Origin of the sequence: Hoyosella levis (genome assembly GCF_026008515.1) — a bacterium.
Taxonomy (GTDB): domain Bacteria; phylum Actinomycetota; class Actinomycetes; order Mycobacteriales; family Mycobacteriaceae; genus Lolliginicoccus; species Lolliginicoccus levis.
Genome location: NZ_BQYM01000002.1, coordinates 172,560 through 287,902, shown reverse-complemented (window position 1 = coordinate 287,902; position 115,343 = coordinate 172,560). Strand labels below are relative to the sequence as shown.

Annotated in this window: 103 protein-coding genes, 4 tRNA genes and 1 pseudogene (2 of these 108 cut by a window edge); 33 read left to right on the top strand and 75 right to left on the bottom strand. The window is 68.3% G+C overall.

Features of this window, described 5'->3' with window-relative positions:
* A protein-coding gene (locus tag QC765_RS03490) for an esterase/lipase family protein (protein ID WP_278313020.1) crosses the window boundary here: on the bottom strand, positions 1-825 show its 5' portion. It extends 267 nt beyond the left edge of the window; the window shows 825 of its 1,092 coding nt (coding positions 1-825); its start codon is at positions 823-825; the stop codon falls past the left edge of the window.
* A 153-nt stretch (positions 826-978) separates the two neighbouring features.
* Between QC765_RS03490 and QC765_RS03485 the strand changes: the two genes are divergently transcribed.
* The gene (locus QC765_RS03485; protein WP_278313019.1) at positions 979-2,190 is read left to right on the top strand and encodes a thiolase family protein; all 1,212 of its coding nucleotides are present in this window, start codon (positions 979-981) and stop codon (positions 2,188-2,190) included.
* Positions 2,191-2,196: 6 nt separating this feature from the next.
* On the top strand, positions 2,197-4,305 hold the full coding sequence (locus tag QC765_RS03480) for a 3-hydroxyacyl-CoA dehydrogenase NAD-binding domain-containing protein (protein ID WP_278313018.1): 2,109 nt from the start codon (positions 2,197-2,199) through the stop codon (positions 4,303-4,305).
* 159 nt (positions 4,306-4,464) lie between these two features.
* Here the strand turns inward: QC765_RS03480 and QC765_RS03475 are convergent, their stop codons facing one another.
* The 17 genes and pseudogenes from QC765_RS03475 to QC765_RS03395 all read right to left on the bottom strand — a co-directional run bounded on the left by QC765_RS03475 (position 4,465) and on the right by QC765_RS03395 (position 22,899).
* Positions 4,465-5,049 (bottom strand): PadR family transcriptional regulator, encoded by a 585-nt coding sequence (locus QC765_RS03475; protein ID WP_278313017.1) that lies wholly within the window; start codon positions 5,047-5,049, stop codon positions 4,465-4,467.
* A gap of 117 nt (positions 5,050-5,166) precedes the next feature.
* Positions 5,167-7,128, bottom strand: coding sequence for a primosomal protein N' (locus tag QC765_RS03470; RefSeq protein ID WP_278313016.1), 1,962 nt, complete (start codon positions 7,126-7,128; stop codon positions 5,167-5,169).
* Positions 7,129-7,207: 79 nt separating this feature from the next.
* Positions 7,208-8,422, bottom strand: a complete 1,215-nt coding sequence (metK, locus tag QC765_RS03465) for a methionine adenosyltransferase (RefSeq protein WP_278313014.1) — start codon at positions 8,420-8,422, stop codon at positions 7,208-7,210.
* A gap of 148 nt (positions 8,423-8,570) precedes the next feature.
* The gene (coaBC, locus tag QC765_RS03460; RefSeq protein ID WP_278313013.1) at positions 8,571-9,842 is read right to left on the bottom strand and encodes a bifunctional phosphopantothenoylcysteine decarboxylase/phosphopantothenate--cysteine ligase CoaBC; all 1,272 of its coding nucleotides are present in this window, start codon (positions 9,840-9,842) and stop codon (positions 8,571-8,573) included.
* An 11-nt stretch (positions 9,843-9,853) separates the two neighbouring features.
* Positions 9,854-10,105, bottom strand: a complete 252-nt coding sequence (gene rpoZ / locus QC765_RS03455; protein ID WP_149360104.1) for a DNA-directed RNA polymerase subunit omega — start codon at positions 10,103-10,105, stop codon at positions 9,854-9,856.
* A 167-nt stretch (positions 10,106-10,272) separates the two neighbouring features.
* On the bottom strand, positions 10,273-10,878 hold the full coding sequence (gene gmk, locus QC765_RS03450) for a guanylate kinase (RefSeq protein WP_278313012.1): 606 nt from the start codon (positions 10,876-10,878) through the stop codon (positions 10,273-10,275).
* Between the two features lie 19 nt (positions 10,879-10,897).
* On the bottom strand, positions 10,898-11,218 hold the full coding sequence (gene mihF / locus QC765_RS03445; protein WP_149359800.1) for an integration host factor, actinobacterial type: 321 nt from the start codon (positions 11,216-11,218) through the stop codon (positions 10,898-10,900).
* Between the two features lie 250 nt (positions 11,219-11,468).
* Positions 11,469-12,329: an orotidine-5'-phosphate decarboxylase gene (gene pyrF, locus QC765_RS03440; protein WP_278313011.1), complete on the bottom strand. Its 861-nt coding sequence runs from the start codon at positions 12,327-12,329 to the stop codon at positions 11,469-11,471.
* Positions 12,326-15,655: a carbamoyl-phosphate synthase large subunit gene (gene carB / locus QC765_RS03435; protein ID WP_278313010.1), complete on the bottom strand. Its 3,330-nt coding sequence runs from the start codon at positions 15,653-15,655 to the stop codon at positions 12,326-12,328. Before carB ends, pyrF begins: the two co-directional genes overlap by 4 nt.
* Entirely contained in the window at positions 15,655-16,821 is a 1,167-nt protein-coding gene (gene carA / locus QC765_RS03430; protein ID WP_278313008.1) for a glutamine-hydrolyzing carbamoyl-phosphate synthase small subunit, read from the bottom strand. The genes carB and carA overlap by 1 nt, the downstream gene beginning before the upstream one ends.
* Positions 16,818-17,447 (bottom strand): PH-like domain-containing protein, encoded by a 630-nt coding sequence (locus QC765_RS03425; RefSeq protein ID WP_309297288.1) that lies wholly within the window; start codon positions 17,445-17,447, stop codon positions 16,818-16,820. Before QC765_RS03425 ends, carA begins: the two co-directional genes overlap by 4 nt.
* Positions 17,444-18,748: a dihydroorotase gene (locus tag QC765_RS03420; RefSeq protein ID WP_278313007.1), complete on the bottom strand. Its 1,305-nt coding sequence runs from the start codon at positions 18,746-18,748 to the stop codon at positions 17,444-17,446. The genes QC765_RS03425 and QC765_RS03420 overlap by 4 nt, the downstream gene beginning before the upstream one ends.
* Positions 18,745-19,686, bottom strand: coding sequence for an aspartate carbamoyltransferase catalytic subunit (locus QC765_RS03415; protein ID WP_278313006.1), 942 nt, complete (start codon positions 19,684-19,686; stop codon positions 18,745-18,747). Before QC765_RS03415 ends, QC765_RS03420 begins: the two co-directional genes overlap by 4 nt.
* Positions 19,686-20,288: a bifunctional pyr operon transcriptional regulator/uracil phosphoribosyltransferase PyrR gene (pyrR, locus tag QC765_RS03410; protein ID WP_278313005.1), complete on the bottom strand. Its 603-nt coding sequence runs from the start codon at positions 20,286-20,288 to the stop codon at positions 19,686-19,688. Before pyrR ends, QC765_RS03415 begins: the two co-directional genes overlap by 1 nt.
* Positions 20,289-20,567: 279 nt before the next feature.
* Positions 20,568-21,020: pseudogene (nusB, locus tag QC765_RS03405) on the bottom strand (transcription antitermination factor NusB); the annotation flags it as partial.
* Positions 21,017-21,574 carry an elongation factor P gene (gene efp, locus QC765_RS03400; RefSeq protein WP_278313004.1) on the bottom strand — a complete coding sequence of 186 codons (558 nt, stop codon included), beginning with the start codon at positions 21,572-21,574 and terminating at the stop codon, positions 21,017-21,019. The gene efp and the pseudogene nusB, both read right to left, overlap by 4 nt.
* Before the next feature lie 77 nt (positions 21,575-21,651).
* Complete coding sequence (locus QC765_RS03395) at positions 21,652-22,899, bottom strand: aminopeptidase P family protein (protein ID WP_373876647.1); 1,248 nt, start codon at positions 22,897-22,899, stop codon at positions 21,652-21,654.
* Positions 22,900-22,942: 43 nt separating this feature from the next.
* On the opposite strand from QC765_RS03395, the gene QC765_RS03390 reads away from it, so the two are divergent.
* Positions 22,943-23,584 carry a B-4DMT family transporter gene (locus tag QC765_RS03390; RefSeq protein WP_278313003.1) on the top strand — a complete coding sequence of 214 codons (642 nt, stop codon included), beginning with the start codon at positions 22,943-22,945 and terminating at the stop codon, positions 23,582-23,584.
* Between the two features lie 180 nt (positions 23,585-23,764).
* Here the strand turns inward: QC765_RS03390 and aroB are convergent, their stop codons facing one another.
* The 9 genes from aroB to QC765_RS03345 all read right to left on the bottom strand — a co-directional run bounded on the left by aroB (position 23,765) and on the right by QC765_RS03345 (position 34,031).
* Complete coding sequence (aroB, locus tag QC765_RS03385; protein ID WP_278313002.1) at positions 23,765-24,880, bottom strand: 3-dehydroquinate synthase; 1,116 nt, start codon at positions 24,878-24,880, stop codon at positions 23,765-23,767.
* The gene (locus QC765_RS03380; RefSeq protein WP_278313001.1) at positions 24,877-25,446 is read right to left on the bottom strand and encodes a shikimate kinase; all 570 of its coding nucleotides are present in this window, start codon (positions 25,444-25,446) and stop codon (positions 24,877-24,879) included. Before QC765_RS03380 ends, aroB begins: the two co-directional genes overlap by 4 nt.
* Positions 25,447-26,670 carry a chorismate synthase gene (gene aroC, locus QC765_RS03375; RefSeq protein WP_373876663.1) on the bottom strand — a complete coding sequence of 408 codons (1,224 nt, stop codon included), beginning with the start codon at positions 26,668-26,670 and terminating at the stop codon, positions 25,447-25,449.
* Between the two features lie 21 nt (positions 26,671-26,691).
* Positions 26,692-27,174 (bottom strand): prepilin peptidase, encoded by a 483-nt coding sequence (locus QC765_RS03370; protein WP_278313129.1) that lies wholly within the window; start codon positions 27,172-27,174, stop codon positions 26,692-26,694.
* Between the two features lie 15 nt (positions 27,175-27,189).
* Positions 27,190-28,011 carry a shikimate dehydrogenase gene (locus QC765_RS03365; RefSeq protein ID WP_278312999.1) on the bottom strand — a complete coding sequence of 274 codons (822 nt, stop codon included), beginning with the start codon at positions 28,009-28,011 and terminating at the stop codon, positions 27,190-27,192.
* Positions 28,001-29,266, bottom strand: coding sequence for an endolytic transglycosylase MltG (gene mltG, locus QC765_RS03360; RefSeq protein WP_278312998.1), 1,266 nt, complete (start codon positions 29,264-29,266; stop codon positions 28,001-28,003). Before mltG ends, QC765_RS03365 begins: the two co-directional genes overlap by 11 nt.
* Positions 29,263-29,811: a Holliday junction resolvase RuvX gene (ruvX, locus tag QC765_RS03355; protein ID WP_278312997.1), complete on the bottom strand. Its 549-nt coding sequence runs from the start codon at positions 29,809-29,811 to the stop codon at positions 29,263-29,265. Before ruvX ends, mltG begins: the two co-directional genes overlap by 4 nt.
* Positions 29,812-29,816: 5 nt before the next feature.
* Entirely contained in the window at positions 29,817-32,486 is a 2,670-nt protein-coding gene (gene alaS, locus QC765_RS03350; protein ID WP_278312996.1) for an alanine--tRNA ligase, read from the bottom strand.
* Between the two features lie 150 nt (positions 32,487-32,636).
* Complete coding sequence (locus QC765_RS03345; RefSeq protein WP_278312995.1) at positions 32,637-34,031, bottom strand: replication-associated recombination protein A; 1,395 nt, start codon at positions 34,029-34,031, stop codon at positions 32,637-32,639.
* 140 nt (positions 34,032-34,171) lie between these two features.
* Between QC765_RS03345 and QC765_RS03340 the strand changes: the two genes are divergently transcribed.
* Complete coding sequence (locus QC765_RS03340) at positions 34,172-35,845, top strand: alkaline phosphatase D family protein (RefSeq protein WP_278312994.1); 1,674 nt, start codon at positions 34,172-34,174, stop codon at positions 35,843-35,845.
* Between the two features lie 9 nt (positions 35,846-35,854).
* Positions 35,855-37,117, top strand: a complete 1,263-nt coding sequence (locus QC765_RS03335; RefSeq protein WP_278312993.1) for an alkaline phosphatase family protein — start codon at positions 35,855-35,857, stop codon at positions 37,115-37,117.
* 21 nt (positions 37,118-37,138) lie between these two features.
* Here the strand turns inward: QC765_RS03335 and QC765_RS03330 are convergent, their stop codons facing one another.
* The 4 genes from QC765_RS03330 to aspS are packed head-to-tail and all read right to left on the bottom strand — an operon-like array spanning position 37,139 to position 43,685.
* A complete protein-coding gene (locus QC765_RS03330) occupies positions 37,139-38,329 on the bottom strand; it encodes a phosphotransferase family protein (RefSeq protein ID WP_278312992.1) in 1,191 nt (396 codons plus the stop codon).
* A 22-nt stretch (positions 38,330-38,351) separates the two neighbouring features.
* The gene (locus tag QC765_RS03325) at positions 38,352-39,278 is read right to left on the bottom strand and encodes a transglutaminase family protein (RefSeq protein WP_278312991.1); all 927 of its coding nucleotides are present in this window, start codon (positions 39,276-39,278) and stop codon (positions 38,352-38,354) included.
* Positions 39,278-41,851, bottom strand: coding sequence for a circularly permuted type 2 ATP-grasp protein (locus tag QC765_RS03320; RefSeq protein ID WP_278312990.1), 2,574 nt, complete (start codon positions 41,849-41,851; stop codon positions 39,278-39,280). Before QC765_RS03320 ends, QC765_RS03325 begins: the two co-directional genes overlap by 1 nt.
* 55 nt (positions 41,852-41,906) lie before the next feature.
* Positions 41,907-43,685 carry an aspartate--tRNA ligase gene (aspS, locus tag QC765_RS03315; RefSeq protein WP_278312989.1) on the bottom strand — a complete coding sequence of 593 codons (1,779 nt, stop codon included), beginning with the start codon at positions 43,683-43,685 and terminating at the stop codon, positions 41,907-41,909.
* Between the two features lie 80 nt (positions 43,686-43,765).
* Here aspS and ypfJ point away from each other — a divergent pair, with 80 nt between their 5' ends.
* Entirely contained in the window at positions 43,766-44,743 is a 978-nt protein-coding gene (gene ypfJ, locus QC765_RS03310; protein WP_278312988.1) for a KPN_02809 family neutral zinc metallopeptidase, read from the top strand.
* A gap of 11 nt (positions 44,744-44,754) precedes the next feature.
* On the opposite strand, the gene QC765_RS03305 is transcribed toward ypfJ, so the two are convergent.
* The 5 genes from QC765_RS03305 to QC765_RS03285 form a co-directional block, all read right to left on the bottom strand.
* On the bottom strand, positions 44,755-46,002 hold the full coding sequence (locus QC765_RS03305) for an MFS transporter (protein WP_278312987.1): 1,248 nt from the start codon (positions 46,000-46,002) through the stop codon (positions 44,755-44,757).
* Positions 46,003-46,053: 51 nt separating this feature from the next.
* Positions 46,054-47,274: a hypothetical protein gene (locus QC765_RS03300; RefSeq protein WP_278312986.1), complete on the bottom strand. Its 1,221-nt coding sequence runs from the start codon at positions 47,272-47,274 to the stop codon at positions 46,054-46,056.
* A gap of 73 nt (positions 47,275-47,347) precedes the next feature.
* The gene (locus QC765_RS03295) at positions 47,348-48,007 is read right to left on the bottom strand and encodes a hypothetical protein (RefSeq protein WP_278312985.1); all 660 of its coding nucleotides are present in this window, start codon (positions 48,005-48,007) and stop codon (positions 47,348-47,350) included.
* Positions 48,000-49,262, bottom strand: coding sequence for a histidine--tRNA ligase (gene hisS / locus QC765_RS03290; RefSeq protein ID WP_278312984.1), 1,263 nt, complete (start codon positions 49,260-49,262; stop codon positions 48,000-48,002). Before hisS ends, QC765_RS03295 begins: the two co-directional genes overlap by 8 nt.
* 138 nt (positions 49,263-49,400) lie before the next feature.
* The gene (locus QC765_RS03285) at positions 49,401-50,063 is read right to left on the bottom strand and encodes an MBL fold metallo-hydrolase (protein ID WP_278313128.1); all 663 of its coding nucleotides are present in this window, start codon (positions 50,061-50,063) and stop codon (positions 49,401-49,403) included.
* A gap of 187 nt (positions 50,064-50,250) precedes the next feature.
* Here QC765_RS03285 and QC765_RS03280 point away from each other — a divergent pair, with 187 nt between their 5' ends.
* Entirely contained in the window at positions 50,251-51,174 is a 924-nt protein-coding gene (locus tag QC765_RS03280; RefSeq protein WP_278312983.1) for a peptidylprolyl isomerase, read from the top strand.
* A 3-nt stretch (positions 51,175-51,177) separates the two neighbouring features.
* The gene (locus tag QC765_RS03275) at positions 51,178-51,999 is read left to right on the top strand and encodes a peptidylprolyl isomerase (RefSeq protein WP_278312982.1); all 822 of its coding nucleotides are present in this window, start codon (positions 51,178-51,180) and stop codon (positions 51,997-51,999) included.
* Here QC765_RS03275 and QC765_RS03270 read toward each other — a convergent pair.
* The 20 genes from QC765_RS03270 to QC765_RS03175 all read right to left on the bottom strand — a co-directional run bounded on the left by QC765_RS03270 (position 51,988) and on the right by QC765_RS03175 (position 72,869).
* On the bottom strand, positions 51,988-54,339 hold the full coding sequence (locus QC765_RS03270) for a RelA/SpoT family protein (protein ID WP_373876646.1): 2,352 nt from the start codon (positions 54,337-54,339) through the stop codon (positions 51,988-51,990). The two genes, QC765_RS03275 and QC765_RS03270, sit on opposite strands and share 12 nt — an antisense overlap.
* A gap of 49 nt (positions 54,340-54,388) precedes the next feature.
* Positions 54,389-54,925, bottom strand: a complete 537-nt coding sequence (locus QC765_RS03265; RefSeq protein WP_278312981.1) for an adenine phosphoribosyltransferase — start codon at positions 54,923-54,925, stop codon at positions 54,389-54,391.
* The gene (locus QC765_RS03260; RefSeq protein ID WP_278312980.1) at positions 54,925-56,670 is read right to left on the bottom strand and encodes an ABC transporter substrate-binding protein; all 1,746 of its coding nucleotides are present in this window, start codon (positions 56,668-56,670) and stop codon (positions 54,925-54,927) included. Before QC765_RS03260 ends, QC765_RS03265 begins: the two co-directional genes overlap by 1 nt.
* A 25-nt stretch (positions 56,671-56,695) precedes the next feature.
* Positions 56,696-57,886, bottom strand: coding sequence for a protein translocase subunit SecF (gene secF / locus QC765_RS03255; RefSeq protein WP_278312979.1), 1,191 nt, complete (start codon positions 57,884-57,886; stop codon positions 56,696-56,698).
* Positions 57,883-59,484, bottom strand: a complete 1,602-nt coding sequence (gene secD, locus QC765_RS03250) for a protein translocase subunit SecD (RefSeq protein ID WP_278312978.1) — start codon at positions 59,482-59,484, stop codon at positions 57,883-57,885. Before secD ends, secF begins: the two co-directional genes overlap by 4 nt.
* Before the next feature lie 53 nt (positions 59,485-59,537).
* Complete coding sequence (gene yajC, locus QC765_RS03245) at positions 59,538-59,873, bottom strand: preprotein translocase subunit YajC (RefSeq protein ID WP_278312977.1); 336 nt, start codon at positions 59,871-59,873, stop codon at positions 59,538-59,540.
* A gap of 146 nt (positions 59,874-60,019) precedes the next feature.
* On the bottom strand, positions 60,020-61,096 hold the full coding sequence (ruvB, locus tag QC765_RS03240; protein ID WP_278312976.1) for a Holliday junction branch migration DNA helicase RuvB: 1,077 nt from the start codon (positions 61,094-61,096) through the stop codon (positions 60,020-60,022).
* On the bottom strand, positions 61,093-61,704 hold the full coding sequence (gene ruvA, locus QC765_RS03235) for a Holliday junction branch migration protein RuvA (protein WP_278312975.1): 612 nt from the start codon (positions 61,702-61,704) through the stop codon (positions 61,093-61,095). Before ruvA ends, ruvB begins: the two co-directional genes overlap by 4 nt.
* Positions 61,701-62,333: a crossover junction endodeoxyribonuclease RuvC gene (gene ruvC, locus QC765_RS03230; RefSeq protein WP_278312974.1), complete on the bottom strand. Its 633-nt coding sequence runs from the start codon at positions 62,331-62,333 to the stop codon at positions 61,701-61,703. Before ruvC ends, ruvA begins: the two co-directional genes overlap by 4 nt.
* 108 nt (positions 62,334-62,441) lie before the next feature.
* Positions 62,442-63,194 (bottom strand): YebC/PmpR family DNA-binding transcriptional regulator, encoded by a 753-nt coding sequence (locus QC765_RS03225; protein ID WP_278312973.1) that lies wholly within the window; start codon positions 63,192-63,194, stop codon positions 62,442-62,444.
* A gap of 64 nt (positions 63,195-63,258) precedes the next feature.
* On the bottom strand, positions 63,259-63,879 hold the full coding sequence (gene pdxT, locus QC765_RS03220) for a pyridoxal 5'-phosphate synthase glutaminase subunit PdxT (protein WP_278312972.1): 621 nt from the start codon (positions 63,877-63,879) through the stop codon (positions 63,259-63,261).
* 56 nt (positions 63,880-63,935) lie between these two features.
* Positions 63,936-64,760 (bottom strand): acyl-CoA thioesterase, encoded by an 825-nt coding sequence (locus QC765_RS03215; RefSeq protein ID WP_278312971.1) that lies wholly within the window; start codon positions 64,758-64,760, stop codon positions 63,936-63,938.
* A 39-nt stretch (positions 64,761-64,799) separates the two neighbouring features.
* Positions 64,800-65,720 (bottom strand): pyridoxal 5'-phosphate synthase lyase subunit PdxS, encoded by a 921-nt coding sequence (gene pdxS, locus QC765_RS03210; RefSeq protein WP_278312970.1) that lies wholly within the window; start codon positions 65,718-65,720, stop codon positions 64,800-64,802.
* 99 nt (positions 65,721-65,819) lie between these two features.
* Positions 65,820-66,806, bottom strand: coding sequence for an NUDIX hydrolase (locus QC765_RS03205; RefSeq protein WP_373876661.1), 987 nt, complete (start codon positions 66,804-66,806; stop codon positions 65,820-65,822).
* 81 nt (positions 66,807-66,887) lie between these two features.
* Positions 66,888-68,024 (bottom strand): glycosyltransferase family 4 protein, encoded by a 1,137-nt coding sequence (locus tag QC765_RS03200; RefSeq protein WP_278312969.1) that lies wholly within the window; start codon positions 68,022-68,024, stop codon positions 66,888-66,890.
* Positions 68,024-68,929: a phosphatidylinositol mannoside acyltransferase gene (locus QC765_RS03195; RefSeq protein ID WP_278312968.1), complete on the bottom strand. Its 906-nt coding sequence runs from the start codon at positions 68,927-68,929 to the stop codon at positions 68,024-68,026. The genes QC765_RS03200 and QC765_RS03195 overlap by 1 nt, the downstream gene beginning before the upstream one ends.
* Entirely contained in the window at positions 68,926-69,567 is a 642-nt protein-coding gene (gene pgsA / locus QC765_RS03190) for a phosphatidylinositol phosphate synthase (RefSeq protein ID WP_278312967.1), read from the bottom strand. Before pgsA ends, QC765_RS03195 begins: the two co-directional genes overlap by 4 nt.
* A 104-nt stretch (positions 69,568-69,671) precedes the next feature.
* Positions 69,672-70,220, bottom strand: coding sequence for an HIT family protein (locus tag QC765_RS03185; RefSeq protein WP_278312966.1), 549 nt, complete (start codon positions 70,218-70,220; stop codon positions 69,672-69,674).
* Positions 70,221-72,278: a threonine--tRNA ligase gene (gene thrS / locus QC765_RS03180; RefSeq protein ID WP_278312965.1), complete on the bottom strand. Its 2,058-nt coding sequence runs from the start codon at positions 72,276-72,278 to the stop codon at positions 70,221-70,223.
* A 207-nt stretch (positions 72,279-72,485) separates the two neighbouring features.
* On the bottom strand, positions 72,486-72,869 hold the full coding sequence (locus tag QC765_RS03175; protein WP_373876660.1) for a TIGR02611 family protein: 384 nt from the start codon (positions 72,867-72,869) through the stop codon (positions 72,486-72,488).
* A gap of 425 nt (positions 72,870-73,294) precedes the next feature.
* Between QC765_RS03175 and QC765_RS03170 the strand changes: the two genes are divergently transcribed.
* Entirely contained in the window at positions 73,295-73,492 is a 198-nt protein-coding gene (locus QC765_RS03170; protein ID WP_278312963.1) for a CsbD family protein, read from the top strand.
* Between the two features lie 95 nt (positions 73,493-73,587).
* Here the strand turns inward: QC765_RS03170 and QC765_RS03165 are convergent.
* Positions 73,588-73,659: transfer RNA gene (locus QC765_RS03165), tRNA-Val, on the bottom strand.
* Between the two features lie 586 nt (positions 73,660-74,245).
* Here QC765_RS03165 and QC765_RS03160 point away from each other — a divergent pair.
* The 4 genes from QC765_RS03160 (at position 74,246) to QC765_RS03145 (ending at position 75,069) form a co-directional block, all read left to right on the top strand.
* Positions 74,246-74,317 (top strand) — tRNA-Gly (locus tag QC765_RS03160).
* A 25-nt stretch (positions 74,318-74,342) separates the two neighbouring features.
* Positions 74,343-74,413 (top strand) — tRNA-Cys (locus QC765_RS03155).
* Positions 74,414-74,429: 16 nt separating this feature from the next.
* Positions 74,430-74,504: transfer RNA gene (locus QC765_RS03150), tRNA-Val, on the top strand.
* A gap of 64 nt (positions 74,505-74,568) precedes the next feature.
* Positions 74,569-75,069: a GNAT family N-acetyltransferase gene (locus QC765_RS03145; protein WP_278312962.1), complete on the top strand. Its 501-nt coding sequence runs from the start codon at positions 74,569-74,571 to the stop codon at positions 75,067-75,069.
* 24 nt (positions 75,070-75,093) lie between these two features.
* Here QC765_RS03145 and zapE read toward each other — a convergent pair whose 3' ends face one another.
* Positions 75,094-76,113: a cell division protein ZapE gene (zapE, locus tag QC765_RS03140; RefSeq protein WP_278312961.1), complete on the bottom strand. Its 1,020-nt coding sequence runs from the start codon at positions 76,111-76,113 to the stop codon at positions 75,094-75,096.
* A gap of 34 nt (positions 76,114-76,147) precedes the next feature.
* On the opposite strand from zapE, the gene QC765_RS03135 reads away from it, so the two are divergent.
* From QC765_RS03135 to QC765_RS03125, 3 genes are all read left to right on the top strand, one after another.
* The gene (locus QC765_RS03135) at positions 76,148-76,909 is read left to right on the top strand and encodes a pyrimidine reductase family protein (RefSeq protein ID WP_278312960.1); all 762 of its coding nucleotides are present in this window, start codon (positions 76,148-76,150) and stop codon (positions 76,907-76,909) included.
* Positions 76,910-76,917: 8 nt separating this feature from the next.
* The gene (locus QC765_RS03130) at positions 76,918-78,495 is read left to right on the top strand and encodes an alpha/beta fold hydrolase (protein WP_278312959.1); all 1,578 of its coding nucleotides are present in this window, start codon (positions 76,918-76,920) and stop codon (positions 78,493-78,495) included.
* A 112-nt stretch (positions 78,496-78,607) separates the two neighbouring features.
* A complete protein-coding gene (locus QC765_RS03125; RefSeq protein ID WP_373876659.1) occupies positions 78,608-79,843 on the top strand; it encodes a glycosyltransferase family 87 protein in 1,236 nt (411 codons plus the stop codon).
* A 168-nt stretch (positions 79,844-80,011) separates the two neighbouring features.
* On the opposite strand, the gene QC765_RS03120 is transcribed toward QC765_RS03125, so the two are convergent.
* Complete coding sequence (locus tag QC765_RS03120; protein WP_278312957.1) at positions 80,012-80,551, bottom strand: DUF6636 domain-containing protein; 540 nt, start codon at positions 80,549-80,551, stop codon at positions 80,012-80,014.
* Positions 80,552-80,672: 121 nt separating this feature from the next.
* Positions 80,673-81,731, bottom strand: coding sequence for a hypothetical protein (locus QC765_RS03115; RefSeq protein ID WP_278312956.1), 1,059 nt, complete (start codon positions 81,729-81,731; stop codon positions 80,673-80,675).
* 317 nt (positions 81,732-82,048) lie between these two features.
* Between QC765_RS03115 and QC765_RS03110 the strand changes: the two genes are divergently transcribed.
* From QC765_RS03110 to msrB, 6 genes are all read left to right on the top strand, one after another.
* Complete coding sequence (locus QC765_RS03110) at positions 82,049-83,560, top strand: flavin-containing monooxygenase (RefSeq protein ID WP_278312955.1); 1,512 nt, start codon at positions 82,049-82,051, stop codon at positions 83,558-83,560.
* Positions 83,561-83,755: 195 nt separating this feature from the next.
* Positions 83,756-85,063, top strand: coding sequence for a beta-propeller fold lactonase family protein (locus QC765_RS03105; RefSeq protein WP_278312954.1), 1,308 nt, complete (start codon positions 83,756-83,758; stop codon positions 85,061-85,063).
* A gap of 312 nt (positions 85,064-85,375) precedes the next feature.
* Positions 85,376-86,710, top strand: coding sequence for a beta-propeller fold lactonase family protein (locus QC765_RS03100; RefSeq protein ID WP_278312953.1), 1,335 nt, complete (start codon positions 85,376-85,378; stop codon positions 86,708-86,710).
* Between the two features lie 314 nt (positions 86,711-87,024).
* On the top strand, positions 87,025-88,260 hold the full coding sequence (locus QC765_RS03095) for a beta-propeller fold lactonase family protein (RefSeq protein WP_278312952.1): 1,236 nt from the start codon (positions 87,025-87,027) through the stop codon (positions 88,258-88,260).
* 254 nt (positions 88,261-88,514) lie between these two features.
* On the top strand, positions 88,515-89,573 hold the full coding sequence (locus QC765_RS03090) for a YVTN family beta-propeller repeat protein (RefSeq protein WP_278312951.1): 1,059 nt from the start codon (positions 88,515-88,517) through the stop codon (positions 89,571-89,573).
* Between the two features lie 46 nt (positions 89,574-89,619).
* On the top strand, positions 89,620-90,042 hold the full coding sequence (gene msrB / locus QC765_RS03085; RefSeq protein ID WP_278312950.1) for a peptide-methionine (R)-S-oxide reductase MsrB: 423 nt from the start codon (positions 89,620-89,622) through the stop codon (positions 90,040-90,042).
* A gap of 142 nt (positions 90,043-90,184) precedes the next feature.
* Here the strand turns inward: msrB and hemQ are convergent, their stop codons facing one another.
* Genes hemQ through hemE form a run of 3 tightly spaced genes read right to left on the bottom strand, consistent with a single transcriptional unit; the run spans position 90,185 to position 93,332 of the window.
* Entirely contained in the window at positions 90,185-90,880 is a 696-nt protein-coding gene (gene hemQ / locus QC765_RS03080) for a hydrogen peroxide-dependent heme synthase (RefSeq protein WP_278312949.1), read from the bottom strand.
* A 5-nt stretch (positions 90,881-90,885) separates the two neighbouring features.
* A complete protein-coding gene (locus tag QC765_RS03075; protein WP_278312948.1) occupies positions 90,886-92,256 on the bottom strand; it encodes a protoporphyrinogen oxidase in 1,371 nt (456 codons plus the stop codon).
* On the bottom strand, positions 92,256-93,332 hold the full coding sequence (gene hemE / locus QC765_RS03070) for a uroporphyrinogen decarboxylase (protein WP_278312947.1): 1,077 nt from the start codon (positions 93,330-93,332) through the stop codon (positions 92,256-92,258). Before hemE ends, QC765_RS03075 begins: the two co-directional genes overlap by 1 nt.
* 236 nt (positions 93,333-93,568) lie before the next feature.
* Here hemE and QC765_RS03065 point away from each other — a divergent pair, with 236 nt between their 5' ends.
* The 3 genes from QC765_RS03065 to QC765_RS03055 are packed head-to-tail and all read left to right on the top strand — an operon-like array spanning position 93,569 to position 95,739.
* Positions 93,569-94,108 (top strand): DUF3000 domain-containing protein, encoded by a 540-nt coding sequence (locus tag QC765_RS03065; protein ID WP_373876657.1) that lies wholly within the window; start codon positions 93,569-93,571, stop codon positions 94,106-94,108.
* 60 nt (positions 94,109-94,168) lie between these two features.
* Complete coding sequence (locus QC765_RS03060; RefSeq protein ID WP_278312945.1) at positions 94,169-95,446, top strand: HRDC domain-containing protein; 1,278 nt, start codon at positions 94,169-94,171, stop codon at positions 95,444-95,446.
* Positions 95,443-95,739, top strand: a complete 297-nt coding sequence (locus QC765_RS03055; RefSeq protein WP_278312944.1) for a hypothetical protein — start codon at positions 95,443-95,445, stop codon at positions 95,737-95,739. The genes QC765_RS03060 and QC765_RS03055 overlap by 4 nt, the downstream gene beginning before the upstream one ends.
* Before the next feature lie 26 nt (positions 95,740-95,765).
* Here QC765_RS03055 and dxs read toward each other — a convergent pair whose 3' ends face one another.
* The 3 genes from dxs to QC765_RS03040 all read right to left on the bottom strand — a co-directional run bounded on the left by dxs (position 95,766) and on the right by QC765_RS03040 (position 99,857).
* The gene (gene dxs / locus QC765_RS03050; protein ID WP_278312943.1) at positions 95,766-97,736 is read right to left on the bottom strand and encodes a 1-deoxy-D-xylulose-5-phosphate synthase; all 1,971 of its coding nucleotides are present in this window, start codon (positions 97,734-97,736) and stop codon (positions 95,766-95,768) included.
* Between the two features lie 115 nt (positions 97,737-97,851).
* Positions 97,852-99,219, bottom strand: a complete 1,368-nt coding sequence (locus QC765_RS03045; RefSeq protein ID WP_278312942.1) for a class I SAM-dependent RNA methyltransferase — start codon at positions 99,217-99,219, stop codon at positions 97,852-97,854.
* Positions 99,216-99,857, bottom strand: coding sequence for a DUF3159 domain-containing protein (locus tag QC765_RS03040; RefSeq protein ID WP_278312941.1), 642 nt, complete (start codon positions 99,855-99,857; stop codon positions 99,216-99,218). The genes QC765_RS03045 and QC765_RS03040 overlap by 4 nt, the downstream gene beginning before the upstream one ends.
* Before the next feature lie 154 nt (positions 99,858-100,011).
* Between QC765_RS03040 and QC765_RS03035 the strand changes: the two genes are divergently transcribed.
* Positions 100,012-100,320, top strand: coding sequence for a hypothetical protein (locus QC765_RS03035; RefSeq protein ID WP_278312940.1), 309 nt, complete (start codon positions 100,012-100,014; stop codon positions 100,318-100,320).
* A gap of 96 nt (positions 100,321-100,416) precedes the next feature.
* Here QC765_RS03035 and QC765_RS03030 read toward each other — a convergent pair whose 3' ends face one another.
* Positions 100,417-100,737: a DUF4333 domain-containing protein gene (locus QC765_RS03030; RefSeq protein ID WP_278312939.1), complete on the bottom strand. Its 321-nt coding sequence runs from the start codon at positions 100,735-100,737 to the stop codon at positions 100,417-100,419.
* 274 nt (positions 100,738-101,011) lie between these two features.
* Positions 101,012-102,820, bottom strand: a complete 1,809-nt coding sequence (locus QC765_RS03025) for a penicillin-binding transpeptidase domain-containing protein (protein ID WP_278312938.1) — start codon at positions 102,818-102,820, stop codon at positions 101,012-101,014.
* 153 nt (positions 102,821-102,973) lie between these two features.
* Here QC765_RS03025 and QC765_RS03020 point away from each other — a divergent pair, with 153 nt between their 5' ends.
* On the top strand, positions 102,974-105,190 hold the full coding sequence (locus QC765_RS03020; protein ID WP_278312937.1) for an MMPL family transporter: 2,217 nt from the start codon (positions 102,974-102,976) through the stop codon (positions 105,188-105,190).
* A gap of 36 nt (positions 105,191-105,226) precedes the next feature.
* Complete coding sequence (locus QC765_RS03015; RefSeq protein ID WP_278312936.1) at positions 105,227-105,919, top strand: alpha/beta hydrolase; 693 nt, start codon at positions 105,227-105,229, stop codon at positions 105,917-105,919.
* 203 nt (positions 105,920-106,122) lie between these two features.
* Here QC765_RS03015 and QC765_RS03010 read toward each other — a convergent pair whose 3' ends face one another.
* The 4 genes from QC765_RS03010 to dut all read right to left on the bottom strand — a co-directional run bounded on the left by QC765_RS03010 (position 106,123) and on the right by dut (position 108,601).
* Positions 106,123-106,578, bottom strand: coding sequence for a DUF2752 domain-containing protein (locus QC765_RS03010; RefSeq protein ID WP_373876656.1), 456 nt, complete (start codon positions 106,576-106,578; stop codon positions 106,123-106,125).
* A 14-nt stretch (positions 106,579-106,592) separates the two neighbouring features.
* Positions 106,593-107,066: a CD225/dispanin family protein gene (locus QC765_RS03005; RefSeq protein ID WP_278312935.1), complete on the bottom strand. Its 474-nt coding sequence runs from the start codon at positions 107,064-107,066 to the stop codon at positions 106,593-106,595.
* Positions 107,067-107,274: 208 nt separating this feature from the next.
* Positions 107,275-108,006: a DUF3710 domain-containing protein gene (locus QC765_RS03000; protein WP_278312934.1), complete on the bottom strand. Its 732-nt coding sequence runs from the start codon at positions 108,004-108,006 to the stop codon at positions 107,275-107,277.
* A gap of 109 nt (positions 108,007-108,115) precedes the next feature.
* Positions 108,116-108,601: a dUTP diphosphatase gene (gene dut, locus QC765_RS02995; RefSeq protein ID WP_278313124.1), complete on the bottom strand. Its 486-nt coding sequence runs from the start codon at positions 108,599-108,601 to the stop codon at positions 108,116-108,118.
* A gap of 109 nt (positions 108,602-108,710) precedes the next feature.
* Between dut and QC765_RS02990 the strand changes: the two genes are divergently transcribed.
* Positions 108,711-109,187, top strand: coding sequence for a DUF3093 domain-containing protein (locus QC765_RS02990; RefSeq protein ID WP_278313123.1), 477 nt, complete (start codon positions 108,711-108,713; stop codon positions 109,185-109,187).
* A 171-nt stretch (positions 109,188-109,358) separates the two neighbouring features.
* On the opposite strand, the gene QC765_RS02985 is transcribed toward QC765_RS02990, so the two are convergent.
* Positions 109,359-109,658 (bottom strand): DUF4193 domain-containing protein, encoded by a 300-nt coding sequence (locus tag QC765_RS02985; protein ID WP_192037813.1) that lies wholly within the window; start codon positions 109,656-109,658, stop codon positions 109,359-109,361.
* Positions 109,659-110,094: 436 nt separating this feature from the next.
* Between QC765_RS02985 and cei the strand changes: the two genes are divergently transcribed.
* Positions 110,095-110,742 (top strand): envelope integrity protein Cei, encoded by a 648-nt coding sequence (cei, locus tag QC765_RS02980; protein ID WP_278312933.1) that lies wholly within the window; start codon positions 110,095-110,097, stop codon positions 110,740-110,742.
* Positions 110,743-111,000: 258 nt separating this feature from the next.
* On the opposite strand, the gene QC765_RS02975 is transcribed toward cei, so the two are convergent.
* On the bottom strand, positions 111,001-111,885 hold the full coding sequence (locus tag QC765_RS02975; protein WP_373876655.1) for an inositol monophosphatase family protein: 885 nt from the start codon (positions 111,883-111,885) through the stop codon (positions 111,001-111,003).
* 104 nt (positions 111,886-111,989) lie between these two features.
* Here QC765_RS02975 and ppgK point away from each other — a divergent pair, with 104 nt between their 5' ends.
* From ppgK to QC765_RS02960, 3 genes are all read left to right on the top strand, one after another.
* Positions 111,990-112,820 (top strand): polyphosphate--glucose phosphotransferase, encoded by an 831-nt coding sequence (gene ppgK, locus QC765_RS02970; protein WP_278312931.1) that lies wholly within the window; start codon positions 111,990-111,992, stop codon positions 112,818-112,820.
* A 160-nt stretch (positions 112,821-112,980) separates the two neighbouring features.
* Positions 112,981-114,636 (top strand): RNA polymerase sigma factor, encoded by a 1,656-nt coding sequence (locus tag QC765_RS02965; protein WP_278312930.1) that lies wholly within the window; start codon positions 112,981-112,983, stop codon positions 114,634-114,636.
* A gap of 199 nt (positions 114,637-114,835) precedes the next feature.
* Entirely contained in the window at positions 114,836-115,027 is a 192-nt protein-coding gene (locus QC765_RS02960; protein WP_278312929.1) for a DUF7455 domain-containing protein, read from the top strand.
* Between the two features lie 65 nt (positions 115,028-115,092).
* Here the strand turns inward: QC765_RS02960 and QC765_RS02955 are convergent, their stop codons facing one another.
* Positions 115,093-115,343 carry the 3' portion of a DEAD/DEAH box helicase gene (locus tag QC765_RS02955; RefSeq protein WP_373876645.1) on the bottom strand. Its footprint extends 1,426 nt past the window's final position, so the window shows 251 of its 1,677 coding nt (coding positions 1,427-1,677); its start codon lies off the right edge, out of view; it ends in the stop codon at positions 115,093-115,095.

Below are 115,343 nucleotides of genomic sequence, written 5' to 3'. Positions count from 1 at the left end.
CCCTGCGACCGTGTCGACCGGGGAGTTGAGCTCGCGCAGGAAGTCCGACCCCTCGATCTGCTGGACGAGGGCCGGGGCGAGCGCCTCGGCCAGCAGCTCCGGCGCGCCGGGGATCGCGGTGATGGTGGAGAAGGCGCCATTGCCATAGGTGGGGGTCGCGATGCCGATCCACGCATCGACGTGCCGCGCGCCGCCGAGCTTGTTGGTGTAGTACCGGGCGACATTGGCGCCCTGCGAGAATCCCACCAGATCGACGGTGCTCGCTCCGGTCGCGCGCTGGATCCGCTGGACGGCATCGGCGACCTCGGCTGCCGAGCTCCTGATGTCCGCTGTTCCGTAGGTTGGCACATCATGCCCGCTCGTGGGGCTCAGGTCGAGCCCTGGCTCGCCAACGCCATAGTTGAGCGCGAACACGCAGTACCCCTCGAGGCGCAGCCGGGGCGCGAGCGACGCGAAGTCGCTATAGGCAGAGGCGTCCGTGCCGTGCACGAGCAGCACGGGGGACCGATCCCCAGGCCGGCAGGCGAAATCGTTGGCTCCCTCCGGCGCGAGGCCCGGGTTGGCCTTGTCCGCGCGCTTGGCAAGAATGGGAGTGGGCTGGAAGGGCCCCGTCACGGTCGGCATGACCGCGCTGGCCGCTTCCTGGGTTGATTCCTGCTGGGCCGGGGCTTGCTGGGCTGGGACTGGCTGGGCCGGGGCCTGCTGGGCGGCGAGCACGGAAAGGGCGACCATGATCGCAGCGGTGATCATGGCGGACTGCCGCCAGTATGCGTGCCCGATTCCCATGCCAACCTCCGAGCCGCCCACCGAAAAGGGGGCAATCATGGTGCAAACGGATTCGAGAATACGCACAATTGGGACCGGAGCCGAACGAAACTGCTGCATTCAGGTACCCGGCTCCCGGCCCACGGTTCCAGACGGGGATCTAGAGTGGGGATGTTCCAGCCAATAGCCCAACTCCACCAGGAGGAACACCGCGTGGCATCCACCACCAATTACCGGAGCGTCGTCTTCGTCGACGGCATCCGTACGCCTTTCGGGCGCGCAGGCAAGAAGGGCATCTACGCCGAGACCCGTGCCGATGACCTGATCGTCAACTGCATCCGCGAGCTCGTGCGCCGCAATCCCCAGATGCCCACCGACCGCATCGACGACGTGGCGATCGCCGCGACCACCCAGACCGGCGACCAGGGCCTCACCATCGGCCGCTCCGCCGCCATCCTCGCTGGCCTTCCCGAGACCGTGCCTGGCTACTCCATCGACCGCATGTGCGCGGGCGCGATGACCTCCGTCACCACCACGGCGGGCGCGATCGGGTTCGGCCAGTACGACCTCGCCATCGCTGGCGGCGTGGAGCACATGGGCCGCCACCCCATGGGCGAGGGCGTGGACCCCAACCCCCGCTTCCTCGCGGACAAGCTCGTCGACCCGAGCGCCCTCGTGATGGGCAACACCGCCGAGAACCTGCACGACCGGTTCCCGACCATCACCAAGGACCGCACCGACGCCTACGCCATCAGCAGCCAGCAGAAGTACGAGGCCGCGCGCGCCGCCGGCAAGATCGCCCAGACCCTCGTTCCGATCGCCACCCGCCACGCCGAGACCGGCTGGGGCTACGCCACCGCTGACGAGCCGCCCCGCCCCTCGACCACCCTCGAGGATCTCGCCAGCCTCAAGACGCCGTTCCGCACCGGTGGCCGCATCACCGCGGGCAATGCCGCGGGCCTCAACGACGGCGCTACCGCCGCGATCATCGCCGGCGAGGACACCGCCACCGAGCTTGGCCTGCCCATCGGCATGCGCATGGTCGGCTTCTCCTTCAAGGGCGTCGATCCCGCCGTCATGGGCATCGGTCCCGTTCCCGCCACCGAGAAGCTGCTCGACCGCACCGGCCTGACCATCAACGACATCGGGCTGTTCGAGATCAACGAGGCCTTCGCCGTGCAGGTGCTCGCCTTCCTCGAGCACTTCGGCATCGCCGACGACGATTCGCGCGTCAACCCCTGGGGCGGCGCCATCGCGTGCGGCCACCCCCTCGCGTCCTCGGGCGTGCGCCTGATGACGCAGCTCAGCAACCAGTTCAAGGAACGCACCGATGTGCGCTATGGCCTGACCACGATGTGCATCGGCATGGGCATGGGCGGCAGCGTCATCTGGGAGAACCCCAACTACACCGGAGAGAAGGCATAACCACGCATGACTGATCTCGCCTCCGCATTTTCCGACGAAGTCGTCACCCACGCCTACACCAACCTCATCGACGTCCCCGGCGTCTCCGGCAAGGTCGCGCTGATCACCCTCGACAACGGGTTTGATCACACCAAGCCGTCCACCTTCGGACCCACCGGCCTCGCCGAGCTCGACGCCGCTCTCGACACCGCTTTCGACGCGAGCCCCACCGCGATCGCGATCACCGGCAAGCCCTTCATCTTTGCTGTCGGCGCCGACCTCAAGGGCGTTCCCACCATCACCGACCGCAGCCTCGCCCTCGAGATGGGGCAGCTCGGCCACAAGGTGTTCAAGCGCCTCCGCGACGCGACGATCCCGACATTCGCGTTCGTCAACGGCGCCGTCATGGGCGGTGGACTCGAGGTATCGCTCGCCTGCCACTACCGCACCGTCTCCCGCAGCGCCGCGGCCATCGCGCTGCCCGAGTGCTTCCTCGGCCTCGTGCCCGGCTGGGGCGGCACGCAGTTGCTGCCCAACATCATCGGGCCCGCCAACGCGGTCACCGTGATCCTCGAGAACGCGCTGAGCAACAACAAGATGCTCAAGCCCGAGCAGGCCGCCGGGCTCGGCATCTTCGACGAGGTGCTCGACTCCGCCGATTTCATCGAGCAGTCGCTGCGCTGGGCCGCCTCCGTCATCAACGGCGAGACGACCCCCGAGCGTCCCGAGATCGACCGTGGCCAGGGCTGGGACGAAGCCCTCGCTCGCGCCACCAAGTTCGTCGACGCCAAGACCAAGGGATTCGCCCCCGGACCTGCTCGCGCGCTCGAGCTTCTCGCGCTTGCCAAGGACACCGACATCAACGATCCCGACTCGCTCGCGAAGGGATTCGCTGCGGAGGATGAGGCTCTTGCTGACCTCATCATGAGCGACGAGCTGCGGGCCGGGCTCTACGCCTTCGACCTCGTGCAGCGCCGTGCGAAGCGGCCCGCCGGGGCGCCCGACAAGTCCCTCGCCCGGCCCATCACCGGCGTGGGCATCATTGGCGCCGGCCTCATGGCCTCCCAGCTCGCCCTGCTGTTCGCCCGCCAGCTCAAGGTCCCGGTCATCATGACCGACATCGACCAGGAGCGCATCGACAAGGGGCTGGAATACGTCCACGGCGAGATCGACAAGCTGCAGGGCAAGGGGCGCCTCTCCCCCGACGCCGCCAACCGGCTCAAGGCGCTGGTCACCGGCTCGCTCGACAAGGCGGCGTTCGCGCGCACCAGCTTCGTCATCGAGGCCGTTTTCGAGAACCTCGACCTGAAGAAGAAGATCTTCGCCGAGCTCGAGGACCACATCGCCGAGGACACCATCCTCGCGACGAACACCTCGTCGCTCTCGATCACCCAGATGGCCGCCGAGCTCAAGCATCCCGAGCGTGTTGTCGGGTTCCACTTCTTCAACCCCGTCGCCGTGCTGCCCCTGCTCGAGATCATCAAGGGCGACAAGACCGACGACGTGACACTGGCTACCGCGTTCGCGACCGCCAAGTCGCTGAAGAAGTCCGCGGTGCTCGTCGCTGACCTGCCCGGGTTCGTGTTCAACCGGCTGCTCATCCGCACCCTCGGCGAGGTCATGAATGCCGTCGACGAAGGCACCCCCTTCGATGTGGCAGACGTCGCCATCACCGAGCTTGGCATGCCCATGAAGCCCTTCGCCCTGCTCGGGCTGGTCGGTCCCGCCGTTGCGCTGCACACCGGCGAGACCCTCTCCGAGTACGCGCCCGACCGGTTCAAGGACTCCCCCGGCCTGCGCGCCATCGTCGACGCCGGCCTCAAGTCCATCTGGGCCAACGACGAGAGCGGCAAGCAGGTAGTCGATCCGCAGGTCGCGGACCTCTGGCCCCAGGGCGACAGCCCCTCGACCGCGGAGCAGGTCCTTGACCGGACACGCCGCGCCTTCGCCGAGGAGGTCCAGCTGATGCTCGACGAGAACGTCGTGGCGGCCGCCCAGGACATCGACCTGTGCATGATCCTCGGTGGCGGCTTCGCGTTCTGGAACGGCGGCATCACCCCGTACCTCGATCGCACCGGCACCTCCGAGGCCGTCAACGGCAAGCGCTTCCTCGAGCCAGGCGTCGCGAGCCTGTAGCTTCGCTGCGCGCGCACTCATCGCAAACGCGATAGAAGCTGCCCGGCACGCCGGTGAGACACGCCGTGTTGGCTGCAGCTTCTATCGCGTTTGGCGTCTGGGCCCGGCTTGGCGGGCGGGCCCGGCTGTCACCGAGGCAGCCGACCCAGCTCCGGCCCGCTACTCCTCGCCGGCGAGCATGCGGTAGAGCTTCTTGCGGGCGTCGGTGAGGATCTGCGCTGCCTCATCGCGCTGGGCGGGCGTGCCCACCGCGGCGACCTGACCGGCAGCGGCGCCGAGCAGCCTCGCGAGCTGGCGGATCTCGCGGCCACTGCTGCCGGCGGGGGTCGTGTCCAGGGCGAACGGGTCGCCGAGGGTGGCGCGGTTGTCGTCGATATAGGTGTTGCCCTTCGGAGTGAGGCTGGCTGTCTTGCGTCCGCTGATCTTGTCGATCTGGACGATTCCCTCATCCTCGAGCTGGGCGAGCGCGGGGTAGATGGAGCCGGGACTGGGCTTCCATGCCCCTTCGCTGCGGGTCTCGATCTCCTGGATGAGCTGGTAGCCGTGCATCGGCTGCTCGGCGAGGAGCAGGAGCATGGCAGCGCGGACGTCGCCGCGGCGATTGCGGTCCTTGCGTGCCGGCACGCCGATGCGGATGAGTCCCTGGCCGCGCTGGAAGCCCTCGATATGGAGGCCCGGGGGGCGGTCCTGGCGGCGCGGGTGGCGCGATCCCCTGTGGGTGGAGTTGCGGTGCTCGTGGCGCATGAAAAGTTCCCTTCGATATGTCGTTACACTCACGATATATCGTGACCGGTCATTAATCAATAGCCGATACCGTTCGGACATCCCGTCCCTCGAGGATCGGCACGCTCCAGAGTGCCGCTAGCCGATGTTCAAGGGGTCGATCTGCACCCGCACCGCAGACGTCTCCCGCCGCGAGCTGCACACCGCCTGCGCCGCCCGCAGCGCATCGGAAAGCTCCGCCCCCCTCGTCCGCGGAACCCGCACCAGGATGCGCTCGACATCTCCCTCCTCGCGCACCGATTCGCCGATCACCGGCGGGCGCGCCGTCCACGGCAGCGGCACGGGCCCCAGGACCTCGGCGCCCTCCGGCATCTGCATCGCCGCGAGGAACGCCGATACCGCGGCATGCGTGCCATCGATCACCGCCATCCGCACCGCCGGCGGGAAACCGACCTCGGCGCGGCTTCGCAGCTCCTCCGCCGCGAAACCACCGGGATCCCACCGCACCATCGCCTGCACCACGGCATTCTCGGGATCCGCCATCACCGCGGCCACGCCGCCCATCGAGGCGGGGCGGGCGAGCGCTACCGCCGCCATCCACTTGCGCAGCGCGATCTCGCCGGCGCGCAGGTCCGCGAGGCCGAGCAGCAGCCACCCATCAAGCAGGAGGATGGCACCGTAGCCATCGGTGGCGGGAGGCTCCACCCCTGGCGTGCTGATGACCAGTGCCGCGCCAGGGCCCACCTCCGGCGCGCCCTCCCCGCCGGTCGAGGTGATCACGGCGACACCGGGAAACGCGCGCCCGAGCTCCTCCGCCGTTCGCTTCGCGCCGATCACGGTGGCGCGCACCTTCACTGACCCGCAGCGCCTGCAGCGTGGTTGCTGCTCGGCCGTGCCGCACCAGCGGCAGGAGTAGGCCCCGTCGCGCTGCCGGAGCTCCATCGGGCCCGCGCAGCGACGGCAGCGCAGCTGGTCCCGGCAATCCTGGCAGGCCACGGCCGGAAGGTAGCCGCGACGTGGCACCTGGATGAGCACCGGCTCGCCCCGGTCGAGCGCGGCGCGGGCTGCCTGGAAGGCGAAAGCTGGGATGCGCGCCGCCCGCGCGGCCGGATCCCGCTCCAGCGCGATATCGCTATCGGCCCGCGCCACCACCCGCGGCGCGGCGCGGCGCACCGCCTCGCGGGGGGCGACGAGGGCATGCGCCCAGCCTGTCTCGACCAGCAACTGCGCCTCGCAGGTCCGGGAGAACGACCCGAGCAGAAGGCCAGCGCCAGCGAGGTGCGCCCGATGCACGGCGACATCACGCGAGTGCGGGTAGGGGGAACGCGGTTCCCAGAGCGAATCATCGCCGTCGTCCCACAGGATGATCAGGCCGAGGTCGTGGATGGGAGCGAAGATGGCGCTGCGGGTACCGACCACCACGCGCCGGTCGCCGCGGAGGACGGCTAGCCAGCGCCGATACCGCTCGGTGGGGCCCAGCCCCGCCGCCAGTATGGCCACATGCTCGTCACCGATGACCGTCGTGCACGCCGCGCCGACGCGATCAAGGTCGTTCTGGTCCGGCACGATGACGATCACTCCGCTGCCTGCGGCAGCAGCGGTGGCAGCGGCCTCCGCGAGGCGCGTCCACCATTGCTCGCCGGGGACAGGGTTCCATACGGCGCGCGCGGGCTGGTGGGCGGCGAGCGCCGCGAGGTAGGAGTCGGCGTGCTCGTAGCGTTGCCACGCGCCGACGGGCGGCTCGGGGATCGCCGCCTTGACGCTCGCCGGTGGATCCTCGTTCTCGGCCCGGGCATGCCGGGGCGGAATGGCGAGCCGCAGCACATCGGCCCGTGTCCCGGCATTGCGGCGCGCCACGCGCTCGACGAGCGCCAGCAGGTCCGGGGGCAGGACCGGAACGGGCGAGACGACCTTGTTCAGCCAGGTGAGCTTGCCCTCGTGCGTGCTCTGCTCGATGCGGGCCAGGATGAATCCGTCGACAAGGCGGCCGGAGAAGCGAACGCGCACGCGCACTCCAGGTTGCGCGTGCGCGTCAAGCTCCGCGGGCACGAGGTAGTCGAACTCGCGGTCGAGATGGGGAACCTCGAGAAGCGGCAGCACCTGCGCGATCGGCAGCGCGGCCGCGGCCTGTCGCTCCAGTTGGTGGCCTCCGTCTCCCCCGTATCCTGATCGCTCGGGCCTAGAGGCCCGCGGCCTTGCGAAGCTCCTCGACCCGATCGGTCTGCTCCCACGGCAGATCGATATCAGTGCGCCCGAAGTGGCCGTATGCGGCGGTCTTCGCGTAGATGGGGCGCAGCAGGTCAAGATCCCGGATGATCGCGGCTGGCCGGAGGTCGAACACCTCGGTGATCGCGTCCTGGATGATGACGGGGTCGACCTTCTCGGTCCCGAATGTCTCGACGAACAATCCGACGGGGGCAGCCTTGCCAATGGCGTAGGCGACCTGCACCTCGATCCGCTCGGCGAGGCCCGCGGCGACCGCGTTCTTGGCTACCCAGCGCATGGCGTATGCCGCTGAGCGGTCCACCTTCGAGGGGTCCTTGCCGGAGAAGGCGCCACCACCGTGCCGGGACATGCCGCCGTAGGTGTCGACGATGATCTTGCGCCCGGTCAGGCCGGCATCTCCCATCGGTCCACCAACCACGAATCGTCCCGTGGGGTTGACGAGCAGCCGCACCTCGGAGGTGTCGAGGCTGGGCACATCGATCTCCGCGAGAACCGCGTTGACCACATGATTGCGGATATCGGGGGTGAGCAGGTTGTCGAGGTCGATGTCCGCGGCGTGCTGGGTGGAAACGACGACGGTATCGAGCCGGACGGGCTTCTCGCCGTCGTACTCGATGGTGACCTGCGTCTTGCCGTCGGGCCGGAGGTAGGGAAGGATGCCGGACTTGCGGACCTCCGTGAGCCTGCGAGCGAGGCGGTGCGCCAGCGCGATAGGAAGTGGCATGAGCTCGGGGGTATCGAGGCAGGCGTACCCGAACATCAGGCCCTGGTCTCCGGCGCCCTGGCGATCGAGGTCGTCCTCGCTGAGGCCCTCGACGCGCGATTCGTAGGCGTTGTCGACGCCCTGGGCGATCTCGGGGGACTGGGCGCCGATCGCGATGTTCACGCCGCAGGAGTTGCCGTCGAATCCCTTGGAGGAGGAGTCATAGCCGATCTCGAGAACACGCTCGCGCACGATCGTGGGGATGTCCGCGTAGGCACGGGTGCTCACCTCGCCGGCGACATGCACCTGGCCAGTGGTGACCAGTGTCTCGACCGCGACGCGTGCTCGGGGATCCTCCTTGAGGATCGCATCGAGGATGGAATCGCTGATGGCGTCGCAAATCTTGTCAGGGTGACCCTCGGTCACTGATTCGCTGGTGAATAGCCTGCGACTTCTCGCACTCACGTTTGTGCCCTCTCATTTGTATGGCGCCAGGTTCTCGCCGGGTATGCGCGATATCCGACAGTAGCGGAGCAAGCCGATCCTGCGGTGAGCCGATACCAATTACGACCGCTCCAGGACGGCGTGGGAGCAGTGGAACCCAACATGGCTGCTACATCGTGAAGAGCAGGGTTCCCACCGCGTCGAGAATCCGGCTTGCCATAAGGTTCTTCGAACTCAACGGCAATGCGGATTCCCCGCCATCGGCGCGCAGTATCCAGCCCATGTTCGAGTCGACCTCGAAGGCCTTGCCCTCCCCCACCGCGTTGACGACCAGCAGGTCGCACCCCTTGCGCTGCAGCTTGCTGCGCGCGTGAGTCAGGACATCGCCATGCTCATCGCCGGTCTCGGCGGCGAATCCCACGATGACACGCGTGGCGGGCAGGTCGCCCGAGCCGCGCTGCTCGACGATCCCGGCGAGGATGTCGGGGTTCTGCACCAGGGCGATGGTCGCGGGCTCGTCCTGGACCTTCTTGATCTTGCTCTCGGCCACCGACTCGGGCCTGTAGTCCGCCACCGCGGCGGCCATGATCACGACATCCGCGGTCTCGGCATGGGCGCGGACCGCATCCTGCATCTGCTCGGCGGTGGTCACCTGGATCACGTGCGCGCCCGCGGGCGGCTCGAGATCGGCGGTCACCCCCGAGACAAGCGTCACCCGCGCGCCCCGCTGCACCGCGAGGCGTGCGAGCGCGTAGCCCTGCTTGCCCGAGCTACGGTTGCCGAGGAACCGGACTGGATCGAGCGGCTCCCGGGTGCCGCCGGCGCTCACCACTACCGAGCAGCCCGTGAGATCACGCGGCAGCGAGTCAGGCCGCTCGAGCAGCATCGCGCCAAGCCCACTGATCTCGCTGGGCTCCGGCAACCGTCCCGGCCCGGAGTCGCGCCCGGTCAGGCGGCCGGATGCGGGCTCCATCACGACTACCCCGCGGGAACGGAGCGTGGCCACGTTGTCGACCGTCGCGGGATGCTCCCACATCTCGGTGTGCATCGCCGGTGCCATCAGCACCGGGCAGCGGGCGGTCAGCAGGGTCGCGGTGAGCAGGTCATCAGCGCGACCGTGCGCCGCCCTTGCCATGAGGTCAGCCGTCGCTGGCGCGATGACGATGAGGTCGGCCTCCTGGCCGATCATCACGTGCGCCACATCCGGGATGTCCTGGAAGACGCTCGTGGTGACCGGATTGCCCGACAATGCCTCGAACGTCGCGGCGCCCACGAACTGCAGGGCCGACTCCGTCGGGATCACGCGCACCGAGTGCCCGCACTCAGCGAAATAGCGGATCACGGCGCATGCCTTGTATGCCGCGATGCCGCCCGAAACTCCGACCACGACGCGCTTGGGCGCCGAATGATCATCCCGCGCGCTGGTTCCTGTCGCCGACACGGCGGACCTCGCTATTCGCCTTCGTTGTGGATGAGAAGATCGCCGTGGATCTCCCGCAGCGCCACCGACAGCGGCTTCTCATGCAGGCCAGGGTCGACGAGCGGGCCCACATACTCGTTCATGCCCATGCCGATCTGGTTGTAGTGATCGTTGATCTGGCGCGCGCGCTTGGCCGCGAAGATCACAAGGGCGTACTTCGACGAGACCCGGTCAAGGAGCTCATCGATCGGCGGGTTGGTCAGGCCCATCGGGGGGTCATACATCGGGGTACCGCTAGCGGCCGCCGTCTGGTTCACAGTCACACAATCTCCTCATCACGTGGATCCAGGCCAAATCGCCCGGTCCACTCATCAAGCGCTCCGCAGGGACTGCATGTCCCTCTTGGCACCGGTGCACGGCACCAGCAGGAACACACGAAACGCGCGTGCGCCTACGGCCCAGTCAGCAACGATACCAACTCGGAGGCCGCACGTTCCACGTCGTCGTTGATCACTACATGGTCGAACTCGTCCTGGGCAGCGATCTCGGTCCGCGCGGTCCGCAGGCGCCGCTCCACCACATCGGGCGATTCGGTGCCGCGCCCACGCAACCGGGCGACCAGTGTCTCCCAGTCCGGCGGGGCGAGAAACACGAACGCGGCGCCGGGCATGGTCTCGCGAATGGCGCGCGCGCCAACAAGATCGACCTCGATCAGCACGGGCAGCCCCGCGCCCACGGCCTCCTCGACGGGCTTGCGCGGAGTTCCCGAGCGCTGGATGCCGCCATGGATGTCCGCCCACTCGAGGAGCTCGCCATCCTCGATCATGCGGTCGAACTCCGCACGGCTGACGAAGAGGTAGTCATGACCGTCGACCTCGCCGGGCCGCGGTGCCCGCGTCGTCGCGGACACGCTGAACCACAGGTCGGGGATCTTCTCGCGCAATCGCTTGACCACTGTCGACTTGCCAACGGCCGAGGGGCCGACCAGCACAACTGGCCGACCCCTTCGCCGCGCTGCCGAGCTCGATCCGGGTCGCGAGGATGATGAATCATTCACGACAGCGATCACGAGGCTCTCAGGCCTCGAAGTCGAAACGCTCGAGCAAGGCCTTGCGCTGGCGATCACCGAGTCCGCGCAGGCGGCGGGTCGGAGCGATCTCGAGCTCGGTCATGATGTCCTTTGCCTTGACCTTGCCTACCTTGGGCAGGGCCTCGAGCAGTGCGGAAACCTTCATCTTGCCGAGGATCTCGTCGGTCTCAGCGTCGGCGAGCACCTGCTTGAGGTCAGTTCCGCCACGCTTGAGCTGCTCCTTGAGCGCTGCCCGCGCCCGGCGAGCTTCTGCCGCCTTGGCCAAGGCTGCAGCACGCTGCTCATCGGTCAACTGGGGAAGGGCCACGATTCCTCCGTCTCATCTGCCTTCATGTATCCCGCCGCGAGGACGCGGCGGGAGCGACCGTACACACCGGGCCGCATCGGATACTTCTATCCTGGTCCAGCGTGGCGGTCTCGCGCGCTTGGAAACGCGCATCGACCATACCGCGCTGACCGGGCACAATGCGCCCTCGCTCCACGACACGCTGGGAAAACACGAAATATCGTTATTTTCGGCGGGCCACACCACCGATCAGTGTGGCGCAGGCCACTCCCTAGGCGCTAGCGAGGAACCGGAACTGCTCGATCATGCGTAGCGCTGCATTACGAACCGCCCCGATCGATGGCCCTGACCTGAGGATATCCCGCGAGACAGCGGGAAGCGCAAGCCGGGCGCTTGGGCCGAGGATCCGTGCGACATCCGCCGCGGTGCCGCCCTGGGCCCCCACGCCCGGGAGCAGCACCGGGCCGCTGAGGCCGGAGAGGTCCGGCACGTCGCCGAGCGTCGCGCCGACGACAACGCCGATCGAGCCCATCGGCTCGGCCCCGGCATTGAGCGCGGCGACCTCATCGACGATGCCCTGGGCGACCGTCCTGCCCGTCGCGGTGGTGGCACGCTGCACCGATGCGCCCTCCGGATTGGAGGTGGCGGCGAGCACGAATGCCCCGCGCCCGGTGGCCCTCGCGAGGGCCAGGGCCGGTTCCAGCGAGCCGAGCCCGAGATAGGGCGACACTGTCACGGCGTCCGCGGCGAGCGGCGAGCGATCATCGAGCCAGGCGCGCGCGTAGGCCGCCATGGTCGAGCCGATGTCCCCGCGCTTGGCGTCCGCGAGCACGAGAGCACCAGATTCCCGCAGCGCCCCCATCGTGTTCTCCAGGACGCGGATCCCGGCCGAGCCGTGCGCCTCATAGAACGCCACCTGTGGCTTGACCACGGCCGCGATGCCGCCGAACGCCTCCACGCAGATGTCGCTGAAGCGCGCGAGCCCCTCGGCGTCGTCGGCGAGCCCCCACTGCTCGAGCAGCGCCGCGTGGGGGTCGATGCCCACGCACAGCGGGCCCCGCTCGGCAGTGGCGTTCCAGAGCCTCTCCCCGAAGGAGCGCCGTCCGCGAGGATCCCCCGCGGTGCCGCTCATCCGCGCAGGACCTTGTGCAGCACCTGGAGCGGTTGCACACCGATGTCACCGCGCCGCAGCGCCTCGATGCCCTGCACGGCCGCCGCGGCACCCTGCACGGTGGTGATGCACGGGGTGGAGGTGGCCACGGCCGCGTTGCGGATCTCGTAGCCATCGACCCGGGGGCCCGAGTTGCCGTAGGGGGTGTTGATGATCATGTCGACCTCGCCGTCGCGGATCTGGTCGACGATCGTGCGCTCGCCCTCGGCCAGCGTCTCGCCCGATAGCTTGCGCACCTCGGTGCAGGGGATGCCGTTGCGGCGCAGGATCTCCCCGGTGCCCCGGGTCGCGAGGATCGTGAACCCAAGATCGGCGAGGCGCTTGACGGGGAAGATCAGCGAGCGCTTGTCCCGGTTGGCGACCGAGACGAACACGGTGCCCTCGGTGGGCAGCGGCCCGTAGGCTCCGGCCTGGCTCTTGGCGAACGCGGTACCGAAGTCGGCGTCGATGCCCATGACCTCGCCGGTGGACTTCATCTCGGGGCCGAGCAGCGTATCGACACCGGTGCCGTCCGCGCGACGGAAGCGGTTGAACGGCAGCACGGCTTCCTTGACCGCGATCGCCGAGTTCACCGGCATGGTGCCGCCATCGCCCTCGGCCGGGAGGATCCCCGCCCGGCGCAGTTCCGCGATGGATTCGCCGAGCATCACGCGCGCGGCGGCCTTCGCGAGCGGCACCGCGGTCGCCTTGGACACGAAGGGGACGGTGCGGCTTGCCCGCGGATTGGCCTCGAGCACGTACAGCACATCGTCCTTGAGCGCGTACTGCACGTTGAGCAGACCCTTCACGCCGATCCCGGCGGCGAGGGCCTCGGTGGAGCGGCGCACGGTCTCGAGGTCGGAGCGGCCCAGCGTGATCGGGGGCAGGGCGCACGCCGAGTCGCCGGAGTGGATGCCAGCCTCCTCGATGTGCTCCATCACGCCACCGATGAATACCTCGGTGCCGTCGCACAGCGCGTCGACGTCGATCTCGATGGCGTCGTCGAGGAACTTGTCGACGAGAACCGGATGATCGGCGGTGAGCTCGGTCGACCGCGAGATGTAGTCCTCGAGGGACTTCTCGTCGTAGACGATCTCCATGCCGCGGCCACCCAGCACGTACGACGGCCGCACCAGCACGGGATAGCCGATATCGGCGGCGACGGCGCGGGCCTGCGGGAAGCTTGTCGCGGTGCCGAACCGAGGGGCGGGAAGCCCGGCGGCGTTGAGCACCTCGCCGAACGCGCCGCGGTCCTCCGCGAGGTCGATCGCGGCGGGCGTGGTGCCCACGATCGGCACTCCTGCCTTCTCGAGCTTCTCGGCGAGCTTGAGCGGGGTCTGCCCGCCCAGCTGCACGATCACCCCGGCAACGGTGCCGGACTGGGACTCCGCGTGGTAGACCTCGAGCACATCCTCGAGCGTGAGCGGCTCGAAGTACAGGCGGTCCGCGGTGTCATAGTCGGTGGAGACGGTCTCCGGGTTGCAGTTGACCATGACGGTCTCGTACCCCGCCTCGGTGAGCGTGAGCGCGGCGTGGACGCACGAGTAGTCGAACTCGATGCCCTGGCCGATGCGGTTGGGCCCGGAACCGAGGATGAGCACCTTGGCGCGCTCGGCCTGGGGAGCCACCTCGCTCTCCGCGGCGGGATCGAGCTCGTAGGTGGAGTAGTGGTACGGCGTCTTCGCCTCGAACTCGGCGGCACAGGTATCGACGGTCTTGTAGACGGGGCGCACGCCGAGCCGGTGGCGCAGCGTGCGGACACCTTCCTCCCCGGCCAGCTCGGTACGCAGCGCGGCGATCTGGCGGTCGGACAGCCCGGAGTTCTTGGCGCGGCGCAGCAGGTGCTCGTCGAGGACCGGCGCGGCGAGCAGTTCCTCGCGGAGGTCGAGCAGGGCCGCGATCTCGGAGATGAACCAGGGATCGATCTTGGTGGCCTCGAAGACCTGCTCCTCGGTCGCCCCCATGCGCAGTGCCTGCTCGACGCGGTAGATGCGTCCCTCGAGCGGGGTGCGGATGTTGTCGAGCACAGCGTCGAGGGTGTCGAGCGCGGGATCGTCGGGGCTGGTCCAGAATCCAGCGGCGCTGGTCTCCATGGAGCGCAGGACCTTGCCGAGGGCCTCGCGGAAGCTACGGCCGAGCGACATGGCCTCGCCGACGGACTTCATCGTGGTGGTCAGTGTCGCGTCGGCGCCGGGGAACTTCTCGAACGCGAACCGCGGCGCCTTGACCACGACGTAGTCGAGGGTGGGCTCGAAGCTAGCGGGGGTCTCCCGGGTGATGTCATTGACGATCTCATCAAGCGTGTAGCCGATGGCGAGCTTGGCGGCGATCTTGGCGATCGGGAAGCCCGTGGCCTTCGATGCGAGCGCGGAGGAGCGGGAGACGCGCGGGTTCATCTCGATGACGATCAGGCGGCCGTCTTCCGGGTTGATGGCGAACTGGATGTTGCAGCCACCGGTGTCCACGCCGACCTCGCGAAGGATCGCGATGCCCACGTCCCGCATGTGCTGGTACTCGCGATCGGTGAGGGTCATCGCGGGCGCCACGGTGATCGAATCACCGGTGTGCACGCCCATTGGGTCGAGGTTCTCGATCGAGCAGACGATCACGACATTGTCGCGGCCGTCGCGCATGAGCTCGAGCTCGTACTCCTTCCAGCCGAGGATGGATTCCTCGATGAGCACGTTCGCCGTCGGCGAGGCGTTGATGCCCCCGCCGGCGATCCGCTCGAGGTCCTTCTGGTTGTAGGCGAGGCCGGAGCCAAGCCCGCCCATGGTGAAGCTGGGGCGCACCACGACAGGGAAGCCGAGCTCGTCGACGGTGTCGTTGACCTGGTCCATCGTGTAGCAGACGCGGGAGCGGGCGGATTCCCCGCCGATCTTGGCGACGATGTCCTTGAACTTCTGGCGGTCCTCGCCACGCTGGATCGCCTCGAAATCGGCACCGATCAGCTCGACGTCGTACTTCTCGAGCGAGCCGCGCTCGTGCAGCGCCACGGCCGTGTTCAGGGCGGTCTGTCCACCGAGGGTGGCGAGCAGCGCGTCGATGGGGTGGCCCTCGGCGGCCTCGCGCTCGATGACCTTCTCGACGAACTCCGCGGTGATCGGCTCGACATAGGTGGCGTCAGCGAACTCGGGGTCCGTCATGATCGTCGCCGGGTTCGAGTTGACGAGGGTGACGCGCAGGCCCTCTTCCTTGAGGACGCGGCAGGCCTGCGTGCCCGAGTAGTCGAACTCGCATGCCTGGCCGATCACGATCGGGCCGGAGCCGATCACGAGTACATGCTGGAGATCCTTGCGGCGGGGCATTACGCGGTGCCTTTCTGGGCCGATGCGGTGTCGAGCTGCGTGACGAACTGGTCGAACAGGTACGCGGCGTCGTGGGGGCCCGCCGCGGCCTCGGGGTGGTACTGGACGGAGAACGCGGATCCATCGAGCAGGCGCACGCCCTCGACGGTGCCGTCGTTCGCGCAGGTGTGGCTGATCACGGCCCGCCCGAAGGGGGTGTCGAACTCCTGGCCTGCCTCGCCCTCGAGGGCGAACCCGTGGTTCTGCGCGGTGATGGCGACCCGGCCGGTGGCGTGATCGATGACCGGGATGTTGATGCCGCGATGGCCGAACTTCATCTTGTAGGTGCCCAGCCCGAGCGCGCGGCCCAGGATCTGGTTGCCGAAGCAGATGCCGAACAGTGGCAGGCGCTGGCCCAGGATTGCCTTGGTCAGCTGCACCGCGCCATCCGCCGTCGCGGGGTCGCCCGGCCCGTTGGAAAGGAACACGCCGTCTGGCTCGAGCTCGAGGATGTCCTCGAGGCTGACCGAGCTCGGCACCACATGCACGCGCACGCCACGCTGGGCGAGCATGCGCGGGGTGTTGGTCTTGATACCGAGATCGACAGCGACGATGGTGGCGCGGGGAGCGCCGTCGGGCTCGATGACGTACGTGCTGGCGGTGGATACCTCGGCGGAGAGATCAGCACCGAGCATCGACGGCTGGTTGCGGACGCGGTCGAGGAGGTCCTCATCGCTCGCGAGCTCCGCGCCGGAGAACACGCCAGCGCGCATCGCGCCGAAGTTGCGCAGGTGGCGCACCACGGCACGGGTGTCGATCCCCTGGATGCCGACGATGCCCTGCAGCTCGAGCTCCTCCTGCAGGCTGTGGCTCGCGCGATAGTTCGACACCACGCGTGTGGCCTCGCGGATGGCGTAGCCGGCCACCCAGATCTTGCCGGCGGGGCCGGCTGACTCGCAGCCACGCGAGCCGAAGGACTCGCTGTCCTCCAGGTTCCAGCCAGTGTTTCCGATCTGCGGAGCCGTGGCCACCACGATCTGCCGGTGGTAGCTCGGATCGGTCAATGTCTCCTGGTAGCCGGTCATCCCGGTGCTGAACACCGCCTCGCCGAGGGTCTGTCCTTCCGCCCCGAACGCACGGCCCCGATAGATCTTGCCGTCCTCGAGGACCAGAGCTGCTTCGCTCACCCGTCTACACCGTTCTTTCCGTTGGTCCCATTGTTTTCCCGCGCGGCCGGGTCATCAGGTGCCGCGGGGCTGCTTGTCGTGCCGTCACTGCTGGATGGCCCAGTGGGCGATCCAGTGGTCGATCCGGTGGTCGGTCCGGAATCGTGCTGCCAGAGCGCCATCCACTTCGGATACTCGTTCTTGTCGACGGCCCGGAAGCCACTGTCGATCTCCGCCCCGGTGCTGGTGCGCCAGCGGATGACGAGGAGCCCGTCCTTGGTCATGACCTTGCCGGCGAGTCCGCGCTCGGTGCGCAGGCCGAGGACCTGGTCCCGGGGGATCCACACATCGGACGCACCTTGCCGCGCGAGGAGCACCCCTTCCTCGAAAGCGAGCAGGTCGGTGTTCGCCCGGTCGCCCAGGTCGCCCACGGCGACCCGGTTGATCCACGACGGCGCGAGCGTCGAGCCCACGTAGAGGCCGTGGCTCGGGCCCAGCACGGGATCGCCAAGCGTCTCCGGCACGGGGGCGAGCGCTCCGACGATGCCCTCTTGCAGCTCCCCGCGCCGTCGCCACGCGCGGATCATCAGCCACACCAGGAGTGCCCAGACCGCGAACAGCGCGACGGTCAGCACGAGCCGGGTCATCGCGGGATCACCTCGCCATCGCGTGCCGTGACGCGGCCGCGCAGCATGGTCATCGTGACCCGCGCCGGCAGCTCCAGGCCCTCGAAGGGGTTGTTGCGCGAGATGCTCGCGAACTCGTCGGAGCGCACGGTCCAGCGCGCGTCCGGATCGACCAGCACCAGGTTCGCTGGCTCCCCCACCTCGATGGGCCGGCCCTGATCATGCAGCCGCACGATCTCCGCGGGCCGCTCGCTCATCACGCGCGCCACCTCGCGCCAGGTCAGCAGGCCCGGCTTGACCATCACCTCGGCAATGATCGACAAGGCCGTCTGCAGGCCCAGCATGCCTGGCCGGGCGTGCGCGAACCCGCAGCACTTGTCCTGCTCGGCATGCGGCGCGTGGTCGGTGGCCACGCAGTCGATGATCCCGGCCGCGAGCCCCGCGCGCAGTGCCTCGACGTCGGACCGCTCGCGCAGCGGCGGGTTCACCTTGTTGACGGCATCGTAGGTCTCGAGCCGCGAGTCATCGAGCAGCAGGTGATGCGGCGTCACCTCGGCGGTCAGCGAGATGCCCTGGGCCTTCGCCCACTTGACGAGCTCGACGGTGCCCGCGGTGGAGGCATGGCAGATGTGCACGCGGTAACCGGCGTCCCGGGCGAGCAGCGCATCGCGGGCGACGATCGCTTCCTCCGCTGCGCGAGGCCACCCGGCCAGGCCCAGCCGTGCCGCGGTCGGGCCCTCGTGCGCGACAGCGCCCACGGTGAGGCGAGGTTCCTCGGCGTGCTGCGCGATGAGCACGTCCAGGCCACGCGCATACTCGAGGGCGCGGCGCATGACCAGCGGATCCTCGACGCACACGCCGTCATCGGAGAACATCCGCACCCGGCCCTTGCCGCTCGCCATCGCCGCCATCTCGGTGAGCTGCTTGCCCTTGAGCCCGATGGTTACCGCGCCCACGGGGTGCACATCGACGATCCCGGCGTCCTGCCCGCGCTGCCACACGTGGTCGGTGATCACGACGTTGTCCGCGACCGGATCGGTATTGGCCATAGCGAAGACCGCGGTGTAGCCACCGAGGGCGGCGGCCGCGGAGCCCGTATCGATGGTCTCGGTGTCCTCGCGGCCTGGCTCGCGGAGGTGGGTGTGCATGTCGACCAGCCCAGGCAGCAGGATCCTGCCAGTGCCGTCGATCTCGGTCGCGCCCTTGGGAAGATCGAGGCCAGCACCGATGGCGGTAATGACGCCGTCGGCGATGGCGATGTCCACCGGCTCGCCCTCGCCGTACGGGCGGGCCCCTCGAATGATGGTCGGATTGCTCGTCATATTTTCTCCTCCACCCCGACCAGGAGCCGGAACAGCACGGCCATGCGGACGTGCACACCGTTGGCGACCTGGTCGAGCACCGTGGACTGGGGCGAGTCCGCCACGGAGTAGCCGATCTCCATGCCGCGGACCATCGGGCCGGGGTGCATCACTACAGCATGCTCGGGCAGCATCGCGCGGCGCCGCTCGTTGAGCCCGTAGGTGATGGCGTACTCGCGCGCGGAGGGGAAGAAACCGCCGTTCATGCGCTCGGCCTGCACGCGCAGCATCATCACGGCGTCCGCCGCGGGGAGCTCGGCGTCGAGGCTGTAGCCGACGGTGACGGGCCATTCGTGCACGCCCACTGGCATCAGCGTCGGTGGGCCGACCAGGATGACCTCCGCGCCGAGCTTGGACAGCAGCAGGGCATTGGAGCGGGCCACGCGGCTGTGCAGCACATCGCCGACGATCACGATCCGGCGGCCGTCGAGGCCTCCGAGCCGCTGGCGCAGCGTGTAGGCGTCGAGCAGGGCCTGCGTGGGGTGCTCATGGGTGCCGTCGCCGGCGTTGATGACAGCGGGACCGGTGCCATCGTTGGCGGTGGTCCAGCCCGCCATGAGCTGGGCCGCGCCGGAGTCGGGGTGGCGCACGATGAGCGCGTCGGCGCCGGCGCGGTGCAGCGTGAGCGCGGTGTCGCGCAGGGACTCGCCCTTGCTCACCGACGATGCGCTGATGCCGACATTGATCACGTCAGCGCTCATCCACTTGCCCGCGACCTCGAAGGAGACGCGGGTCCGCGTCGAGTTCTCGTAGAACACCGTCATGACGGTGCGGCCCCTCAGCGTCGGCAGCTTGCGCACCTCGCGCCCGGCGAGGGCCTGCTCGAACCGGGTCGCCTCGTCAAGGATGCCGGTGGCATCGTCGACGCTGAGATCATTGATGCTGAGCAGGTGCTTCATCAGGCTGCTCCTGGTGACCGGAGCACCACCGCATCCTGCCCGTCGTGCTCCGTCAGCAGCACTGAGACATCCTCGGCGCGGGCCGTGGGGATGTTCTTGCCCACGTAGTCAGCGCGGATGGGGAGCTCGCGGTGGCCACGGTCAACGAGCACGGCGAGCTGCACCACGCGCGGGCGGCCAACATCCCGGAGCGCATCGAGCGCCGAGCGGACGGTGCGGCCGGAGAACAGCACATCGTCGACGAGGATGACAACGCAATTGTCAACGCCGCCAACGGGCATCGAGGTGCGCTCAAGGGGGCGATGCGGCTTGTTGCGCAGATCGTCGCGGTACAGGGTGGTATCGAGCGACCCGATGGGAACCTCGACGCCGGAGAATTCCTTGATGCGATCCGCGAGGCGTTGCGCGAGAGTGGTACCCCGGGTGGGGATGCCGACGAGCATCACGGGGGTGCCCTGGGGCTGATCGAGAGCGGTCTTCTCGATGATCTGGTGCGCGATCCGCGCCACCGTCCGCTTCACGTCCGCAGCAGACAGCAGCTCCCGCCCATCCGCGCGTGCGGATTGCGTGGCTGGTGCTGCAGACGATTCGTCTGGGCTCACCCAGGCCTCCTTCTCCGCCTCACTGGACGGATCGTTAAAGGATGTCGTTCTGCTTCCGCGACTCTACCAGTCGCGGTCTGCCGCCGTGGTATCGGTTGCCGCGGTATCGGTATCAGTCCCAGCGGCGGGCCCAGCGCCGCTCGCCGCGTCATCAGCAGCGCCCGCGAGAGCGGATGGATCGTCGGCGTGTTCCGCAGCCTCGGGCAGCTCGTCAGCGGGTTCCGCGTCCTCGGCCTGGTCCGCGACGGACGCCTGCGCGGCCACAGTCTCCTCCAGCCGAGCATCGGCTTCCCGCATCGCTGGAACGATGTGCACCAGGTGCCCGAGCACGCCGTTGATGAATCCGGGGGAGTCGTCGGTCGACAATTCCTTGGCCAGCTCTACCGCTTCGTCAACGGCAACGCCGGGAGGCACGTCCTCGGCGTACAGCAGCTCCCAGGCTGCCGCTCGCATGATCGCGCGATCCACCGCGGGCAACCGCTCCAGCGTCCACTCGTGCAGGTGGGAGGCGATCAGGTCGTCGATCCTGGCCTGATTGCTCACGACACCGCTCACGAGCGCGTGGGTGTAGTCCGCGATCGGTGGGACGACCTCGGCACGGGCCAATGCCGCGCGCTCGCCGAGGACTACCGTGGCGACCTCGCCCCGGGCCTCCGACTCGAACAGCATCTCCACTGCCCGGCGGCGCGCCTTATGACGTGCGCCGAGCTTCTTGTAACGATTGCTGGTCACGCGCGACCAAGGTAGCTGCCGTCACGGGAATCCACCTTCAGCTTCTCGCCCGTGGTGACGAACAATGGAACCTGGATCTCGGCGCCGGTCTCCAGCGTGGCGGGCTTGGAACCGCCCGTGGAGCGATCGCCCTGCAGGCCGGGATCAGTGTGCTGGACGACAAGCTCGACCGTCACCGGCAGTTCCACGTACAGCGGCTCGTTGTCATGGGTGGCCACCTGCACGACCGTGTTCTCGAGAAGGAATCGCGCGCCGTCGCCGACCGTCGCCTCGCTGATGTGGATCTGCTCGAACGTCTGGCCATCCATGAACACGAAATCGTTGCCATCGCGGTACAGGTAGGTCATGTCGCGGCGGTCGACGGTGGCGACCTCGACCTTCACGCCAGCGTTCCAGGTCTTGTCGACCGTCTTGCCCGACATCACGTTCTTGAGCTTCGTGCGGACGAACGCCGGCCCCTTGCCGGGCTTGACATGCTGGAACTCGGTGATCTGCCACAACTGGGCATCGATCTTGAGGACTAGCCCGTTCTTGAAATCAGCAGTCGATGCCACGACGTGTTTCTCCTGTAAAAGTGTGGTGGTTCAATCGTTGGCGCCCCGGCCAGCCGGCCGCGGACCTAGAGACTTCCCTAGATGGCAAGGAGCTCCCTGGTCGTGGTCGTCAGCACTGCGGGACCTCCCCCGCCGGCCATGCCCTCGGCCACCGCGGCCGTGATGACCACGGTGTCCTCGATCCTGACCCCACCGCGGCCTGGCAGGTATATTCCGGGTTCCACGGTGATAGCAGTGTTGCAGAGTAGTCTACCGTCGGCATTCCGCGCCACCGAGGGCGCCTCGTGGATCTCCAGGCCAACGCCATGCCCGGTGCTATGAACGAAGTGATCACCATGCCCCGCAGCGGCGATCACCGCGCGCGACGCGCCATCGACATCCCCGGTCAATCCTCCCTCCACGGCGGCTGCGCGGCCCGCTTCCTGCGCCTCGCGAACAATGTCATGGATCCGCTGCTGCCAGGGCTCCGGTCGCGCCCCTACCACGACCGTGCGCGTCATGTCCGAGTGATACCCGCCCACCACGGCACCAAAGTCCATCTTGACGAGGTCGCCCCGCTCGATCAGCGAATCGGTGGGCCGGTGGTGCGGCACGGCCGAGTGGGCACCAGCCGCGATGATCGTCTCGAAGGCGATCCCCTCAGCGCCCTCCTCATGCATGAGCCATTCCAGCTTCCGCGCGACCAGCCGCTCGGGCTCCCCGGGGCGCAATGCCCCGGAGTCGATCAGCCGGGCCAGGGCCCGGTCCGCAACGCCGCACGCGGCTTCGAGCGAGGCGAGCTCGGCGGCATCCTTGACGATGCGCAGCTCCTCGACAATCCCTCGCGTGCCGAACAGCTCGATGCCTGCGGCCTGGCCGACTAGTTGCTCGTGCTGCGCCACGGTGACGGTGCCGCTCTCGAAGGCCAGCCGTCCGTTGAACCGTTCCGCGGCGAGGGTGGCCAGCCGGAGCGCGCCAGATCGTGCCATCTCGACAGCAAGGCCCGGCGCCTGCTGCGCCACCTGGGTCGTGTATCGCCCATCCGTGGCGATCACGGTGGCGCGATCCCCGCCATGCTGGTCACTGGCGACGAGCAATGCCGCATGGGATCCCGTGAAACCCGTCAAGTAGCGCACGTTCACGAGATTGGTCACCAGGATCGCGTCGATCCCTTCTTCCTCCAGCACCGTTCGCAGGCGCTCGCGACGATGCGCGAACGCCTCTGGGCCAGCCATGATCGAAGTCACGTCGAGATCTCCCCGTTCCTTGCCGTCCCAGCGATGTCCAGCACCGACGATACCGGTGCGCGCGCGCTGTGACGGGAACCATTCACCGATACCGGGCATGGGATGTCACACATCACGGTCGCATAACCGCTACCCTGCTTCTATGAACTTGTGGCTCATCCGTGGTTTGATCCTCGCGGCCGTCGTTGTCTTCGTCCGGGCAGTGCTCGGCTACGGGATCTACGCCTGGCCCGAATCCGGTTCCACCCAGCGCTATATCGCCATCCTTGTCGTGATGATCGCGGCGCTCGCCTGGCCTTTCTTCGACGGCTACGCCGACGCGAAAGAGTTCGAGGACGAGGAGGATCGTGCAGATCTCACGCTGCTGTGGCTGAAATCGGCCGGAGTGGCGGGCGTCGTCTCCGGCTTTGTCTCCTGGCTGCTGTGGTTCATCCTTCCGGGCATCGGTAGCGGCAACCTGATCATCGAGGTCACCATCGGCGCGGGATTCATGCTGCTCATGCTGTCGATTCCCGCGCAGATCGGCATTCTCCTTGGGCGGGTCTTCGGTTCCCGGGCGCGGCGCCGGTCGACCGAGCCGGAGCCCGAGGACGAGTACGGGCGGCATCCCATTCATGCGCACCACCAGAAGGAGCCGATCCTCGCCGGTTCGCACCGCTCGGACGCCCATCACGGGGACGCACAGCACGGGGAAGCGCAGCATAGCGATTCCGAGCACGCAGGTGAGTATCGCGACTCCGATTTCGCCGCGGAGCGCGCCACGGACCGCGACGACAAGCGGTAGTCTCACAAGCCCAAGACTGCTCAACGAGGGGAAGCCTGCACCACATGGTGCAGGCTTCCCCTCGTTGTCAGAGGCCGACGAGTGTGCGAAGAACGACCGTTTCAGCCCGGCACACCGACGGTTATCGCACACTCGTCGGCGCGCCGGCGCTATCCGCGACAGCTCACAGCAGATGGATCGTCACAGCATGATCGCGCCCGACTGCGGGGGCGCGTCGTCCTCCCGCGCCACGACGGAGTACGCGGCCGCGAGCAGCGAGGGATCGGGAGCCTCGAGCCGTCCTGGCTTGGCGAGCCCGTCGAGGACCACGAAGCGCAGCATCCCGGCGCGGTTCTTCTTGTCCGTGCGCATGCCGTTCATCAGGTCGGTGAACGCGTCGGGGTCATAGCTGACGGGCAGGCCGATGAGCTTGAGGATGCGGGCGTGACGATCAGCGGTCTCGTCGTCGAGCCGACCGGCAAGCCGACCGAGCTCGGCCGCGAAAACCAGGCCCACCGCCACAGCGGCGCCGTGGCGCCAGCGGTAGCGCTCCCGCCGCTCCAGCGCATGGCCGAGGGTATGGCCGTAGTTGAGGATCTCCCGCAGGTTCGATTCCTTCAGGTCCGCGGCAACGACCTTGGCCTTCACCTCGACCGAGCGGCGGATGAGCTCGGGAAGGACCTCTCCGGTGGGGTCGAGGGCGGCCTCGGGGTCCGACTCGATCAGATCGAGGATCACCGGATCCGCGATGAAGCCGGCCTTGACGATCTCCGCCATGCCAGCGACGATCTCGTTGCGCGGAAGGGTCTCCAGGGTCACGAGATCCACGAATACCGCGGACGGCTCGTGGAAGACTCCCACGAGGTTCTTGCCAGCCTCGGTGTTGATCCCGGTCTTGCCGCCCACCGCGGCATCGACCATCGCGAGCAGAGTGGTGGGCACATGCACAACGCGGACCCCGCGCATCCAGGTGCCGGCGATGAAGCCCGCGAGGTCAGTGGCTGCCCCGCCGCCCAGGCTGATGATGGCATCGCTGCGGGACAGGCCGATGCGGCCCAGCACCTCCCAGCAGAATCCTGCCACCGCGAGCTCCTTGCCGTCCTCGGCGTCGGGGATCTCGATGCGATGCGCCTCGGCGCCGGCTTCCTCGAGCGCCGCGCGCAAGGCCTCGGCCGTCTCGCCGAGCGGGGGCTGGTAGAACACGGCGATAGTCCGGACGCCCTTGAGCTCGTCGACGATATCGCCGAGCAGGCCGCGGCCGATCACCACCGGATATGGCTGCTCGGTGGCCACCTCGACCCGAATAGGCTCGCTCACTGCTGCTCCTCTGCTCGTTTCTCGCGGCGCTTCCCGTTCGGCCAGCGCGTTCGTGCTTTGTCATTGTCCAGCTTGCGCACGATGTACTGCACCACGCGACCGGGACTGCGCCCCTCCGTGCGTACCCGCATGGTGGCGACCTTGCGGTAGATCGGTCGCCGGACGCGCATCAGCGCACGATACCGCTCCCCGGGATCAGCACCATTGAGCAGGGGCCGCGACGAGTTAGCACCGGTGCGCCGCAGTCCCTCCGTCACGCTGATCTCCAGGTAGATCACGGTGAGACCGTTGAGGACCTCCTGCGTGGCGGCCGAGAGCACCGCTCCCCCGCCCAGCGAGACGACTCCGCTCTGCTCGGCGATCGCGCGCGCGACAACCTGTTCCTCGATGGCGCGGAAGCCCGGCTCGCCGTCCTCCGCGAAGATGGAGGTGATGCTGCGGCCGGTCTCGCGCTCGATCGCTGCGTCAGTGTCGTAGAAGGTGACCCCGAGTGCCGAGGCCAGCCTTCGCCCGATGGTTGACTTCCCCGCTCCGGGTGGGCCGACCAGGACTGCTCGTGGGGCCACTCAGACCGGCTCCCCCGAGGCAGCGCGCCGCCGCTCCTCCCAGCGCATCCGCTCGTCGATCTCAGCCAGGTAGGCCTCGACGTTGCGGGTCGTCTCGGCGAGCGAGTCGCCACCGAACTTCTCGAGCACGGCCTGGGCGACCACGAGTGCCACCATGGATTCCGCCACCACTCCCGCGGCGGGAACAGCGCACACGTCGGAGCGCTGATGGATGGCCACGGCCTCGTCGCCCGTGCTCATATCGATGGTGCGCAAGGCCCGGGGAACGGTGGAGATCGGCTTCATGGCGGCGCGCACGCGCAGGGGCTGGCCATTGGTCATGCCGCCCTCGAGCCCGCCCGCGCGGTTCGACAAGCGCAGCACCCCGTCCGGGCCGGGCGTCATCTCGTCGTGGGCGGCCGAGCCGCGGCGCCGCGAGGTCTCGAAGCCATCACCGATCTCGACGCCCTTGATCGCCTGGATGCCCATCAGCGCCGCCGCGAGGCGCGCATCGAGCCGGTTCTCGCCGCTGATGAACGAGCCCAGGCCGATCGGCAGTCCATGGACGACGACCTCGACCACTCCGCCCAGGGTATCGCCAGCCCGCTTCGCCGCCTCGATCTCCTTGATCATGGCGTCCTCGGCCTCCTGGACGAGCGCGCGGACAGGGCTCGCGTCGATCGCGGCGAGATCGTCAGCGCCGGGCACCGCATCGGAAGTAGTGGCGGCGGTTCCGATGCTCACCACATGCGACACGACATCCACGCCGAGGCATTGCTTGAGGAACTGGCGGGCGACGGTTCCCACGGCGACGCGCGCCGCCGTCTCGCGGGCACTCGCGCGCTCGAGCACGGGCCGGGCATCATCGAACCCATACTTGAGCATTCCGGCAAAATCAGCATGGCCGGGCCGCGGGCGGGTGAGTGGCTCGTTGCGGGCGAGATCCGCGAGGATCGCTGGATCGACGGGATCGGGCGACATGACCTGTTCCCACTTGGGCCACTCGGTGTTGCCGACCTCGATGGCGATGGGGCCACCCAGTGTCTTGCCGTGGCGCAGCCCGCCGAGCGGGGTGACCTTGTCGGCCTCGAACTTCATGCGCGCGCCACGGCCGTAGCCGAGGCGGCGGCGCGCGAGGTTCTCGGCGATATCGTTCGATGTCACCTCGACGCCCGCCACCATGCCCTCGAGCATGGCGACCAGGGCGGGTCCGTGTGATTCTCCGGCAGTTATCCAGCGCAGCACGTGTTCCATCTTCCCACGAGTTCAGGACGGTCCCGGCACCATCCCCTGCGCGAGAGCCACGCCATGCGCCAGGATGAGCGCGACCGCGGTGGCTCCACAGAGCGAAGGTCCGTGTGGCAAGCGTATACGGCCCAGGCTATCGCCCGCACCGGCCCCACGGTCGCGCGCAGCGATCACGGCGCCGGCCAGTATCGTCAGGACGGGCGCGGCGACCGCGACGATGAACCATGCGGTTGCCCCGTGCGGGCCGGCCAGCGCGCCGAGGCCGAGGGCCAGCTTGACATCTCCACCGCCCATCGATCGGGGCGAGAGCAGGTGCGGCACGAGGTAGAGCAGGCCAAGCAGCAGCCCGCCGAGCAACGCCGGGACACCATGCCCCATTGCAGTAGAGATGACGAGAATCACTACGGCACCAGGCAGGGTCAGCCAGTTCGGCAGGCGATGCTGCCGCAGGTCGAACCAGGCCAGGACCGTCATCCACGGCACCGCCGCAGCGGCGAGCAGGAGCATGAGCCAGCGTCAGGAGGTCTCGTCCAGCGCGGCGAGCATCGCCTCACGTGGGGCGGGGCGGCCGGTGAACTGCTCGACCTGCCCGTAGGCCTGATTGAGGAGCATGCTGCGGCCACCGACAACCTGGCCACCTCGAGCCGCGACCTCCCGGGCCAGAGGGGTCGGCCAGGGATGGTAGATGACGTCGAGGACGCGGGAGGCGCGGGCCGCTCCCGCGGCGTGCGGCTCCATCGCACCGGCGGGGATTGTGCTGATCAGCACATCGCTCGCGGCTGCCACTCCCGGCAGGGCATCGAACGGCGCCCAGTCGGTGTCGAGGCCCGCGGCCCGGCCGCATTCCACGGTCCCTGCCGCCCGGCCCTCGTCCCGCGCGATGACGGTGGCGCTCTCCGTGCCGAGCGCGGCAAGGGCCGCGAGGGCCGGCCGGGCCGTGCCTCCTGCCCCAACGATGACCGCCCGGCGAGCGTCTCCGGCGCCGAGGCCAAGCTCCGCGAGCGCGCCCACCACACCATCGATATCGGTGCAGTCCGCCCGCCATCCGTCCGCAGTCCGGACCAGGGTATTCGCGGAACCCACCATCAGTGCCCGTTCGGTCTGCTCGGTAGCGAACCGCAGCGCCTCGGTCTTGCCCGGCATGGTGACCGACAGCCCCACCCATTCGGGGCCAAGACCAGAGACTATCCGCGCGAGCTCCCCGGCGGGGCACTCGATGCGGTCATAGGTCCAGCCGTCGAGGCCCAGCGCGCGGTAGGCGGCCGCGTGCAGCAGCGGCGAGAGCGAGTGGCTGATGGGACTACCCAGCACTGCGGCCTTGCGCGGCTCACCGGCCACTCGAGAACACTCCGTTCTGCGAGGCGATGTCCACCTGGCGCTGATGCTCCTCGTAGGTATTGGTGAAGACGGTCGTTCCCTCGAGGTCGATGGTGACGAAGTAGATCCAGTCGCCTTCCGCGGGGTTCTCCGTCGCTTGCAGCGCCTCCACGCTCGGCGAGCTGATCGGGGTCTGGGGCAGGCCCAGCTTGGCGTAGGTGTTCCACGGGGTCACGCGGGCACGATCGGCGTCGGTGGTCCCGATCTCGACGGAATCGAGGGCATAGTTCACGGTGGAGTCGAACTGCAGCATCATGCCGATGTCGAGACGGTTCAGGATCACACGAGCCACCTTCGCGAAGTCCTCCGGCTGGGATTCCCGCTCGAGCAGCGACGCGATGACCAGGGCCTCGTACGGGGTGACGCCGATGCTCTCGCTGGTCTGCTCGATGCCCGTCGCGTCATACATGCGGCTGCTGCGGTCGAGCATCTCGTTGATGATCTCCATCGGGGTGCCCGAGGGGTCGATATCCCACTGCCCAGCGGCGATGAGGCCCTCGATGCGCCGTTCCGGATCCTCGGCGGCAGCGACACCCTCCCGCGCCCATTCCGGGACGCCGAGATCCTCGAGGCTGCCGTCGGCCACGGCCTGCCGGAAGTCGTCTGCCTCGTGGCAGGATCGCTCGCCGTCGAGCTCGACGCAGGACGCCTCCGCCGCCAGCGAGTAGATCCCGGGCGTGACCGCGCCCGAGGTGGAGACGATGTCATCGAGCTGGCGCCCCTCGGGGATGACGAACGAGCCAACGCGCCGCTCGGGATCGGTGAGCATGTCCACCGCGGCCGAGGCGGGGATCTGTGCCCGGACCTTGTAGTAGCCCGGCTGGATGGCATTGAGCTCATCGCTGCCATGGGCGGCTCCCATGAACGCGGCGACGCTCTTGATCACATCGCGGTCGAGCAGCGACTGCGCGATATTGGTTCCTGAATCCCCTTCGTGGACCCGGACGACCACCTCGTTGGTGCCCGATCCGGTGTAGTCGGGCGTGGGCTCGGGGCCCCGGCCGTCGAGGAACCCCTTGACCAGCCAGGCCACTCCAGCGCCCACGATCAGGAGGAGCACCAGGAAGAACACCATGCCCCGGCGGCGGCGGCGCTGACGGGCGCGCTCGCGCTCCTGCCGCACCTCCAGGGGGGTGCTGTCCTCGGGCTCGATCCAGGTAGGCCCGGCTCTGCCGCCGTGCTGCTCTCCCCAGTCGGGTCCCTGGTTGTCGCTCACTCGCGATCCTCCATCGTGGGTCGGTTCCGTGCTCGCTCGTCCAGCCATGCCTGGAGTATCGCCACGGCTGCGGCTTGGTCGATGATGCCACGCTGTTGCTTGGCCTTTTTGCCGCTCAGGCGGAGATCGCGCTGCGCGATGACGGTGGTGAGCCGCTCATCCGCCATGCGGATCGGGATGGACGTCCCAGCGCGCAAGTGCTCGACGAGCTCCACCGCCATGCGGGCGGCCACGCCGTGCTCGCCCCGCATGGTGCGGGGAAGGCCGACGATGACTTCCACCGCCTCATACTCGTCAATGATCTCAAGGATGGGGCGGATTTCACCGGATCGCGATGCATCCGTGCCCTTGCACGTGATCGTGGTGACCGGTGAGGCGAGAATGCCGTCGGGATCGCTAGCGGCGATGCCGATCCGCACGGTGCCCACGTCGATGCCGATGCGACGGCCGCGGCCAGGATCATCCGCGCCTGGCCGGTCCGGGGACACCGGGATGGAGGGATCGCTAGCCTGCTCCCCGCGCTCTTCGGGGCTCGTCGGTGGCATCAGCGCTACCGGCTCGCTGCGGCCACGGCCGCGCGCACGTCGGCGAGGGCTGCCTCGATCCCGGACGCGGCGGTTCCCGAGCCCTGCGCCATGTCGGCCTTGCCGCCACCGCGCCCGTCGACCGCTGGAGCTGCGGCGCGCACGAGGTCCCCGGCCTTCACGCCGAGCTGCTGGGCGGCATCGTTGGCGGCTATCACGAAGGGCACCTTGCCCTGCAGCGTGCTGAACAAGGCCACCACGGTGGGCTCGGAGCCCAGCCTGCCGCGCACGTCGGCCGCGAGAACACGCAGGTCGTTGGCGCTCACACCCTCGGGCGCGGCCTGCGCGACGAGCCGGATGCCACCGATCCGCTCGGCCGCCGCGGCCAAAGTGCCCGCCGAGGACATGAGCGCGGCGGTGCGATGCTTCTCGAGCTCCTTCTCCGCCGCCTTGAGCCGCTCGACGAGCGCCTCGACGCGTGCGGGAACATCCTCCGGAGAGGTCTTGAGCGCGGAGGCCACGCCTTCGAGGAGGGCGCGCTCGCGCGCGAGGTAGCGGTACGAATCAAGGCCGACGTAGGCCTCGACGCGGCGCACGCCCGAACCGACGGAGGACTCCCCGAGGATGGAGACCGGGCCAACATGCGAGGTGCTGCCCACATGGGTTCCCGCGCACAGCTCCATGGAGAATGGGCCGCCCATCTCGACCACGCGGACGCGATCACCGTAGTTCTCGCCGAACAGGGCGAGCGCTCCCATGGACCGGGCGCGGGGCAGGTCGGTCTCGAAGGTGTTGACGGGGAAGTCGGCGAGCACGGCCTCGTTGGTCACTTCCTCGATCTCGCGCCGCACGGCGTCGGAGAGACCGCCCTGCCAGGAGAAGTCGAAGCGGAGGTAGCCAGGCTTGTTCAGGGATCCGGCCTGTACCGCGTTGGGTCCGAGGACCTGGCGCAGTGCTGCATGGACGAGGTGGGTGCCGGAATGCCCCTGGGTGGCACCACGCCGCCATCCGGGATCGACCTGGGCGAGCACCTCGGTGCCCTCGATGACCTCCCCCTCCTCGACGGTGGCCTTGTGGATCCAGAGCTTCTTGCCGATCTTCTGCACGTCGTGGACGGCGAGCCGTAGCCCTGCCGCCGTGATGTGGCCCGTGTCGGCGAGCTGGCCACCGGATTCGGCGTAGAGCGGGGACCGGTCGAGGATGACCTCGATCTCCTCGCCCACGGCGGCATGTGGAACCCGCTGGCCCGCGTGGACGAGACCAAGCACACGCGCCTCCGAGTTCAGCTCGGTGTAGCCGGTGAACTCGGTGGGATGCCGGTCGAGCAGCTCCTTGTAGACGGTGTGATCGGCATGGGCTTGCTTGCGCGAGTGCGCATCTGCCTTGGCGCGCTGCCGCTGCTCGGCCATGAGCGAGCGGAACCCTTCCTCATCGACGCTGAGCCCTGCCTCGCTGGCCATCTCGAGCGTCAGGTCGATGGGGAAGCCGTAGGTGTCGTGCAGGGCGAACGCCTCGTTGCCGCTGAGCACCGACTTTCCCGCGGATCGCGCATCGTCCACGGCGGTCTCGAACAGCCGGGAGCCGGTGTCGAGCGTGCGAAGGAATGCGGACTCCTCCCCCACCGCGACGCGCTCGATGCGCGAGAAGCCGGATGCGAGATCGGGGTAGGACGGAGCCATCATCTCGCAGACGATGGTCATGAACTCCGACATCACCGGCTTGGTGGCGCCGAGGAGCCGGGCGGATCGCACGATGCGCCGCAGCAGGCGCCGCAGCACGTATCCGCGACCGTCGTTGCCGGGGTTGACGCCGTCGGCGATGAGCATCGCTGCGGTGCGCGCATGGTCGGCGATGACACGGAAGCGCACGTCATTGTCGTGGTTGCCCACGTGATAGCGGCTACCAGTGAGCTCCTGGGCCTTCTCGATGACGGGGCGGACCAGGTCGGTCTCGTAGACGTTCTCCACGCCCTGCAGCAACAGCGCGATGCGCTCGACCCCCATGCCGGTGTCGATGTTCTTCTTTGGCAGCTCGCCAACGGGTGGATGGCCGGCCTTGGGGCTCAGCTCGCCGCGCTCGTCCTGCATGAACACGAGGTTCCAGATCTCGAGGTAGCGGTCCTCGTCGACGACGGGGCCACCATCCTTGCCATGCTCGGGGCCGCGATCGTAGTAGATCTCCGAGCAGGGGCCACCGGGGCCGGGGACGCCCATGTCCCAGTAGTTGTCCTTGCCATCGCGGAACTGGATGCGCTCCTCGGGGATGCCGGCGACGCGCTTCCAGATCTCCGCGGCCTCGGGGTCCTGCTCATACGCGGTGACCCAGATGCGCTCGGGATCGAACCCGTAGCCGCCCTCGTCCTGAGACTTGGTGATCAGCTCCCAGGCCAGGGTGATGGCGCCTTCCTTGAAGTAGTCGCCGAACGAGAAGTTCCCGGCCATCTGGAAGAACGTGTTGTGCCGGGTGGTCTTGCCGACCTCCTCGATATCACCGGTGCGCACGCACTTCTGCACGCTCGTGGCGCGGCTGTATGGCGGCGTCTGCTGGCCGAGGAAGTAGGGCTTGAACTGCACCATTCCGGCGTTGACGAAGAGAAGGTTGGGATCGTCGAGGATCAGCGACGCGCTGGGCACCTCCACGTGGCCGGCCTTGACGAAATGGTCAAGAAATCGCCTGCGGATCTCGTGGGTCTGCACTGCTCGTCCTCGCTCGAAGAAGTAGGTATCGGGAACCGATGGGCCGGAACGCCCCGTTCAGGGTACCGGCAACCGCGACGCGCATCACGCACCACCGGCTCGCGCTGCGTCCGCCCGCGAGATGCTGCCCGCAGGGCGGGACCGCGAGGCTCAGCGCGGGCCCCGCACGATGCGCCGCAGCCGTGGCACGCGGGACGCGAGCTCCCTCTCGAAGCCGTGCGTCGTCGGACGATAGTAGTCGATGCCGACGAGCTCATCGGGCGGGTATTGCTGCGCGACGACCCCGTCCGCGGTGTCATGCGGGTACTGGTAGCCGACAGCGTTGCCGAGTCCCTTGGCACCGGTGTAGTGACCGTCGCGCAGGTGTGCCGGAACGCTGCCGGACTTGCCTGCCGCGACATCGGCCATCGCGGCGTTCAGCGCCGCGACGACGCCGTTGGACTTGGGCGCGGTCGCGAGGTGGATCGTCGCGTGCGCGAGGGTCAGGCCCGCCTCGGGCATGCCGATCATCTGGACCGCGTGGGCCGCCGCGGTGGCGGTCTGCAGCGCGGTGGGATCGGCCATGCCGATGTCCTCGCTGGCGTGGATGACCAGGCGCCGCGCGAGGAATCGGGGATCCTCCCCCGCGGTGATCATCCGGGCGAGGTAGTGCAGCGCCGCATCGACATCCGAGCCACGAATGGACTTGATGAAGGCACTGATCACGTCATAGTGCTGGTCGCCGTCGCGGTCGTAGCGCACCGCCGCGCGATCGATCGACGACTCGACCGTGGACAGGTCGACGAGGGGCACCGCGCTAGCCAGGTTGGTCCCGTCACCGGATTGGAGGACCGTCTCAGCGGCGACCTCCAGCGCGGTCAGGGCCCGCCGCGCATCGCCTGCCGCGAGCGAAACAAGGTGCGCGCGAGCGTCCGGCGCGAGCGTGACCCGCCCGTCGAGCCCCCGGGGGTCGCCGACCGCGCGGTCGAGCAGCTCACCGATCGCGGCGGCATCGAGGGGCCGCAGCCGCAGGATCAGCGACCGCGACAACAACGGCGCCACCACCGAGAATGAGGGGTTCTCCGTCGTCGCGGCCACGAGCAGGACGGTGCGGTTCTCCACCGCAGCGAGCAGCGCGTCCTGCTGCGTGCGCGAGAAGCGGTGCACCTCATCGATGAACAAGACTGTCTGCTCGCCGTGAACGACGCGCCGCCGGGCGATCTCGATGACCGCGCGCACCTCCTTGACGCCTGCCGACAATGCCGATAGCGCCTCGAAGCGCCGTCCCGTGGCAGTGGAGATCAACGAGGCGAGCGTTGTCTTGCCAGTGCCGGGCGGGCCATAGAGGATGACCGAAGCTGCACCGGTTCCCTCGACGAGGCGCCGCAGCGGCGAGCCGGGAGCGAGCAACTGGTCCTGGCCGACGACCTCGTCGAGCGCACGGGGCCTCATGCGCACCGCGAGCGGCGACCGCGACCCGGCCGCGCTTGGATCGCGAGGTGCTTGCGCCTCCTCATCGGGCTGCTCACCGGGCGCGTCGAACAGGCCGCCGTCGTGGTCGCTCATCCCGGCGAGGATACCCGAGCGCCGACGGAGGCGTGGGTACCAGCGAGCTCGGTGCGCGCGAGGTGAATGCCCGGCGAATTCTTGCCGGGCGCCGCCACCATGACCCCGCGCGGCACGCAACCGTGCATTACTGTCCGTTCATGACTGTCACGCAGCCTGGCAGCCCGAGCAGGCGGACCGTGCTCCGAGCGGGCGCCGCCCTGGGCAGCATCGCTCTGTCCGGCACAGCCCTCGCGGCCGGAGCCCCGATCGCCTCGGCCCAGGCCGGGGGCATCTTCCTGCATGGTGTCGCCTCCGGAGACCCGACATCGCGATCAGTCATCCTCTGGACGCGCGTCACGCCGGTCCCCGAGGCAGCGCCAGGGTCGGGTGCCGGCCCTGACGCGACGATCCGCTGGGAGATCGCCACGGACCCCGGGTTCGCGAACCGCATCGCTTCGGGCACCGCGAGCACAGGAGCCTGGAGGGACCATACGGTGCTCGTGGACACGGGCGGCCTAGCGCCCTCGACAACCTATTACTACCGCTTCGTCAGCGCGCGAGGCGAGGCCTCGCCCACCGGCATCACCCGCACCACCCCCGCGCCCGGCACCGTCGTCGATCGCCTGCGGCTCGGGGTCGTCTCGTGCGCGAACTGGGAGGCCGGGAGCTTCTCCGCCTACCGCCACCTGGCAGCCCGGGGTGATCTTGATGCGGTCGTGCATCTGGGCGATTACCTCTATGAGAACGGCCAGGGCGAGTACGGCGGAAAGAATGGCTCCGTGCGGCTGCACCAGCCGCCCCACGAGATCGTCTCCCTCACGGACTACCGGCAGCGGCACGCCCAGTACAAGACCGACCCCGACCTGCAAGAATTGCACGCCACGGTGCCGGTCATCGCGATCTGGGACGATCACGAGTCCGCCAACGACGCCTGGCGCGGCGGCGCGGAGAACCACGATCCCTCCGAGGGCGCCTGGGCCGACCGATACGCGGCCGCGCTGCAGGCCTACCTCGAGTGGATGCCGATCCGGCCGCGCTCGGGCGACACGTTGTATCGGCGCCTCTCCTTCGGCTCGCTCGCGGAGCTTTCCATGCTCGACCTCCGCTCGTACCGGGACAGGCCCGCGGCCACCGGAACCGATGGCCGCGCCATTGATGATCCTGCTCGCACTATTACCGGCACCGAGCAGCGCGACTGGCTGATCCGCGGCACGACCACCTCCACTGCTACGTGGCAGCTCATCGGCAATCCCGTGATGATCGCCCCGATCGTTCTCCCCCCGCTCGAGCCAACCACTACCGAGGCGCTGACCGCCATGCTCGGCATCCCGCGGGGCGGCATCCCTTTCAACGGAGACCAGTGGGACGGCTACACAGCCGACCGGGCTGCCGTGCTCGCGGCGCTCGACAGCGCGCCCTCGCGCAATGCCGTGTTCCTCACCGGTGACATCCATTCGTCGTGGGCGAGCGAGCTGCCCCGCAATGCAGCGAACTACCCCGCCGCCGGAACCGTGGGCGTCGAGTACGTGGTTCCATCAGTGACCTCGAAGAACATCGACGACATCCTGCGCGTTCCGCCGCGCACCGTCAGCCCCGCGATCGAGAACGCGTTGCGCGCGACGAACCAGCACGTTCGCTTCGTCGAGCTCGACTCCCACGGATACGGGGTCCTGGAGGTCACCACCGACCACGCGCAGATGGACTGGTGGTTCATCACCGATCCCGCCGACCCTGCTGCGCGAGCACGGCACGCCTACTCCTTGCGCACTGCCGCGGGCTCGGGCCAGCTCGGTCCCGCGGCCCCGCTTTCCCCACGTCCCGAGCGCCGGTAGGAGATCCGCATGCCCCCGATCCATCCATCCCGTCGCGCGGTGCTGGCCGGAATGTCCGGCGCGATCGCCGCCACCGCCCTCTCCCGCGCCGCGCACGCCGCTCCCGTGGCTGCCAGCGCGCGCGAGGTGCATGTGCTCGTCATCGATGGCCTGCGCGTCGACGAGGTCACGCCGGATCAGATGCCGCGGCTCTCCGCGCTCGACGCCGCCGGGGTGCGGTACCAGAACGCGGATGCCATCTCCATCGCTGAGACATTGCCCAATCACACCGCGATGGTCACGGGCGTGCGCCCTGCCCGCTCGGGGGTGCCTGCCAACTCGATCTATGACCGCACCGAGCAACGGATCCGGACGCTCGACCGGCCCTCGGACCTCGCGGCCCCGACGATCCTCGAGCGGCTTCGGGCCGAGCGCGGCGTCGCCACGGCCAGCGTGCTGTCCAAGGACTACCTGCATGGGCTCTTCGACGGCCGCGCCAGCGTGCAGTGGGATCCCGCGCCGCTGATCCCGCTCACCGAGCATGCCCCGGACCAAGCGACCATGGACGCGCTGCTGCGCATCCATTCCGACCATGCGCCCCGGTTCACCTTCACCAATCTCGGCGATGTGGATCGCGTCGGCCATATCGATCTCACCGGCACGGGTCTCCGGCTCGCCCGCGCCGCCGCGGTGCGCAACACGGACCTGCAGGTGCAGCGCTTCATCGATCACCTGCACCAGGCTGGCCGGTGGGACCGCAGCGTGGTCATCGTCACCGCTGATCATTCGATGGACTGGTCCGCGCCACTGTCCTTGATCAGCATGCAGGTGCCCTTCCTGCTTGATCCGATGCTGCGCGACAATGTGCAGATCGCCGACAATGGGGGCGCGTCGCTGTGGTACTGGACGGGCGACCCGGGGCTGCGGGGCGAGGCCATCGCGCGCATGCGGCGCATCGCGTCGCCGCATCCCGGCATCGAGGGCCTGCACGAGCCCGCCGAGCTTGGCCTCGGCGACCGGGCCGGCGATGTGGTGGCACTGTGCCACGCGGGCTGGCGGTTCACCGACCCCACGGTGCTGTCCAATCCGATCCCTGGCAACCATGGCCATGCAGTGACCACACCGATCCCGATGATCGTCACTGGTGGTGATCCGCGGCTGCGGCGCGGGACCACCGTGACCGAGGCGGTGAGCACGATGGACATCGCGCCCACGGTCGCTGGACTCTTCGGACTGGCCGCTCCCTCCGGGGGCTGGGATGGTTCCCCGCTCCCGGCTCTGCTGCAGCACTGACCGCCGGGGACCGCCGAGCACCTAGCGGATACGGACGCTCCGGGCAGTCGGTGACCGCTGGCTCGAGAGCGCGTCCATCACGTCGGTGGCGTGGCGGGCAAGATCCTCGGCGCCAGCAGCATCGGCAGCGAGCGCAAGACCTGCCCACCGGCTCGCGAGGGCCTGCTCGGCGGGCTGAGCCCGCGAGTGCTCCCGCTCCGCCGCGCGGCGGGAGTAGTCATTGGGCAAGTGCCAGGCCGTGGACAGCCACACCCACACGGTGCGGGCCGCGAGCAACCGGTCCCGCAGCAGATCTCCCTCGCGCAGCTGCGGCCATACGCCTTCCACCTCCGCCAGCCAGGCATCGACCATGGCATCGGCCTGCTCGGGCGCGAGGCCAAGATCGCACGAGCACTGCGGGAACGACACCAGCAAGCAACCGAGGTCGAGCGTGGCATCGCGGAAGCCGCCGGACTCATAGTCGAGGAACCGGATGCCCGATGCGCTGACGACGATATTGTCCGGGCAGAGATCCCCCGGGCTGAACGCGCGGTAGGAGGAACTTGTCAGCAGCTCCGCGTAGTCATTCACCCGTTGCTGGATCCCGGCTGGAGTGGCCATGCCCAGGCGGTCGGCGAGCAGCCGGGGTGCTTCGCGCAGCGCATCGAGGAACGGCTCCGGCGGCAGGACCGGCGACATGGGGAAGCGGGAGCGGGCACGGCGCAGCAGGGCACCGAAGTCCTCGGATCGGCCTGCCGTCGCCGCGTGCATCCGGCCGAGGCTCTGCGCGAGCCCCATCAGCACATTGGTGGTGTCGGATTCCTGATCCTCCTGCACCACCGCGCCCAGGCTGGGGACATCGCCGAGGTCGGAGAGGATGAGCAGGTGCTGGTCGAGGTCATGGGCCAGCAGTTCCGGGCCCGGGCGGTGCCGCGTGGCCAGGGAGTTGGCGAACTGGTAGGAGACCACTTCCCGCAGGAAGCTCTCCACGTGCGACTGGCCGTTGCGCGGGGTACGGGCCCGGTCATGGATCTGCTTGATGATCAGCGTGCGGGAGAGCTTGATAGGGCTCTCGGCAACGCGGACCCGGAGAACGATCGCTTGCCCGCTGCCGCCGAGATCCTCCGGATCGGTCAAGCGGACAACAACGCCGTAGCGCTTGGCAAGGAGCTGCTCGGCAGCGGCCACGACGGACCGTGCGGGTTCAGGCGGATCGGGCATCATCGCGGTCATCGCTATCCACGCTACTCGTTGTTCAGCCGGAACGGTGTACGCCGTCGGCGTGCTCGGAATCTCTTGGGCTCTCCACAGGTGCCACATCGACAGACACTGACATGGAGCTCTTTTTCGCCTTGGTGAAGATGATGCCGCGCAGTGGCGAGACATCCGTGAAGTCCCGTCCGCGCGCGACGGTGACATATCGCTCATCGACGAACTGATCGTTCGTGGGGTCGAACGCGAGCCATCGGTCGCCAGGCAGCCACACCGCGGCCCAGGCATGGGTGGCATCCGCGCCGATCATGCGTTCCTTGCCGGGCGGCGGGGTGGTGGCGAGGTAGCCCGAGACATAGCTCGCCGCGAGGCCATGCGAGCGCAAGCAGGCGATGGCGACGCGAGCGAAGTCCTGGCACACGCCCGACCTGCGCTCCATGACCTCCGATACCTTTGTCGATACCGTCGTCGAGCCGGACTTGTAGTGGAACTCGGTGAAGATGCGGTGCGTCAGGTCCCACACCGCCTCGGCGAGCGGGCGGCCGGGCACCAGGATGCTTGCCGCGTACTCGCGGACCTGCTCGGTGATCTCGGGCGGATCGTTATCGAGCAAGAAGTCCACCGCGCGGGCGCCATCCCGCCCTACCGGCCGGCACATCTCCCACGGCGCGTCCGCGAGCCCCGAGCGCAAGTAGCCCTCCTCCGGCGCATCGACCTCCACCAGGGAACGTCCCGTGACGCTCAGCTCCTGGTGATCGGACGTGACATGGAAGTACACCCCGGTGTTGCCGTAGTAGTCCGTCATGAACGACTGGTCCGTCGGCTCCGGCGATACGGTGACGCTGTGCTCGAGCCGACGCTGCTCCGGCATCTCGAGCGGGGTCACGTACCCGCGGCCGTAGGACGACGTGACCGGTTCGGGGTACGAGTACGTGGTGATGTGGGTGACCCGGTAGGCGCGCGTGCTCATCAGCCCAGCACCTCATCCGCGGGCTCGGTGATCCCCGCGGCGCTGGACCGCACGCCACCGACGGTCACCCAGATGGGCTGCATGTCCACTGGTGGGGCCAGCAGGCTGTTCTCGACGATATCGGACAGCTCGCGCAGATCCTCCCGCACGCCGCGCGTCAACGCCGACAGCACGGATCGTTCGCCGTCCTCGTCCACCGCCTCCAGCTCCTGCGGATCGGCACGCCGCACCTTCGTCAGGATTTCCTCGGCGAGACGGAGCGCGCGAGCCGGTACGGCCTGCTCGGGCAGGGACGCGAAGTTCTCGCGGATCCGCTCGAGCTGGTACACCAGCGCCCGCGGGTTGCTCGCATCGAAGAACAGGAACTCGGCCAGCGGCGCCACGCGCAGCACGCCATGCTGCCGGCGCCGGTACATCACCGATGACTCGCACGCGAGCAGCACCGACTCCATCAGCGCGGACTCCGTCGATTCCGGGTGCGAGCCGCTCAGCGTCGCCCCGATCAACGCGGCGAGCTGGCTAGCTCGCTCGATGCGCCGGCCCAGGTCCATCACATGCCACGCGGGGTCACGCACGAGCGACTCCGATCCGAGACCGGACAGCGCGAGCATCCCGCCGAGAACCGCGGAATGAACCGAGGCCATCACCACGGGATCAGCACTGGTATCGTCGGCGAACTCATCGAGGGCATCATTGACGCCGGAAAGCACCATCCACGTATCGAGGGACAATTGATCACGCACGCCCCTCGCCGCTGATTCCAGCTTCCGCACGCAATAGGCGAGCGAGCCCGTGCGGTCCGCCTGGCCGGTCAGCGAGCGCAGCTCGCGCAGCGCCCGATCGGCCGTGCTGCCGTCCGCATCACCCCTCTCGCGCGAGCCAGCGACAGTGCCCAGCGCCGTGACCAGCACCGCCAGCGAGGAACTGCCTGTCAGCCAGGGCCGTGCACGGTAGTCCTGGTGCCGGTCGCGCACCGCGATCAACAGCCGGGCCGTGTCCTCCGCGCGCTCCGCGTACCGTCCCAGCCAGAAGAAATCATTGAGCACGCGCGGCGAGCTCACGCCCTCCGCGGACAAGCCATGCCGCCCCGCCCGCGGCGCGGCCACTGGCTCCGGCGGCTCCGTCGGCGTCACCGTCACCGCGCCGCCCTCTGCCGTGCGCTCGGCCGAGCGCACCCATACATCCTTGGCTAGCTTCACGCCGGGCGACGACGACTCCGCGCGGTGCCCGATGGGCGTGTGCGCGAACCCGCCGGGCATCACGGTGTAGCCCGCGCGCTGCGCCACCGAGAACATGCGCAACGTGATCGGAGCGTCCGCTACTCCCCCAGCGGCGGTGATCACGGGCTGCATCGGCTGCTCGGGAACGAGCCGCGCGCTCCACTGCCACGTCTCCGCATCGATCCGCTGGCACAGCTCGGCGCGCTGCGCCCGCGTCAGGTCCGCGCCGATCACCGACTCCCCGGTACGGATGTTCTCGCACACCAGATCTGCAATGCGCTCCCGGACATGGGACCGCCCCGCGCTGTCCCCTGCCCACCAGGAATCCACCGATGGCAGCTGCAAGTCCTCATCGAGCAGCGCCTGGCTGACCCGGGGCAAGTAGTGGCCGAGCGCCGGGTTCTCCACCACCCCGCAACCCAGCGGGTTCACTACGCGCACCGCCCCGCGGCGGACCATCTCGGTCAGCCCCGCGACGCCCGTGCGCGACGGCGACCGCTGGTCGAGCGGATCCGTGGCGGCGGAATCGATGAAGCGCACCACGACATCGATGGGCATGCGCTTGCCGAGCGCGCGCATCCACAAGCGGCCGTCGCTGACCGTGAGGTCCGTGCTCTCCACCAGCGGATATCCCAGCATCGAGGCGAGGAACGCGTGATCGAACGAGGCGGTCGCATCGGGGCCCGGGCTGAGGATGACGATCACGGGATCGTCCTCGTGCCCCGCCGAGGCCGACTCCAGCGCGATGCGCATGACCTGGATGAACGACGTCAGGGTGCGGGGCAGCACCTGCTGGTGCAATCCAGGCACCGCGTGGGTGATCACCTTGCGATCGGCGAGGGCATACCCGATGCCCAGCGGTGCTTGCGCGCGATCCTCGAGCACCACATGGCCGTCCGCGACGGTATCGGCGACATCCATGGCGTGGAGGAACAACGGCGGATGATCCCCCGCATGGGTGCCATGCGCCGACCTCAGGAACCCTCGATGCCCGTACACGAGCTCGGGCGGGATCAGGCCCTCGCTGATGGTGCGCTGCTCCCCGTACAGGTCGGTCAGCAGCGCAGCGAGGAGCCGGGACCGCTGGAGCATCGCCGACTCGAGCACCGACCATCGACTATCCGGGATGATCAGCGGTACGGGATCAAGGTTCCACTGGGTCTCCTCGGGCGTGAAGGTGATGCCCTCGTGCGCGACGAGCCGGCGCACCCGCCCCCGCAGGCGCCGCAGGTGCTCCGCGCCTATCGACAGCACCGCCTCGGCGTCGCTCGCCTCGCCGGCGGCCGCCGTGCCGCGCCCGGTACTCGACTCGCTGGCCGTCATGCTCACCGCCTCGTTGGATGTATCGCCCATCGCTTGTCGATCATCGCACTACACGGCAGCCACGTCACCCGAAGCTCCCCGATGATCAGGAACGCTGTCGTGGCGCCGGCTTCGCATCGATGCCGGATTCCTTGCGCTGCTGCGCGGTGATCGGCGCGGGCGCGTCGGTCAACGGATCCACCCCGCCGCCAGACTTCGGGAACGCGATGACATCGCGGATCGAATCCGTGCGCGCGAGCAGCGACACGATGCGATCCCAGCCGAAGGCGATGCCCCCGTGCGGCGGAGCGCCGTACGCGAAGGCATCAAGCAGGAAGCCGAACTTCTCCTGCGCCTCCTCCTCGGAGATGCCCATCACCGAGAACACGCGCTCCTGCACATCGCGGCGATGGATACGGATGCTGCCGCCACCGATCTCATGGCCGTTGCAGACGATGTCATAGGCATAGGCCAGCGCCGAGCCAGGATCGGTGTCGAAGGTGTCGAGGCAATCCGGCTTGGGCGAGGTGAACGCGTGATGCACCGCCGTCCACGAGCTGTTGCCCAGCGCCACATCGCCGCTCGCCGTGGCTTCCTCGGCGGGCTCGAACATCGGTGCGTCCACGACCCACACGAATGCCCAGGCATCCTCATCGATGGCACCGATCCGGCGAGCGATCTCGCCACGGGCCGCGCCGAGCAATGCCCGCGAGGACTTCGGGGCCCCCGCCGCGAAGAACACGCAATCGCCGGGCTTGGCGCCGACATGCGCGGCCAGCCCTTCCCGCTCGGCGTCGGACAGGTTCTTCGCCACCGGGCCACCGAGCGTGCCATCGTCGCCGATGAGGATGTAGGCGAGCCCCTTGGCGCCACGCTGCTTCGCCCACTCCTGCCAGCGATCGAGCTCCCGCCGTGGCTGGCTCGCCCCGCCCGGCATCACTACCGCGCCGACGTACGGCGACTGGAAGACCCGGAATGGTGTGTCCTTGAAGAAGCCGGCGCACTCGACGAGCTCGATGCCGAACCGCATGTCGGGCTTGTCGGTGCCAAAACGGCGCATCGCCTCGTGGTAGGTGATCCGCGGGATGGGGGTCTCGATCTCGTGCCCGATGAGCTTCCACAGCCCGGCCAGGATCTCCTCGGCCAGGAGGATCACATCGTCCTGCCGCACGAAGCTCATCTCGAGATCGAGCTGGGTGAACTCGGGCTGCCGGTCCGCGCGGAAATCCTCATCGCGATAGCAGCGGGCGATCTGGTAGTACCGCTCCACGCCAGCGACCATCAGCAACTGCTTGAACAGCTGCGGCGACTGCGGCAGCGCGTAGAAGCTGCCTGGCTGCAAGCGGGCGGGGACGAGGAAGTCGCGGGCGCCCTCCGGCGTCGAGCGGGTCAGCGTTGGCGTCTCCACCTCCACGAACTCATGCCGGGCGAGCACCGACCGCGCCGCCGCGTTCACATGCGACCGCAGGCGCAACGCGTGGCCGGGCCCCTCGCGCCGCAGGTCGAGGTAGCGGTAGCGCAGGCGCGTCTCCTCGCCCACGCTGGCCTCATCGAGCTGGAACGGCAGGGCCGCGCTCTCGTTGAGCACCACGAGCTCAGTGACGTTCACCTCGATCTCGCCGGTGGGGATCTCATAGTTCGCGTTGCCCGAGGGACGCATCTCCACCACGCCCGTCACGCTGATGCAGTACTCCGCCCGCAACCGGTGCGCCTGCGCGAGCACCGCCTCATCACGGAACACCACCTGGCACACGCCGGACGCATCACGGAAATCGATGAAGATGACGCCACCGTGGTCGCGGCGACGAGCCACCCAGCCGGACAAAGTCACGGACTGGGAGGCATGCTCGGCGCGAAGCGAACCTGCCAAATGGGTGCGAAGCACGGGGATCCTTTCCTCACGGGCACAACCGAACCAAACCACTCGATGCACGCGCGCGACAGCCCATCGGGCAGCACGCGCGCATGCCATCGTCGATCCTACGGTGCGGCATCCGCGCGCGAGAAACCGATTTGGCGCGCGGTGGCCCCGGCAGGTGGAAAAATGCGCGCATGACCTTCAACCCGAGCGCCCGCACCAACCCGAACCGCATGACCAGCGGTGGGCGGGGGCGCGGCACGAAGATCGCGGCGGGCGGAGGCGGCCTTGGCGCGCTCGTCATCCTCGCCATCGTCCTGCTCGCCGGCGGCGACCCCAATCAGGTGCCCGGACTATCGAGCGGTACTGGCGGCGCGGGCAGTGGCGAGGCTGGCCCCAGCATCGAGCACTGCACCACCGGCGAGGCCGCCAACGAGGACATCAACTGCCGCATCGGTGCCACCGCGGAATCCCTCGACGCCATCTGGTCCGAGCTCCTCCCTGGCACCTACACCGCCCCCGGGGTGCACCTGTTCACCGGCGCCACCAGCACGGGGTGCGGCAACGCCACCAGCGCTGTCGGTCCCTTCTACTGCCCCGCCGACGACACGACCTACTTCGACGCCGGCTTCTTCAACGTGCTCGCCCGCCAGTTCGGTGCCTCCACCGGCCCCCTCGCCCAGCAGTATGTCGTTGCCCACGAGTTCGGGCACCACATCCAGAACCTCCTCGGCGACCTGCGCAGGTCCCGCGAGGATCCCCGCGGCCCCGAGTCCGGCGCGGTGCGGGCCGAGCTGCAAGCAGACTGCTACGGCGGCATCTGGGCCCACTACGCCGACAAGACTCCGCTGCCGGGCATGAGCGAGCCCTTCCTGCTGCCGTTGTCCGACCAGGACATCGCCGACGCGCTCTCCGCCGCCGAGGCCGTTGGTGATGATCGCATCCAGCAATCCACCACCGGGCAGGTCAATCCCGAGTCCTGGACGCACGGCTCCTCCGCCCAGCGCCAGCAATGGTTCCTCACCGGGTACCGCACCGGGCAGGTCAGCGCCTGCGACACTTTCGCCGCCGGCGATCTCGGCTAGTTCCGTTTCGCCTAGGCCTCCAGGGACGCCTCGGCCCGGGCCTTGCGCCCCATGACGACGACTCCGGCTACCGCTACCGCCCACACCGGGACCTGCACCAGCCACGCGAGCCGGAACGCCTCCGCGGTGTAGCCGCCCGCCACGGTCAGCACCACCCCCACGAGCCCCGTCGTCACGAGCGTCGCCACGAACCCACCCTGGTTGACCATTCCCTGTGCCAGGCCCAGCTGCTCCGGGGGATTCGACGTGCGCGCCAGATCGAACCCGATCACCGAGCCTGGGCCACCTGTCGCCAGCGCCACCACAAGCAACCCGATCAACCAGCCAGGCGCCGGCCACGGCACGAGCAGCATCACCGACCACGCCGCCGCGTTGACCGCGATGATCCCCAGCACGATCAGCTCCCGCCGCCACGGATAGCGACCAGTGAGCACACCGATAAACGGACCCACTGTCACGGTCGCCGCCACGAACAGCGCCAGGAAGCCGCTCGCCACCGACGCATCGAGCTGCTGCGCCCCCACGAGGAACGGAAAGCCCCACAGCAGCACGAACACGTTGCCGGAGAACGCTGTGCCCATGTGGCCATAGAAGCCCTGGCGCGTGCCCGGCCGCGACCACACAGCCGCGATGCCAGCCAGCACTGCTGCGACCGAGCCAGCGCGCACCGCGACCCGGGTGCCCGACGGATCATCGCGCACCACCGCCAGGACACCCACCGCCACGAGCACCGACAAGGACGCCGCCGACGCGTACGCCGCCGACCACCCCGCACCATGCAGCAACCACGCCAGCGGCACCGCCGACAACACTTGCCCCGACTGTCCCAGGATGCCCGTCAACTGCGTGAACAGCGGGACCTGGCGCGCCGGGAACCACTGCGGGATCACCCGTATCGCGGCGATGAACACCAAAGCATCGCCGAGACCGACCAGCACGCGCGCGGCGATCGCCAGGCCCAGCTCCTCGCTCAGCGCCAGCATTCCCTGGCCACCGGCCATGATCACCAGGCCCGTCGAGATCATCGCGCGCGAGCCGAACCGATCCAGCAGCAGCCCGGACGGGATCTGCATCGCGGCATAGACCAGGACCTGCAGCACCACGAAGAGCGAGAGCATCGACGCAGTGACCCCATAGCGCTCCGTCGCATCCAGGCCAGCAACACCGAGCGAGGTGCGATTGAGCACCGCCACCACATACGCGGCGAGCGCGGCCAGCCACACCACTACCGGCAGCCGCAACGCATCCAATGAGGGCACGCGCACCATCATGCGCCACCCCGGCGCTGGCGACTAGTTGGAGCTGGGCGCCTAGTCGTTCCGCGGACGGGTCATCGAATGCAGCTGGCTGCCCACCTGGCCCAGTCGGCCCCGCGCCGCGCGACCCACCCCGGTCGCGCGCCGGCGCATCTCCTGCAGCGCGGCCGCGAGAGCCGGGTCCTCATCATCGAGCCAGCCCGCGAGCTGCCCATCGCGCGAGTCGGTGAACTCCTCGAGATCGTCCTGCAACTGGCTGATGGATCGCCTCAAGCGATGCGTCGAGCCCAGGCGGTGGATCTCGCGCACCCGCACCGAACCAAGGCTCCCGAGCTGCTCGCGCAGGGCACGCACGATGTCACGATCGCGATCGCTGTGCTCCTCGAGCTGCTCGCGGGAGGACGCGATGACCGAATGCAAGTGCTCGGGCTCGGCCTGCCGGACCCGTTCGATGCGAAGCTGCTGCCACATGTACACCGATTCCTCGGCCACGAGAAGGAGCTGCAACGTCTCCCCCAGCCGATTGTCGTCGATCGCCGCGGCGAGCAGGCGCGAGCGATCCGGCACGGAGTCGTCGCGGGGGATCGATTCGAGCGCGCGGCGGGCGTGGGCGCGGAGGCGTTCCACCGTCACCTCGAGCATCGGCCCGATCGGTGCCACTGCCGTCCAGTCCGCCGAGGTGAGCACGCCCGTGTCATCGACAGTGCGCACGAGCCTGCGGAGCGCGCGGTGGTGGCCGACCACGTCACCGACCCGGGATGCCTCGGCGAGGGCAAGCACCCGGTCCGCGGTGCCGCCCACACGGTCGATCGCGGACTCGGTATCGCGAACCGCGGTGCGCAGTGCCATCAAGGAGAATGTCGCGTGCGCGTTGATGATGCTGCGCGGACTGATCGCTGAGGTGATCCAATGCAGGTGCGCGGCACGGATAGCGTTCGCCCCGCGCAAGGTGCTGCGGAAGATGCCATCGCTGCCCGGCAGCACGCCGCGCGCAGCGAGGATGCTCCGCGTGGCGGGAGCCACCTTGAGGAAGACCCCGCTGCGACGGCGCAGCACGCTCGGTCCCGGCACCGCGGGCAGCAGCCGCAGCGGCACTACTTCCGCGGCGGCGGACCCCGGGGCCTCTCTGAGCACGCGCTCGGTGTAGGTCTGCACCTCGGACTCGGGCCCGGAGACCAGCATTCCCTCGGGCCCGGAGACAACTTCCAGCGACCGGCGCAGCACGGCGTCCTTGCGGTCGGAGACCGCATGCCTGAGCGCCTCGGTGCGTCCCATGCATGTGATCATCCCGCACCGGGCGTCGTGGTGTCAGCGGTTGCCGGAATCCGCTACGTATGCGCCCGGGCTTCTACTCGGCGTCGATGATGAGGGCGAGGTCCTCTTCCGATAGCGCCACGCGCGACGAGGGCGCGGTCTCCTCGGCCCGGGTCACGGCCCGGAAGAGCGGGCGCGTGGTGAGGCCCGCGCCGCGCGCCTCGGCCCGAAGGTGCTCGACGAGCACGCGCGAGACGATCTCCGCGCTGATGAGCTCGCTCATGGCGAGCACGTCGGCGAGGCGCCGAATAGCCATGATATCGAGCTCGGCGCCGCGGTCGGCTCCGTACAGGGCAAGCGGTATGGCGACCGAGTTGTCACGATCAGCGAGAGCGAGGTGGACCTGCCGGAAGCGCCCCGGCTGCACGACGAGCTCTGCCCGCGTCAGGCCACCGATCTCGACGGTGCGGGTCGCGAGGGTCCGTGCGTGGACCGTGCGGCCTGCCAGCCAGTAGGCCCGGCGCGCAGCCAGGTAGGAGCCCAGCGCGGGCGGCCCACCCGTGACGGCCCCAATGAGGATCGCGACCCAGAACGGCGCGAAGAGTGAAACAAGCATGGTGATGAGGATGCCGACGGCAATGCTGATCAGCGCGATGCGGCGCAGCTTGGGAACCACGATCTCGCGCCGGACGAGATCGAGCGCAACGGGTTCTGCCGCGCGCGGATTGCCGGAATTGCTGGAGTCGTCAGGCATGGAGGGTCCCTGCTTCCGCGACGATATCGTCGAGTGGCACCGATCGCTGCTCGCCCGTCGCGAGCTCCTTGATGCCGATGGTCCCCTCGGCGAGGTCGCGGTCACCGAGCATCAGGGCGATCCGGGCACCGGACTTGTCCGCTGCCTTCATCGCGCCCTTCACGCCGCGTCCGCCATAGGCCATGTCGGCGCGGATCCCAGCGGCACGGAGCTCGCCGAGGATCGTGACCATGCGCTCGCGCGCGGCCTGGCCCATCGGAACCCCGAAGACCTCGCAGCGCGCGGTGGAGGCAGCCGCGACGGCCTCGGCCTCGAGCGCGAGGACGGTGCGATCGACGCCAATGCCAAAGCCGATGCCGGAGAGCTGCTGCCCGCCTAGCTCTGCCATGAGGCCGTCATAGCGGCCGCCTCCGCCAATGCCGGATTGCGCGCCGAGGCCCTCATGGACGAACTCGAACGTGGTCTTGGTGTAATAGTCCAGGCCCCGCACCAGCCGCGGATTGATGGTGTACGGCACGCCGAGCCGATCGAGGTGGCCCAGGACCTCATCGAAGTGGGCCTTGGCGCTGTCAGAGAGATGGTCGAGCATCAAGGGCGCGCTAGCGGTCATCTCCTTGATGTGCGGTCGCTTGTCGTCGAGCACGCGGAGCGGGTTGAGCTTGGCCCGCTCGTGGGTCTCGGCATCAAGATCAAGCCCGAGCAGGAACTCTTGCAGGACCTCCCGGTACTGGGGCCGGCAGGTGTCATCACCGAGCGAGGTGATGTCGAGCCGGAAGCCGGAGAGCCCCAGGCTGCGGAATCCCGCATCGGCGACCGCGATGACCTCGGCGTCGAGGGCGGGGTCATCGATTCCGATCGCCTCGACACCAACCTGCTGGAGCTGGCGGTAGCGCCCGGCCTGGGGACGCTCATACCGGAAGAAGGGCCCGGAGTAGCGCAGCTTCACCGGTAGCGCGCCACGGTCGAGGCCATGCTCGATGACGGCCCGCATCACCCCAGCGGTGCCCTCGGGGCGCAGGGTGGCCGAGCGGCCACCCCGATCGGCGAAGGTATACATCTCCTTCGTCACCACATCGGTGGATTCACCGACGCCGCGGGCGAACAGGGCAGTGTCCTCGAACACCGGCAGCTCGATATGCCCGTAGCCAGCGAGCGACGCGGCCCGCAGGAGCGCATCGCGAACAGCTACGAACTGTGCCGACTGGGGCGGCACATAGTCGGGTACGCCCTTGGGGGCCGAGAATCTTGTGCTCACGGTCTGGTGTCTTGGCTTTCTGGCTGGGTCGAGATGTCTGCGTCGAACTGTCTGCGTCGAGCTGTCACTGTCGGATTCGATGCCGGGCGCGTGGAGTCCCTGCCCATGTCCCCGCCCATGTCCCCCCGCGAGTTGGGGCTAGCGAAGGAACGGGTTGGTGGCTCGCTCATGCCCGACCGTGGTCGCTCCCCCGTGCCCGGGCAGCACCGTGGTGCCGTCATCGAGCACGAGCAGGGTCTCCTTGATCGAGCGGATCAGCTGGTCGGCGTCCCCGCCCGGCAGATCGGATCGTCCGATCCCCCCAGCGAACAGCGTATCGCCGCTGAACACTATGTCACGCGGTCCATCGGCCGTGTCTACCTGGGTCCGCGCGATCACCGAGCCCCTCGTATGGCCCGGAGCGTGGGCGAACGCGAGCTCGATCCCCGCGAGCTCGAGCACATCACCGTCCAGGACATCCTTGACCGTGCCCGGCTCGTGGAACTCCATGCCCTCGATGAATCCGCTCAGCTGCGGGCCGATCCCGGAGGCGGGGTCGCTGAGCATGCCGCGATCCTCGGGATGGATGTAGGCGGGGATGCCATGCTCATCGCACAAGGGCTGCGCCGACCACATGTGGTCGAGGTGGCCGTGGGTGAGAACGACCGCCACGGGCGCGAGGCCATGCTCATCGAAAACGCTCCGCAGCGCCGGCAGCGCGTCCTGCCCAGGATCGATCACCACGCACTCGTTGTTGTCATCGAGCGCGATGACGTAGCAGTTGGTCTGGAACATCCCGGCGGGGAAACCCATTACTCGCACGCGTCCACTCTCCCGGTAGTCGTCCTGCGTCATTGCCGTGGCACGCTTGCGCGGCGCGCCGCCGGTGATCGGGCCGCGGGCCCCCTGCAACACAGGAGCTCCTCAGCAACCAATCACTGTACTTCTCAGGGTATGCGGCTAGCCTGTCAGGCGGTAAACCGTAATCAATTCAAGGGGGTCGGCCGCGGTGGCGTCGAACCAGGAGCGGCGCGAGGCCGCGAGGACCACGCTCGAGCAGACAATCGCGGAGCGGCGCAAGCAGGAACGGCGCAAGAAGGCGTTGCTCGGCATCGGTGCCGTTGTGGGCGTCGTTGCCCTCGCCGGTGCCACGTTTGGCGTGTACACGCTCGCGAGCGGCGATGATTCAGGTGCAGGCAGCGAGGCCAGCGAGTCCGTCGCAGCGGAGGACCAGGGCGACGAGGAGTTCGACGAGTTCTTCGACGAGCAGCAGGAGATCCCCGAGCCCGAGGCACTGCCAGCCGGGCGCGCCGAGGCACTGCCACCCACCGTTGATTGCACCTACGCCGAAAGCGCCCGGCCTGCTGCCAAGGACGCCGAGCTCCCGGCCGAGACGGGGATTCCCGCGGAAGGCACCGTCGCGGCCACGATCAACCTCAACGGCGAGCCGGTCGGCGTGACGCTGGACCGCGCCAAGTCCCCGTGCACCGTCAACAGCTTCGTCAGCCTCGCCGAGCAAGGCTACTTCGACGGCACGAGCTGCCACCGCCTGACCACTGCGGGCATTCTTGTCCTGCAGTGCGGCGACCCCTCTGCCACCGGCGGCGGTGGACCCGGGTACGAGTTCGCCGATGAGTTCCCGGCAGACCAGTACCAGGAGGCACCCCGCGGCGGCACGATCTATCCCCGCGGCACGGTCGCGATGGCCAACGCCGGGCCAGGCACCAATGGCAGCCAGTTCTTCCTGGTATACGGCGATTCCACGCTCGCCCCGGCATACAACATCTTCGGGCAGATCGATGATGCTGGTCTCGCTGTGATCGATGCCATTGCACAAGCGGGAGTCGCGGAGAATCCTGAGGCAGGGAGCAACCCCGACGACGGGGCCCCGAGCGTCCCCGCGGAAATCACATCGGTCACGGTGGAGGAATAGCCATTGGGCAGAGCGACGGCTCGAATCCTGGGCGGGGCCGGGCTGTGCGCGAGCATCAGCCTGGCCCTCGCCGGATGCTCCCTGGCCACGGAGGCCACGGCTCCGGCTGCCCTCGTTCCCGAGGCCCCGGCTGATGCGGAGGCGGCGATCGCCGCCTCCGCATCAGCTCCCGCGCTGCACGACGCCCCACCGCTGGACGTGACCTCCCCCCGTGCGGATCCACTTCCCACCACAGTGAGCTGCGAGTATCCCCGCTCGGGCAACCCCGTCCGGCCAGTCGAGGCGCCTCCCACGCAGGATGTTCCCGCCACGGGCACCGCCACGGTCCGGCTCGAGCTGCGCCGCGGGCTCGTACCCATCACCCTGGACCGATCGCTCTCGCCCTGCACGGCCAATAGCTTCCTCAGCCTCGCCGAGCAGGGCTTCTATGACAGCTCGGTCTGCCATCGCATCACCACCCGCGGGGTGTACACGCTGCAGTGCGGCGATCCCAGCGGCACGGGCACCGGAGGGCCTGGGTACGCCGCTCCCGCGGAGTTCCCCGCCGATCAACTGATCGTCGACGGCGAGCGCCGCAACAGTGCCCAGACGACCTATCCGCGCGGAACCGTGGCCATGGAGACCACGGCGGGCGGAAACAGCGGCAGCCGGTTCTTCGTCGTGATCGACGACTCGCCATTGCCGCCGGCCTACACGATCGTCGGTACCGTGGACGCCGACGCCATGTGGGTGCTCGATGCGATCGGCGAGGCTGGTCCCATCTCGGGCTACAGCGGGGCACCTAGCAGGCTCGTGCAGATCCTCGGCGTCGAGCTAGACCGCTGACGTCATCCGGTACACGTCGTAGACGCCCTCGACATTGCGCACCACGTTGAGCACGTGCCCGAGATGCTTCGGATCGCCCATCTCGAAGGTGAACCGGCTGATCGCCACCCGATCACCCGATGTCGCCACCGAGGCGGACAGGATGTTCACCTTCTCGTCGGCGAGCGCCTTGGTCACATCGGAGAGCAAGCGGTGCCGGTCGAGCGCCTCGATCTGGATGGCCACGAGGAACATCGAGTGCGGCGATGGCGCCCACTGCACATCGATCAGCCGCTCCGGCTCCGAGCGCAAGGAACCCGCATTGGTGCAATCAGTGCGATGAACGCTGACGCCACCACCACGCGTGACAAAACCCAGGATCTCATCGCCGGGCACAGGCGTGCAGCACTTGGCCAGCTTGACCAGAACGCCCGAGACGCCGGGCACCTCGACGCCCACGTCGCTCGCAGAGCGGCGGCTGCTGCGTGGCGTGCTCGAGGGCGTTGCCCGCTCGGCCAGCTCCTCCTCGGCATCCTCGACGCCACCGAACTGCGCGACGAGCCGCTGCACCACGTGCTGGGCGGAGACATGGTGCTCCCCCACGGCCGTGTAGAGCGCGTCCACATCCTGGTAGCGCAGTTCCCGCGCCGTCGCGGCCATCAGGTCACCGCTGAGGATGCGTTGCAGCGGCAAGCCGGTGCGCCGCACTTCCTTCGCGATCGCGTCCTTGCCCGTCTCGAGGGCTTCCTCGCGACGCTCCTTGGCGAACCACTGCCGGATCTTCGTCTTGGCGCGGGGCGAGACCACGAACTTCTGCCAGTCGCGGCTCGGCCCCGAGCCCTCGTCCTTGGAAGTGAAGATCTCGACGACCTCGCCATTGTCGAGGGTGCGCTCGAGCGGAACGAGGCGACCATTGACCCGCGCGCCGATGCACCGATGGCCCACCTCGGTATGCACGGCGTACGCGAAATCAACAGGCGTGGATTCCGCGGGCAGCGTCAGCACGTCTCCCTTGGGGGTGAAGACGAAGATCTCCTTGCGCGCGAGGTCGTACCGCAGTGACTCGAGGAACTCCCCCGGATCCGCGGCCTCGCGCTGCCAGTCGAGCAGCTGGCGCATCCACGCGATCTCGTCGACCTCGGAACTGTCCGAGTGATGCTTGCCGCGCGTCTCCTTGTACCGCCAGTGCGCGGCGATGCCGTACTCGGCGTTCTGGTGCATGTCGCGGGTGCGGATCTGCACCTCGAGCGGCTTGCCCTCGGGCCCCACGACCGTGGTGTGCAGCGACTGGTACACCCCGTAGCGGGGCTGGGCGATGTAGTCCTTGAACCGGCCCGCCATGGGCTGCCATAGCGAATGCACCACACCGATCGCGGCATAGCACTCGCGCACATGGTCACAGAGGATGCGCATGCCCACGAGGTCATGGATCTCGTCGAAATCCTTGCCCTTGACGATCATCTTCTGATAAATCGACCAGTAGTGCTTCGGGCGGCCCTCGACGACGGCATTGAGCTTGGCGGCCTCGAGCGCCGCCTTGATCTGCGACCGCACCTTGTCGAGGTAGATGTCGCGCGAGGGGGCGCGGTTGGCCACGAGCCGCACGATCTCGTCATACCTCTTGGGGTGCAGGATCGCGAACGCGAGGTCCTCGAGCTCCCACTTCACCGTGGCCATGCCGAGCCGATGCGCGAGCGGCGCGATCACCTCGAGCGTCTCGCGGGCCTTGCGTGCTTGCTTCTCCGGCGGCAGGAACCGCATGGTCCGCATGTTGTGGAGGCGGTCGGCCACCTTGATGACCAGCACCCGCGGATCGCGGGCCATCGCGATGATCATCTTGCGGATCGTCTCGGCCTCGGCCGCGGTACCCAGCACGACCTTGTCGAGCTTGGTGACTCCGTCGACGAGGTGCGCGACCTCCTCGCCGAACTCCTCGGTCAGCTGCTCGAGGCTGTAGCTGGTGTCCTCGACAGTGTCATGCAGGAGCGCCGCGATGAGCGTGGTGGTGTCCATGCCCAGCTCGGCGAGGATCGTCGCGACCGCGAGCGGATGAGTGATGTAGGGATCGCCGGACTTGCGGATCTGCTCGGCATGGCGCTCCTCGGCAACGTCATACGCGCGCTGCAAGGTAACGAGCGGGGCCTTGGGATAGAAGTCGCGATGGATCGCTACGAGTGGCTCCAGCACGGGCTTGACCGACGCGCTGCGGCCCGCGGTCATCCTGCGCGCGAGCCGGGCCCGCACCCGGCGGGATGCGGAACCAGGCGCGTTCACCATGGATGCGAGCGGGCGCGGGACATCCTCGTCCGCGCCCGTCGGGGTGGTGCCTGCATCATGCGAGGCTTGCGCATCGTGGCTCACGCGACCACCTCCTATCCGAAACGAAGCCGTCTCTCCGCAACTGTAGCGCTCACTGGGTGATGAGCGCGGCCAGAGGGGTGGTTCCGAGCTTGTCGCGCCCGGCGAGCCCCGCGAGCTCGAGCACGACCGCGGCGCCCACGACCTCGGCCCCAGCCTCCTCGAGCAACGCTTTCGCTGCGGCCAGTGTTCCACCGGTCGCGAGCACGTCATCGATGATGAGCACGCGGCGACCAGCGAGCTCGATGCCTTCGGCGGGGATCTCGAGGGTGGCCTCGCCGTACTCGAGCGCGTAGCTGCGCGCATGCACGGGTGGCGGCAGCTTGCCCTGCTTGCGCACCACGAGCATCCCGGTCCCGAGATGCAGCGCGACGCCCGCGCCGAGGAGGAACCCGCGGGAATCGATGCCGGCGACCAGATCGATGCCGGTGCCGGGCCCGCCGGCCTCCGCGAGCGCGGTGATGACCGACCGCAGTCCGTGCCCGTCCGCGAAGAGCGGGCTGAGATCGGCGAACTGCACGCCTGGCTCCGGGAAGTCCGGCACGGTGCGGGTCAGCGACGCGATGAGCTCAGCGAGGCTGGCTGTCATCAGCCGCGCACCCACTTGTCCATGTTCCATCCCACGCCAGCCCGCGATGGATTGGGCACCACACCCACGAGGGACTCCGCTCCGGCCACGGTGCGCGGCTGCACCGCGAGGGGCACGGTCGGCAGCTCGCTCCACAAGATGCTCTCCGCTTCGGCGAAGCGCACGTAGCGCGCATCGGGATTGCTGGTCACGGCGAGCTCCGCGACAAGCGTGTCGATCCGGTCCTGGGAGAACGCACCGATATTGCGGCCGTTGCGCGAGTGCAGGGCACCGAGCCGGGTGGCCTCCGAGGCGAGGCCGCCGCTGGACTGGACGCCCCCGACGCCGCCAAGGACGATGTCGACCTCGCCGGCCTCCATGGCCTGCACCGGATCGAAGTCGCCGGAGCTGACGTTCTGGACGATGATCCCGGCCTCCTGGCAGCTTCGCGCGATGAAGGAGACTGTCTCCTCCCGTCGCTGATCCGGGCCCCGATAGCCAATGCGGACCCGCATGTCGTTGGATTGCGGGAAGTTGCGGGCGAGCTCAAGATCAGGCTGCAGGAAGATCTGCTGCGCCGGGCCAGCGACGAACCCATACGCGGGATGCCCAGGTTGCAGGGTGCGCGAGCTGACCACGCCAGGCTCGGGCGCGGCGTCGCCGAACTTGTCATTGATGGCATCGTCAGCGATGCGCTGGCGGGGAACGCAACCGGAGAAGGCGCGGCGGGCATCGACGCTCGAGAACACGCCCCGGGTGTTGAAGATCAACTGCTCGGTGTTCATCGAGGCCACTGTGCGCACGTCGTAGCCCGCGAGGTCGAGGCCAGGCACCGAGCCCGCGCCCGTCTCCACCACCTGGGCCTCGCCGCGCTCCACGATCTCGCGCGTGTCCATATGGGGCCACACCACGATCCGCGGGGTGCGCGGGGGGTCGCCCCACCATCGATCGTTGCGCACCAGCAGCAGTCCGCCGTCCTCGGTGAACGACTCGATCCGATAGGGGCCGGAGGACGGGTAGAGCGTGGTGTCGATCTCGCCGGGCTCGAGGTCCCAGCCGGTGTTCCAGAACTCGGCGATCCGCGCCATCGCCTCGGAATCGTCACTGTTGATGGCCCCCACGATGTCGGGGACGCGGGCCTCGCGGGCAACGACGTGCGACGGCATGATCGTGGTGGCGGAGAACAACTCGGCCCAGTCAGTGATCAGCCTGCCCTCGCGGAAGCGGACCTGCGCGCTCTTGGAGCCAGGCTCGCAGTCGATGGCCTCGATGTCGGCAAAGCCCCAGTCGGTGGCGGAGTCGAACAGGGGCTCGGGCGCTCCGCCCTCGGGGGCCGGACTGGTGAATCGTCCGCTGCTCGCGGCCCAGGCGAGCACAAGATCGTTGCACGTGATGGGAATCCCGTCCGAGAAGACCGCGTCGGCGTCGAGCGTCACATCGAAGGCAGAGGGGCTGCCCGGGACCGGGGTGACGGTGCCGAAGTCCCGGTCGAACACGGCGGTGCCCTCGGGCCCGATGTAGCTCAGGCCCGTGAGCACTCGCCCGAGGACCGCTGGCGCCGCGGAGTACGCGCCCTCGACCGTGTTGGCGTTGTACGTAGTGATCGGCGCGTCGATGGCATACCCGAGGGTGTACTCGTCGAGGGTGTCAACGGTCGCGCAGGCGCTGAGCGGCACGATGGCCGCTGTAGCGACCGCTGTGATCGCCACTGCCCGTCGACGAGCGGTGCCTGCGCTGGAGAGAGCGGATCGGATGCCATGGATCATTTCCGGATTCCTTCTCGGACGTGGTTCACCGACGACGCTTGCCCGTGGGGCGCGCGCCGGGGGCTGGCGCTGATCCGCGCCGTCGAGGCGGCTGTGCCGCCCCGGATGCTTGCTGGTCGCCGGATGACTCGGTGGAGGCCGCAGCAGGATCGGACGCAACGGTGCCGGATGATGCCGGGGCGGCGGCCGCCGGGCCCGCGCGACGTGCGTTCACTGCTTCGGTGTGCTCCTTGATCTCGGGAGTGCGTTCCTTCATCGTGACGAGCAACGGTGTGGCGAAGAAGATCGACGAGTAGGTGCCGATGACGATGCCGACGAGCTGCACGAGGGCGAGGTCCTTGAGCGTGCCCACCCCGAGCATCCACACCGCGACGATCATCAGGGACGCGATGGGCAGAACACTGATCAGCGAGGTGTTGAACGATCGCATCAATGTCTGGTTCACACCCAGATTGGCTTGCTCGGCATACGTGCGCCGCAGGCTGCTCGTGACACCGCTGGTGTTCTCCTGCACCTTGTCGAAGACCACGACAGTGTCGTAGAGCGAATAGCCAAGGATGGTGAGCAACCCGATGATCGTGGCAGGGCTGACCTCGAATCCAACAATGGCATACACACCCGCCGTGACCGTGAGGTCGAGGATCACCGCGGCGATCGCCGCGACCGCCATGTGCCACTCGAACCGCAGGGCGATGTAGACGCACACGAGGACGAGGAACACGATCAGCGCGAGGACGGCTTTCTCGGTGACCTGACCGCCCCAGGTCTCGCTCACCTTCGCGATGCTGATCGCGTTGAGGCTTGGCTGGCCGTCGGTCCCTTGCGGCTCGAAGGCCTCGAACAAGCCACGCTGCACCGCCTGGATCTGCGGCTCATCAAGGGTCTCGGACCGGATCTGGATCGAAGCAGTGGCACCCGTGCCGACGATCTGCACCGTCGTCGGCGCTACGCCGATCGCGTCGGTGAACACTTCCTCGGCCTGCTGGGCGGTGACCTCGCCCGCCGGCATCTCGACGCGCGTGCCGCCCGCGAAGTCGATCCCGAAGGTGAATCCACGGATGCCGATACCCGCCAGCGATATGAGGATCAGGGCGAGCGCGATGAGGAAGTACAGCTTGCGGCGCGCGACGATCTCGAAGGCGCCCGTGCCGGTGTAGAGGCCGTGAAAGAAGCCATGCCGGGGAGTCGGCTCACTGGTGACCTGCGAGGTTGTCATGGTGTGGCACCTTCCACGTTCGTGCTGGATGCTGCCCGGGCCTGTTCCTGCTCGGCGCGCTCGCGGGCGACATCGGTGATCGCGCCGAGGCCGTTGAGCCGCGGGTTGGACAGTATCCGGGAGCGGATGGCGAGGCTGAGCATGGGATAGGTGAACAGGAACACCACAAGGAGGTCGAGCACGGTGGTGAGGCCGAGCGCGAACGCGAAGCCCTTCACCTGTCCGACCGCGAGCAGGTAGAGGATGGCCGCGGCGAGGAAGCTGACGGCGTTGCCGGTCATGATCGTCCTCCGGGCCCGTTGCCAGCCCCGCTCGACCGCGCTGCGGAAGCTGCGTCCCTCGCGCATCTCGTCCTTGATGCGCTCGAAGTAGACGATGAACGAGTCGGCCGTCATGCCGATGCCGATGATGAACCCCGCGATGGCCGCGAGATCAAGGGTGAAGTTGACGTACCGGCCAAGCAGGACCAGCACCCCGTAGACCAGCCCGACCGCGATAGCGAGCGATAGCCCAGCGATGACTCCGAGCAGCCGGTAGTACGCGAGCGCGTAGAGAAGGACCGCGAGCAGCCCGATCGCGCCGGCGATGAGCCCGGCCTCGAGGGAGGCGAGCCCCAGCGTGGCCGAGACCGTCTGGGCCTGCGATGCCTCGAAGGAGAGGGGCAGCGCGCCATAGCGCAGTTGGTTCGCGAGGTCGCGGACCTCTTCCTCGGTGAAATCGCCGGAGATGGAGGTGGCGCTGCCCGCCGGAGTGGGATCGCGGATGACGGGTGCGCTCACGACCGCGGTGTCGAGCACGAACGCGGCCTGCTGGCCGACGCTCTGGCGGGTGAAGGCCGCCCAATCCTCGCTGGCCTGCCCCTGGAAGCGGAAGGAGACCTCCCACCGAGCCTGCTGCTGGTTGAATGCACCGCTGACGCTGCCGCTGTCGATCTCCTCGCCCTCGATGAGGACGGGCCCGAGCAGGTAGACGACCTGGCCGTCGTTGCCGCAGGTGATCAGCGGCTTATCGGGCAGGTCATTGCCGGCGAGCGGGTCAAGCGGGCTGCACTCATGCTCGGCCAGCGTCGCTGCCTGCGTCTCGGGATCCTCGGACTGCCGGGCCGCGCGGGCTTCCTCGATCAGCGCGGCTGCCTCGTCCGCGTTCTCGGGCAGGGAGGGCCGGGGCTCGTCCTCCGTGCCAGTCCCCTCGTCCGGGGTGCTCTGCTCGGCATTGGGGGCTGGCTGCGCGTTCAGGACAGGCCGGACATACATCCGGGCGGTCTGCCCGAGCGTGCGCGCCTGGGCGCCATCCTGGCCCGGCACGGTGATGACGAGGGTCTCGCCATCGATGAGCACCTCGGAGCCGGCGACGCCGAGGCCGTTGATGCGGGTGGCGATGATCTCCTGCGCCTGCTCGAGCGCGTCAGGGCTGGGGCTCGATCCGTCCGGCGTGATGGCGGATAGCACGACCCGCGTACCGCCTTGCAGGTCGACGCCGAGGCGCGGCGTCGTGCCGCGGTCCCCGGTGAACAATACGAGCGTGAAGCATAGGGCGACGAGCACGAGCACGACGCTGAGTGCCCGCAGCGGATGCTTCCGCCGACTGGTTGATGCCACGAGACGATCTCCTTGACGACAACTGGCCCGACCGCCAGTCACGAGGGCTGACTCTACTGGACTCCGCTGTCGCGGCCGTACGCATCCGTTCCGCCACCCTCATGGTCGCGGAACTCGTCGCCATCCTCCTCGATGTCCTCACGGATCACATCACGGATGGCGAGGCGCATCCAGGTGGCAACGACGCCGGGGGCGATCTCGAGCTCCACGGTGGTGTCCTCGACGGCCATGATGGTGCCGTACAGGCCAGAGGTGGTCATGATGCGATCGCCGACGGAGAGCGAGTCCTGCAGGGCTGCTTGGCGATCCATCTCCTTCTTCTGGCGTCGTACCGACAAGAACATCGGTACGAGCAGGAGCAGGATGAGCAGCGGAAGGAGCAGTTCCATCGGGGCGTGATTCCTCGTCGTTCGATGTGCGCGTGTGGGGCGAGCCGGTCACGGATTGCCGACCAGTACACCAGTGTGCCATCCCTGGCACGGGTTGCCGAGTTGCCCGCGCCGCCAGTACCCGCCCAGCGGGCGAGCCGTCCCGTTCAGAAGGAGTATTCGTCGTCATGGGGCTCGCGCGCGCGGACCGCGATGCCGCTTGCCACGGTATCCGCGGGCGGCACCAGGCCAAGGTGCTCCCAGGCCGCGGCGGTAGCGATGCGGCCGCGCGGTGTGCGCGCGAGCATGCCTGCTCGCACCAGGTAGGGCTCGCAGACCTCCTCCACGGTCGCTGGCTCCTCGCCCACGGCGACAGCGAGCGTGGCAGCACCGACGGGGCCACCGTTGAAGCTCCGCACGAGGGATTGCAGCACGGCCCTGTCGAGCCGGTCGAGCCCGAGCTCATCAACGTCGTAGACCCGCAGGGCGGCGCTGGCGATATCCATGGTCACCACGCCATCGGAGCGGACCTCGGCGTAGTCCCGCACGCGGCGCAGGAGGCGGTTCGCGATGCGTGGCGTGCCCCGGGACCGCCGGGCGATCTCGTGGCTCGCATCGTTCTGGAGCTCGACGCCAAGGATGCGCGCGGAGCGCAGCAGGATGCGCTGCAGCTCGGCGGGCTCGTAGAAGTCCATGTGAGCGGTGAACCCGAAACGATCACGCAGCGGACCGGTCAGGGCACCTGAGCGGGTGGTGGCGCCGACGAGCGTGAAGGGGGCGACCTCGAGCGGGATGGACGTGGCGCCGGGGCCCTTGCCGACGACGACATCCACCCGGAAATCCTCCATCGCGAGGTACAGCATCTCCTCCGCCGGCCGGGAGATGCGGTGGATCTCGTCGATGAACAGGACATCACCCTCGACGAGGTTGCTGAGCATCGCGGCGAGGTCACCTGCGCGTTCCAGCGCTGGCCCCGAGGTGAGGCGCAGCGCTGTGCCCATCTCGGCAGCGATGATCATCGCGAGGCTGGTCTTGCCGAGGCCCGGCGGCCCGGAGAGCAGGATGTGGTCGGGGGCGGCTCCTCGTAGCTTGGCGCCCGAGAGAACAAGCTCGAGCTGCTCGCGCACGCGCGGCTGGCCGATGAAGTCGAAGAGGTTCTTGGGCCGCAGGCTGACCTCGATGTCACCGTCGCCGTCGACGAGGCTCGGCGACATCGGTGGCATGGACTGGTCCTGGTTGTTCATCGCGGGCCGCCCAGGCTAGCGAGCGCGGAGCGCAGCAAGGCCGACGAGGTGGCAGCGGGCTCGATCTCCAGCGCTGCGGCCGTGGCCTGCTCGGACTGCGCCGCGGTGAAGCCGAGCCCGGTGAGCGCCTCGATCACGGTGTCAGCGACGGTCGCTGCCGGGGCGCTGCCATTGATCGCTCCCCCGGCATCCCCGGGCGCGCCCTCGACCACCCCGACCTTGTCCCGCAGGTCAACGATGAGGCGATCCGCGACGCGCTTGCCCACTCCGGGCACGCGCATCAACGCCTTGGTGTCGCCATTGGCCAGCGCGATCCGTAGCGCGCTGGGCTCGAGGACCGCGAGCACGGCCATGGCAAGCCGGGGGCCGACGCCCGTCACGGTCTGCAGGAGCGCAAAGAGCTCGCGCGACTCATCGCTGGAGAATCCGTAGAGCGTCATCGAGTCCTCCCGCACCACCATGGTGGTGAGCAGGAGCGCCTCGGTGCCGCGATGCAAGCCAGCGAGAGTGCCCGGCGTGGCATGGACCTTGTAGCCGACTCCCGCGGCCTCGACCACGGCGTGGTCGAGACCTATGTGCAGGACCGGCCCGCGCACGGCTGCGATCATGATGCCTGTCCCCCGATCGACTGGCGGCCCGTGCCGCGATCATCCTTTGCTCTCCTGGCCTCCGCGGCCTGCGCGCGGCGGACAGCGGCGAGCCGCGCGGTGTACTTGCGCCGCGCGGCCTGCGCGGCCGCCTCGGCCTCGGCCATGCGATCGAGCATCGGGGCCCGCCAGCAGTGGCAGATCGCGAGCGCGAGCGCATCGGCGGCGTCCGCGGGGCGAGGCGCCTCTGCCAGCTTGAGAATGCGCGTCACCATCGAGGTGACCTGCTCCTTCCCTGCGGACCCATCACCCGTGACCGCGGACTTGACCTGGCTCGGGGTGTGGAACGAAACGGGAATGCCACGCCTCGCGGCGGCGAGGGCCACTACTCCGCCTGCTTGCGCGGTGCCCATCACCGAGCGGACATTCTGCTGCGAGAACACTCGCTCGATGGCAACGACATCGGGGCGGTGCTTGTCCATCCATTCCTCGGCGGCGGTGGCGATTCGCAGCAGGCGCGCCGAGAGCTCGAGGTCTGGTGGGGTGCGCACCACGTCAACGGCTACCGCGACAACACTGCGCCCGGTCCCCGAATCAACGATGCCGAGACCGCACCGGGTGAGCCCCGGGTCAACGCCCATTACTCTCACGCGCACCTCCACCCCATGCGAACAGTTGTTCGATAGTGTAGTGGACATCGCCCCGCTCGGTCTTCCCCGAGCACTGGGCGAGTCGCGGCGACCGGTCGGGCCGGATCATCATTCGTCGAGCTGGGCAAGGACCTCATCGGAGATGTCGATGTTCGAGTAGACGTTCTGCACGTCATCACAATCCTCGAGGGCATCGATGAGGCGCAACACCTTGCGGGCGGTCTCGACATCGACGGCGACGCTCATCGAGGGCTGGAAGCTTGGCTCGGCCGAGTCATAGTCGATCCCTGAGTCGACGAGCGCGCTGCGGACCGCCACGAGGTCGGTGGGCTCGGAGACGATCTCGAAGCTCTCGCCCAGGTCGTTGACCTCCTCGGCGCCGGCCTCGAGCACCGCGAGCAGGATGTCATCCTCGGAGAGGCCGTTCTTCTCCAGGACCACCACGCCCTTGCGGGAGAACATGTAGGCCACTGATCCCGCATCGGCCATGTTGCCGCCGTTGCGGCTCATCGCGGTGCGCACCTCGCCGGCAGCGCGGTTGCGGTTGTCGGTGAGGCACTCGATGAGGAGCGCTACGCCATTCGGCCCGTAGCCCTCGTACATGATGGTCTGCCAGTCGGCGCCACCGGCTTCCTCGCCGGAGCCTCGCTTGCGCGCCCGCTCGATGTTGTCATTGGGCACCGAGGCCTTCTTGGCCTTCTGGATGGCGTCATAGAGCGTGGGATTGCCCGTGGGGTCACCACCGCCGGTGCGTGCCGCGACCTCGACATTCTTGACCAGCTTGGCAAAGAGCTTGCCGCGCTTGGCGTCGATGGCAGCCTTCTTGTGCTTGGTGGTGGCCCATTTGGAGTGGCCGCTCATATGGTCCGGTTCCTTCCGACGTCACCAGTCGTTCACTACGAGGCCTTGGATGGCGTGGGGAATGTTACCCCTGCCGCCCCGCTTTGTTCCGCACGCTGTCGACGAACAAGCCGTGCACGCGACGATCACCCGTCACCTCGGGATGGAACGAGGTCGCCATTACTGATCCCTGGCGTACCGCGACGACGCGGCCCGCGGCGGGCCCCGTCTGCACCGTGGCGAGCACCTCGACGCCTGGACCGCAATCCTCGACCCACGGCGCCCGGATGAACACCGCCCGCAACGGCTCCCCCTCGATGCCCTGCATGGCGAGATCCTCCTCGAAGGAATCCACCTGGCGGCCAAACGCATTGCGGCGCACGGTGATATCGAGCGCTCCCAGGCTCACCGCGTCCGGGCGGGTATCGAGGACGGAGGAAGCAAGCATGATCATGCCAGCGCAGGAGCCGTACGCGGGAAGCCCCTCGCCCAGGGCGGCCCGCAACGGTTCGAAGAGGTCGAACACGGTGAGCAGGCGGCTCATCGTCGTTGATTCGCCACCCGGGATGACGAGGCCGTCGACACTGTCGATCTCCGATGTACGGCGCACGCGCACTGGCTCGGCCCCCACTGCTTCGAGCGCATGCATGTGCTCGCGGACATCGCCCTGCAGCGACAGGACACCTATGACGAGTCGGGATTCCACTCGCGACAGAGTAGGGCGTCGCCCGGCGAATGTCGAAATAGCGGCCAGCCAGGCAGTCAGTCCTTCGGCAGCCGGGTGAGCCCCTCCTGCACCACCGCAGCCACGAGCCTGCCCTCCGCGTCCCAGATTCGCCCCTGGGTCAATGCCCGGCCGTGGCCGGCGTAGGGCGAGGTCTGGTCATACAGCAACCATTGATCGGCCCGGAATGGCTGCATGAACCACATGGCATGGTCGAGAGACGCGAGCTGCACCTTGGACCGCTCCTTGGGGTGCGGGCCCAGCGACGAGCCGAGCAGCAGCATGTCGCTCATGTAAGCGAGCGCGCACACATGCGCGGTGGGGTCGTCGGCGATCTCCCCGCGGTAGCGCATCCACACCCGCTGCTGCGACGCGAGCCTCGGGTGCAGCTCGGTCTGGTCCGGCGGCACGATCCGCAGGTCCCAGTTGGACCATTCCTTGAGCTCCCAGCGGTCCTTCAGCTCCGGCACGTCCGCTGGATCGGGCAGGTCCTCCGCCCGCGGCACCGGCGGCACCACATCGCTGTGCTCGATCCCCGGATCCCCCACATGGAAGGAGGCCGACATGACGAAGATCGCCTCGCCATCCTGCACGGCCTGGATGCGCCGGGTGCAGAACGAGCGACCCTCGCGGATCCGGTCCACGAGGTACACCGTGGGCATCTTCGGCTTGCCCGGGCGCAGGAAGTAGGCGTGCATCGAATGCACCCGGAATTCAGGAGCCACCGTTCTGACCGCTGCGATCAGCGACTGGCAAGCAACCTGGCCCCCGAATGTCCGGTGCAGCAGGGTCTCCACGGGCTCGCCGCGAAAGATGTCCTTCTCGATCTGCTCGACATCCAGGACTTCCTCGATGGTGGCCATGTTGCCCTTTCCTGTTCGATCGTGATCAGTGGTGCTGCGTCACCAGCCGCGGTCGGACAGGCGATGAGAGACAGGAATATCGTCGACATTGATGCCGACCATCGCCTCGCCGAGACCGCGGGACACCGAGGCCAACATATCCGGATCGTCGAAGTAGGTGGTGGCTTTCACGATAGCCGCTGCGCGCTTCACCGGATCGCCGGACTTGAAGATCCCCGAGCCGACGAACACGCCCTCCGCGCCGAGCTGCATCATCATGGCCGCGTCCGCCGGGGTCGCGATGCCACCCGCGGTGAACATCACCACCGGCAGCTTGCCCGTAGCGGCAACCTCGGCGACCAGCTCATACGGCGCCTGAAGCTCCTTCGCCGCCACGAACAGCTCGTCCTGGCTCAATGCGCCCAGGCGCCGGATCGCGCCCCCGATCTCGCGCATGTGCGTGGTGGCATTGGACACATCGCCCGTGCCGGCCTCGCCCTTGGATCGAATCATTGCCGCGCCCTCGGTGATGCGCCGCAGCGCCTCGCCGAGATTCGTCGCGCCACACACGAAAGGCACCGTGAACTGCCACTTGTCGATGTGATTGGCGTAGTCGGCAGGCGTAAGCACCTCGGACTCATCGATGTAGTCCACGCCGAGGCTCTGCAGGATCTGGGCCTCCACGAAATGGCCGATGCGCGCCTTCGCCATGACCGGGATCGACACGGCATCGATGATGCCCTGGATCATATCGGGATCGCTCATGCGCACCACGCCGCCCTGGGCGCGGATGTCAGCGGGCACCCGCTCGAGCGCCATGACCGCAACGGCGCCCGCGTCCTCGGCGATCTTCGCCTGCTCGGGGGTGACGACATCCATGATCACCCCACCCTTGAGCATTTCCGCCATGCCGCGCTTGACGCGCGCGGTGCCGGTCGCATGCTCGGCGGAGTTAGTGGGACTGGAAGGGGATGCGCTCACGAAAGTCACTCCTGCACATAAGGCCCTCAAGGGGTGGTCTGCTAACCACACCATCCTAGGAGGGCGAGGCCCGTAGCGCGAAGCCGGACCCTCCTGGCACTACGTGATGGAGCGAGGCGGTGGCGGGGGCACCCGCCCGGATGCGATGCCCTCCGCCTCCGCGATGAGCCCAGCGAGCTCGCGCGGATACACCTGCTCCCCCTGCGCGCACAGCTCGCGGATGGCGGCGGCGTCGCACCAGCGGAAACCCAGGACGGCCCGTAGTTCCAGCTCGGTCAGCCCGGCGGGCACGGGATCGAACCGGCCTGTCAGGCACACCAGGAACTTCTCCTCGCTGCGCATGGCCGTGCCGTTGAACGTGAACTCCTCGGTACGTTCCCAGACAGGGCCGTGCAGTTCCTCATCGGTGAGCACGCGGCCAGTCTCCTCGGCGACCTCGCGGCGGGCGGCATCACGCACGTCCTCGCCAGTCTCGAGCCCTCCCCCTGGAGTGAACCAGAAGGTCGGCCCCGGATCCTCGGGATCGGTTCCTTGCACGAGCAGCACGCTTCCCTCGCCATCGAGCAGCAGCACCCGCGCCGAATCGCGCCGCGGCGAGCCCACGGGCTCCAGGGCCCGCTCGGGCGCGACCCCCCGCGCCACGGTCGCGCGCAGGTGCTCCACGGGCGGCACGAACTCCCGCTCGATGATCTCGAAGAACCGGGGCCGTGGCGCGGTTCCGGCGAGCCGGAGCCACCGCACGGGCCTGCGTTGCCGCAGTGCCCGCGTATCGCCGACAGCATCATTGTGGAAGCGCCGCGCGATCGTCACGCGGGCCTCGGCATCGGCCAGCTCCGCCACAAGAGCCGGGGACAGGTCCTCCAGGGTGACCTGCGACAATGCTCCGGAAAGCTGGTTCTCGGCATCCTCGCGGGCGTCCCGGTCGGCGCGTTCCGCTCGATCAGCGAGGCGGGCTATCCGTGGCTCCCTGAGCGCTTGGGCGATAGCCCGTGCCACCACGGCTCGGCGCGCGAGCGAGGCATCGAGCGACTGCCAGGCCTTGTCGTACCGGATGTGGAGCCGGTCGAGCCGGTTGGCGGTGGACATCAGCCAAGCCACGACAAGCACGACGACGATCGCCAGCGCGAGAACTATGAGCAGCACCCAGAATGGCAGCACGGCGGCCCCCTAGCTCTTCCGTGCCAGCGGTCGCGGCACCGGGGTGCGTGTCCCGGCCACGGCCTCGTACACGCGCAAGACCTGGCGCGAGACCACGCTCCAGTCATAGTGCAGGACCGCGATGCTCGCCTCGGCGACGAGCTCGTCCCGGTATTCGCGGTCGGTGAGCACGCGGTCGATGCCGCGGGCAAGGCTCGCGCCATCATCGAGACTGGTGAGGCATCCGGCACGGCCATCGCGCAGGACACGCCGGAACGCATCGAGCTCGCTCGCCACGACCGGGGTGCCCGCCGCCATCGCCTCGACCAGAACGATGCCGAAGCTCTCTCCCCCGAGGTTGGGGGCGCAATACACATCGGCGCTGCGCAGCGCCGATGCCTTCTCCTCGTCGCTGACCTGGCCCAGGAATCGGAAATGGCTCTCGAGCGGCCCGAGCTCGGCGCGCAGCGCCGCCTCATCGCCGCGGCCGACCACGATGACCTCGAGATCGGGGTGGCGCTCGACGACAGAGGGCAGCGCCGAGACGAGGACCGACATGCCCTTTCGCGGCTCGTCATAGCGACCGAGGAAGAGCAAGGTCTTGCCGGGGCGCGGGTAGCCCTCGAGGGGTGGAGCTGTGGCGAAGAAGCCGACCCGCACTCCATTCGGAATCTCCACCGCATCGGAGCCCAGCGATTCGATCTGCCATCGCCGCGCGAGCTCGGACACCGCGATCTTGCCGTTGATCTTCTCGAGCAGCGGCTGCAGCACTGGCTGGACGGTGCTGAGCATCAAGGACTTGGTGGTGGACGTGTGGAACGTGGCGACCACGGGCACCTCGGCGAGGCTGAGGGCGAGCATCGACAGGCTGGGCGCGTTCGGCTCGTGCAGGTGCACGACATCGAACTGGCCGTCCTGCAACCACTTGCGCACGCGCTGATAGGTGACGGGACCGAATCGCAGGCGCGCGACCGAGCCGTTGTACGGAATGGGCACCGCCCGGCCCGCCGACACCACATAGGGAGGCAGATCGGTACCGGGGGTGGCGGGAGCGAGGACACTCACCTCGTGGCCCATCTCGATGAGCACGCCGGCGAGCTCCACCACGTGCGCCTGCACGCCACCGGAGACGTCGAACGAGTAGGGGCAAACCATGCCGATCCGCATCAGTGGGCCACTCCCATCCGCTCGAGGCGCGCAGCCGAGAGGTCCTCCCACCACAGCGGCTGCAGCATGTGCCAGTCCGCGGGGTATCGCACGATGTTCAGCGAGAACGCATCAGCGAGCTGCTGGGTCGCGCGGGCCGTCCCGGCTGCCACATCGATCTCGGGCTCGACCTTGAAGCCCCAGCCGTTGCTGGTGAACCAGCAGTGCGCGGGCAGGAGCGCCGCCCCGGTCTCCGCGGCGAGCCGGGCGGGACCGCCGGGAAAACTAGTCCGCTGGCCGAAGAAATCCACTGGTATTCCGCTGGCCGTGAGATCCCGGTCGGCCAACAAGCACACGACCCCTCCGGCGGCCAGGCGTTCCCGGAGAACCTGGTACGGCGGCACCTCGCCACCCGTCGCGGGAACGATCTCGAAGCCGAGCGATTCCCGGAAGGCCACGAACCGCTCATACAGCGACTCGGGCTTGAGCCGCTCGGCGACCGTGGTGAACCTACCGTGAGTCTGAGCCAGCCAGACGCCAGCAAGGTCCCAGTTGCCACTGTGCGGCAGTGCCGCGACCACTCCCCTGCCCTCGGCCAGGGCAGCATCGAGGTGCTCGCGCCCCATCACGCTGGCATCGATCGCGCGCGCGGTCGCGGCAAGATCCATCGACGGCAGGCGGAACGCCTCCTGCCAGTACCGTGCGTAGGAGCGCATGGCTTCCCGCATCAGGACGTCGGGCACCGCGATCGGGGGAACGCCCATGACGCGCGCGAGGTTGCGGCGCAACTGGGCCGGCCCGCCGTTGCGGTTCGCATAGTCGGCGCCCGCGGTGAACAGGCCGTCCGCGACGGTACCCGGCATGGAGCGGACGAGCCGCCACCCGGAGGCGTAGGCAAGCTCCGCGGCTGTCTCGGAGAGCGTCACGTGGCATCCCCTCCATCGGTGAACGGGACAACGGTTGTTGCTCCCGGCGAGCGCCGGACCGCGAGGACTCGCTGGACGACGGTGATGATGCTGCCCACGACCAGCAGCCACATCGCGAGATGGATCGCGAAATCCACGCCGATACCGGTGAACCCGGCGCCGAGCAGCACGATCACCAAACGGTCAGAGCGCTCCACGAGGCCCCCGTCGGCGCGCAGCCCGCTCGCTTCGGCCCGTGCCTTCGCGTAGGAGACGACTTGCGAGGCCACTAGGCAGATCAGCGTCGCGATCACCAGCGTGGGAGATTCAGCATGGTAGGCGGCCCACCACGCTAGCGAACCGAAGATCGCGCCGTCGGCGATCCGATCGCCGGTCGCGTCGAGCACCGCGCCGAACGCGGTGCCTCCGCCTCGCGCGCGCGCCATGGCCCCATCGACGAGATCGAGCAGGACGAACAGGGAAATGATGATCGCGCCCCAGAACAACTGGTCGCGGGCGAACAGGAGGATCGCGGCCGCGACGCTCAGCGCGGTTCCAGCGATGGTCACGACGTCGGGGCTCAATCCTGCCCTGATGAGGGCGCGCCCGATGGGGGCGGTGACCTTCGATACCGAGGGCCTGCCGAACACACTGAGCATGATTGCCTGTTCCCTGTTTCCGTGAGGTTTCCTGCCGCCGAGCCTATACGGTGCGTGGTCCCGGGGCGGGATGATACGCGCCCCGGGCAACCATCAGTTAGCGCCTATCCGGTGGCGGCCCAGGCCTCCGCGAGGAGCGCCCGGGTCTGCCCCAGCAACTGCGGCAATACCTTGGTGCTCGCAGTGACTGTGATGAAGTTCGCATCGCCGACCCAGCGGGGCACGAGGTGCTGGTGCAAGTGCGCGGACAAGGATCCACCCGCTGCGTTGCCGAGGTTGAGGCCGACGTTGAACCCGTGCGGCCGCGATACCTCGCGGATGGTGCGCAACGCGATCTGGGTGAACTCGGTCAGCTCGCTCGCCTCGTCGGGGGCCAGGTCCGTGAGGTCGGCGACGTGGCGGTAGGGCACGACCATGAGGTGACCGGGGTTGTAGGGGAACAGGTTGAGAACGGCGTACACGGCAGCGCCGCGGGCGATGACCAGTCCGTCCTCGTCGGACTTCCTGGGGATCGCGCACAGCGGGCAGCCCTCGTCCTTGGTCGGCCCGGTTGCCTCGGCGATGTAGGCCATGCGATGAGGTGTCCAGATCCGGTCCAGGTGATCAGGATCCCCCACCCCGGTATCGGTCACGGCGGGTTCATCGTCGGGCACTCAGGCGCCCTGCCGCTCGCGGATCGCCTCGGCGCTGGGCGCGCTGTTGACCCTGTCGCCCACCCAGCTCGCGATCACGTCCACCGCCTCGGCGACGGGCACGCCGTTGACCTGGGTGCCGTCATGGAAGCGGAAACTGACCGCCCCTGCTTCGACATCCCGCGCGCCGGCGAGCAGCATGAACGGCACCTTCTGCGTGGTGTGGGTGCGGATCTTCTTCTGCATCCGCTCGTCGCTGGAATCGACCTCGGCCCGGATGCCCTGCTTCTTGAGCTGCGCGATCACGTCGAACAGGTGATCCTGGTGATCGTCGGCCACGGGGATGCCCACTACCTGCACCGGAGCAAGCCAGGCGGGGAACGCGCCCGCATAGTGCTCGGTGAGCACGCCGAAGAAGCGCTCGATGGAGCCGAACAGGGCGCGGTGGATCATCACGGGCCGCTGGCGGCTGCCATCGGCGGCGGTGTAGACGAGATCGAACCGATCGGGCAGGTTGAAGTCCAGCTGGATGGTCGACATCTGCCAGGTGCGGCCCAGCGCATCCTTCGCCTGCACGGAGATCTTCGGGCCGTAGAACGCGGCGCCGCCGGGATCGGGCACGAGCTCGAGGCCCGATGCCTGCGCCACCTCCTCCAGGGTGCGGGTGGATTCCTCCCACGCCTCGTCGGAGCCGACGTACTTGATGGGATCCTTGGTGGAGAGCTCGAGGTAGAAGTCGTCGAGGCCGTAGTCCTTGAGCAGATCGAGCACGAAGTTCAGCACGCTCGTCAGCTCGTCATGCATCTGGTCCTTGGTGCAGTAGATGTGCGCATCATCCTGCGTCATGCCACGAACACGGGTGAGGCCATGAATCACGCCGGACTTCTCGTAGCGGTAGACCGAGCCGAACTCGAACAGCCGCAGCGGCAGCTCCCGGTAGGAGCGGTGGCGGTGCCGGAAGATGAGATTGTGCATCGGGCAGTTCATGGGCTTGAGGTAGTAGTCCTGCCCGGGCTTGCGCAGGGTGCCATCCTCATCGTGCTCCGCGTCGATGTGCATCGCGGGGAACATGCCGTCCTTGTACCAGTCGAGGTGGCCCGAGACCTGGAACAGATCGCCCTTGGTGATGTGGGGGCTGTAGACGAACTCGTAGCCGGCCTCGATGTGCCGCTTGCGCGAGTAGTCCTCGAGCTCCTTGCGAATGATGCCGCCGCGCGGATGGAACACCGGCAGGCCCGAGCCCAGCTCGTTGGGGAAGCTGAACAGGTCGAGCTCGTTGCCCAGGCGGCGGTGATCACGGCGCTCCGCTTCCGCGAGCAGCTCGAGGTGCTGGTCGAGGGCCTCCTGGGTCTCCCACGCGGTGCCGTAGACGCGCTGGAGATCCTCGCGGCTCTGGTCACCTCGCCAGTAAGCGGCCGAGCTGCGTGTCAGCTTGAACGCCGGGATGTGCTTGGTGGTGGGGATGTGCGGTCCGCGGCACAGGTCCGCCCAGACCTTCTCGCCGGTGCGGGGGTCAACATTGTCGTAGATCGTCAGCTCGGCGCCGCCGACCTCCATCACCTCGGGATCGTCGATCCCGGACTTGTCGTCGATGAGCTCGAGCTTGAACGGCTCGTTACCAAGCTCGGCGCGCGCGTCGTCGAGCGATTCGACCACGCGGCGCGAGAAGCGCTGGGACTGCTTGATGATCTTGCGCATCCGCGACTCGAGCTTGGTGAGGTCCTCGGGGGTGAAGGGACGATCCACCTGGAAGTCGTAGTAGAAGCCGTCGCGGATGGGCGGCCCGATGCCGAGCTTCGCCTCCGGGAACTCCTGCTGCACGGCCTGCGCGAGCACGTGCGCGCACGAGTGCCGGATGACCATGCGGCCCTCGTCGGAGGCCGCCGGAACCGCATCGACCTCAGCGTCCTCATCCGGCGTCCAGGAGAGATCCCGCAGGTTGCCCCCGGAATCCCGCACGACGACGATTCCCTCGCCACCCTTCGTGGGGAGGCCAGCCTCGAAGATCGCCTTTCCCGCCGCCGTCCCCGCCGGCACAAGGACACGGGCGATGGCATCTTGATCAGCGGGCGAGCTCACGACAGGAATCTCCTTGTGCTTGGGGCCCCAAGCCAGGGCCTCGTAGTGCGCCACACCAGGCATGGCGCGCGGTAGCGGTTGCAATCCAGCCATCGCGGCCGCGGCCCAGTCCACCCGGGATCCGCCGGTACCGCGAATCACGGCGATGGCGCTACTACACTACCGGTTCCCTGGTCTGCCGGTTCGCGAGGACAGGGGGCTGCTTCACTAGGAGAGGGGGCTGCCGAGCCATGGATGGTCGAATCCGAACCAACCGGCCGTCAGCCCGATCGCGCCCACGAGCCACAACGTGAGCATGGTCAGGACAAACGTCCCCACCGCGCCAGCGATGCGCACAACACCATGCTGGCGCTTGTACCAGGCCATGGTGGCCCGGTAGCGATCCAGCGCGTCATGAAGGATCCGGCGAGCCCACGGGAACTCCGTGGCAAGAATGCCCAGCCCCGCAAAGACGATCAGCCAGCCCGGACCGGGATAGGGAATGGCGATCACGCCGATCACCAGGACCACCGCGCCCACCACCGCCACCGTCACCTGATAGGCCAGCGCCACGAGCGGATGCCGCTTGAACTGCGCCCGCACAGCACGCATGGCCGCCACAGACTTGCCAGCCATGCGCCCGCGACGAGTCAGCACCACGGGCCGCCGCTCCTCTACCTGCGTCATCCAGCGATACGCCTTCGCCTCGGCGTGAGAACGAGCGTTCGCGACGGCGCTGAAACGATGCGCAGCTGCGTTCGCGGCCCCACCTCGCGCATGGGCTGATGGCTCATGTCACTCATTCTGCCGCGCCAATGCCGCTTCACGCTATGGGTTCGTGACAACGAGCCCAAAGGATGGGTCCTCCCCCAGCGCACGACAGCGACGACCTCGGCGACGGGTTGCGGCAACAGGAGGCACATTTCCGGCAAAACGGGTGGCTAGCTCGGGTCTCGCGCGCAACACTGGTCTATAGCGGAATGCCCGCGCCCAGCTCGGGCCCCGTGTCCACTCGAACCACCATCGGAGGTAGCACCATGGGTCTCGGAGACAAGATCAAGAACAAGGCGCAGGAACTGTCGGGCAAGGCCAAGGAGGCCGCGGGCTCGGCCACCGGCAATGAGAGGCTCCGGGCGGAAGGCCGGGCCGACCAGACTGAATCCGGCATCAAGAAGGGCGTGGAGAACCTCAAGGACAAGGCCAAGGGCCTCAAGAAGAAGAAGTACGGCAGGTAGCTAGCGCCCCGTGATCGCCCGCGAAATTGTGGGCGTGGGACGAGGAGAGCCCCGCACCGGTGACCGATGCGGGGCTCTTGCCTGGTTTTATCGTGTGGTCCCGGCTGGGATCGAACCAGCGACCTTTCCGGTGTGAACGGAACGCTCTCCCACTGAGCTACGGGACCTCATAGACGTCCTGATTGCCTCGCCCGCCGTGAACTTCGGATGCGTTATGGGTACCTGGATCCAGTACCGGGAACCGCCTCGCGGAAACACACGCACGGGTGACAACGAGGAGGAACATTAGCACGCGGCCTCGTGTTCGCCAAACACGCTCGCGGGGCCGCGCGCCTGCGCTCGTTCGGCCTTTCGGCCGCGACTGCGGAAGGCGATGGCGGCGGCGGGCGGTGGCGGGTGGCGGGTTGCCGGCAGCCGCCGATGGCGATCCGCGGCCGGTCGTTGGCAAAAGCACGGGATCTCGCCAAACGCGATAGAAGCGACACCGGGTTTTCGACGGCTTCTATCGCGTTTGCGGGCGGCAGGCGGCCGTCGCTGGCGGCAGCGGCGGCCGCCGACTGGCAGGCAACGGCAGCCGCGCCACGACCAACGCGCCCCGTCCGCGAAACCTGCTGTTCACCAGGAGTCCTCCCGGAGTCGGAGCGGACGACACGCAAGACCCCCGCAGTGGATTTGTCACTCAGCCACACATCCGCTAATGTTCTCAACCGCACCGGCAATCGGGACCGCAAGGAACCAGGAGCGGCGGAGCATGCGGATGTAGCGCAGTGGTAGCGCATCACCTTGCCAAGGTGAGGGTCGCGGGTTCGAATCCCGTCATCCGCTCAAGAGGTTGGGCTTGACCCCCTATGGTGGAGTGGCCGAGTGGTGAGGCAACGGCCTGCAAAGCCGTGCACACGGGTTCGATTCCCGTCTCCACCTCTTCTCAGAGGTTCCCGCGCGATTAGCTCAGTGGGAGAGCGCTTCCCTGACACGGAAGAGGTCACTGGTTCAATCCCAGTATCGCGCACCATATGTTTCACGATCATGTGCGGGTCGATGATGCAGCTGCGACTGATGCGGCTGAGGTCAGTCGTGTGGCTGCCATCACCTTCCCTCTCGCATGCCCAGCAGCCATGTCCATCGAGGACATGGCTGCTTTTGTTGATCAGCACCTCACGCGGGAGAAGTTCACCCGGTACATCGCCAGCGAGCACCATCGCGTGCTCGTGCTTCGCGAATCATCGAGCATCGCCGGCTACGCGCTCATCGCGCTCGATTCGCCCCCGGAACCACACAGCGCCCAGCTCGACGATCCAGCGATCAGCGTGGCCATGGGAACCGCGGAGCTCAGCAAGTTCTACCTGCTGCCCAACCATCATGGGCAGGGCCACGCGACGCTCCTGATGCGGCACGTGCTCGCGGGGGTCCGCGCCTGCCAGGATCGGATGTGGCTAGGCGTGAACCAGGAGAATCATCGGGCGCAGTCGTTCTACCAGCGCAACGGGTTCACGCAGGTCGGTACGCGGAAGTTCACGGTTGGCGCGAGCACCGAGCAGGATCTCCTCCTCGCGCGCCCGCTCGGCTGCGGCCACTGATCGATCCTGCTGACCCCCCGCTGCTCACCCAGTGGTGCGGGCCTGCTCGCCGAAGCGGGAGAGCGCAAGCAGCCGGGAGGTCGCGCGCAGGTACTTCTTGCGGTATCCGCCGGCGAGCATTTCCTCGGTGAAGATCTCGTCGAGCTTCGACCCGGACACAATGACGGGGATGCTCGCGTCATACAGGCGGTCGGCGAGCACCACGAAGCGCAGCGCCACGGCCTGGTCCTGCGCGGGGTGGACGTCCTTGAGGAACACCGCGGTGACACCGTCGACGAGCTTTCCGTAGCGGGAGGGGTGCAGGGTGGACAAATGCTTGCACAGGTCATCGAACTCGTCGAGAGTGGCCCCGTCGGTCCGCGCGGCGCGCTCCTCGAGCTCGTCGCTGGAGATGGGCTCCGGGGCGGGCGGAAGGTCACGGTGGCGGTAGTCGGGGCCGTCGATGCGCACGGTCTCGAACACCGAGGCGAGCTTTCGGATCTCGCGGAGGAAGTCCTGGGCCGCGAACCGGCCCTCGCCGAGCTGGCCGGGCAAGGTGTTGGAGGTCGCGACGATCGATACGCCACGCTCCGCGAGCTCGGTGAGCAGGCGCGAGACCAGCATCGTGTCACCGGGATCGTCGAGCTCGAACTCGTCGATGCACAGCACTGAATGGCCCGAGAGCTCCTCGACGGCCTTCATGAATCCGAGCGCCCCGACCACGTGGGTGAGCTCGACGAAGGTACCGAACGACTTCGGCTCGGGCACCTCGTGGTAGATCGACGCGAGAAGGTGGGTCTTGCCCACTCCGAAGCCGCCGTCGAGGTAGAGCCCCGCGCCAACGGTGTTCTTCCTACCGAAGAGCTTCTTCTTGCCGTTGCGCTTGTGGTTGACGGTCCGGGCGAACTCGCGCGCGGCATTGACCGCTGCTTCCTGCGAGGGCTCCGCGGGATCGGGGATGTACGAGTCGAAGCTCACCTCGTTGAACATCGCGGGCGGCACCAGCTGGGCCACCAGTTGGTCGGCGGGGATCACCGGTGTGCGGTCGACAAGGCGTGCGGTCATTGCCAAATCCTATCGACGTGGGCAGATTGGCAGTGTGCCCACTCCCCTTTCTGCGATCCAGTTCACAGCATCGAGCGCCGCGCCGGACCTCCCGAGGCTCTACGAGTATCCCGAGAGTCCTTGCCTGCGAGTCAACTTCGTGTCCAGCATCGACGGCGCCGCCATGATCGACGGAGCGTCGGCCGGATTATCCAGTCCGCTCGACAAGAAGATCTTCAGGCTGTTGCGCGAGCTCGCGGACGTGGTGATCGTGGGCGCGGGCACGGCGCGCGCCGAGGGCTACTCCGGGGCGCGGATCGATTCCGGAGCGCGGCAGCTGCGCGTCGAGCGGGGCCAGCAGCCGGTCCCCCCGATCGCGGTGGTGACGGGCCGGGCCGACCTGGACCCGGAGCACACCTTGTTCACCAGCACCGAGGTGCCGCCAATGGTGCTCACCAGCAGCGAGGCCTCCCCCAGCAGGAAGCAGCGCCTCCGGGACGCGGGCGGCGACGTCATCGAGCTCGAGCCTCGCGAGGGGCATGCGGTGCACCCGGGCGATGTGCTGGCGGCGCTGCGGGAGCGCGGACTCGGACACATGCTGTGCGAGGGAGGGCCGTCGCTGCTGGGGGCGCTGCTGCGCCACGATCTCGTTGACGAGCTGTGCCTGACCATAGCGCCCGTGCTCGTGGGCGGGGACGCGCCACGGATCGCGGTGGACCGGACCGCTGTGGCGCATCGGATGCGGCTCGCGCATACCCTGGCAGATGGCGACGGATCATTGTTCACGCGATGGGCGCGCGCGGACCAGGACAAGTAGGGAGCATCGTGCCAAGTAGGCGTTTACTGATCGTGGTGGCGCTCGGCGCGGCCTGCGCGCTAGTCGCGTCCTGCGGCTCCGTGCCCTCGGAGCGCCCGCCGCTCGCGATCGATCGTGGCGCGGCGCCAGCCGCCGACAGCGTGGACGGTCCAGTCGCTCCCCCGGGCCTGTCAGTGCCAGAGAGCGACCTGGCCTGGACGGAGTGCGCGGGAGAGGTCACTGCCGCGCATGAGCTTCCGCCGCTGCCGCCCGGCGTCCAGCTCGACTGCTCCACCCTCATCGTTCCTGTTGATCACTCCGGCAGCCTCGTCGAGCCGATCGAGCTAGGTGTGGCGCGCGCCCGCCTCGAGGGAACGCCCGTTGACGCGCCTCCAGTCGTGCTGACGACAAGCACCGCGCAGGCGTCCTCCCGCGCATTGGCGACGATGGCCGCCGAGTCCTCTCCCCTGATCGCCTCCCGTCCGGTCGTAGCGGTGGATCGGCGTGGCACGGGTCTCTCGACCCCGATCAGCTGCCTGAGCCAGGGGCTGATCGAGGAGCACATCGATTTGACCCGGGATGCCGACGACATCGCGGATCGCACCGCTGCGGTCGCCAGGATCAGCCGGGAGTCGACTCTCTCCTGCACCGACCAGCTCGAGCCGATGGAGACGTTCTTCACCGTGGAGAACGCCGCACGTGACCTGGAGCTGCTTCGTGCCGAATGGGGGCTCGATAGGCTCGCCCTCGTTGGCTCCGGGGAAGGCGCGACGCTCGCGCTCACCTACGCCACCCTGTTCCCGGACAAGGTGTCGAGACTGGTGCTGGATTCGCCGCTCGCCATGCCCACCGCGCCACCGCCCATTCCCGGCAGTGACAACCTCGCCAGCGCCATGCAGCAATCCGAGGGAGCCGAGGCGGCGATGGGGGCGTTCGCCGCGCACTGCACCGCCACCGACTGCGCCCTCGGCCCCGACCCGATCGCCACGATCCAGGAGATGATCGCTGACGCCCGCGCGGGCCGCCTCGGGTTCGTCACCCCGGGAACGATCATCAGCACCACCATCGGGCTGCTCGGCGACAGCAAGGGCACCGCCGAGCAGCGCATGGATACCCTCGCTGCCGCGCTCGCCCAGGCACGAAACCGGCAGCCCGCGGAACTACTGCGGCTTAGCCTCGGCCAGCACGCCGCAGGCTCCTCCGACGGCCAGTACATCGGCCGGTGCAGCGATACCCTGGCCCGCGCTACCGCGGCGGATGTGCAGGAGCGCGCGGAGCAGTGGCGCAACGACCATCCGATCGTGGGCGACCAATTGCTGCTGCGCACCTTGCTCTGCACTTCCTGGCCCACCATCGAGCTCGTTCCCACCGACCTCGAAGCGCCCCTTCCCACGATGCTGCTCGAGGGGACGCGGGATCCGCGCGCGGGCGCCGGCACCATACGTGAGCTACGCGGCCAGTTGCTCGCCAATGGCTCCACCGTTTCCAGCGTTACCTGGCAGGGCACCGGCCATGGCGCGGTGCTCAGCTCCGCTTGCGCGGCCGAGCAAGTTGCGTTCTTCATCACGGATGGGCAGGCTTCAGCTGCGACGACCTGTCCCCGCTGACCCACCCGTGGGTGTCATGCAGCAAAGCGCGTCCGAGTTGGGGTAGTTTACCTGCGTGTTTCCCTCACAGTTGACGTCACGAACTCCCTTGACCACGGCGGGCATCATCACGATGGTGGCATGGCCCCTCGCGGTGCTCACGGTGATCCACCGGACGATCATCCTGGCGTTCAACGGTGCGGTGACCAATGACTTCCTGCCGATCTACACCGCCGCGCAGAACTTCCTGAACAACCGCGACGTGTATCTCGACAATTTCAACTGGACGCATCCGCATTACTTGTATCCGCCAAGTGGCACTCTGATGATCTCGCCGCTGGGCTACATGGACTATGACATCGCGCGACGTACCTACATCATCATCAATGCCATTGCGGTGCTGCTTGCGGCGTACTACCTGCTGAAGCTCTTCGGTTTTGGCATCCGATCAGTGGCGTTCCCGGTCACGGTGCTCGCGATGTTCAGCACCGAGTCCGTGTCCAACACATTGATCTACACGAACATGAACGGGCTGATCTTCCTCGCCGAAGTGCTGTTCATCAAGTTCCTCCTCGAGCGCCGCCTGTGGTGGGCGGGCGTGCCGATGGGCCTCACAATCGCCATCAAGCCGATCCTGTTGCCCTTGCTGGTGTTCCCTTTCCTCAAGAAGCAATGGCAACCCTTCATGGGGGCCATCGGAATACCCATCGTGCTGCTGACTATCGCGTGGCCGCTGTCGAAGGACCCGGCCCGTTTCGTTCGCGAGACAGCCCCCTACCTAGCGGAATCCCGCGACTACTTCAATAGCGCGATCTCTGGCAACGCCGTCTACTACGGGTTGCCTGATTGGCTCGTGCTCGGCCTGCGCGGCGGCATGGCCGTGATCGTGCTCATCTCCCTATGGCTGCTATTCCGGTACTACCGCCACGAGGAACTGTTCTTCCTCTGCACCGCAGCGAGCGTGATCCTGACCGCGCAGTTCCTCATCGGGTCGCTCGGGCAGATGTACTACTCGATGCTGATGTTCCCGCTGCTGATGACCGTGGTGATGCGCAACTCCGTGGTCCGCAACTGGCCGGCCTGGCTGGCCGCCTACGGGTTCCTCACGTTCGACATGTGGTACTCGGTGCCGTGGCGGCAGTTTGGCGAGGCTGCACAGTTCCTCCGCACCACGTTCGGCTGGACGCTCATCCTCATTGTCGTGTTCGTCGTGCTGATCAACCGGTGGCTCGACGCCCGCCGCCTCGGCACGCTCCATGAAGGACTCGATCCGCCGTACATCCGCGACGATGTCGAGTACAGCGGCATCCCGGAGCGGTATCGGTACCCGGAGGGGCGGCCCGGCAGCAAGACTGCCGTGGCAGAGTAGCTGGGCAATGGGCTAGCGCCGCAAACGGTAGCTGGGCAATGGGCTAGCGCCGCAAACGCGATAGAAACCGCCGACAACCCGGTGCAATTTCTATCGCGTTTGGCAGTTTCCGGTGCTTTTGGCGTCGCGCGGCCTTTCCAGCGCAGCGACTGGCCGGAGTTCGGCCTGCTAGAACAGGTCGATGCCCTCGCGGGCTATGTGGAAGCCCGCACCGGAACCTAGGTCGTTGCAGGTGACACCGGTCGTCATGCTCGCGCACCGCACCCCCTGCTCGGTGATGTGCTGGCCATAGTCGAGCGCTGCGGACGGCCCCGTGGGCGCGATGGCCCCGTTGGAGCAGGTCCCCTTCATCGCCTCGCCGTCGATGAGAACGGCGGAGAGATACCATGCGATGTTCTCGCCGCAATGCCCGGGGCGGGGCGGCGCGGGCTCTTCCGAGTCCTTGATCTGGCAGGCAACGGACGGGGAGTTTCGGCCCTCCGGGCCGTGCGAGCCAGCGAGGCGCGGGCCGAACCAGCAGAGGATGTTGCCCGTCGGCGATTCGAAGCTCACGACGTCCCCGTCGGTGAATGCCCCGGCCTCGACGGCTTCGCTGGCCTCGCCTTCCTCACCGATCGGCGTTGCCCGCTGTCCGCCGTCCGCACAGCCAGCCACCAGCGTGATCGCGAGCGCCGCCCCTGCCACATGTCCCATCGAGAGTCTCGGCATGCGCGACAGTGTACGCAGGACCTCCATGCCTGGGCCTCCCTTGCGCGCCCTGGCTGAGTCCTTGTCCGACGACCATGCCGATCGGCCAACCACTCCTGCAGCTCGCGCCGGCAGGATGCGACTACGGCGCCGGGATCCACGATTCGCTGTAGCTATCGAGCTGCCAATCCTGTCGCGGCCCGGCCCCTTCGCATGCGACATCAGTGAGCCAGATGGTGCGGCCCGGGTCCCAGCCGGCGATGACCGAGGCAGTCTCGGCGTCCACTCGAAGGGCACGCGTCGCACTGCTGAGATAGCACAAGGGTGTGAGATGAACGGCGTCCCACTCACCTGCGACGCGCTCCCAGTCAGGGATGACCCACCGGCCGTCGCGGCCCGTGGCGCGGAACCAGTCATGCCGCCGGGACGCGGTGACCTCGAGCGGAAAGGATCGACACAGCAGTATCCAGTCCTCCTCCGAGCGGACCTCGAAGGTCCGGCCTCCCCCGCGGACCGGTATCGTTGTGGCTCCTTCCCACCCGAACCCGTCTTCCACGAGACCGAGTTCCAGGGCAGGACGACCGATGGTCTCGATGAGGCCCAGCGGCATTGACCACCAGCTGCCGGTATCACCGGCATGGGGGTTGCGCGGGCGTGTCCGCGCGGCCCGCGCTTCCTCCGCGCGCGCATCGGCCGACCACTGCCTGAGTGCTTGTCGCGGATCCTTCGGCAGTGGCGGCCAGGCGTTGGCTGATCGCCAATCGATGGCCCACTGGTCGGTCCGGCGAGGCTCCACGAGCCACTCCATGATCGGTGACGACACGATGCGCGCGGCGAGCCGCGAGAGGGCAGCCTGGATGGTCGGCTGGCTCGCGAGCGCGTCCGCACCGTCGGGCTCCTGCCAATACCTGGCTGAGTCCACTGACAGGGCTAGAGCATTCTGGATCCTGGCCGCGTCCACGTCGGCGAGATCGAGCGAGGCCACGCGATCCGAGAGCTGCTCCAGCGAGGAAGCGGGGAACGGATCGCCGCCCGGAGCGTTCTGGATCAAGCGCACCCCGGAGGAATCGTTCACTACCTCGACACCGTGCTCGAGTTCGAAGGCGGCGGTCAGGATGTCCGGGTCCAGGCCTTTGGCAAGCTCGAGGCAACAACGTCGTCCGCGAGGCCCTGCCAGGAGTCTTTCAACGTCGCGATTCATCTGGCGGCTTCTTACCTATCCGTCGTGCTGGAAATGCTGTGCCCTCGCGCCGGACTGTCCACGCTCCCCGAGCGTACGCGGCCAACCAGGACGACGACCCCGCTCCAGCGTGGCCCGCCGGATTGGATAACGGCGCCCCCTGCCGCCAGGAAGCCCCGGAACCCTGTGGTGTGACGCCCGTCATTGCCGACCAGCCCGACTATCCGGTACACATTGACTCACACATCCGACGGCTTGTCCGGCGCAACGACGCGTCCCCGCACCGCAAGCCACCCCCGCGGCACCAGGCCGCGACCCCACTCGAAGGGATACCAACGTTGCTATCCAGCACCGCTCCGACAGTCCACACCACCCGCACGCTCATCATCGGCACGGGATTCTCCGGCATGGGCATGGCGATCCAGCTCCTGCGCTCCGGCCAGTCCGACTTCCTCATCATCGACAAGGCCGATGACTTCGGCGGCACTTGGCGCGACAACACCTACCCCGGTTGCGCCTGCGACGTGCCCGCGCACATGTACTCGTTCTCGTTCGAGCCCAACCCCCGATGGAGCAAGCTGTGGGCCGGGCAGCCCGAGATCTTCGACTACATGAAGTCCGTCGCCGCGAAGCACGACCTGCAGGGACATACCCACTTCGGCCGCACGTTCACCGGGGCCGAGTGGAACGAGAGCAGCCAGACCTGGACGGCCAGGACCGCCGAGGGCGACACCTACGAGGCGGAGTTCCTCGTCTCCGGCGTCGGCGCCCTCCACATCCCCAGCATCCCCCGGTTCACCGGGGATGAGGAGTTCACCGGAACCACGTTCCATTCAGCGCGGTGGGACCACAGCGTCGACCTCCGCGGCAAGAAGGTCGCGGTGATCGGCACCGGCGCCAGCGCCATCCAGTTCATCCCGCAGATCGTCGACGACGTGGCCGAGCTGCATCTCTACCAGCGCACGCCCGCGTGGGTGCTGCCCCGCACCAACGTGCCGATCCCCGCCCCGGCCCGCGCCGCGATCACGCGGGTTCCTGGACTGCGGAAAGCGATCCGCGGCAGCCTCTACAGCATCCAGGAATCCCTCGCGTTCGGGCTCAACGGCAACTCGAACGTCATGAAGCCCCTCGAATCACTGGGCAAGTGGAACGTGGCGCGATCGATCAAGGACCCCGAGCTTCGCAGGAAGCTGACGCCCGACTACCGGATCGGCTGCAAGCGCATCCTCGGCTCCTCGACGTACTACCCTGCTCTCGCCCGCGAGCACACCACGGTGGTCACCGACGGCATCGAGCGCTTCACCGCGAACGGGATCGTCGGTGCGGACGGTGTCGAGCGCGAGGCCGACGTCATCATCTACGGCACCGGCTTCCACGTCACCGATTCGATGGACAGCGTTGACATCATCGGGCGCGACGGCCTGAACCTTGGCGAGCATTGGCGGGACAAGGGCATGGAGACCCATCTCGGCATCACCGTCAACGGGTTCCCCAACGCGTTCTTCCTGCTCGGCCCCAACACCGGGCTTGGCCACAACTCCGTGGTGTACATGATCGAGCAGCAGATCGGCTACATCCTCGAAGCCATGCGGATCGCCGGCGAGCGCAACGCCGCGGTGGAGGTCACGGCTGCGGCACAGCGCGCCTTCAACGACGAGATCCAGGCAAAGCTCTCCGCGGGCGTGTGGTCAACGGGTGGCTGCACGAGCTGGTACCTCGACTCCCAGGGCATGAACCGCACCATCTGGCCCGGCTACACCTTCCAGTACCGGGCACGCACCAAGAGGGTCAACGTGTCCGACTTCATCCTCCACCAGGATCGCGAGGATACGCTCCCGGCTGCAAGCTGAGGACCGCGACTGCGAGGGTGGCCCGAGATCGGGTCACCCTCGCAGTCGCGTTCGTCTCATTTGGGTCTCTTTCTGCCCAGCGAAACACCGGCAACCTCAGTGAATGGTGTGATGCACGGAAGGTCTGCGGGCAGCACCGGGCACTCCCGTCGCGCCGCATCGCAGGCCCGGATCTCGTGCAGGAGAACAGGGGCCATGATCGTGACAATCGCCATCACCACACCCAAGCCTGGCCGCGCGCCACGGAACCGGTTGCCGCGGGCGGTCACACTGCTGCTCGCCCTCGCTACTGCCCTCGCCATGGCCGCGCTGCCGGCAGCCGCGGACACCGTCACCGCCACTATCCCCGTAGGCGATGGCCCGACCGGGGTGGCCGTCACCCCCGACGGCGCCCTCGCCTACACCGCCAACTTCAACGAGGACTCGGTGGCCGTGATCGACACGGGCACCAACACCGTCACCGCCACCGTCGGAGTCGGCGACGCCCCGCGCGGGGTCGCCATTACCCCGGACGGCGCCTTCGCCTACATCACCAACGAACTCAGCGACTCGGTGTCGGTGATCGACACCGCCACCAACACCTCCGCGACCAATATCCCCGTCGGCGACGGCCCGATCGGGGTGGCCATCACTCCCGACGGCGCGTTCGCCTACGTCGCCAACTTCAGCGACGACACGGTGTCGGTGATCGACACCGCCAGCAACACGGTGACCGCCTTCCCCGTCGGCGACGCCCCGCGCGGGGTGGCCATCACCCCCGACGGCGCCCGCGCCTACATCACCAACCAAAACAGCGACTCGGTGTCGGTGATCGACACCGCCAGCAACACCGTCACCGCCACGGTTCCCGTCGGCGACGCCCCGCGCGGGGTCGCCATCACCCCCGACGGCGCGTTCGCCTACGTCACCAACTTCAGCGACGACACGGTGTCGGTGATCGAGACCGCCACCAACACCGTCACCGCCACCATCGGAGTCGGCGACCTCCCGATCGGAGTGGCCATCACCCCGGACGGCACCCGCGCCTACGCCGCCAACAACAACGACGACTCGGTGTCGGTGATCGATACCGCCACCAACACCGTCACCGCCACCATCGGAGTCGGCGACCTCCCGTCCGGGGTGGCGGTCAACCCGGACGGCACCCGCGCCTACGTCACCAACTCCGGCGGTGACTCGGTGTCGGTGATCACCATCGAGGTCGCCCCCACCATCACCGGCACGCCCCCTGCCGGTACCGTCGGCGAGCCCTACGCCTTCGCGTTCACCACCACCGGCCAACCTGCGCCGACGGTCACCACCGACGACCCGCTGCCCGCCGGGCTGGTCCTCGGCCCCGACGGCACCCTGTCGGGCACCCCCACCCAGTCCGGGACGTTCCCGATCACGGTCACCGCGTCGAACGGCGTCGACCCCGATGCCACCGACGACGTGGTGATCGAGATCGCCCCGAAGCCCTGCACAGGCTTGATCTGCCTGCCCACCGGATCCTCCGGCAGCTAGGCCGTCGCGGCCCGCCGCTGCCGCTCGACGAGCAGCTTCTTGACGCGGGGCACGACCAACGCGACTGACTTCGTCCTGCACAAGAATCGCGAGGACTCGCTCCCGGCTGCAAGCTGAGGACCGCGACTGCGAGGGTGGCCCGAGATCGGGCCACCCTCGCAGTCGCGTTCGTCTCATTTGGGTCTCTTTCTGCCCAGCGAAACACCGGCAACCTCAGTGAATGGTGTGATGCACGGAAGGTCTGCGGACAGCACCGGGCACTCCCGTCGCGCCGCATCGCAGGCCCGGATCACGTGCATGAGAACAGGGGCCATGATCGAAACGATCGCGATCACCACAGCACGCACGCTCATCCGGGCACCACGGCCCCGCGCGCCTCGGAACCGGTTGCCGCGGGCGGTCACACTGCTGCTCGCCCTCGCTACTGTCCTCGCCATGGCTGCGCTGCCGGCAGCCGCGGATACCGTCACCGCCACGATCCCCGTCGGCGACGGCCCGCGCACGGTCGCGATCACCCCCGACGGCGCCCGCGCCTATGTCACCAACCAGTTCGGGGCCTCGGTGTCGGTAATCGAAATCGCCACCAACACCGTCGTTGCCACTGTCCCCACCGGCGGGAGCGCGCCGTTCGTGGTAGCCATCACCCCTGACGGCGCCCGCGCCTATGTCACGCTCCTCCAGAGCGACTCGGTGGCAGTGATCGACACCGACACCAACACCACCACGACCACCATCCCCGTAGGCGACTTCCCGTCCGGGGTGGCCATCACGCCCGATGGCTCCCGCGCCTACGTCACCAACTCGGGCGAAAGCTCGGTGTCGGTGATCGACACCAGCACCAATGCTGTCGTCGGCGCGCCGATCCCCGTCGGCTCCGTGCCGCGCGGGGTGGCGATCACCCCCGACGGCGCTCGCGCCTACGTGACCAACCAGTCCAGTGACTCGGTGTCGGTGATCGACACTGCGACCAACACCGTCACCACCACCATCGGAGTCGACGACAGTCCGCAGTTTGCGGCCTTCTCCCCCGACGGCGCCCGCGCCTACGTCACCCACACCGGAGGCAACTCGGTGTCGGTGATCGACACCGCCACCAGCGCCGTGATTGACACGATCCCCACCGGGACCGCCATGGTCGGGGTGGCGATCACTCCCGACGGCACCCGCGTCTATGCCACCCAGATCATCAGTGACGCGGTGTCGGTGATCGACACCGCCACCAATGCCGTTATCGACACCATCCCCGTCGGCGATTTCCCGACCTCCGTTGCCATCACCCCCGACGGCACCCGCGTCTACGTCGCCAACCAGATCCAATCCACCGTCTCGGTGATCACCATCGAGGTCGCCCCCACGGTCTCCGGCACTCCACCCGCCGGGACCGTCGGGCAGCCCTACGCCTTCGCGTTCACCACCACCGGCCAGCCTGCCCCGACGGTCACCACCGCCGACCCGCTCCCGGCCGGGCTAGTACTCGCGGGCGACGGCACCATCACGGGCATCCCCACCGAGGCCGGCACCTTCCCGATCACGGTCACCGCCACCAACGCCATCGCCCCCGACGCCACCACCGACGTGGTCATCGAGATCGCGCCGCAACTGTGCATCGGCTCGATCTGCTTGCCCTCCGGATCGTCGGGCAGCTAGACCACCACGACCGGTCGATGCCCCTCGGCGCGCAATTCCATGACGCGGGGCACGCCGTCCTCGCCGCGCACCTGGAGGGTCCGCGGTCGGCCCCGCGCCGGCATCGGCCCCGCGAGCAAGATTCACCGGATTGCACACTTTGTTTCTCCTGATGCGCATGGTGCTGCTGTGGCATATTCGTTGGGTGTCGCGCCGCCGGGTTACGCTGCGCGTTTTCCTGGCAGGGCGAGCCTGCCCCGAGATGAGGATCAGCCATGCCGTCAACGCCCTCGACCACAGCAGCCCCCCGAACCCGGTGGCGAGCCGCCGCCCGGATGATTGTCCCTACAGTGGTGGTCGCCCTCGCCGCCGCGCTGCCCGCCACCGCCGCTGCGGACACGGTCACCGCCACCATCCCCGTCGGCGACGGCCCGTCCGGGGTGGCCATCACCCCCGACGGCGCCCGCGCCTACGCCGCCAACTTCAACGACGACGCGGTGTCGGTGATCGACACGGCCACCAACACCGTCACCGCCACCATCGGAGTCGGCGATGGCCCGCTCGACGTGGCCATCACCCCCGACGGCGCGTTCGCCTACGTCGCCAACTTGGGCGATGACTCGGTGTCGGTGATCGACACCGCCAGCAACACCGTCACCGCCACCATCCCCGTCGGCGACGGCCCGATCGGGGTGGCCATCACCCCCGACGGCACCCGCGCCTACGCCGCCAACTTCAACGACGACACGGTGTCGGTGATCGACACCGCCAGCAACACCGTCACCGCCATCCCCGTCGGCGACGGCCCGCGCGGGGTCGCCATCACCCCCGACGGCGCGTTCGCCTACGTCGCCAACTTGGGCGATGACTCGGTGTCGGTGATCGACACCGCCACCAACACCGTCACCGCCATCCCCGTCGGCGACGGCCCGCTCGACGTGGCCATCACCCCGGACGGCGCCCGCGCCTACGTCACCAACTTCAACGACGACACGGTGTCGGTGATCGACACGGCCACCAACACCGTCACCGCCACCATCGGAGTCGGCGGCCTCCCGATCGGGGTGGCCATCACCCCGGACGGCGCCCGCGCCTACGCCGCCAACAACAACGACGACTCGGTGTCGGTGATCGACACCGCCACCAACACCGTCACCGCCACGATCCCCGTCGGCGACGCCCCGTTCCGGGTGGCGATCACCCCCGACGGCACCCGCGCCTACGTCGCCAACAACATCGACGACTCGGTGTCGGTGATCACCATCGAGGTCGCCCCCACCGTCACCGGCGCGCCCCCCGCCGGGACCGTCGGGCAGCCCTACAACTTCGCGTTCAGCACCACCGGCCAGCCTGCCCCGACGGTCACCACCGCCGACCCGCTCCCCGCCGGGCTGGTCCTCGGCCCCGACGGCACCCTGTCGGGCACCCCCACCGAGGCCGGCACCTTCCCGATCACGGTCACCGCCACCAACGCCATCGCCCCCGACGCCACCACCAACGTGGTGATCGAGATCGCCCCCGCCGAGTGCTCCGGCTCGATCTGCCTGCCCTCCGGATCGTCGGGCAGCTAGACCACCACGACCGGTCGATGCCCCTCGGCGCGCAATTCCATGACGCGGGGCACGCCGTCCTCGCCGCGCACCTGGAGGGTCCGCGGTCGGCCCCGCGCCGGCATCGGCCCCGCGAGCAAGATTCACCGGATTGCACACTTTGTTTCTCCTGATGCGCATGGTGCTGCTGTGGCATATTCGTTGAGTGTCGCGCCGCCGGGTTACGCTGCGCGTTTTCCTGGCAGGGCGAGCCTGCCCCGAGATGAGGATCAGCCATGCCGTCAACGCCCTCGACCACAGCAGCCCCCCGAACCCGGTGGCGCGCCGCCGCGCGGACGATGGTCCCAGCCATCGTCGTGGCCCTCGCCGCCGCGCTGCCCGCCACCGCCGCTGCGGACACGGTCACCGCCACCATCCCCGTCGGCGACGGCCCGTCCGGGGTGGCCATCACCCCCGACGGCGCCCGCGCCTACGCCGCCAACTTCAACGACGACGCGGTGTCGGTGATCGACACCAGCACGAACACGGTCACCGCCACCGTCCCCGTCGGCGCCGGCCCGATCGGAGTGGCCATCACCCCGGACGGCGCCCTCGCCTACACCGCCAACTCCGATGATGACTCGGTGTCAGTGATCGACACCGCCACCAACACGGTCACCGCCACCGTCCTCGTCGGCGACACGCCGTTCGGGGTGGCCATCACCGCCGACGGCACCGGCGCCTACGTCACCAACTTCAGCAGTGACTCGGTGTCGGTGATCGACACCAGCACGAACACGGTCACCGCCACCGTCCCCGTCGGCGACCGCCCGCGTGGGGTTGCGGTCACCCCGGACGGCGCCTTCGCCTACGTCGCCAACTTGGGCGATGACTCGGTATCGGTGATCGACACCGCCACCAACACGGTCACCGCCACGATCCCCGTCGGCGCCGACCCGTTCGGGGTTGCGGTCACCCCGGATGGCGCCCGCGCCTACGTCGCCAATGTCGGTGGGGACTCGGTGTCGGTGATCGACACTGCCACCAACACTGTCACCGCCACGATCCCCGTCGGCGACGCCCCGAATGGTGTGGCCATTTCCCCCGACGGCGCCCGCGCCTACGTCACCAACGCGTTCGGTGACTCGGTGTCGGTGATCGACGCCGCCACCAACACGGTCACCGCCACCGTCCCCGTCGGCGACGCCCCGCAGGGACTTGCCATCACCCCCGACGGCACCCGCATCTACGTCGCCAACAACGTCGACGACTCGGTGTCGGTGATCACCATTGATATCGCCCCCGCCGAGTGCTCCGGCTCCCTCTGCTTGCCCTCCGGATCGTCGGGCAGCTAGACCACCCCTAGCGGCACGGGACCGGAAAACCTATTAGCGTTGTGGCATGGGTTCTGATCAATTGCCACCGCCGCGCTTCGAGCTTGCTGATGCCGAGTGGCGCAAGAAGCTGTCATCCATCGAGTACGCGGTGCTGCGGCAGGCCGGGACGGAGCGTCCGTTCACTGGCGAGTACACCGATACCACCACCGAGGGCATCTACGAGTGCCGGGCGTGCGGGGCGGAGTTGTTCCGCAGCAGCGAGAAATTTTCCTCGCATTGCGGCTGGCCGTCGTTCTTCGACCCGGCCGACTCGGATGCTGTACTGCTTCGGGAGGACCGCTCGCTGTTCACGCGCCGCGTGGAGGTAGTGTGCCGCAATTGCCATAGCCATCTGGGGCATGTATTCGAGGGCGAGGGCTACCCCACCCCCACCGATCAGCGGTACTGCATTAACTCGGTTTGCTTGCGGTTGCGTCCCGCCGAGTAGCCGCGCCCGCTCCAGGATCGGTCGTGGGCTGAGCCCCCCCCCCGGAAGTGTTACCGTTTGCACCCTCCGGCGGCCGTGCGAGGTTGCAAAACCGCACACAACGCGGCCATCTGGCCTGGCCACCTTCTGCCGGCGCGCAGCGTCAGGGCAGCGCCCGCACCAATGCCTCGGGCTCCACGCGCGGGCCAGTATAGAAGGGGATCTCCTCGCGGACATGCAGGCGTGCCTCGGTGGCGCGCAGGTCGCGCATGAGGTCGACGATGCGGTGCAGCTCGGGCGCCTCGAAGGCGAGGATCCACTCGTAGTCGCCGAGCGCGAACGAGCTCACGGTGTTCGCGCGCACGTCCGGGTAGCCCCGGGCGGCCTTGCCGTGGTCGGCGAGCATGGTACGGCGTTCCGCATCGGGCAGCAGGTACCAGTCGTAGGAGCGCACGAAGGGGTACACGCAGATGTAGTTGCCGGGGTCTTCTCCGGCGATGAACGCGGGGATGTGGCTCTTGTTGAACTCGGCGGGCCGGTGCAGGGCGGCGACGCTCCACACGGGGCTGCTCGCGCGACCGAGGATCGTGGTGCGCCGGAAGTCCTGGTAGGCGGCTTGGAGCTGCTCGATGCTCTCGGCGTGCGTCCAGATCATGAAGTCGGCGTCGGCCCGCAGGCCGGAGACGTCGTAGAGGCCCCGGACAATCACCCCGCGCTCGTCGAGGTCGTCGAGGTAGCGCTGCAGGTCCGCGCGCGCGGCCTCCCGGTCCTCGCCGAGCAGTCCGGGCTCCACCCGGTACACGGAGAACATGAGGTAGCGGATGGTGTCGTTGAGCGCCTTGTAATCGAGCCGTGCCATGCGCCCTATCCTGCCACGCCCGAGAGTGCTTGCGCGACGGCCGCGTCGGCGGTGGCTATGCAGGCGGGCACGCCCACGCCGTGAAGGTAGGCACCCGCGAGAGCGAGGCCAGGCAGGGGCGTGACGGCATTCTCGATGGCGGCAACGCGCTCGGCGTGGCCAGGCTCGTACTGCGGCAGCCCGTCCCGCCAGATGTGCAGGCGCGTAGCGAGCGGTGCATCCGCCACTCCGGCAACGGCCTGCAGGTCCGCCCGCGCGACCTCGATGATCCGTGCATCAGGCTGGTCGAGGATGCTGGTTCCGGGCGCATCACCGAAGCGGCCGAGGGAGACGCGCACGAGGTTGCGGTGGGCCTGGTGGGTCCACTTGCGGCTGGTGAAAGTGAACGCCTTCGCGGTGAGGTCCTCGCCCGTTGCAACCAGCACGCCGGAATGCTGCGGGATCCCGGCGTCGAGCGGCAGGTCGAGGGTGACCAGCGCCGCCGATGCGTGCTGGATACGAGCAAGCTCGCGCGCTGCTGCTGGTGCGGCCTGCGCGAGGAGGCGTGCGGCGGCGGGCGCGGGCGTGGCGATGACGACGATATCGGCGTGCCCGAGCGGTCCTGCGTCCCATCCTGGGCCATCGGAGCGCAGTGGTTGCTCGAGGGATTCCCGCGATCGCTCAGCGCGAGCCGCTTGCTCCAGCGCCTCGACAAGGATGCGATAGCCGTCGCGGAACGTGGCGAACACGGGGCCTGCCGGTCCCGGGCGCAGGGCCGAGCGGGCCGCTGCGGTGACGCTGGTGGCACCGTTGTCGAGCGCGGCAGCAAGCTCGGGGGTGGCGGCGCGCACGCCGATATGCTCGGTGCCGCCGCCGTAGACGCCCGCCATGAGGGGATCGACGGAACGCTGGGCCACCTGGGGCCCGAAGCGCTCGGCGAGGAGTCCTCCGAGGCTCATGTCCTGCCCTGGAGTCCAGTCCAGGGGTTGTCCCGGCTCGTCGGCAATGCGGGCGAGGGTGACGGCATCCACAAGCCCCTCGAGCGCCTCGGGACCCAGGGGAATGCCCATGTAGGTCCCTGTCGGCATGGGGTGGAGCTCATGCCCGGCCCAGATGGCCGGACGCAGGCCGGAGGGGTGAACGAGCTGATCGGCGATACCGAGCTCGTCAGCGAGCCGAGTCACCTCGGGGCGACGCCGCACGAATGCCTCCGCCCCGAGCTCCACCGGCCCCCCGTGCTCCCCGAGGCTCCCGGTGCGAAGCTTGCCGCCGCTCGCGGGATCAGGATCAGCGACGACAATGGCCGCGGCAGGGCCGAGCTGCTGCCGCAGGCGATAGGCGGCCAGTAGCCCGGAGATTCCCGCGCCGAGCACGAGAGCACGTGGCGAGGCAGCCATCAGAGGGAATGGACCAGCTCGACGACGCGGGTGATCACGGTCGGGTCGGTGTCGGGCAGCACGCCGTGGCCGAGGTTGAAGATGTGCCCGATCGCACCGGCCTGCTGCGCGGCATCCGCCTCGCGGACGATGCGGCGGACCTCGTGCTCGATCGTGGCCCAGTCCGCGAACAGCACGGCCGGATCGAGGTTGCCCTGGATCGCCTTGCCCGGCCCGATGCGTTTCACGGCCTCATCGAGCGGCACCCGGAAGTCGACGCCCACCACGTCCGGGCCGGCCTCGCTCATTGCGCCGAGCAGCTCGCCGGTGCCTACGCCGAAGTGGATGCGGGGCACACCGGTGGACGCGAGCTCATCAAGGATGCGGCTGGAGTGCGGCAGCACGAACCGGCGGTAGTCCGCGAGCGACAGCGCGCCCGCCCAGGAGTCGAACAGCTGGACCGCATCCACCCCGGCGCGGATCTGCGCCTGCAGGAAGACGATGGCGATGTCGGCGAGCTTGCCGAGCAGCGCGTGCCAGGAGTCCGGATCACTGTGCATCAGCGCCTTGGTGTGCTCGTGGTTGCGGCTCGGGCCGCCCTCGACGAGATACGAGGCAAGGGTGAACGGGGCACCAGCGAACCCGATCAGCGGGGTGTCGCCGAGCTCGTTGACGAGGATGCCGATCGCATCGGTGACCGCGCCGACCTCCTCTGGCCGCAGGCGCGGGAGCGCGGCGATGTCCGCGGAAGCACGCAGCGGATGCTGCACGACGGGGCCACGGCCCGCGACGATGTCGAGGTCCACCCCGGCGGCCTTGAGCGGCACCACGATGTCGGAGAACAGGATTGCCGCATCGACTCCGTGGCGGCGCACCGGCTGCAGGGTGATCTCCGAGACGAGCTCGGGACGGAAGCAGGACTCGAGCATGCCGATGCCCTTGCGGAGCTCGCGGTACTCGGGCAGGGACCGGCCTGCCTGTCGCATGAACCACACGGGTCGCTGGCTCGGGCGGGAGCCAGTGGCGGCGGCGAGGAACGGGGCAGCGGGGAGCAGGCGGCGGGTCGCGCCCGCGGGCCTCGGCAGTGAGTCACTCATGATGCCTCCATACTCCCACGTCTAGCGACGTGCCCGGTGCCACACCCGAGCAAGATCATCGGCAGGTGGCGCGGATCATGCTTCCCGCGCATTCATTTCAGCACAGAACGGTTTCAGACCGTCACGACCAACGGCGCGCCTCCGTGTCGTGCCGGCGTGTCACCGATACCGTCCGACTCGTGACGACTCAAGGGGCACCAAGCGAACCGGAACCGTTCCGCACTGCGGTCGAATCCATGACAAGCGCGGCCGTGCGCCCAGAGATCAAGCTGGGCCCCATCCGGCCGCCCCAGCGGCTCGCGCCGCACAGCTACGCGCTCGGCGCGGAGATCAAGCACTCGGGCACCGACCCCGTCGGCGAGTACTCCGACGGCGATGCCTTCGGGCGCCTCATCCTGCTCTACGACCCCCAGGGCGACGAGGCATGGCAGGGCACGCTCCGGCTCGTGGCCTACATCCAGGCTGATGTCGATGCCACGCTCGCCGAGGATTCCTTGCTTCCCGAGGTGGCGTGGAGCTGGCTCCACGATGCCCTCGAGGCCCGCACCGCGGAATATGTGGCGCTGGGCGGCACCATCACCGCCACCACCTCGGTCCGGTTCGGCGAGATCGCTGGACCACCCAAGGCCCACCAGCTCGAGATGCGGGCCTCCTGGACGTCGCAGACGTTGATGATCAAGTCCCAGGTCGAGGCGTTCTGCGAGGTGCTCGAGTACGCGGCCGGATTGCCACCGGTCGGCATCACCTCCATCGGCACCCGCTTCCCGCAGTCATGAACCAGGCCTGGGCCGAGCATGCCGTCCCCGCCACGCAGTGATCGCGTAGCCTTGCCATCCATGGGCGCATCATTGGGCGAGAATCCCCCCGAACCCGACACATCGCCACCCGTCCCTCTGCTCGCGCCCCGGGACGGGGCACCCACGCTGGTAGCCACCCCGGATTCCCTTGCCGCAGCGGTCGATGCGCTGGCAGCGGGCAGCGGGCCGCTGGCGGTCGATGCCGAGCGCGCCTCGTCGTACCGCTACTCCGCGCGCGCCTACCTGGTGCAGCTGCGCCGCGAGGGCTCGGGAACCATTCTCATCGACCCCATCAGCCTCGAGGGCCACTTCGAGGCACTCGCCGAGGTCATCAATCCGCTCGAGTGGATCCTCCATGCCGCGGACCAGGACCTTCCCGGCCTCGCCGAGCTTGGCCTGCGGCCAGCACGCTTGTTCGACACCGAGCTCGCGAGCAGGCTCGCCGGGTTCGAGCGCGTGGGGCTTGCCGCCGTCACCGAGCGGCTCCTCGGCCTCAGCCTCGCCAAGGGCCACGGCTCCGACGATTGGTCCCGCCGCCCGCTGCCAGCCCCCTGGCTCAACTACGCCGCGCTCGACGTCGAGATCCTCATCGAGCTGCGCGAGATCCTCGGCAACGAGCTGGCCGACCAGGGCAAAGCGAGCTGGGCGGCGCAGGAGTTCGAGCAGGTGCGCACCCGCGAGCCCGCCCCGACCAATCCGCACCGGTGGCGGCGCACCACCAACATTCACACGGTGCGCGATCGCAGGGGCCTCGCCATCGTCCGCGAGCTATGGCTACAGCGCGACTGGATCGCCGCTAGCGCCGACATCGCTCGCAAGCGGCTCCTGCCTGATGCGGCACTCATCGCCGCTGCGAACCAGCAGCCCTCAAGCGTCGCGGAGCTGCTCGGGCTCCGCAGCTTCAATGGCCCCCGGCAACGCCGCCGCGCGCCGACTTGGTTCGCTGCCATCGAGCGTGCCCAAGCGATCCCCGCCGCCGAACTGCCGCCCACCCGGTTGCCCGGCGATACCAACGGGCGCGGTGGCACCCCGCGCCCCCGCACCGGCACCGATGCCGCGCAGCGCTACACCGCGATGCGGGAGGCACTCACCGCGATCAGCACCACGCACGCGGTGCCTGTGGAGAACCTGGTGCCCTCTGATCTGGTGCGGCAGCTCGCGTTCGAGCCCCCCGAGCCACTTGATGTCGCTAATGTCCGAAGTGTGCTGCGAGCTGGCGGCGCTAGGGAATGGCAAGCCGAGCTGGTGGCCGAGCCCATCGAGAAAGCACTCCAGGCGGCGGTCCCTGCCGAGGAGAAGGAAGCAGGAAGCCCGTGAAACGCCCCCAGGTGGCCCGCGTGATGGCCGCGTGCTGCGCCGCATTGTGTGCTGTTGGCCCAGTAGCGGCTTGCTCCGGCGGGATCCTCGGCAACCGCGGTGGCGACACCACGTGCGCTGATTTCCTCAGCCAGGACGAGGAAGCGCAGCGCGACACCGTGCGCGCGTACCTCGAGGAGCGTGGGGGCGAGGAGCCGATGAACCTCGAGATCAGCGGCACTCGCGTCGTCATAGTCGGCTTCTGCACCACTTTCGGCCGGGACAGCGATCCGATCCGGTCGATCGAGGGGTAGCCCACCGCCCGAGAGGACCCTGGCGATCAGGCGCCGGGAGAGCCGGATGCCTTGGCGTTCACCTCATGAACGGCCGCGGCTCGCGCTTCGTCGGCATAGCCATTGCGCAGGGCCATCGTCTCGTCGCGCGCGATCCAGCCCGTTACCTGCCGCGCGATGTCCTGCGCCGCGAGGCCCAGCTCGGCGAGGATCTCGCTGCGCGACGCATGCTCCAGGAACTGCTGCGGCACACCGACCTCACGGAACCGCGTATCCACCTCGGCGGCGCGCAGGGCCGCGGCAAGAGCGGCGCCCGCTCCACCGTGAACCCCGGAATCCTCGAGGGAGACCACGAGCCTGTGCGTGGTAGCGAGCCGCACGATGCTCGTCGGCACGGGCAGCACCCACCGCGGATCGACCACGGTAGCGCTGATGCCCTGGCTGCGAAGGAGCGCCACGGCCTCGAGCGCGAGCACCGCGAACGGCCCGACGGCCACGAGCAGCACATCCGCGGGCGTGCCCTGGGATCCGTGCAGCACATCCACACCATCGCGGAGCCGCTCCAGCGCGGGAATGGGATCGCCCACCGGGCCCTTGGGAAAGCGCAGCGCGGTCGGCCCGTCGTCCACGAGCAACGCCTCGCCCAGCTCCTCCCGCAGCGTCGTGGCATCACGTGGGGCCGCGACACGCATGCCGGGGATGATGCCGAGCAGCGATAGGTCCCACATGCCGTTGTGGCTGGCCCCATCGGAACCGGTGATCCCCGCGCGATCAAGCACGAGCGTCACCGATTGCCCCAGCAGCGCCACGTCCATCAGCAACTGGTCGAAAGCGCGGTTGAGGAACGTCGAGTACACCGCCACAACCGGGTGCATGCCACCCATGGCAAGTCCGGCGGCCGAGGTCACGGCATGCTGCTCCGCGATGCCGACATCGAACATGCGATCGGGGTAGCACTTGCCGAACGCGGCAAGGCCGGTCGGTCCCGCCATTGCCGCAGTGATCGCGACGATGTCCTCGCGCTCGCGGGCACGCTGGATCAGCTCATCGGAGAACACGGACGTCCAGTCCACGATCGGCTTGCTCATGGCCGCGCCGGTCAACGGATCCATGATCCCGGTGGCGTGCATCTGGTCGGCCTCATGCGTCTCCGCGGGCCGGTAGCCACGCCCCTTGCCCGTCACCGCATGCACGATGACCGGACCGCCGAAGTCCTTCGCGAGGCGCAATGAAGCCTCCATGGCATGAAGGTCATGGCCATCGACCGGACCGAGGTACTTCACGCCCAGGTCGGAGAACATCGTCTGGGGGCTCACCGCGTCCTTGATGCCGGCCTTCATGCCGTGCAGCATCGCGTAGGCCGTATCACCAACGAGCGGGATGCCCTTGATCGCCTTGCGGCTGCTCTCAAGGACCTTCTCGTACCCGGAATGCAGGCGCAGCGCCGCGAGATGCTCGGCAAGGCCACCGATCGTGGGAGCGTAGGACCGGCCATTGTCATTGACGATGATCACTACGGGCCGATCGGCGCTCGCGATATTATTCAGCGCTTCCCAGCACATTCCGCCGGTGAGGGCACCATCTCCCACCACTGCCACCACATGCCGGGCGCGCTGCCCGGACAGCTCGAACGCCTTCGACAACCCGTCGGCATACGACAGGGCCGCGGAAGCGTGCGAGGACTCCACCCAGTCGTGCTCGCTCTCCGCCCGGCAGGGGTACCCCGAGAGGCCGCCGCGCTTGCGCAGGGTGTCGAACTGGTCCGCCCGCCCCGTGACGATCTTGTGCACGTACGCCTGGTGGCCCGTATCGAACAGGATCGCGTCATTCGGGGAGTCGAAGACCCGATGCATCGCCAGCGTCAGCTCGACCACGCCAAGATTCGGTCCGAGATGCCCACCGGTCGCCGCTACCTTGCGCACCAAAAACTCCCGGATCTCCCGGGAAAGGACCACGAGCTGGCCCGGGGTGAGGTCCCGCAGATCACTGGGTGTTCGCACGCGATCGAGAAGCCCCAACGAGACACTCCATTCGTCTTGTGGCATCCGCTTCCCGTGGCCGCCCTCGCGACCACGGTCCCCCCAGTCTACGGATTCAACCCCGCGGTTCCATTCGATGGGCGGGATTGCCGCGTCACCGCTGCAGCAGTGCCACGCATTCCATGTGGTGAGTCAACGGGAAGGCATCGAGCACCCGCAGGTCGGCGAGCTCGTAGCCCTGTTCGGCATACAACGCGCAATCCCGCGCGAACGCCGCGGGATCGCACCCGATGTGGATGATCCGGTCCGGCCCGGCTGCCGCGACCCGCTCGATCACCTCGCGCCCCGCGCCCGCCCGCGGCGGATCCAGCACGACGACGCGGGGGCGTGCCGTGAGTTCCGGGAGGGCACGGGCCGTGGGCAACGCATGGAAATGGACCTGGGGCATCCCTGCTAGTGCCCGCTCCCCCGCTGCGACAGCACGCGCGTCCGCCTCGACGGCCTCCACGTGCCCGCTGGGGCCAACCTGCTCGGCGAGGACGTGCGCGAACACGCCTGCCCCGCTGTAGAGGTCCCACGCGACATCGCCAGGACCAGCCGTGCTCCAGCCGCGTACCACCGCGCTATACCGCTCGGCGGCATGGCGGTGCGCCTGCCAGAATCCAGTCGCCGGCACCTCCCACGCTGTCTCGCCCACCACTTGCGCGGTATCGCCCGAGCCCTCGAGTATCCGCACCTCGCTCCGATGGGCCGCCCGCGCCCGCCGCGATGCGGCACGCTGCCGCGAACCACTCTGGGCCGCGCTCGCCCGGCCCCGCGCGTCAGGTGCCGTGACCGTCTCCACGATGTGCCGCTGCCCCGACGAGTCCGCGACAACAAGGAGCTCGCAGCCCGGTCGCCAGCCGCGCTCGCCGATCCCGTCGAGCAGCCCCGCCATCGCTTGCGGGCACCTCAAGTCCGCGATGACCTCGCTGCCCCGGTAGCGGCGGTAGCCCGCGTTGCCCTCCCGGTCCACGGCGAGCCGCACCCGGGTGCGCCAGCCGGTGAGCTCCGGCTCGCCCTCCTCGTGCAGCGATTCGACCTGCACGGCGCGGTCGATGTGGGCGATGCGGCGCAACTGGCCCTCGACCACGCGCGCTTTCCAGTCACGCTGCGCCACCGCATCCATGTGGGACAGGTCGCAGCAGCCCGCGCCATCGCTCGGCCCGGCATCCGCCTCGTCGCCAGTCGCTACGGGGCAGAGTGGCTCGACCCGGTGCTCCGAGGGCTCGAGCACCTCGGTGACCGCCGCGAAGCAGTAGCCGCCGCCCCGGTCCTCGGTCACCCGGGCCAGCACGCGCTCGCCCGGGATGCCGTGGCGGACGAACACGACGCGGCCCTCGTGCCGGGCCACGCAGAACCCGCCGTGCGCGGGGTCGCCGAGAACCACGTCCACCTCGCGGCCGGCCCACCCAGGATCACGCGGCTCGCGTCGCTGGTCGTGGTCGCTGCCCTGGCCGCCCGGCCCGGATCGGCGCGTCATGTTTCCGTCCTTTGCTCATCATCTAGGGATGCCTCCTGCTCGAGGGCGCGATCCGCGCGCCGCACAGCAAGCACCGTCACCACGAACGCCAGGGCCGCGAGCGGCCATCCCATGGACAGCCGCGCGAACGCGAGCCAGCCTGTCTGGTCCGTGTCATACAAGTGGGCCTGCACGAGATACCTGGCGGCGAACACCAGAACCCACGCGCCGGTCGCGAGATCGTAGTAGCGCCGCGCCACCCTGCTGCGCCGCCAATCCGTGCCCTTCTCGCTCAGGAAGCTCCAGATGACGCCCACGAGCGGCCATCGCAGCAGCATCGACAGCGCGAACACCGATCCGTAGGCCAGATTGGTGTAGATGCCGAAGAGGAAGAAGCCCCTCGCCTCGCCCGTGCGGTGCGCGATGAACGCCGCGATGCCCACACCAATGAAGCCCGAGATCGCTGGCTGGATCTGATCCTTGCGCACCAGGCGCCAAGCGAGGACCGCTGCCGCCGATGCGAGCGCGACCCACAGCGCGATGGTGAGCCCGGCGATGGTGTTCACGACGATGAAGACCACGATCGGCACCGTCGACTGGATCAGGCCGCTCGTGCCACCGAGTTGCTCCATGCGCGATTGCCGCTGCTCTTCCATCACCCTAGAAGGGTGCCATAGATGCCGCGCGTGTCCTATCCGCTGCAGTTCATGCCAATCCGCTGCTGTTCACGCCAAACGATGTTTGCGGGAACCGCAATCCGGGCATACTCGCTTTCGAGATTCCGCACGACCATTGACTAGAACGGTGAAGAACATGACATTCAAGCTCAACCGCCGCCTGCGCACGCTCCTCATCGCGGGTGCAGCCGCTCCTGTCCTGGCACTCACCGGATGCGCTGGCAACTCCGGCGGCGATACGACGTGCGCCGAGTTCGCCGATCAATCGCAGGAGGAGAAGCGCGAGACGATCTCTACCTACGTCCAGGAGCAGTCCGGCAGCGACTCCGAGCCAGCAGCGATCGCCGTCAACGCCGCGATGGCCGCCGTGACCGCTCTCTGTGCGGCCGAGGGCAACGGGGACGTCCCGATTCGCGAGGCAGATCTCGACCCGAACACCAACTAGCACGGGCACCGACCGAGCCACGCCTGCGTTCCCGGCAGGCGTGGCTCGCTCACGCTCCGCCCCGGCAGGGCCGACGCCGTCGGGCCCAAGCGCGGACTAGCTGGGCTGCTGCTCGACCTCGAAGTCGAACAGCACATCGTCTCCATTGACCTCTGTGACCTCGACCCGCACGTCATAGACGTCGCCGTCGTCGGTGAGCGTGCATGTCAGCGTAGCGCCGACCTCGGCATCAAGATCATCCGGGCATTCGACGAGCTCCGGCTCACGACCAACCTGGGCGGCCAGCTCGGCACTGATCTGGCTGGCCACTTCTTCCTGCTCAACGACATTGCCGCCGATGATCATGCTGCCAGAGCAGGCGGCAAGGGCGCTGATCGCCATGAGCGATGCCAGGCTAGCGGCCACACGGGTTGTCACTGCACGAGATCCAAACATGACGATTCCTCTGATCAGGACAATTTGCCACGTTCAGTTTTGCACACCGTGTTGCGTCGCGCGGGCCAACATTGTCGCCCAGAACTGGGTAGAGGCCCCCAAGGGAGTGGGATCAACCTCGGGGGCCTCGCAGGGTTAACCCTACAGCCATACCGTTAACCTGTTGGACATTGGTAGCTCTCGTGTCGCTCAGGGGTTGTCGTTCGGGGCTTGTCCCTCGGGGCTTGTTGCTCGGGGCTTGTTGCTCGGGGCGGGCCTAGGAGCCCGAGGGAACAGCCCGGAGGAATGTGCCGGACATCGACACTGCCGGCGCCGATGTGTCCGCGCCCACGATCAGCGTCGCGAACGCCACGTCGTCGGTGAGGCCAACGAACCAACCATTCGCCGCCGCTCCCGCTACCTCGGCAGTCCCCGTCTTGCCCCCCAGCCCAGGGATGTCCGCTAGCGCGGTCGCCGTCCCGCTGCGCACGGTCTCGCGCATCATGTCGCGGATCGACTCTGCCACTGCTGCGGGAAGTCGCGGCGGGTTGCTATCGCTGGTCGTGGCCTCGCCATCAATGAAACCAGGCATCACCATCTCGCCGTCGTTGCTGATCGATGCGACCGCGAGCGCCATGCCGAAGGGGCTCGCGAGAACCTCGCCCTGCCCGATGGCGGCCTCGACGCGCGCCGGGCCACCCTCGGTGATGGGGACACTGCCAGTAATGGTGGTCAGGCCTGGGATCTCGAGATCCACACCGATGCCCAGCGATCGGGCCGCGCTGGTCAATGCATCGGGCGCGAGCTCGACGGCCAGCATTGCCTGGGTGGTGTTGCAGGACCGGGCGAAAGCGGTGCGCAGCGGGACCTGGCCAAGGTCGAACTGATCATCGTTGGGAATGGTCCGGCCCTCGATGGTGGCGATCCCTGGGCAGGGCAGCACCTCGTCAGGATTGGTGATGCCCGCCGCGAGGGCCGCCGAGGTCGTCACGATCTTGAAAGTCGATCCTGGCGCGTACTGGCCCGTGAGGGCGACCGGTCCCTGCGAGCTCGCCGACTCGTTCTGCGCGACGGCGAGGACCTCGCCCGTCACGGGCTCGAGCGCGACGATCATCGCTGGCTGTCCGCTGCTTTCGACCGCGGCCTGGGCGGCCTGCTGCACGCCCAGGTCGAGAGTGGTGGAGATCTCGGATACCTCGGTGGGCTCCTCCCCCGAAACTGGGATGGACTCGTCCGGATTGTCGATCGTCACCGACCACCCAGCACCCCGCTCAAGGATTCGCCGCCAGGCCTCGGGCAATTGCTGGTAGACCGGGGACGTCATGTCGCGGCGGGCCGTGAGCAAGCGCGCCTGATCGGCCAGCCCCACACTGTCGATAGCGGCGAGCGCGTCCCGGATCGGAGCGATGTCCTCGCCACGCAGGGTCACCACGACATAGTTGCCACCAGCATCCGCGAGCTCCTCGGCGAGCGCACCGGCCGTGACCGAGGGCGCCACGGGATTGACCAGGGAAGCCACCTCGGCCGCCACCACGCCGATCCCCGCGGTCTCCGCGGCGTCCGGGTCGATCGAGACGACGGTAACAGGCTGCCAGGTCATCACCGGCTCACCAGAACGGTCGACGATCGGCGTATCGAGGTCGAGAACATCGGCGTACAGGAGGCGGCCCCCGGCCTCGAGGCGGGTGTCGAGCACGGAGGGCGACCAGTCGACGCGTGGCCCCGAGGCGGTGTCGACCACGGTGGCCTCGCCCTCGGTGGTGACGATTCGCCCCTCACCGAGATCCCACTCAGTGGCCAGGGAACCCGAATCCTCCGTCACCTCGACGCTGGTGCGCAGCGAATCAGCGCTCATTCCATCGAGGCTGGCCCGCAGCGCTTTCTCCGCGGCCACGGGATCTGTCGTCAGCGCTGCTGCCCCTGCGGCGTCACCGGTCTCGAGCGCATCGGCGAACGCTTCGAGAGTCTCGGCAGTCTCATCGGTGAACAGTCCGCACGACGTGATGAGCATCGCGGCAGCAGCGATCAGCGGCACCACCGGTGCCCACCGCCGCCGTGCCGGGCGCGTCCTCGACAATGCTGGCATGGGTCAATAGCAGCACGTCGATGCGCCGCTGTCGACCGCTATCACTATCCCGCCCAGAATTCCGGTAGCGTCATTCAGCGTTGAGCGACCGCACCGCTATCCACGTACGGTCCATTGGCCTCGCGCGATGCGCAGAGAGAACCGGAGGACACGTTGCTCGCACGCTGGGGCACCATCCTGGTCCGCAGGCGATGGCTCATCGCTATCACGACCACCATCGCGATCCTCGCGGGCGGGATCTGGGGGATCGGCGTCTTCGCGAAGCTTTCCCAGGGCGGCTACGAGCCCGACGGCAGCGAGTCCGTGCGTGTCGCGGCCTTGCTCGGGGAGACCGAGCTCGTCGAGCATGCCGACCTCGTGCTGGTCTACACCACGCCCTCGCCCCGGGGTATCAACGATCCGCGACTGGCCAGGCGCATCAACGACACCCTGGACTCCCTGCCCTCCGAGCAGGTGCGCGGCGTTACGTCGTACTGGTCGGTGCAGCGCGAGCAGCAGCAGGCATTCACCGAGATGATGCGCGGGCAGGTCACCGGGCAGCCGCAACCGGTGGACCCTACCGCGCGCGACGCGGCCGCTAGCGCCCTTTCCGCGTTCTCCGATGCCGACCAGCAGAGCGGCGTCGCGACCATCAAGCTCGCCGGGGACTCCGTGGAGGACCTGTTCGCGAACTACGCGGCCATCCGGGATTCCCTCCCGGTGGACGGCGCCGAGCTGAGCGTCGGCGGCATGGTCGCGATGGGCGAGGCCATGAATGCTCGCGCGCAGAAGGACCTCGCGATCGCCGAGGGGACCGCCATCCCCCTCACGCTGATCCTGCTTGTCATCGTCTTCGGTGGCCTTGCTGCCGCTTCCCTGCCCGTCCTCACCGGTGGCCTGGCCATCCTCGGCTCGATGGGCATCCTGCGCGTCATCTCCTTCAGCACCGAGATCAGCGCCTTCGCCCTGAACATGTCCATCCTGCTCGGGCTCGGCATGGCCATCGACTACAGCTTGTTCCTCGTGTCCCGCTTCCGCGAGGAGATCTCGCGTGGCCGAGACGTCCCTGCAGCGGTCCGCGCCACCGTGGCCACCGCCGGGATGACCGTGCTGTTCTCCGGGTCGCTGCTGATCCTCGCGCTCGCGGGGATGATGCTGTTCCCGCAGCCATTCATCCGATCGCTCGCGCTCGGCGGAATGGCCTCCGTGGCCATCGCGATGCTGCTGGCCCTCACCGTCATCCCCGCGGCCATGGCCATCCTGGGCACGCGGATCGCCAGCCACCGCCTCCGGCGCTCCACGAATCACGGTGCGAGCGCGAGCTACGAGCGGCTCGCGCGGTGGGTCATGCGCCGACCCCGCACCATCGCCGCTCCGATCCTGCTCGTGCTCATCGTCGCGAGCATTCCCGCGCTCGCGATCAACTTCGGCGAGTTCAGCGCCCGTTCCCTGCCGAAGAACGAACCCTCGCGCATCGCCACCGAGATGCTCGCCGAGGAGTTTCCCGCCATCACCGCGAGCAACGCCTACGTCCTCGCCCGCACGACCAGTGGCAGCGAGCCTCCCCCCGCGGACGAGGTGGGGCTCGTCGCCGACCGCATCGAGCAGCTCGGCAGCGTCACCACGGTCCGCTCGCCCGGCAGCCACGCCGACTACACCGTGCTCGTGGCCACCCTCGCTGACCCACCAGGCAGCGAAGCGGCCCAGCAAGCCATCCGCGATATCCGTGGCGTCACGCCACCGGAGGGGCTCGAGATCCTCGTCGGCGGTTCCGATGCCCAGGCCGTGGACTCCGTCGATGCCACCCGCGCCACGCTGCCCATCATGTTGCTCGTCATCGCTGGCGCAGCACTGGTGATCCTCTTCCTGGCGTTCGGCTCGCTCGCGCTTCCCGTCAAGGCCGTGCTGATGAGCTTGCTCAGTCTCGGAGCCTCGCTCGGCATCGTCGTCACGATCTTCCAGTTCGGCTACGGCGCCGATCTGCTCGGCGTCACTCCCGCGCCGCTCGATGTCGGGGTCACCGTCATCATCATCGCCGTGCTGTTCGGACTCTCCACCGATTACGAGGTATTCCTCGTCTCCCGCATCGCCGAGGCCCGACGTCGCGGCGCCAGCACCGAGGATGCCATCGCCACAGGAGTCGCGCACACCGGGCGCATCATCACCACCGCGGCGTTGCTGCTCATCCTGGTGATCGGCGCGTTCGGCATCTCCAGCATTCCCATGATGCGCATCCTCGCGGTCGGCATGGTGACGGCCCTGGTGCTCGATGCCACGGTGATCCGCCTGCTGCTCGTGCCCGCGGTGATGAAGCTCATGGGCGAATCGAGCTGGTGGCTGCCCCGGCCCGCACGAGCGATCTACCAGCGCTTCGCGATCAGCGACCACTAGCAGCGGCCACCAGCCGACCAGGAACGGAGGGAGACCATGCGCGTTGCTGCGCTGCTGCCCGGGACCGGATCGCGGGCCGCGTTCGTGCAACGAGCGTTCGCGGGGCCACTCGCGGCGGCCGGGATCACGCTCATCGCCATCGAGCCGGACCCCACGAACCCCATCGAGTCCGCGCTCGAGCAGCTCGATGCCATCGCGGCGACCCACTCGGAAATGCTTGTCGGCGGGGTCTCGCTCGGGGCCGCGCTCGGTGCTGCCTGGGCCGCGCGCAACCCCGGGCATGCGGCAGGAGTCCTCGCTGCCCTTCCGGCCTGGCTCGGCAGCTCCGACGGCGCGCCGGCCGCGCTCAGCGCCACGCTCACCGCGAACAACCTCGACCAGGACGGCCTGGAAGCAACCATTGCGGGCATGCGTGCCTCGAGCCCGCCATGGCTCGCGGACGAGCTCGAAGCATCGTGGAGACAACTCTGGCCCGGGCTGCCCGGCTCGCTCCGCGCTGCCGCAGCTTTCGCGGACCTCGATGCCCAGCTGCTCTCCAGCGTTGACTGCCCGGTCGGCATCGCTGCGGCCACTGATGATCCGATCCATCCCTATTCGGCAGCGATCGAATGGAGCAAGCATCTCCAGAACTGCCGGATCGAGACCTTTCCGCTGGCGCGGATCGGCGAGGATCCCGCCGTGCTCGGCACCGCCACGCTCACCGCCCTCGCCGCGCTCGAAAGCCGCTAGCTGGCGGCGCGGTGGGCTGAGCGGTGAGCTGCGCGAGGGCAAAAGCACCGGAACCTGCCAAACGCGATAGAAACCGACCTCGATTTTCCGCAGCTTCTATCGCGTTTACGACCGTGATGGCGGTGCGGCAGGACGCTGCGGTCGCGGTCGAATCCGGCCGCCATGAATCCGGCCCCCGCCAAATCGCCCACGAGTGTGAACCCCTAGACACGCAGCGAGACGAACGGCTCCACGGGAATGTTCCGGACTACGAACCACGCCAGGACCACTCCGAGAACGAGCAGCGGCGCCCATCTCAGGTGCTGCCAGCTACGCACGAACCGACCGCGTAGCAGCCCCACCGTCCAGGCACCGTAGCTCCATAGCAGCAGGATCAGCGCGGCGACACCTACCGCGTTGTACGCGACAGCAGCACCGAGATCACCGTGGATCAGCGAGTACACCATGCGTGTGGAGCCGCACCCAGGGCAGTTGACGCCGAACAGCATCTTGCTGGGGCATTCTTGGATGACGCCTCCAGGCGTGGTCGGATCCGCCCAGTTGACCGCGATGCACCCCGCGCTCACCGCCAGCGCTACCCCGGCGGGCGCTGCCAGCGCGCTCGCCGCACGACGCAGGGTGGCCCATCGCGTCCCTGCTCCGGGCCCGGCCATGACCATAGGCACAGCGAGGCTCAGTACGTCGAGTAGCCCGCTGATGCGGACGCCGCGAACAGGAACACAAACATGAGGACATAGAACACGACGATCAGCGCGTAGAAGACACCGCCGACGATCGCACCGATCTTGGCCCACTTCCGCGCTTCGGCCGCTGCCTCGTGCGCCGCCGCGTAATGGCCCATCGCCCAGAGACTGTTGACGTTCGAGGCCTTCACGATGGACACGATTCCCAGCGGCAGGCAGCACAGAACGGTGACGAGGATGCCCCACACCAGGCCATTGTCCGGCGGTGCGCCATAGCTGCCCGCGCCCCCGGGGGCCTGGCCGTAAGGCTGCCGCTGGCCGTAAGGCTGTCCGTACTGGGGCTGGCCCTGCGCGTGGGCACTATCGCCGGTAGGCCAACCTGGATAGCCATGCGGATCCTGGCCGGATGCGCCGTTGGCATCATCGCCCGGGTAGCCGGGATTGGTGGACTCATTGCTCATCATTCCCCCTGATGATCACGGACGACGCCCCTGTTCTGGAAGCAGTCCAGGCTCTCGGCGCGCGTCCCTGCGATCGCGACGCCACCCCCTCCAGGTGCCGCCACGTGATTTCCCAGGAACACTATCGGACCTCGTTCATCCGGGGATAGCACTTATGTGATGAGCCACACCACGGCCATCCCCGCAGCAACCGGTCGCGCGAAGGTCCTGATCAGGCTTGCGCCTGTCCGCCCGGCTGCGCCTGCTCCCCATCCGAGGCCTTGCGCTTGGCGGCGTGCGCCGCCTGCTGCTGCTGCATCGCGATGAGCTGCTGGTGCAGCGCCTTCGGCAAGGTGATCGGCAGCGGCGTGCGCACCGGCAAGGGCGAATCCCCACGGGTGACCACCGTGCCGCGCAGCACCTCGCGCGCGAGGCCAGCGAGGTCCCCATCGCTCGCTCCCGTGCCCGCTGGGCCAGCCGCCACGAGTCGGATCATCCAGCGAGGGCCATCGACGCCGATGAAGCGGATATCAGCCTTCTCGGTGCGCGCGATCACCTCGGCCCCCCACGGCCCCTCCTCGGAATCGATGGTGGCGCCATCGGTCGCGAGGGACTCGGCAAGCTCTCCGCTGACCGTTAGCCACTGGCCCGAGGATCGCGGAGCAGCGTACGCGACCACCGTGATGCGCCCATGCTGGGTCGCGAGATGCACGCCCTGCACCTCGCCGCCCTGCCCCATCTCGACCTGTACCTGACCGCTCGCAGGGATCGGCACCGACACCGAGCCGAGGTTCAGCCGCTTCGGATCATCCGCGGCGACGTCCTTCTCCGACGCATCGAACGGTCCATCGGACCGGTCTGACTGCTGGTCGACCAGCTCCGGAGCGGCCGCCTCAGCGGCACCCGCCGACGCTGTCGGCTCATCGCTTCCATCGGAGTTCTTGCTGCGGCGTAGAAAGCCCACGTGAAGTCCCTTCCTGGGATCGCCAATCCTGCCCAGGGGACTTGCCCTGGGAGCGTGCTTCTGGGGAGCCGGCGCGAAAACGGTCACCGCGCTCGCCATGGCCGCCAGCCTACGCGGGCGCATCCAGGCTCGCGTGGCCACCGCTGGAACCATATCCGCCCGCGCCGCGTGTCGTGTCATCGAGCGACGCGACCTCTGCGAACTCGGCGAGCTCGACGCGCTGGACGATCAGCTGGGCGATGCGATCACCGCGCCGGACATGGATGGGCTCCCGCGGATCGAGATTGATCAAGCACACCTTGATCTCGCCGCGGTATCCAGCGTCCACGGTGCCCGGAGTGTTGACGATCGATAGCCCGGTCCGTGCTGCTAGCCCGGACCTAGGGTGGATCAGCCCGACGGTGCCGACGGGCAGTGCCACGGCGATCCCGGTGCCCACGAGGGCACGCTCGCCCGGCTCGATGACGATATCCACGGTGGAGCAAAGATCCGCTCCCGCGTCGCCGTGGTGCGCCCGCTGCGGGACCGGGATGCCTGCGTCGAGGCGGCGCAGCGGAACGACGATATCCGTGCGGTTGCCTGCTGGGGTTTCGATGTCCACGACCGGCGAGACTACCCTGTGAAGGGTGCCGAGCAATGAATCCACGGGACGCGAGTCCCACGTGCCCCACGAGCCCGCCGTGAACGACGATCAGGACGCGCCGATCCCGCGCGCAGGGACGTTCCGGGAGCACCTGTGGGTCCCGTGGTGGTGGTGGCCGCTCGGCCTCGCTGCCGCGGCGCTCGTCGCCATGCAGTTCGCCATCGGCATCCGAAGCCTGCCCACGGCGCTGCCATTCCTCATCCTTGCACCCGTTCCGCTGTGGCTCCTGTGGCGGATGTCCCGCACGGAGATCGCGGTAACGGCTGGCGCCGATGGCCAAGCCATGCTGCATGCGGGAAAAGCGCGGCTGCCACTCTCCGTGATCGACCGCGTCGCCGCGATCCCGCCTTCGGCGAAGCAGGCGGCGATGGGTCGGCAGCTCGATCCGAGTGCGTATGTCGTGCACCGGCCATGGGTCGGCTCGCTAGTCCTCGTCGTGCTTGATGATCCTGAGGACCCGACGCCCTACTGGCTCGTCAGCACCCGGAATCCGGATGCACTCGTCGCGGCGCTGCAGGGGCATCGCCCCCGCGATTGACCTGCTGGGCGCAACCCGCTGCGCAGGGCTTTCTGGCTGCGCAGGGCCTTCTGGCTGCGCAGAGCATTCCGCGCGCAAGGTCGCATCTAGTCGCGTGAGGGCAGCACCGCGGGAATCCCGTCGGCAGCTACCCCGCCGCGCGCGGTCGCCCGGACCGCACCCTGCCAGGGATCAGATGCAGTCCTGGCAGATCATCTGGCCGCCCTCAGTGCTCGCGAGGCGGCTCCGGTGGAACACGAGGAAGCAGCTCGAGCAGGTGAACTCGTCGGCCTGCTTCGGGACAACCCGGACCGAGAGTTCCTCCCCGGAGAGGTCAGCTCCAGGCAGCTCGAACGACTCCGCGGTGTCCGCATCATCGATATCGACCACTGCGGATTGTGCTTCGCCACGGCGCGACGTCAGCTCGTCCAGCGAGCCGTCGGACAGCTCGTCCGCGTCGCTGCGCCTCGGCGCGTCGTAATCAGTAGGCATCTTTCACATCCCCTATCCAGTTGCGCTGTTTCCAGACGCTGGTGCCCGCACCCCGTGCAACACATGAGCACGACCACGCATTTCCGCAACGCATACCCTGCGCTGCTCCCGCGACGAGCATGCCGTCGCAATGATCGGGCACAGAGTACGCGCGTGGTGGAAGAACGCAACATCCGGGCGATTTATGCCCGGACCGCTCCCCACCACCTGTGATCCATGCCTCGTCCGCGCGCCGCACGACAAGTGTTGGCCGCCAGACAATAGCCGACAATCCGCCGGATTGCCGAGCAATTCCACGACATGCGCCCGATTGCCCACAGAAGTCGCAACGAGCCGGCGCCAGCACAGCACCTGCAAGCCGATGCGCGGCTACACTCTCGATGCCAGCACTCGGTGCTGGCGAACCAGGTCGGCTGCGGAAAGGAACCCAAGCACCGTGGTCTCACAGATCACCGAAGCCCACTCCACCGACCCCAACGGCAGGCCCTACAAGCATCGACGCCGCATCCCCGCGATCGTCGTGCTGCTCCTGCTGCTCGGGGCCGTTGCCGTGGTATGGATCAGGGCAGTCTCGCTGGAGGAGCCTCCGGTCAACGCGATCGATTGTCCGGCCCCGCCCCCTGGGTCGCCGCCGCTCGGCGAGCCGTTCTCCCGCAATGAGCTCGCCCAGGTGCCGCCCGCGCCACTGCGCCTTACCCAGGTCCGGGTGTACAACGCCAATGGCGAGGTCGGACAGGCATCGGCAGTCGCCGCGCAGCTCAGCGAGCTCGGCTACCAGCCGGCCGCGGATGTGCAGGCCGGCAATGACCCCATCTACACGGACCAGAACATGCAGTGCCATGGCCAGATCCGGTTCGGGCCAGAGGGCCGTGCTGCCGCGAGCGCGCTATGGCTAGCGGCACCCTGCGTGGAGCTCATCGAGGACGGTCGCGAGGACACCACCGTCGATCTCTCGCTAGGCACCTATTTCGGTGATATCTCCCCCACTCCCGAGGGCGAGGCAGTGATCCAGCTGCTGCGCTCGGGCGAGGGTGGCGGGCCGACCACTGAGCTCGTGGAGAAGGCCCGCGCGGCTCTCTGCTAGGCCCAGTGGCCTCTGGGGCGCGAACCAGGCCGCCAGCGCTGCGCTGTGCGGCATGAGCGTGCTGGCATGTGCCTCCGTGCCTCGAGTGCGCCTCCGCGGACCGCGAGTGGGCCTCCACGGACCGCGAGTGGGCCTCCGTGGACCGCGATAGTGCGAATTACGTCAGTGTTCGCGCAAGAACCTGACGTAATTCGCACTATCGCGCGGGACAGCGGCAAGCACTATTGCGCGGGACAACGGCCAGCGCTATCGCGCGGGTCAGAGAGCCCGGAGGGCGTCCAGATCGCTGAGCAGCCTATGGAACGCGTCAGCCACCCCGGGCGCGGCACCAATGGTGAGAACTCCATCGCTGCCGGACGACACCGCCGGCGGGGTCACGAGCACCGCGCCCGCCTCCTCCGCGATCAGGCTCGCTGCTGCCCAGTCCCAGGGGTGGAGGCCATGCTCGTAGTAGGCGTCGACACGCCCGGCCGCGAGGAGGCAGAGATCGATCGCGGCCGATCCGATGCGGCGGATGTCCCGGACGTGTGGCAGCAACTGCGCGACGATACTGCCTTGCTCGGCGCGCCTAGCCGGGTCGTAGGCGAACCCGGTGGCCACGAGCGCGTGGCCGAGCGTGGTCTCAGCAGTGCAGTGCAGGCGGACGGGTTCGCCCACGGAATCGCGCTGCCAGGCCCCGTGGCCGCGCGCGGCGGAGTAGATGCGTCGCCCGGGCACGTCAGCGACCGCGCCAGCGATACTGATGCCGTCGAGCTGCGCCGCGATCGACACCGCGTAGGCGTCGATGCCATAAAGGAAATTGACGGTGCCATCGATCGGATCGATGACCCATCGGATTCCGGATGCGGATGCGGCCCCGCCACCTTCCTCGCCGAGGATGGTGTCCTCGGGCCTGAGCGCGGCGAGCCTTGATCGGATGAGCTCCTCGGATTCCTGGTCCACGATGGTGACGGGATCGGTGGAGGTGGACTTGGTGCTGACGGCACCGTCACGAGCTTGCCCCTCGATCACCTCGGCACGGCGCTGGCGGACGAGCGCGGCGGCCTCCGCGGCGAGCTGCTCGGCGATGGCGCGAAGGGCCTCCGCATCATTCCGCGATGGCACGTGGTCTTCATGGCTGCTGGATTCCGGCACGCAGACCATCGTGGTGCATCGCACGGGTCCGCGCCACCAGGGCGTCCACCCGGATACAGTGATCGTCTGGAATGTTCCGTCCCTCTTGCCGTCCGCACACCGGGAGCCAGACCATGCACGATGATGCTCGTCAATCCGCGCCTCCCCCCGCCCCCGCTGCACGTCCGGAGCACGCGCCGTCTGGAACGCCGGGCCAGGATCTCGGGCTCGGTGTCGATGTTGGCGGGAGCGGCGTCAAGGGCGCGCTGGTCGACCTCGCGACGGGGGAGCTTGCTTCGGAGCGCCACCGGATCGACACGCCGCAGCCGGCGACGCCCGAGGCCGTTGCGGGGACGATCGCGGAGATCGTGGATGGCTTTGGCTGGGATGGACCGGTCGGTGTCGCGCTGCCCTCGGTGGTCAAGGATGGCGTCACGCATACAGCGGCGAACATCGATCCCCGCTGGATCGGCCTGGACGCCCGCGCGGTGCTCGGCACAGCGCTAGGCGGACGCGCGGTGACCCTGCTCAATGACGCGGATGCCGCGGGGCTCGCCGAGCAGCAGCTCGGGGCTGGCCGGGACGCGCGGGGCCTGGTGATGATGCTGACTTTTGGCACGGGGATCGGTTCCGCGCTGCTCTACAACGGCGTTCTCGTCCCCAACTCCGAGCTCGGGCATCTCGAGGTGGGTGGTGCCGAGGCGGAGCATCGTGCCGCGGCCTCGGTCCGCGAGCGCAGCGGAATGTCCTGGGAAGAGTGGTCCGTCGAGGTCACAGCGGTGCTGCGGGCCTACGAGGCACTGTTTGCCCCTGATCTGTTCATCGTCGGAGGCGGTGTGAGCAAGAAGGCCCACAAGTGGTTGCCCCTGGTCGAGGTGGCCACTCGCATCGTTCCAGCGGAGCTGCGGAACACCGCTGGCATCGTCGGGGCAGCCCTCGCAGCACGCCAGGATTCGGCGCTGTAGGCGTGGCGAATCGCCATCGCGCACCGTTCCACCTGTTGGAATCGTTACAATGGAACGCGTCTCGCTTTCGCGGGCTCATTCACATGGACTTTTCGCCAGCCAGATCCCGCTGAGGATCGCCTGGCTTGCCGCCGCACGACGAAGTCACGAAAGGGCGTACGTGGCATCTACTGAAACCCCAAGTTCTGCCGATTCCGCATCTGGTTCCGGCACGGCACCAGCGTCGGCGCCGAAGCGCACCGCGGCCCGGAAGGCTCCGGCCAAGAAGGCTCCGGCCAAGGCCGCCAAGCGCACGGTCGCCAAGAAGGCCGCGCCTGGAGCCGCCGCCGATGCGGCCACGATCGCTGCGGACGCGCCCGTTCTGCCGACGGAGGATCCTGCCCAGCCCGAGGCGAGCAGCACCGCGGGCGATGGCAGCACCACGGCACCCTCGAAGTCAACGGCACGCACCGCGCCGGCGCGCAAGGCCACCGCCCGCAAGGCCACCGCTGCTTCTACAAGCGAGGCGGTCGAGGAGAGCGCGAGCACGGAGGACGGCACGCCGGTCGCCGCTCCTGCCCGCAAGACGGCCGCGCGCAAGTCGCCCGCCAAGAAGGCACCGGCAAAGCGTGCCCCTGCCAAGAAGGCTGCGGCAAAGGCTGCTCCCGCAAAGGCTGGCGCGGCTCCAGATGTGGCCGACACCAGTGACGAGGAGGCCGTCGAGGCGGAGCCGACCGACGACATGATCGCCGAGCCGGACCTCGCCGACGTCGACGAGCCCGTTGCCCCGAAGCGGCGCGCTACGAAGCGGACCGCCGAGAAGGAGGAGAAGTCCACCGAGACTGATTCGGACTTCGTGTGGGACGAGGAGGAGTCCGAGGCCCTGCGGCAGGCCCGCAAGGATGCCGAGCTCACGGCATCCGCGGATTCCGTGCGCGCCTACCTCAAGCAGATCGGCAAGGTCGCGCTGCTCAACGCGGAGGAGGAGGTCGAGCTTGCCAAGCGCATCGAGGCCGGCCTGTATGCCGTGGAGAAGCTGCGCCGCGCCGCCGAGGCGGGCGAGCGCACGAGCCCGCAAGCGCGACAGAACCTCAATTGGGTGATGCGCGATGGAAACCGTGCGAAGAACCACCTGCTCGAAGCGAACCTGCGCCTAGTGGTGTCGCTGGCCAAGCGCTACACGGGCCGCGGCATGGCGTTCCTGGACCTCATCCAGGAAGGCAACCTGGGCTTGATCCGCGCGGTGGAGAAGTTCGACTACACCAAGGGCTACAAGTTCTCGACGTATGCGACGTGGTGGATCCGCCAGGCGATCACCAGGGCGATGGCCGATCAGGCCCGGACCATTCGCATCCCTGTTCACATGGTGGAGGTCATCAACAAGCTCGGTCGCATACAGCGCGAGCTGCTGCAGGACCTTGGCCGGGAGCCCACTCCCGAGGAGCTTGCCCGGGAGATGGACATCTCGCCGGAGAAGGTGCTCGAGATCCAGCAGTACGCGCGGGAGCCCATTTCCCTCGATCAGACGATCGGCGATGAGGGCGACAGCCAGCTCGGTGACTTCATCGAGGACAGCGAGGCAGTGGTCGCGGTCGACGCGGTGAGCTTCACCCTGCTCCAGGACCAGCTCCAGTCCGTGCTCGAGACGCTCTCGGAGCGCGAGGCAGGTGTCGTGCGGCTGCGCTTTGGCCTGACCGACGGTCAGCCGCGCACCCTCGATGAGATCGGGCAGGTGTATGGGGTGACGCGCGAGCGGATCCGGCAGATCGAGTCGAAGACGATGTCCAAGCTGCGCCATCCGAGCCGCAGCCAGGTGCTGCGCGACTACCTGGACTGATATCCCCACGACGAGCGAGGATTCACCGCCAGGATCACCCCACCTCTGTGCTGGATATCACACTGAGGGGTGGTCCGGGAACAATGCGGGCCTCCCGTTCGTCTATCCCTATGACAGGAGATGCGATCCCGCGACCCCCCGGGGTCCACGATCGCATCGCCGAACCCCAGGTGCCCACGGGCTCCGGAATGGAGGCGACATGACCGCACCAGCTACCACCGTCCGGCTCACCGCTACCGACCGTTGCGATCGCTGCAGTGCCCGTGCGCGCGTGCTGGCGACCCTCCCCTCCGGGGGCGAGCTCCTGTTCTGCCAGCACCACGCCAACGAGTTCGAGGCGCGGCTGAAGGACATGGACGCGCATGTCGTCGTGGCGGAGGACGAGTCCTGACCTACCAGTGACAGCAGCGGGGCCCGGGCTTGTAAGCCCGGGCCCCGCTCGCGTTCCCGAGGCGGCTACGCGTTGCGCAGCAGCGCGATCCGATCCTGCAGTTGCTCCGCGGTCGCCGCGCCCGTAGCAGGCCCGCCACAGGTCCGGCGCAGTTCACCATGGATCGCCCCATGAGGCTTCCCCGTGCGGTGATGGTGCATGGCGACGAGCTTGTTGAGCTCCCGGCGCAGATCAGCGAGCTGCGCGCCCGCCGTGGCTGACCGGGCAGGCTCTGGTCGAGGCTCTTTCTGGGCCGCTTCCTTCTGGATGGCGAGCT

Excerpts from the sequence above, each read along its gene's own strand:
- QC765_RS02985 (WP_192037813.1), bottom strand. The coding sequence starts at position 109,658 with ATGCCTACTGATTACGACGCGCCGAGGCGCAGCGACGCGGACGAGCTG.
- QC765_RS03300 (WP_278312986.1), bottom strand. The coding sequence starts at position 47,274 with ATGGGACGCACCGAGGCGCTCAGGCATGCGGTCTCCGACCGCAAGGAC.
- QC765_RS03075 (WP_278312948.1), bottom strand. The coding sequence starts at position 92,256 with ATGGCTGCCTCGCCACGTGCTCTCGTGCTCGGCGCGGGAATCTCCGGG.
- QC765_RS03480 (WP_278313018.1), top strand. The coding sequence starts at position 2,197 with ATGACTGATCTCGCCTCCGCATTTTCCGACGAAGTCGTCACCCACGCC.
- QC765_RS03225 (WP_278312973.1), bottom strand. The coding sequence starts at position 63,194 with ATGAGCGGCCACTCCAAATGGGCCACCACCAAGCACAAGAAGGCTGCC.
- QC765_RS03335 (WP_278312993.1), top strand. The coding sequence starts at position 35,855 with ATGCCCCCGATCCATCCATCCCGTCGCGCGGTGCTGGCCGGAATGTCC.
- yajC (WP_278312977.1), bottom strand. The coding sequence starts at position 59,873 with ATGGAACTGCTCCTTCCGCTGCTCATCCTGCTCCTGCTCGTACCGATG.
- secF (WP_278312979.1), bottom strand. The coding sequence starts at position 57,886 with ATGACAACCTCGCAGGTCACCAGTGAGCCGACTCCCCGGCATGGCTTC.
- QC765_RS02975 (WP_373876655.1), bottom strand. The coding sequence starts at position 111,885 with ATGGTCTGCGTGCCGGAATCCAGCAGCCATGAAGACCACGTGCCATCG.
- QC765_RS03340 (WP_278312994.1), top strand. The coding sequence starts at position 34,172 with ATGACTGTCACGCAGCCTGGCAGCCCGAGCAGGCGGACCGTGCTCCGA.
- QC765_RS03215 (WP_278312971.1), bottom strand. The coding sequence starts at position 64,760 with ATGGCCACCATCGAGGAAGTCCTGGATGTCGAGCAGATCGAGAAGGAC.
- carB (WP_278313010.1), bottom strand. The coding sequence starts at position 15,655 with ATGCCCCGCCGCAAGGATCTCCAGCATGTACTCGTGATCGGCTCCGGC.
- QC765_RS03095 (WP_278312952.1), top strand. The coding sequence starts at position 87,025 with ATGATTGTCCCTACAGTGGTGGTCGCCCTCGCCGCCGCGCTGCCCGCC.
- QC765_RS03345 (WP_278312995.1), bottom strand. The coding sequence starts at position 34,031 with ATGAGCGACCACGACGGCGGCCTGTTCGACGCGCCCGGTGAGCAGCCC.
- ruvX (WP_278312997.1), bottom strand. The coding sequence starts at position 29,811 with ATGCCACCGACGAGCCCCGAAGAGCGCGGGGAGCAGGCTAGCGATCCC.
- ruvB (WP_278312976.1), bottom strand. The coding sequence starts at position 61,096 with ATGAACAACCAGGACCAGTCCATGCCACCGATGTCGCCGAGCCTCGTC.
- QC765_RS03090 (WP_278312951.1), top strand. The coding sequence starts at position 88,515 with ATGCCGTCAACGCCCTCGACCACAGCAGCCCCCCGAACCCGGTGGCGC.
- QC765_RS03035 (WP_278312940.1), top strand. The coding sequence starts at position 100,012 with ATGACATTCAAGCTCAACCGCCGCCTGCGCACGCTCCTCATCGCGGGT.
- msrB (WP_278312950.1), top strand. The coding sequence starts at position 89,620 with ATGGGTTCTGATCAATTGCCACCGCCGCGCTTCGAGCTTGCTGATGCC.
- QC765_RS03325 (WP_278312991.1), bottom strand. The coding sequence starts at position 39,278 with ATGAGCACGCGCGCCTACCGGGTCACCCACATCACCACGTACTCGTAC.
- QC765_RS03010 (WP_373876656.1), bottom strand. The coding sequence starts at position 106,578 with ATGGTCATGGCCGGGCCCGGAGCAGGGACGCGATGGGCCACCCTGCGT.
- QC765_RS03015 (WP_278312936.1), top strand. The coding sequence starts at position 105,227 with ATGCGCGTTGCTGCGCTGCTGCCCGGGACCGGATCGCGGGCCGCGTTC.
- QC765_RS03170 (WP_278312963.1), top strand. The coding sequence starts at position 73,295 with ATGGGTCTCGGAGACAAGATCAAGAACAAGGCGCAGGAACTGTCGGGC.
- QC765_RS03390 (WP_278313003.1), top strand. The coding sequence starts at position 22,943 with ATGAACTTGTGGCTCATCCGTGGTTTGATCCTCGCGGCCGTCGTTGTC.
- QC765_RS03175 (WP_373876660.1), bottom strand. The coding sequence starts at position 72,869 with ATGCGTGCTGTGCGGGCGCAGTTCAAGCGGCATCCGCTCGTGGCGCTG.
- QC765_RS02960 (WP_278312929.1), top strand. The coding sequence starts at position 114,836 with ATGACCGCACCAGCTACCACCGTCCGGCTCACCGCTACCGACCGTTGC.
- QC765_RS03125 (WP_373876659.1), top strand. The coding sequence starts at position 78,608 with ATGGTGGCATGGCCCCTCGCGGTGCTCACGGTGATCCACCGGACGATC.
- pgsA (WP_278312967.1), bottom strand. The coding sequence starts at position 69,567 with ATGCTCAGTGTGTTCGGCAGGCCCTCGGTATCGAAGGTCACCGCCCCC.
- QC765_RS03265 (WP_278312981.1), bottom strand. The coding sequence starts at position 54,925 with ATGACAGCCAGCCTCGCTGAGCTCATCGCGTCGCTGACCCGCACCGTG.
- hemE (WP_278312947.1), bottom strand. The coding sequence starts at position 93,332 with ATGAGTGACTCACTGCCGAGGCCCGCGGGCGCGACCCGCCGCCTGCTC.
- QC765_RS03060 (WP_278312945.1), top strand. The coding sequence starts at position 94,169 with ATGGGCGCATCATTGGGCGAGAATCCCCCCGAACCCGACACATCGCCA.
- QC765_RS03475 (WP_278313017.1), bottom strand. The coding sequence starts at position 5,049 with ATGCGCCACGAGCACCGCAACTCCACCCACAGGGGATCGCGCCACCCG.
- ppgK (WP_278312931.1), top strand. The coding sequence starts at position 111,990 with ATGCACGATGATGCTCGTCAATCCGCGCCTCCCCCCGCCCCCGCTGCA.
- QC765_RS03395 (WP_373876647.1), bottom strand. The coding sequence starts at position 22,899 with ATGCCCGGTATCGGTGAATGGTTCCCGTCACAGCGCGCGCGCACCGGT.
- QC765_RS03320 (WP_278312990.1), bottom strand. The coding sequence starts at position 41,851 with ATGGGCGATACATCCAACGAGGCGGTGAGCATGACGGCCAGCGAGTCG.
- ypfJ (WP_278312988.1), top strand. The coding sequence starts at position 43,766 with ATGCCATCGTCGATCCTACGGTGCGGCATCCGCGCGCGAGAAACCGAT.
- zapE (WP_278312961.1), bottom strand. The coding sequence starts at position 76,113 with ATGACCGCACGCCTTGTCGACCGCACACCGGTGATCCCCGCCGACCAA.
- QC765_RS03420 (WP_278313007.1), bottom strand. The coding sequence starts at position 18,748 with ATGACGAGCAATCCGACCATCATTCGAGGGGCCCGCCCGTACGGCGAG.
- QC765_RS03105 (WP_278312954.1), top strand. The coding sequence starts at position 83,756 with ATGATCGTGACAATCGCCATCACCACACCCAAGCCTGGCCGCGCGCCA.
- QC765_RS03200 (WP_278312969.1), bottom strand. The coding sequence starts at position 68,024 with ATGCGGATCGGCATGGTTTGCCCCTACTCGTTCGACGTCTCCGGTGGC.
- QC765_RS03065 (WP_373876657.1), top strand. The coding sequence starts at position 93,569 with ATGACAAGCGCGGCCGTGCGCCCAGAGATCAAGCTGGGCCCCATCCGG.
- QC765_RS03045 (WP_278312942.1), bottom strand. The coding sequence starts at position 99,219 with ATGACGCGCCGATCCGGGCCGGGCGGCCAGGGCAGCGACCACGACCAG.
- ruvA (WP_278312975.1), bottom strand. The coding sequence starts at position 61,704 with ATGATCGCAGCCGTGCGCGGGCCGGTCCTGCACATAGGTCTCGACCAC.
- QC765_RS03005 (WP_278312935.1), bottom strand. The coding sequence starts at position 107,066 with ATGATGAGCAATGAGTCCACCAATCCCGGCTACCCGGGCGATGATGCC.
- QC765_RS03330 (WP_278312992.1), bottom strand. The coding sequence starts at position 38,329 with ATGACCGCGATGATGCCCGATCCGCCTGAACCCGCACGGTCCGTCGTG.
- QC765_RS03115 (WP_278312956.1), bottom strand. The coding sequence starts at position 81,731 with ATGAATCGCGACGTTGAAAGACTCCTGGCAGGGCCTCGCGGACGACGT.
- QC765_RS03260 (WP_278312980.1), bottom strand. The coding sequence starts at position 56,670 with ATGATCCATGGCATCCGATCCGCTCTCTCCAGCGCAGGCACCGCTCGT.
- rpoZ (WP_149360104.1), bottom strand. The coding sequence starts at position 10,105 with ATGTATGACCCCCCGATGGGCCTGACCAACCCGCCGATCGATGAGCTC.
- QC765_RS03120 (WP_278312957.1), bottom strand. The coding sequence starts at position 80,551 with ATGCCGAGACTCTCGATGGGACATGTGGCAGGGGCGGCGCTCGCGATC.
- QC765_RS03425 (WP_309297288.1), bottom strand. The coding sequence starts at position 17,447 with ATGACCCGGCTCGTGCTGACCGTCGCGCTGTTCGCGGTCTGGGCACTC.
- QC765_RS03100 (WP_278312953.1), top strand. The coding sequence starts at position 85,376 with ATGATCGAAACGATCGCGATCACCACAGCACGCACGCTCATCCGGGCA.
- hemQ (WP_278312949.1), bottom strand. The coding sequence starts at position 90,880 with ATGGCACGGCTCGATTACAAGGCGCTCAACGACACCATCCGCTACCTC.
- QC765_RS03415 (WP_278313006.1), bottom strand. The coding sequence starts at position 19,686 with ATGAAGCACCTGCTCAGCATCAATGATCTCAGCGTCGACGATGCCACC.
- QC765_RS03205 (WP_373876661.1), bottom strand. The coding sequence starts at position 66,806 with ATGTCCACCGCCAACCGGCTCGACCGGCTCCACATCCGGTACGACAAG.
- pyrF (WP_278313011.1), bottom strand. The coding sequence starts at position 12,329 with ATGAGCGGCACCGCGGGGGATCCTCGCGGACGGCGCTCCTTCGGGGAG.
- QC765_RS03295 (WP_278312985.1), bottom strand. The coding sequence starts at position 48,007 with ATGCCTGACGACTCCAGCAATTCCGGCAATCCGCGCGCGGCAGAACCC.
- QC765_RS03025 (WP_278312938.1), bottom strand. The coding sequence starts at position 102,820 with ATGCCAGCATTGTCGAGGACGCGCCCGGCACGGCGGCGGTGGGCACCG.